We start from the raw sequence: 115,343 nt of genomic DNA, 5'->3' as shown, positions 1-115,343 counted from the left end.
CCCGGCCCGCTTGGCCACCTGCACGGCGATGTCGGAGGCGGTCATCTGCCGGTAGCCGGCGACCCTGCGCCCGCGGAAGAAGCGGTGGGCGTGGTCCAGTCCCCGGACGACGGTGAAGGTGCCCGTGGCGTCGAGGTCGATCTCGACGGCGGTGACCTCGCCGGACACCAGCAGGGCGCGCTGCGGGTCGTCGCCCGCGCGGGCGAACAGCTTCATCGGCGTGCCGATCGTGATGCCCGTCTTCTGCAGGACCTGATGGTGGGGATCACGGAAGCGGACGACGAAGAGATCGGGCAGCTGGGTGCTGTCGTCGACGTAGGCGGACACGATCAGTTCGGCGACGGGCGCGGGCAGCGGCTGCCCGTCCACCTCGACGGCGAGGGTGTTGGCGAAGCTCTCACCGGCCATGCGCGTCAGGCTCCCCGTTCCTCGGCTGCGGGCAGCAGCAGTTCCGTCCCCGGGGTCAGCCGCATCGGGTCGTCGATGCCGTTGGCCCGCGCGATGTCCCGCCAGGCGGCCGGGTCCCCGTACTCACGCCAGGCCAGCAGCGCGAGGGTGTCCCCGGTGACCACCCGGTGGACCCGGCGGGCGGCGAGCGCACCCGAGGTGGGGTTCTGGCCGGGCACGGGCCCGCTGATCTCCTCCAGGGTGACCTGGCAGGTGGCGCGGATGGGCAGGCCGCCGGGGGTGAACAGGGTGTACTTCGCCTGGACCTGACTGACGTACCCGACGAAGCCGGTGAGCCCGCCCCAGTGGAAGATCACCCACGGGGGCACGCCCTGCTGCTTCTGATGGGTCTGGTCGGTGGGCACGCAGCAGGAGAGCAGCTCCTCGACGGACTTCACGACCCGGTCGTCCTGCACGCCGGTCGCATCGAAGAACATCTCCAGGGTGAGTTTGGAGGGTCCGGCGCCCTTGAACTCGGCGGGGCCGGCCTTCTTCGCGCCCTTGGCGGTCTTCCGCTCCCACTTGGCGGTCTTGGCGAGCGTCAGCTCCTTGGGGTTGAACTGGAAGTCGATCTTCCCCATGCGCGGTCCCGGCGTCGTCGTCCCGCCGTCGGCGGGCGGCTGGCGCAGTTCGAGGTAGGCGCGCTCGAGTTTGGGGCGGGAGCCGCCGCCGTTGCCGTTCGGGTCCTTGGCGGGGCCCGGCGGCGGGGCGGAGGCGATGAAGGCGACGGGCTGACCGGTCATGGGGGGCCGCCTCCTAGCGTCCGGCGTCGATGAAGCCGTGGTGGGCGATCTCCAGCGTCTCGGTGGCGACCTTGACGGTCTCGGGGTTCAGCTGCGGCCCCGTCCAGCGCACCGGCACGACGTCCATCAGGCTCCAGCGCGCGACGACCGTGCCGTCGACCGTCATGGCGCTGATGTGCGCGGTCTTGCGGGCGACGCCGGAGATCATCCCGGCGAGCCAGCCGGTGACCTTCTCCGTGTCCTTGGTGACGGGGCGGCTGAGCTTGATGTTCGAGTACTTGATGCGGGTGGGCAGCTGCCAGACGTAGCCGTTGTTGCCGCCCTCCTCGCGCTGCTCCATGACGACTTCGCAGCCGAGGCCCTCGCAGCTGTTGAACGCCCCGAGGCTGATGTTGTCGATCTCCACCATGAAGCACACGCTGACGGCGGGGTCCTGGTCCTGTGCCATGCGGATTCCTTCTGCTTCCTTCTGCCGGGTCTGCTCAGTGGCGGGGGTCGAGGCGCACGCCCGCGCGTTCGCGGTCGAGCCGGAGTTCGGCGCGGAGGAGCCGGCTGAGCGGGCCGATCAGCCGCCGGACGAGCTCGTCGGTGGACTCCTTGGGGGGCGTGGGCGGGGGTGGTGGCTGGGCGGTGGCGGCTTGGGCTTTGGTGGGCGCGGCCGGGGGTGGGGGCTCGGGGGCGGGAGCGGGGGCGGGGGTGGGGCTGGGCTCGGGCAGGGGCTCCGGGGCGGGTTCGCGCTGGAGGACGGGCGAGGGACCGGCGGCGGGCAGGGGCCGGGTGGCCCGCTGGAGGGGCGGGGCGAAGAGCCCCGAGAGCGGTGCGTACGGGGCCGACGGCTGCGGAACCGGGGCGGGGGCTGTCAGCAGCCGCTGGACCGGCTCGGCGGGCCGACGGTCGGGGGCGTACGGCCGCGGTAGGGCGGCGAGGCCGGGCAGCAGGGGGACTTCTGCCGGAGCGCCGGTGCGCTGCAGGGGTACGGGGGCAGGCGCAAGGGACGGCGGAGCGAACGCCGTGGCCGGGGAGGAGAGGGACGAGGCCGGGGTGACCGTCGGGAGGGTGGACGCCGACGGGGTGGGCGTCGGGCGGGCGGGCGTGGACGGGGCGGGCGTGGACGGGGTGGGTGCGGACGGGCTGGGTGCGGGCGTCCAGGACACCGGTACGACCGGGGGCCCGACGGGGTCCGGGGCGCTCGGGGAGCCGGGGTACGGGGTGGTTTCCGGGGCCTCGGGGGCGGGCGCGGTACGCAGCTCCAGGCCGCGTTCCCCGACGAGCCCGACGACGGGCTCGGGGCCGGGCTCGGGGGCCAGGGCGGTGGTGCGCTGCAGAGGGAGGGCGCGGACGACCGGCTGCGGATCTGCGGCCCGCGAGACGGCGGGAGGGGCGGGAGCCACAGCAGCCGAGGGAGGCGTCGCGCGGGCTTCCTGCGGTGGCGCGGGCGGGGCTGCCGCGGGTACGGGTGGCTCGGCGAACGGCTCGCCGACGCGCCCGGCCCGTGGAGGCGTCGGGAGGGAGGGAGGAGGACTTCCCGGTGTCTCACGCTGCACGGGAACGGCCGGGAGGGGCGCTCCCAAACCCGGTCTGCGGGTGGCGCGTTGCACGGCCGCGGGCGGGGACACGGGTTCGGGCGGCAGTGGTGCCGCGACGTGCGCAGGGGGGTCCGTGGCCGGACCGGGGTCCGACGGGCCTTCGTCCCCGCTCGCCGGTTCCAGAAGGGGCCGCTCGCCCAGCAACGGCCGGATGTCCTCCGCCTCGGGTGCGGCCTCCGGCGGCCGCAGGACCGGCTCGGGCGAGGGAACAGGAACAGAGTCGGGGACGGCATCGGGGTCCGCCGCGCGCTGCACGGACGCGAGCGGCCGAGCCTGCGGCTGCGGCAGCTCCGGCGGTGCGAGCGGTACGGAGGGCGGCTCGGAATCGCGTGCCTCAGCCGCCCGTTGGACCGTTGCGATCGGGCGCTCGCCCCCCAGCGGGGCCTCCGGCTCCGGTTGCGGTGCGGGGGCGGACTCGTCCGCCGGCCTGTCGGCCCTCCGCACCGCAAAGGGCGGCGTTTTCGTTACCGGCAACTCCGCTGCGCGGGCTGGTTCCTGGGGTTCGGGAGCGGCCTCGGACGCTCCCCGGGCCTCCCGCTGCACAGGCTCGCCGATCGGCCAGCCCCCGACGAGCGGCCGCACCTGGGGCTCCGCGTCCGGCTCCGCCGCCCGCTGGACCGGGACGGCCTCCGGCACCGGCTCCGGCGCAGGACCGGGAACAGGATCAGGAACGGAGACAGAGCCACGCACAGGAACCTGAGCAGGGGCGGACGGCAAGGGCGCGGACGGCAGTCTCCGCACCGGCATCTCCACCGAGCGGGCCACCGTCAGCACCGGCACGGGTGGCTGCGGCCGTACTGACAGCGGCGGCGCCACGACGGAAGCCCCGCGCTCAGGAGCCCGCGCCACGGCGGAAGCCTCGCGCTCCTGAGCCGCGGCGACCGGCGGAGCCCCGTACGCCACCGAGTCCTCCGTCCGTTGCACCGGTTCAGGTTCCGAAACCGGGCCAGGAACCTCCGCCGGCAGCGCCTCGGCCATGGGCGCGGACTCGGCCGAAGCCTCCGCCCCCCGCACCGGCACCGCAGCGGCCACAGGCGCCACAGGCATCGCAGGCCCGGAAGGCCCCGCAGGCACCGTACGCGCCACAGGCCCCGCGGCCGCCTCCCGCGCCACCGATCCCGAGCCCGGCACCGCCCACCGCTGCAGCACCGCGCCCGCGGCGGGCGCGTCCGCGACCCCGTGCACCACGCCCGACGGCGCCTCCGCCGTCACCGCGTGCCCCAGCGACCGCGTCAGCGACGGGTTCTGCCAGCCGGCCAGCCCCGCCGCGAAGCCCTCGGGGTCCGTGACCAGCGCGGGTGCGCCGAACGTCAGCCGCTGGACCGGCAGTTCGCGCCACCCCGGCTCCGCGTCCCGTACGCGCTCCGCCGCCCCCGCGTCCGCGGGCGCAGCCGCGTCCGCACCCGCACCGACCGGCGCGAACCGGCCCTTGAGCCACCCCCAGAGTCCCACCTCTCACCGCCCTCCGCCGGCCGCCCGGTTCAGGCGGGCGATCTGCTCGACGTACCGGCGCCGGTCCGGGTGCTCCAGGTCCAGGATCGCGTCCAGGTCCCAGTGGAAGTGGTAGGCGATGTACGCGACTTCGTCGTACAGGGCGTCGGTCGCGTACGTCACGATTCCCCCAGGCGCCCACCTGCCAGGTCGACCGCGAAGCCGGTGGCGCAGGAGGGGCAGGTCACCTGGGCCCGCGTGTGTCCCTCGGCGTTGATCCGCCGGTAGAAGTCCTGGAGGAAGGCGAGGTCGGAGGCGAACAGGTCCTCGATGACGCCCGCGTGGACGTCCGTCACCGAGCCGATCCGCTCCACCACCCGTCCCAGCAGCACCACCGACAGGTACGCCGGGTTCTCCCGCACCCGGTCGTCCCGCAGGGGTACGAGCTCGTCGCGGGCGGTGGCGAGCCGCATGACGCCCGTGCGGTGCACCTGCCCGGCGCCGTCCACGTACCCGCGCGGCAGCTCGAAGGTGAACTCGGTCCGCATCCGCTCCACGGCCGCCGGCGCGCCGGCGGGGGCGGCCGGCTCGGGCGGTTCGACGGTGTCCGCCGCGCCCGGTGAGATCTGGCGACGCATCAGGGCCTCACGCCACATCCATCTGCTCGTACGTGATGACGAGCTTCTCCGTCAGCACGCTGGTGTCCCCGGCCTTCAGCGAGCTGATCTCCAGGCTCTTGGGCCAGGCGTTGACCAGCGTGTACCGCTTGATGGCCACGCCCTCGTAGTCGAAGACGATGATCGCGCCGCCCTTGCGCGCGGTGGCCATCTTCCCGAACCGGGCGTCCTTGATCCATTTCTCGAAGCTGTTGTCGGCGGTCAGGCCGCGGGTCAGCGTGACCTCACCGGCCTTGGCGCGGCCCGGAAGCTTCTTGATGACGTACTTGCCGTCGGCCGTGTTCTGCTTCAGTTCGATGACGTCCTGCTCCATCTTCAGGCCCGTCACCTCGTTGATCTGCTTGATGACGACCCCGTCGATCTCCAGCCCGAAGGAGTGACCGACCGAGGTGTCCATGTCGGGAAGTGCCATGAGGTATGCCCCCTACCTGCTCTACTCGTTGACGAGGCTGGTGCCGCCCGAGAACTGGGCCAGCCGGAAGATCACGAACTCGGCGGGCTTCACCGGCGCGATGCCGATCTCGCAGACCACCTGTCCGGCGTCGATGCCCTCGGCCGGGTTCGTCTCGCGGTCGCACTTCACGTAGAAGGCCTCGTCGGGCGTCAGCCCGAAGAGCGCGCCCTTGCGCCACTCGTTGACGAGGAAGGCCGAGATGGTCCGCCGGATCCGTGCCCACAGCGCGTCGTCGTTCGGTTCGAAGACGACCCACTGGGTGCCGATCAGGATCGACTCCTCGATGTAGTTGAAGAGCCGGCGGACGTTGAGGTAGCGCCAGGCCGGGTCGGACGACAGGGTCCGCGCGCCCCACACGCGGATGCCGCGCCCGGGGAAGCTGCGGATGCAGTTCACGCCGATCGGGTTGAGCAGGTCCTGCTCGCCCTTGGTCAGATGGACCGCCAGGTCCACCGCCCCGCGCACGACCTCGTTCGCGGGCGCCTTGTGCACGCCCCGGCTCTCGTCGTTCCTGGCCCACACGCCCGCCAGCGCGCCGCTGGGCGGGACGAACTTCATCTGGTGGGGGGCGCTGGGGTCGGCGACCTTGACCCAGGGGTAGTACAGGGCCGCGTACTTGGAGTCGTAGCCGGCGCCCGTCATCCGCCATTCCTTGACCCGCTGCGGGGAGAGGTCGGGCAGCGGGTCGATGATGGCGACGCGGTTCCCCATCAGCTCGCAGTGGGCGATCATCGCCAGCTGGACGGCCTTGACGCCCTCGGCGTCGAGCGCGCCCTGCTGGTACGCGCTCATGAGGTCCGGCACGGCCAGCATGGTGATCTCGTCGACGGTCTCCAGACCGCCGAAGCCGGTGCGTTCGTCGGCGCTGCCGACGTAGTCGGAGGGGCTGAGGGAGGCGGGAAGGGCGGGCACGGCGGCGGGGGCCGGCGCCGGGGCGAGGGCCACGGTCTGGTTGTCGGGCCGGCCCAGGGCCTGGGCGGGTCCGCCGTCCTCCACGGTGATCAGCCGTGACTTGTCCCGGACGACCGTCACGACGTAGTTGCGCTGGCTCCGCTTGGCGGAGACCTGCCAGGTCTCCTCGACGCGGTCGCCGCGCCTCACGTTCAGCGTGAAGGCGTCCTCGCCCGGGGACTCCCCCGAGGCGTCCGCGACCTCGACGGCGACCCCGTCGCCGGTCCCCTCCAGGGCGGCGACCTGGAACCCGCCGAGCGCGCTCCGGGGCCCGGCGGGCAGCGCCCCGGTCTTGCCCCGCTTCGAGGCTCCGGCGCGCGGCTCCTGGGCGGGAGCGGCTCCGTCGCCGCCGACGCGGACGACGTAGCAGGTGCCGCCGCCGTTGAGGAAGTAGGCGTAGACGGCGTGGGCGAGGTACGAGCCCTCCGTGAAGTCGCCGAACGTGGAGGTGAACTGGCTCCAGTTCGCCACCAGGGTGGGCGTGTCGCAGGGCCCCTGCGCGGCCAGTCCCACGAAGGCGGCCACGGCGGTCCCGACGCCCTCGATCGGTCGCGAGCCGGCCTCGACCTCTTCGACGTAGACGCCTGGTGACAGGTACGACGGCATCCTGGCCCCTCCCCTGGGACGTAACGGTCGCGCCCAGCCTGCGCCGTACCCCCCTTCAAGGTCATGACCTCCCGTACGCCCCCGGGGGAACCCCACCCTGCCCCTTCGGGCACCGGCCCTGGCGGGCCCGGTGGCCAGAGGAGGTCGTCGGGCAGGATCCGGAAGTGCGCGTACCGGTCCCCAGCGGCCTCACCGCCCGGACGTCGCGGAGGTCACGGGTGAGCAGGAGGTCCGTGTCGTACTCGGCGGCCAGGGCGACGTTCACCGCGTCCACGAGGTCCAGGTCGAGCGAGGCGTAGCGCTGCCGCACGGCCAGCGCGGCGTCGAGCATCTCGGCGGTGGGGGGCGCGAGGACGAGTCGCGTCTGCCGCACCCGTGCCGCCGGAATCCGCAGGATCGCGTCGGCCGCGGCTCGCCCGAGGCGGCTGCCGGCGACCTGGTGCACCTCCGTCAGGGCGAGCGGCGTGGCCACGAGGACGCCGCACGCCGCCGCGGCTTTCCTGGAGTCGTGGTGCGCCGGATCCGCGGAGTCGACGACGGCGGCCGCTCAGAGGCCGAGCTGCTCGGCCGTGGTGACGCGGCCGTCGGGGAGGAAGATCCGCGTCGCGCCGGGGTCGGCGACCACGAGGAACTTGCCGGCGCTGCCCGCCTGGCTGCGGAACCATGCCTGGCAGTCGTCGCACTGGTGCAAGGTCACCCCGATGGCATTGGTGCCCTGGTGGTAGATCGAGGCAGCGCGGTAGGCCATCTTCTCCGCGTGGACGATCGCACTGGTGCCGGACAGCCCTCCTCGGTCGTTGGGACCGGGAGTCGGCACGTAGTGCTCGTTGCCGGGCGTCATCGCCCCCGCGTAGTCGGGTGTCCTGCGGTCCTCCAGCGACGCCATGGCGTTCGACGCCCCGCCCGTCGGCCGCGCGGAGTCCGGATACGACACGCCCGGGTCGGCGAAGGCCGCGTCGAGCCGGTCGTCGAACTCCTTGTCGTCCCCCGCCTCCGCCGGGCCCATGCCCAGTTTGGGAAGCCGGCCGAACTCGTCCCACTTCGCCGCGTCGCCCTCCAGCCGGAGCCGGGCCTGGCCGGGGTCGGCCCCGGCCAGGGACTCGGCGGCGCGGGCAGCCGCCCTCGCCTCCCGCACGGCCGCACGGTGCGAGGCCATGAGCGCGTCGCGCTCCTCCTGCGTCCTGGCCTTCAGGAGCTCCTTGCCGACCTCGGTCGAGCTCGTCACCCGCGCAGCCGCGGCTTCCGCCTCCGCTCGCGCCCTGACGAACGCCTCGGAGTGCTCGTTCGTCCCGCGCTCATTGCGCTGCGAGTCCGCCGCGGCCCTGCCCGCCTGCCCGCCGCCGACGGTACGTTCGACACCCCCGCCGCAGGCGAGCAAGGGCTCCTTGCCGCCGTCGGCTCGGCGCTCCGCCAGCTTGCCCTGGGCGGTGCGCAGCTGCGCGCGGGCGTCGGCCACGGCCGCCTTGACCTCTTCGACGGGCACGCCGATGTCGTTGAGGGTGACGAGATCCGTGGCCGCTCTCGGATTGATCTCCACCTGTACCTGGTAACCGGCCTGCACGCTGCCCGTGAGTTCGATGTTCGTCAGCCGGTAGGTCTTCTTGATGTCCGGAAGGGCTTTTCGCACCTTCTCCGGTGTGGCGCCTTCCGCCTTCAGCGCCTTCCCCGCGGCCTCCTTGGCCTTGGCGACGTCCGCCTCCTTCTCCGCCATGGTGCGCACGTCCGGCCCCTCGGCCTTCTTCTTCAGGGCGGCCAGGATCTTCTTGCCCGCGTTGACGATCTTGTCGATGACCCAGTCGACCGCCTTCATCACGGGGGCCTGGACCTTCTCCAGGATGTCCTTGATCTTGGCGGAGATGCCGCCCAGGCCCAGCAGGCTCGCCAGGAAGTCGAGGACCACGGGGATCGCCTTGGACAGGGCGCCCTCGATCATGGCCGGGACGCCGCCCCCGCCACCGTTCGCGATGCCCTCGACCGAGTCGAGCACCGAGTCCACGAAGGACTTGATCTGGGCGGCGCGGTTCACGAAGAACATCACCACGTCGTAGATCGCCTTGCAGGCCCGCACGAAGGCCGAGGCGGGGTTCAGCAGGGAGACGATCCAGGTGATGCCCGCCGTGACGATCTTCTCGATCACGAAGTCCTTGATCGCGCCGACGACCGTGTCCTTGAGGTCGGCCAGCTTGTCCACGATCCACTTCCACAGGCCGCCCAGGCCCTCGGCCATCAGCACCTGGACCATCTCGAACCCGGTCTCCAGAGCCGCCATGGCCGGCTCGCCGATCCGCGCCACGATCCGGGCGCGGACGTTCGTCCAGGTCAGGCCGAGGATCGAGAGGATCAGCCGCATGATCCCCTTGGCGTCGAAGGTCTCCGGGAGTTCGATCCCGCCCGCCGACAGCTGACCGAACAGCCACTGCTTGAGGCCGTTCTTGAGGTGCTCCCCGATCCGCGCGGCGAAGCCGGTCACGCCGGCCTTGACCGCGTTGACGAGGTTGCCGAGGAAGCCGATCGGGTTGGTGATGATCTTGTCGATGGCGCCGGCGGCCCGGGCCAGCACGCCCAGAAGCATGTCCTTCAGCTTCAGGACCGTCTCGATCGTGCCCGCGACGGCGTCCTTCGCCTTGCTGAGCAGGCCCTTGTTCTCCTCCTGGAGCTTCTTGATCTCCTCGTCGAGCTCGCCGCGCGCCGCGACGTACCGGTCCGCCAGGTCCTGCACCAGCGACTGGGACTTCTCCGCGACCGAGGACTCCAGCTGCCGGAACTGGCCGCCGATGTCGTTCGCCGCCTGCTGGGCGAACTTCCGCAGGCTCGCGGGCTGTTCGGCCACCTTGTCGGCGATCCGCTGCTTGCCCCGGGCGATGGCGTTCTGCGCGTCCGCCAGCCGCTTGCCGATCAGGTCGGCGATGTCCGAGATGACCGTCCGCATCTCGCGCTCGTAGACGAGCCGCGCTTCTGCGAAGATCTGGTTCGCCCGCGGCGGCGGGTCGAGCACCGCGTCCGCCAGCCAGCGGGCCGCGCCGGTGACGCCCGAGTAGCGCTCGTCCTTCCAGGCCTTCATCTTGGTGCGGTGGTCGGCGTCGAAGGCCGCCTTCGCCGCCTTCTGACCGGTGTCGAAGGCGGTCTCCACCTCGGTGTCGAGGGCGCCGAGGATGCCCTCGACCTCCTTCTTCGTCGCGTCGAAGACGCCCTTGATCTCCGCCGCGACGCGGGCCCGCTCCTGCTCCTCCTTGGACTGCGCGGCGCCCTGGCCTGCCGCCACCTGCTGCGCGGCCCCCGCCTTCGCCGCCGTCATCGCCTGGACGCCGGCCGGGCCCGCGGCCGCCGCGCCGCCCTGCTCGGCGGCGACCCGGGCGGCCTCCTTCTCGCGGAACTGCGCGGGGGCGGTGGCCGCGTGGACGTCGGACTCCTTCTTGGCGTCCAGCGCCTCCTTGAACTGCGGCTCGTTGGAGGCGGCCAGCTGCTCCGGGGTGACCTTGGCCTGCGCCATCATGGCGTCGGTCTCCTTGGGCCCGGTGCTCAGGTCCGTCTGCTCGGGTGGGGCCTTCGCCACCGCCGCCGCCTTCGGGTCCGGGGGTGCGAGCGTCGGCGGGGCGGGCTGTCCCGGCAGCGGGGTGACCGGCTTCTCGACCGCCCTCGACTCGTCGGGGGCCTTCGCGGTCTTCTCCGTGATGTCCTTGGCCGAGCCCTCCTTGCCGGCCGTGACCTGGCCCGCCACCTGGGACTTGATCTCGTCGGTCTTCCCCGACGCGGTGAACGTGTCGGCCTCGTCGAGCGTCTTGGGCGCCTTGGCCGCGATGGCCGCCGACACCGCCGCGACGAAGGCCGCCTTGTCGAAGACGCCGGGCTTCGCCGTGCCCATCTCGCCGGCCTGCGCCGCCTTGGCCTGCGCCTCCTTGTCGTCCCCCGGCGGCTTCGCCGCGTCCTGGGCGGCCTTGGCCTGCGAGGCGGCGGTGGGGTGCTTGGTGAGCACGGCCTTCTTGGCCCGCAGGTCCCCGGCGACCTTCTTGAAACGGGGGTCGGTGGCGGGCGTCAGACCGGTGGGGGCGACGGGCAGCGCGTCGAGACGCTGCACGGCAGGGGCCGCGCCGGCGGCCGTGGTGGCGGCAGGGGCCGCGCCGGAGGACGCGCCGCCCGTGGGGCGCGCCACGAGCCGGGCCACCGCCGCGTTCCCGGCGCCCGCCTGGAGCCGCTGCAGGGTGCGGGCGTCGACGGCCCGGGGCCGGGCGGCGGCGGGCGCGCCGGACTGTACGGGGCGCCGCGGCCCGGCGCCGTCCCGTACCGGCTCGTCCCCGGCGGACCGGTCCCCGGCGGCCTTCACTCCGCCGGGGCCTCGTCCTCTTCGGCCTCCTCGCCCCCGGCGCGCTGCACGAACAGGCCCTGGGCGGAAGGCTCTTCGCCGCCGGACACCGCGGCCTCGCGCTGCACCGGGGCCACGGGGGCGGGGGCGGCCATCGCCCGCTCGGCGGTGGCCACGGCCTCGCGCTCGAACCGGTCCGACGGATCGCTGACCTTGATGCCGCCGGCCGTCTCGGTCCCGTCGACGGGACCCGAACGCTGCTGCACGACGTGCGTCAGCTCGTGGGCCAGCGTCGTACGGCCCCGGTGGGAGCCCGGGTCGTAGGCGTCCCGCTGGAACACGACGTGCGAACCGACGGTGTAGGCATGGGCGTTGACGGCCTTGGCCGAGTCGTGGGCGGCGGAGTCGGTGTGGATCCGTACGTCGCCGAAGTCGTGGCCGAGCCGGGCCTCCATGTCGCCGCGGACCTCGGGGTCGAGCGCCCGGCCGCCGGAGTTCACCACGTCGTGCACGGAGGAACGCTGGAGGGCCGCCCCGACGCCGTTGTTCCCGAGGGCCCGCTGCAGCCGCAGCATCCCCGCGGGGCCGAGCGCGTCGGCCCGGCCGCCGGCCGCGGCCTTGAGCAGCAGAGCGTCGGGGGCGCCGGCCGCGTCCTGGTCGGCCTTCGGCCGCGGACCGGCCGGGCACTCCGCGTCGTGGTCGTGTCCCTGCTCGTGTCCGTGCATCTCTCCCCCTGCCTGGGTGGCGGCGCTCCCCGCCACCCTCCCCGGCGCGACGGCCTCCGGGGAGGGGCCGCGGGCGCCCGCCGGGGGCACCCCTGGCTGCCCCTTCGGGCAGCCGGCGGACCTACCGCACCAGCCCGACGTACGGCCCGAACTCGCTCTCCAGGCACAGCCGCCCCAGCTTCCGGTACTCCCTGGCCACCGCCGCCACCAGGTCGGCCATCGACACCGGGCGGCCGGCCTCCGCCGCCAGGTACGCGGCCGTGACCGCCGCCGAGCGGATGTCGCCGCCCGCGAGCTCGAACGCCCGCCCGCAGAAGGCCAGGTCCAGGTCGTCGGCCCGGGGCAGCGCGGGCCCCAGGCACCGGTCCCACAGCGCCTCCCGCTGCGCCGCGTCCGGCAGCGGGAAGTCCACGACCAGGTCCAGACGGCGGGTGAACGCCTCGTCGAGGTTCGCCCGGAGGTTGGTGGCCAGCACGGCGAGCCCGTCGAAGGTCTCCATCCGCTGCAGCAGGTACGCGCTCTCCACGTTGGCGTACCGGTCGTGCGCGTCCTTCACCTCGGACCGTTTGCCGAAGACCGCGTCCGCCTCGTCGAACAGCAGCACGCCGTTGACGCCCGCGGCCTCCGTGAAGATCCGTTCCAGGTTCTTCTCCGTCTCGCCCACGTACTTGTCCACCACGGTCGCCAGGTCGACCGTGTACAGGTCCAGCCCCAGCGCCCCGGCGATGACCTCCGCCGACATCGTCTTGCCGGTCCCGGAGTCCCCCGCGAACAGGGCCATCACCCCGCGTCCCCGCCCGCCGCCCGGCCGCATCGCCCAGTCGCCGAGGACCCGGTCGCGGTGCCGGGCCCGCGCCGCCAGTTCGCGCAGCTGTCCGCGCACCGCGGCCGGCAGCACCAGGTCGTCCCAGCCCACGCCGGGCGTGATCCGCCGGGCCAGCCGCTCCAGGCCGGAGGTGTTCTGCGCCCGTGCGCCGTGCAGCAGTTCCGCCTCGCCCACCGGGCCGCCCGCCAGCACGGCCTGCTGCCGTGCCGCCGACGCCGCGCGCCGCATCTGCTCCGGCGTGAGGACGAAGGCGGCCACCGCGTCGCCCGTCCCCCTGCCCAGCACGGACGCCCACAGCGCCGCCCGGGCCGCGGCCCCCAGCCGACCGACCTCGGCGAGCAGCGGGGTGCCGTCCCCCCACTGCGGGTCCCAGGCCGCCTGACCGGCCATCAGCACCGGTACGGGAAGCGCGGCGAGGGTCCGCAGCAGTTCCGGCCGCTCGGCCAGGGCCTCCGCCGGTGCGGCGATCAGCCCGGCGCCGGTGAGCGCGGCCTCGCGGCCCGCCGCCAGGACGAGCGCCGCCGGGTCGGGCCGGCGGGCCAGCCGCGCCAGGTCCAGGGCGAGTGCGGTGCGCCCCGCACCGGCCAGGGCGTCGGCCGCCAGTTCCCGCGCCGTGCCGCCCGCGGGCTCGCGCACGTACACGGGCGAGACGCCCTGGGCGACGGCGCCGGCCAGCCGCTCCGGCAGGTCGCCCAGCGCGCCGTCCGGCAGGGCCCCGGCCGGCACCGGGCGCACCACGTCCACCAGGGCGGGGTCCGTCGTGTCGTCGCCCAGCAGATGGCTCGCCACCCGGTCCGGGACGCGCAACGACCGCCCGAGGAAGGACCGTTCGGTCTCCTCGACCAGAAGCAGGCCGCGGTCCACCAGCGGCCCGCCGGCCGTCAGCCGGGCACGTGCCCGCGCCGACGCGGCGGCCACCCCGCACAGGCCCAGGGCGAGGCCGATGGTCGGGCGCCGCCGCGTGACGTCGTCGTTCAGGTACCCGTAGAGCTGCTCGAACCGCCGGTCGAGGTCCGGGGCCAGCGCGATCAGCAGCAGCTCCACGTCCAGCGGCGCCAGGCCGAAGTCCCGCTGGAGCCGGTGCAGCCGCGAGGACCCGGCCGTCGCCTCCAGGGCCGCCACGGCCGCCCGGTCGTCCGCGTCCACGGGGTCGTCCGGCCGGGGCGGCGTCGCCGGCTCGTCCAGGATGCGCTGGACCGCGTCGTCGGAGAGGTACAGGCCCCGGAAGGGGTCGTCCGCCTCGGGGTCCGCGGCCCGGCGCGCGTGAACGGCGCGGCGGACCCGCGCCTCGACGATCCCGAGCCGCCCGAGCAGGTACTCCATCAGGCCCCCGTGCGCCGGCCGGGGCGGCGGGTCCGCGGACCGCGCGGGCGCGGGACCGGGGCGGGCTCCGGGGGCGCGGCAGCCGGCGGCTCCGGCCGGGCGTGGACGTCGGACAGGTCCACGGCCAGGCCCTCCTCCACCGGCGGCCCGGCCGCGTACACCGGCGCGGTGGCCACCGGCGCGCTCACCACCACGTCCAGCGAGGGCTTCAGCTCTCCGCCCAGCGCGGACCACACGTCCGCGAACGCCCGGTCCTCCGGGGGCGGCAGGGCGATCGAGACGGGGACCGGCAGTCCGGTGGAGGTGAGTTCGGGGCCGAGCCGCCCGCCGGGCAGTGCGTCGTGCCGGAGGAAGCACGCCAACAGGGCGGACAGCAGCCGGTGTTCGTCCTCGGGCCGCTGGGTCCACGCGCTGATCAGGTACGAGAGCTTGAAGTAGCGCGGCGGCAGCGTGCGCGCCGTGACCCGGCCCTGCTCGTCGTAGACGTTCTGCCGTCCCCGCGAGCGGCGCCGCAGGTCCTCGCGGATGTCGTACAGGTACAGGTTCACCGTGGGGGTGTTGCGGCGGGCCGCCCAGTCACGGGTCGGCGCGTCGAAGACGACGTCGACGGCCGCGCCCTCCCCCAGCGCCTCGCCGCGCACCAACTCCCGCAGCGCCTCGTCCACTTCGTGGATCACGCGGTCACGCTCCTCACCTGCGCCACTGGAAGTCGGACGGCTGCAGCACCCCCGGGACGACCAGGTACTCCGCGCCCACCGGGCGGAAGAGCGGCGGCGATCCGCCCTCGTGGCTCGCCCGCAGCTCCCGCGGTCCGAGCGCGTCCTGGACGAGCACCAGCACCGGCGCCGAGAACGTGCCGTCCGCCCGTACGACCACCGGGGCGGCCGCCACGGTCACGCCCTTGCTCCAGCGCAGCCGGACCGTGGCCCCGGGCGGGAAGGAGCTGCCGGTCGCCTGCGTCACCGAACCGGGCGGCCCGAGCTCGGGATTCAGCACGAGCACCGGCCGGCGCACGGTCAGCGGCGCGCTCGCGGTGTTGTTGCCGGGTGCGCTGTCCGAGCCGGTCGTCGCGACCGTCGCCGTGACGGCGCCGGTCAGCGCCCGGTCCGCCGCGAGCCGCAGCCGTACGGTCGTCCGCGCGCCGGGCGCGAGGTCCGCGAGCCCGCAGCCGGCCGCGGTCAGGCACGGCGGCCGGGACGCCGACACGAGCCGTGTCCCGGGCGGCGTCGCGACCGTCAGCGTCAGCCCGGTGGCGGTGACGGGGCCGTCGTTGCGGACGGTCACCTCGGCGGTGATCCGGCCTCCCGTGTACGCCGTGCGCGGCCCGGCGGTCACCGACACGGCCGGGTCCGCCGAGCGCGCCGGGGGCCGCTGCGGCCGCTTGTCGACGGTCAGCGGCGCCGAGGCGGAGTTGTTCGTCGGGTCGGCGTCGGCGCCGGGGGTGGTGACCGTGCCGGCGACCGTCCCGCGCAGTGCCGTGTCCGCCGTCACCTCCCACGTGACGGTCGCCGTGGCGCCCGGCGCGAGGTCGCCCAGGGCGCAGCCGGTGGCCGGGCAGGCGGGGGTGGCGGTGACGACGGTGATTCCGGGCGCGAGCACGGGGGTCAGCAGGACCTCCTCGGCGGTGGCGTCGCCTAGGTTCCGTACGGTGTAGGCGACGGTCGACCGGCCGCCGGTCAGGATGCGGGACGGGGTCGCGGTGACGGTGACCGCCGGGTCGGGCAGCCGCGGGTCGACGACCGTCAGGTCCGCCGAGGCGCGGTCGTTCCCGGGGTCGCCGTCCCTGGTGCTCGCCGTGACCCGGCCCTCGATCGTCCCCGAGAAGGCGTTCTCGGCGGTGTAGACGAGGGTGACCTTCTTCTCCGCGCCGGCCGCGATGCTGCCGAGGGCGCAGCCGGCCGCCGGGCAGGGCGTGCCCGAGACGAGGGTGAGGCCCGGGGGGACGGTCAGGGCGAGCAGGGCGTTCTCGGCGGTCGCGGTGCCGGCGTTGCGTACGGTGAACTCCACGGTCGAGGGTTCGCGGATGTCGACGACGGGCGGGGTGGCCGTGGCGGTGACCGCCAGGTCCGGGACCACGACGTCCACGAGGAGCGCCGCGGTGTTGTCCTGCGGCCGGTGGTCGGTCAGACCGCCCTCCGCCGTCGCCCCGACCGTCTGCCCGCCCGGTGCGACGCCCCTGACGTCCAGGGCGATGCGCGTCTGCGTACGGGACCGCAGGGAGCCCGCCTCGCAGACGAGGCTGCGGGCGTCGGCCGGGTCGGCGGCGCAGGCCCCCGCGGGGTCGCCCGGACCGGCGGGCTCCAGGCCCGGCGGCAGCGTCAGCCGGACGCGGGTGCGTGGGGAGTCGGCCACGCCCTGGTTCTCCACGACGAGCACGACGGTCCCGGTGTCGCCCAGCATCAGGGGCGAGTCGTCGGTGGTGAGCGACACCTTGAGGTCGGCGCTGGGCTTCCAGGCGGGCTGCTGCTGCCCGTTGTAGATCTTGCCGGGCAGCGTCTCGCCCCGCCCGTCGGCGGGGTCGACGACCCGGATGCGGCGGTCGGTGACGCCGTCCCAGCCGGACACCCGCACGTCGACGGCCAGCCGGGCGCCGTCGGGCGACCAGGCCGGGTTGTCGGGCTCGTCGTAGGAGGGCGCCTCGCCGTCCGGCGCGGGCACGGTCAGGGGGCAGCCGTTCCCGAACGGGACCAGCGCCCGGCAGGCGGCGCCGTCGCGCCGCGCCTCCAGGACCATGCGCGGTCCCTCGTAGCCGGAGGGCGGGGCCGCGAGCAGTCCGGGGCCCTCTTCGGGAACGGCGGTCTGGCGGACGAAGGCGAGGCGGTCGGTGCCGGGCCGGTAGGCGGGGCGGACATCGACGACGCGACAGTCGGGGCTGCCGCACTGGGCCGCCGAGACGTCGGACTGCGCGCCGCCGCCGGGCTGCGCCGGCGCGGTCCAGATGTGCCGGTCGCGGCTGTCGCTCAGGGGCCGTACGGGGCCGTCGGAGGTGCCGCCGCCGTCGTTGCCGGAGGTGCTCGCCCCGGGCGGGGTCCCGCCGTCGGAGGTGCCGCCGCCGTCGTTGCCGGAGGTGCTCGCGCCCGGCAGCGTCCCGCCGTCCCGCGTGCCGCCGCCGTCGAGGGCGCCCGCGCCGCGGCGGATCCCCCGCAGCGGCTCCCCGGGCGCCACGCCGATCTCGCCCCAGCACAGGCTCCACCGCGAGAAGGCGAGCGTGCCGCCGTCCGGCGACCAGGCCGGATCGCGGTCGTCCGACAGGCAGACGTATCCGGGACGCGAGCGGCCCGGCACCGTGTGGAGCAGCCGCCCCTCCTGCGGTCCCCGGGAGACGTCCACGACGGCGATCTCCGACCGGGGCTGCGGGTCCGCGGACGAGGGCCGCGCCCGCCGCGCGAAGGCCAGCCGGGCGCCGTCCGGGGACCAGGCCGGCCGCGACTGGTGCTCGCCCTGGCCCATGCCCTCGTAGCGCAGCGGCACCGCGCGGGCCAGTCCGAACTCGTCGCCGACCAGGATCTGTTCGGTGTCCGGCGCCTCGGGCTGCCCGGTGGTCGCCACGAAGGCCAGGCGCCGTCCGTCCGGCGTGTACGCGGGGTCGGCGAGGGCGCTCTCCTCGCCCTGTGCGGCCCGCAGTTCGAGCCGCTCCAGGGGGACGGCCGCCCGCTGCCGCTCGATGCCGAACGTCTCCGGGTCCTTCCCGGACACCATCACGACGGGACCGGCCCACGCCGGCGTGTACCAGCCGACGCGCTCGGTCTCGTACAGCACCGCCTCGTCCGGGTCGAAGAGCGCGGTGCCCCGGCAGGCGCACGGCCGGTCCGGGTCCACGAGGTACGGCTCGTCGTCGAGGAACACGAGCCGGTCGCCGTCCGGCGACCAGGCGGCGCCGTGCCGGGCCGTCGAGCCGTACGCCTCCCCGGACGCGAGCCGCCGCTCGGGGACCGCGCCCCGGCCGCCCGCCGGCACCACGACGAGCGCCCGCCGGCCCCGGTCGTCGATCGGGGTGAGGTACGCGATGCGGTCCTCGCCGCCCGGACCGGGCTCCCAGACGGGCCAGGCCGCAGGACTCTCCCCATACGAGACCGGCGTCTCGGCGCCGCCGCCGGCGACGCGCGTCCGGTAGGCCCGCTCCTCGCGCGTGAAGACGAACTCCGTGCCGTCCGCGGACCAGTCGGCCCAGTCCGCGTCGCGGACGGCCTCGCGCAGTCCGGTGCCGTCGGTGCGGACGACCCAGACGGAGGGCTCCGATTCCCCGGACCGGCCCCGTGCGGCGTCGCAGCGGTCCCGGGACGTGTAGCTGCCGTCGCCGCCGTCGTTCTCCCAGGACACGAAGGCGATCCACTGCCGGTCGGGGGAGAGCACCGGATCGGCGATCCGCGCGCCGGGGCGCGCGACCACGAGGGTGACGGGTCCGTCGCCGGTGCGCCGGTACAGGCCCTCGCCGGTGCCGTCGCGGTCGCTGACCCACACCAGGTCGTCGCCGCGCGCCGCGGCCTGGCAGTCGTTGCCCGCCGCGCCGGCCGGCAGCAGCGGGGTGAGCGCGCCGCGCGGGCCGACCGTGGCGAGGCTGCGGTGCGGGCCGTCGGCGACGTACGCGATCCGGCCCGGGTCGGGCGCGGGCGCGTCGGCGGCGCGCGCGGGCGGAGGCTCGGCGGCCGTGACCGGGGGGCCCACGGCGGGCACCGTGCCCACCAGCACCACGGCGAGCAGCAGACCCAGCCCTCGCCGACCTCGAGTGAAGCCGAAGCCACTTCGTCGCACGCGCGTCCCCGGACGGTTCCCCGCGCGCTCCCGGAACGCCCCGGGGCGGCGCCGACGGCATCCGGACAGCCCTCCTCAGGGAAACCCTGGCCGGTGCCGGGCGGTGCGGGCAGCCGGGCGAGGGGCAGCGGTGGGGGTAACCGCCGCTGCCCCAAGAGGCAGCCCGCGGGGGCCGGTTCTCAGATGAAGCCCTGCCGCATCGCGTACGCCACGGCGTGCGAGCGGTTGCGCAGCTGCAGGCGGGTCGTCACGTCGTGGAGGATGTTCTTGACCGTGCGCTCCGAGAAGGCGAGCGCCCGCGCGATCTCCGCGGTGTCGCTGCCCTCGGCGACCAGCCGCAGGACGTCGATCTCGCGCGGCGCCAGGCCGGTGAAGGCGAGTCCGCGCGGATCGAGCACCTGCCGCTGCAGCCGGCCCACCTGGTCCAGGAGCCGCCCCAGCAGGTCCGCCGGCACGCTGCCCTCGCCGCGCGCCGCCGCCGTGATGACCTGCACCAGCCGCTCCGTCGAGGCCTCGCCGCGCCGCACGACGCCGACGACCCCGCATTCGACGGCGGCGACGAGGCCGGTGTCGTCGATCTCGGTGACCACGAGCACGATCCGGCCGTCGCCGGCCCGCTGGAAGCGGCGCAGGGTCTGCAGCTCGCCCTCGCCGACCCGGTCCGCGGACACCACGGCCACGCCCGGTCCTTCGTCCTCCTCCTCGCCGAGCAGCTGGAGTTCGGGGCAGTTGCGCAGCTGCCCGGCCAGCCCCGCCCGCGATATCGGGTCCTGGGCGGTCAGCCGCACCCGGATCCGCTCCGCGCCGCACTCTCCCTGGTAACGCATCGTGTCCACCCCCTGCTCGGGGCCCCTCGCACCCGCGGGCCCCTGCCTCGCCGCACCTGGTGTGCCTCGGCGTGCGGACAGTGAACACCCGGGCAGTCAGCAGGCACTCCACGCGGACTCAACGGGCAACGCACCGTGCCCCTGGGTGTGTCCGTATGGGAGCGGTGGCCCTTCGACCCGGCTCCCTACTGTCCTCGCATGACCACTTCCGCTCATCTGGACGCCTCCCCTGTCTCGGTGCTGCCGGGCGAGGAGGCCCGGATCCCGCTCGACGTGCGCAACGGCGGGAACGTCGTCGAGGCCTACGCCTTCGAGGTGCTGGGTCCGGCGGCGCCGTGGACGGTGGTCGAGCCCGCGACGCTGTCCCTGTACCCGGACACGGCCGGCCGGGTGGAACTGGTGGTCCGGCCGCCCCGGGACACGACCGTCGCGCCGGGTGAACTGCCGTACGGCGTGCGGGTGTCGCCGCAGGAGCAGCCGCAGCACGCCACGGTCCCCGAGGGCGTCCTGCACGTCCTTCCGTACGCGGACTTCACCGCGGAACTGACGCCGAGGCTGGGCCAGGGGCGCACCGGCGCCCGCTTCCAGGTGGCGCTGGACAACCGCGGCAACTACCCGCTGAGCGTTGCCCTTTCGGGCAGGGACCAGGGGGAGCTGCTGACGTTCGGGCTGCCCGCCGCGGCCACGGTGGTGGAGCCGGGGCGGGCGGCGTTCGTGACGCTGCCCGTGCGGCCGAAGCGGTGGCTGTGGCGCGGGGTGGCCGTGCCGCACGTCTTCCAGGTGACCGCGGCGCCGGCCGCCGGTCCCGAGGGCGCGCCGGAGGTGGCCCCGGCGCAGCTCGACGGCAGTCTGCTGCAGCGTCCGATCGTCTCGGCGGGCCTGCTGAAGTTCCTGCTCGTGCTGCTGGTGCTGCTCGGCGTCCTGGCGGGTCTCTGGTTCGGGCTGCTGCGGCCGGTGGTCCGAGGTGCGGCCAAGGAGGCGGTGAAGGGCCCGGTCGCGGCGGCGGAGTCCAAGGCGGCCGACGCGCAGAAGGCGGCCGACGAGGCCAAGGAGGCCGCGTCGGCGGGGTCCGGCGGCGGCAAGCCCGGCCCGAGCGGCACCGCGAGCCCCGGACCGTCGCCCTCGGCGACGCCGGGCACGGGTCCGGCCCCGCTCCCGGGGGCGGCTCTGTTCTCGCACCGGCTGACCGCGTCCGCCGCCGCGAACGGCACGGCGTCGGCGACGTACGAGGTCCCGGAGGGCAAGGTGCTGCGCCTGACGGACCTGGTCCTGGAGAACCCGCAGGGCGACACGGGGACCGTCACGATCGCGGTCGGCGGCAAGCCCCTGCTCGCTCCGGCGCTGGAGAACTTCCGCGAGCAGGACTTCCACTGGGCGTCGGCGATCCTGGCGGGCCCGAAGCAGGAGATCACGATGACGGTCTCCTGCCGCACGGTCGGCCGCCCGCCCTCCGGCCCGGCCCCCACGCGCTGCAACGCGGCGGCCCTGTTCAGCGGGACGCTGGAGTAACCCGCCGGCCGGTGCGGGCCGGCCCGGGGGACGGCTCAGCTCTCGTCGGGCGTCAGCCGCAGCGAGATCGAGTTGATGCAGTAGCGCTGGTCGGTGGGGGTGGGGTAGCCCTCGCCCTCGAAGACGTGGCCGAGGTGGGAGCCGCAGCGGGCGCAGCGGACCTCCGTGCGGATCATGCCGTGCGAGGTGTCGGCGAGCAGTTCGACCGCGTCCGAGTCCTTCGGGTCGAAGAAGGACGGCCAGCCGCAGTGCGACTCGAACTTCTCGTTCGAGGTGAACAGCTCGGCCCCGCAGGCGCGGCAGGAGTAGACGCCCTTGGTCTTCGTGTCGGTGTACTCACCGCGGAAGGCCGGCTCGGTGCCGCCCAGCCGCAGGACCTGGTACTCCGCCGGCGTCAGCTCGGCCTGCCACTGCTCGTCCGGCTTCTCGACCTCGTACGGCATGATGCGCGCTCCCTCAGTTCGCCAGGCGGGCGAGGATCTTCGGACCCAGGTCCGTGACGTCGCCCGCGCCCATCGTGAGAACGAGGTCGCCCGGCTTCGCCATTCCCGCGATCACGTCCGGGACGGAGTCCTTGTCGTGGACGGGGGTGACCTCGGCGCCCGCGGCGCGGGCGGCGGTGATGATCAGCTCGCTGGTGATGCCCGGGATCGGGTCCTCCCGGGCCGGGTAGATGTCCAGGACCACGGAGGCGTCGGCGAGGGCGAGGGCGTCGCCCATCTCCTTGCCGAGCTCCTGGGTGCGGGAGAACAGGTGCGGCTGGAAGACCACGAGCAGACGGGACGCCCCGGCCGCGCCGCGCATCGCCTCCAGGTCGGCGGTCATCTCGGTCGGGTGGTGCGCGTACGAGTCGATCACCTGGACGCCCGCGGCCTCGCCCTTGAGCTGGAGGCGGCGGCCGACGCCGGTGTACGCGGTCAGGGCCTGGGCCAGCTCCGCCGGGTCGATGCCCACGCGGGCGCCGGCGGCGAGTGCGGCGGCGGCGTTGTGCGCGTAGTGGCGGCCGGGGACGGAGACGGTGAACACGTGCTCGACGCCGTCCATCACGACGGCGACCTCGCTCTTCATCCCGTTCGGGGTGATCCTCCGGATCCACACGTCGGAGGTCTCCGACTCGCCGACCGTGACGACGGACAGGCCGCGGGTGCCGGACACCCGTCCGGCCAGCTCGCGGGCGCCCACGTGCTCGCCGACGACCAGGGTGCCGCCCGGACGGACCTTGGCGACGAAGGCCTCGAAGGACTCGAAGATCTCGTCCATCGACGCGTAGTTCGCGTGGTGGTCCAGCTCCACGTTGAGGACGATCGCGACCTCGGGGTCGTACTTCTGGAAGCTGCGGTCGCTCTCGTCCGCCTCGGCCACGAACACCTCGCCCACGCCGTGCCGCGCGTTGGTGCCGGGGCCGGCCAGGTCGCCGCCGATCGCGTACGAGGGGTCCAGGCCCAGCTCGGTCAGGGCGACGGCCAGCATGGAGGTGGTGGTGGTCTTGCCGTGCGTGCCGGCGACGGCGACCGCGCGCAGGCCGTCCATCAGGGAGGCCAGCGCGTCGGAGCGGTGCACCACCGGGATGCCCAGCTCGGCGGCACGGGCCAGCTCGGGGTTGTCGGCGCGGATGGCGCTGGAGACGACGACGCAGGTGGCGTCGTCGGCGAGGTGCGCGGCGGCGTGCCCGATGTGGACGGTCGCCCCGAGGGCGCGCAGCGCCTCGGCCGTCGCGGACTCCTTGGCGTCGCTGCCGGCGACCTTCGCGCCGCGCTGGGCGAGGATCTTCGCGATGCCCGACATTCCGGCACCGCCGATGCCGATGAAGTGCGGCCGCTCCATGGCGGCGGGAACAGCGGCGGCAGGGATGGCGGAGGCCATGCGGTTGTCTCCCCGGGGTGCGACGTACAAGAGGTGCCCAGCCTAGTACGGCGCGGGGGCCGGCCCCGGGGACCCGTGCTCCCCCGGGACCGGCCCCCCGGCCGGCTACTCCTCCTCGTCCGCGTGGGCGAACAGCTTCAGGACCGGGACGCCGACCTTGTGCCGGGCTCTGGACGCCCAGTCGCGGTGGAAGAACTCCTCCACGTAGTGCGGCGCCGTCAGGACGATGACCTCGTCCGCGTCCGACTCCTCGACCACGGCCTTCATCTTGTTCAGGGGGTGGTCCTCGACCACCTGTCCGACCGCCTCGCAGCCCGCGCCCCGGAGCTTGAGCAGCGAGGCCTCCAGGGCCCGCTCGGCCAGCGACCGGGCCTCCTTGCCTTCCGGTTCCTCCCCCTCGCGGGCCGCCTCCTTCAGTTCGCCCATCGCAACGTCGTCGATGGCGCGCAGCAGGACATCGGCCTGGTCACCCCTGGGCTGCATCAGCACGATGAACGAGACCGGCTCGTCCCCGTGCAGGGTGGTGACGAAATCCACGTCGACGTTCGTCAGGGGCTTCTCGATCATCAGAACGCTTGTGAACACTGCAAAGCCCTTCTGCGGAAACCATCCTTCCCCGTGCCCGCACGGGGTTTGCCGTGAGTAAGTGTGCCCAGCGAAAGCCAACCGGAACGGGATATTCCGCTTCGTGTCAGAACCGACCGTAGCGGGTGTAGAGGAACCCGGCCTCCTCCAGCACGGAGGCGAGCGAGAACCGTGCAGGGACGGTCACGGAAGGGCCACCGGCGATCCGCTGCGCACTTCCCGCGGTCATGGTCGGAGACACGGAGAGGCACAGCTCGTCCAGCACGCCCGCCGCCACGAACTGCCCGAGCAGCCGCGGACCGCCCTCCGTGAGCTGCCGCCGCAGCCCGCGCGCCGCCAGCTCCCGCTTCGCGCGCTCCGGATCCACCCGGCTCCCCTCGCCGGCCGTCACCACCCGCGCCCCGGCCCGCTCGGCCGCCGCCACCCGCTCCGCGGGCGCGGCCTCACCGGTGAGCAGCAGCGTGGGGACCAGGGGCGCGGTGAAAAGCGGAAGGGAGAAGTCGAGGTCGAGGGAGGAGCTGACGATCGCGATGACCGGCGCGGGTCCCTGCCCGGCGGCGGCCCGGCGGGCCGCGAAGGCCTCGCGCGCCCGGGCGGGGCGGTACCCCTCCTGCCGTACCGTTTCCGCCCCCACGACCACCACGTCCGCGAGGGCCCGCAGGGTGCCGAAGATCCGCATGTCGGTGTCGGAGGAGAGGGGCTGGGAGCGGCCGTCGTGCTGGGCCGCGCCGTCGAGGGAGGAGACCATGTTGGCCCGCAGCCAGACGCCGTCGGAGCCGGCGGCCTCCTCGGGGTAGGCGTAGGCGTCGGCGAGCTCGTCGAGGGACCACTCCCTGTCCGGCTCGGTTGCTGTCATGTCCGTCACAGGGAACAGTTGGCGCATCCTCGCAGTCTGGCACGCCCCTTACAGTGGGGAACTGTGTCGACCCGTGCCCTCCCCGACGCGTCCCCCACCGAGGCGACGCCCGTGTCCCTGTGCGCCCGCGAGCCCCACGTCCCCGCAGACCGCCTGGTCAGGGAGATGGTGCCGCCGCCGCGCTTCGACTCGGTGCGCTTCGACACCTACATCCCGGACCCGAACCAGCCCAGCCAGTCCGAGGCCGTCAAGATCCTGAGCGGCTTCGCCGACGGGCTCGGCGGGGCGCACGCCACCGGCGCCGGCAAGCGCCGCTGGTTCTCCCGCGCCCCGAAGCGGACCGCGCCGGCGGGCCCCCGCGGGGTCTACCTGGACGGCGGCTACGGCGTCGGCAAGACGCACCTGCTCGCCTCCCTGTGGCACGCCACCCCGGCCGAGCCCGCGCTCAAGGCTTTCGGCACCTTCGTGGAGCTGACCAACCTGGTCGGCGCGCTCGGCTTCCAGCAGACCGTGCAAACCCTCAGCGGGCACCGTCTCCTCTGCATCGACGAGTTCGAGCTCGACGACCCGGGCGACACCGTCCTCGTCTCCAGCCTGCTCGCCCGCCTCGTCGAGCAGGGCGTGGCGCTCGCCGCCACCTCGAACACGCTGCCGGGCAAGCTCGGCGAGGGCCGGTTCGCCGCGGCGGACTTCCTCCGCGAGATCCAGGGCCTCTCGGCGCACTTCCGCCCGCTGCGGATCGACGGCGAGGACTACCGGCACCGCGGGCTGCCGGAGGCCCCGGCCCCGTACTCCGACGAGGCCGTGACCAAGGCCGCGTACGCCACGCCCGGCGCGAGCCTGGACGACTTCCCGCAGCTGCTCGACCACCTGGCCAAGGTGCACCCGAGCCGGTACGGGGCGCTGACCGACGACCTGACCGCGGTCTGCCTCACCGACGTGACGGCGGTGCCCGACCAGTCGACGGCGCTGCGCCTGGTGGTGCTCGCCGACCGGCTGTACGACCGCGAGATCCCCGTGCTGGCCTCCGGACAGCCCTTCGACCGGCTGTTCAGTGAAGAGATGCTGAAGGGCGGGTACCGGAAGAAGTACTTCCGGGCGATCTCCCGGCTCACCGCGCTCGCCCGCGACGCAAAGGGTCTGGTCGCGCAGTAGGTTGGGGCCATACCCGATCGAAAGGGATTCACCATGGCCGCAACGCGCAGCGCTCACGCCGTCTGGGAGGGCGACCTCCTCAAGGGCTCCGGCGAGGTCACCCTCGACTCCTCCGGCCTCGGCTCGTACAAGGTGTCCTGGCCCGCCCGCACCGAGGAGCCGAACGGCATGACCAGCCCGGAGGAGCTGATCGCCGCCGCGCACTCCTCGTGCTTCAACATGGCCTTCTCGAACGTGCTGGCCAAGGCCGGCAACGCGCCGGCCCGCCTGGAGACCAAGGCCGACGTGACCTTCGTGCCGGGCACGGGCATCACCACGAGCCACCTCACCGTGCGCGCCACGGTGCCGGGCCTGGACCCGGAGAAGTTCCAGGAGCTCGCGCAGGACGCGAAGAAGAACTGCCCGGTGAGCCAGGCCCTCGCCGGTGTGACGATCGAGCTGACGGCCGAGCTGGTCTGAACCCGGCGCTCGCTTCTGCCCCATGAGGCGACGTGAGGCCCGCATGGTTCACGTGTCACCACAGTGCGTGGTACACACATGCGGGTCACACGTCACGTCCCCCCTGTCCGCCAACAGGAAAGTGGGCTCCTCATGTCCGCAACACGACGTCAGATCCTGGCCCGTACCGGCGCATCGGTCGCCGGCATCGCCTTCTCCGGCGCGCTCTCCGAACTCTTCGCCGGCACCGCCGCCGCCCTCGGCCACTCCCCCACCGGCTACGGCCCGCTCGTCCCCGACCCGGCCGGTCTGCTGGACCTGCCGGAGGGCTTCCGGTACAAGGTCCTCTCCCGCGAGGGCGAGCCGCTCTCGTACGGCCAGGGGCTCGTGCCGGGCAATCACGACGGCATGACCGCCCTGCCCGGCCGCCGCGGCCGGCTCCACCTGGTGCGCAACCACGAGAACCGGGCCACCGCCCGGCTCGGCGTGCCGACGGTCGAGGGGCTGACGTACGACCCGGCCGCCAAGGGCGGCTGCACGACCTTGACCCTGGACGGCCGGAACAACGTCCTGGAGCAGCGGGTCGGCGTCGCCGGCACCGCCGTCAACTGCGCGGGCGGACCCACGCCCTGGGGCACCTGGCTGACCTGCGAGGAGACCGAGGACAAGGCCGGCACGAACGGCTACACCAAGGACCACGGCTTCATCTTCGAGGTCGACCCGAACGACCCGCACCGCACGGGCGCCGTTCCGCTCACCGCGATGGGCCGCTTCCAGCACGAGGCGATCGCCGTGGACCCCGAGAGCGGCATCGTGTACGAGACCGAGGACGCCTTCCAGAAGCCGTTCGGGCTGTTCTACCGCTTCCTGCCGGAGAAGCCGCTCGGCGGGACGGGTTCGCTGCGGGCGGGCGGCGCCCTGGAGGCCATGCGGGTGCCGGGGGTGCCGGACCTGTCGGTGATCCAGGAGACGGGTGCGCGGTTCGACGGCGTGGAGTGGGTGCCCGTACCCGATCCGCAGGCCGTGCAGACCCCGATCCGGCTGCAGGACTTCGGGCCGAAGGGCATCACGCACGCGCAGAAGCTGGAGGGCTGCTACTGGGGCGGCCGCGCGGTGTACTTCGTCTCCAGCTTCGCCCGGACCCGGGACGGCTCGGCGGCCACGCACTTCGGCCAGGTGTGGAAGTACGAGCCGCACCGCCGCCGCCTCACGCTCGTCGTGGTCTTCGGGCCGGACACCGACATCCAGCTGCCCGGCGAGTCCCCGGACAACATCTGCCTGGCGCCGACGGGCGGCCTGATGGTCTGCGAGGACGGCGACGGCGCGCAGCACGTGTACGGCCTGAGCCGGCGCGGCAAGGTGTACGCGGTCGCCCGCAACGCGCAGAACATCGGCACGCCGGAGGCCCCGGAATGGGGCGAGTTCGCCGGGGTCGCCTTCGCCCCGGACGGCCGGACGATGTACGTGAACTGCTACACGCCCGGCACCACGTTCGCCGTGACCGGCCCGTGGTGCTGAGACCCCGTACGGGCTGAGGCCCGTCCGGACTGAGGCCCGTCCGGACTGAGGCCCCTTGCGGTCCGAGGCCCCTACGGTCCGAGCGGGCCGGGCCCTCCTCCGGGCGCGCGGCCACGGTCGCGCGCCCGGACGTTCCGTCGCAGGATCGAGGGAGCGGACCGGAAGGGGCACACCGTGGCGGAGAAGGACGGGACGGGACGCGCGGCCGGCGGGCCGGCGCACGAGAACCTGCGCGCGCTACTGCGGGTCCCCCCGGGCTCCCGGGTCCGCCTCTCCGCGTACGACCCCGCCGGCACCCCCGGCGGCCCGCCCGACAAGGCGGCCGGCCTGGCGGCGACGGCCGCGCTGGGCCCGCGGCTCGCCGACCTTCAAGAGCGGCTGTACGCCGCGAGCACGGCGGGCGACCGGCGCCGGCTGCTGCTGGTCCTGCAGGGCATGGACACCAGCGGCAAGGGCGGCACGGTCAAGCACGTGATCGGCTTCTTCAACCCCGCCGGCTGCCGCGTCAAGTCGTTCAAGGCGCCCACGCGGGAGGAGCTGAACCACGTCTTCCTCTGGCGGATCATGCAGGCGCTGCCGCGGCCGGGCGAGATCGGCATCTTCGACCGCTCGCAGTACGAGGACGTGCTCGTCGCCCGCGTGCGCGGGCTGGCGCCGCCGAGGACGATCGAACGGCGCTACGAGGAGATCAACCGCTTCGAGGAGTCGCTGGCCGAGGACGGGGTCACCTTCGTCAAGGTCTTCCTGCACCTCTCGTACGAGGAGCAGCGCCGCCGGCTCCTGGCACGGCTCGACGACCCGCGCAAGCACTGGAAGTTCGACGCGGGCGACCTGGAGGAGCGGGCGCTGTGGCCGCAGTACCAGGAGGCGTACGAACGGGCCCTGGAGCGGTGCTCGACGGAGGCGGCGCCCTGGTACCTGGTCCCGGCGGACCGCAAGTGGTACCGGAACTGGGCCGTGAGCACGCTGCTCCTGGAGCATCTGGAGGCGCTGGACCCGGCGTATCCGCCGGGGAACTTCGACGTGGCGGGCTCCCGCAAGCGGCTGCTGCTCGACAGCATCGTGCAGCCCGCCGCCCGGTTGCCCGAGGTGTCGGGTCACGAGTGACCGGTGACGATCGGATAGTTTCCGTTCGTGACCATCTCTGTACGAAGACTGACGGCTCGTGCCGTTTCGGGGGCAGTTCTGGGGGCGGTGCTGGCGACGACGCTCGTCGGCTGTGGAACGGGCGGGGCCGGTTCCGGCTCCGACGGCGGTTCCGGATCCGGTTCCGCGGCCCGGCCTCCGGTGTCGGCCAGTCCGGCGAAGCCCCCCGTGCCCGCGCCGGCCGTGAAGCCCTCGCAGGGCTCCGGCTCGCCCTCCGCGAGCGCCGCGCCCGGCCCCGGCACCGCGCGCCAGGCGCCGCCCACCATGGCCCCCGGCCCCGGCGGGCGCACGGCGGTGTTCGAGCGGGGCGCCGCCTCGGCCGGCAAGGTGGTCGCGCTGACCTTCGACGCCGACATGACGGCCGACCAGGGGCCGCGCGCCGCGGGCGGCGAGCGCTTCGACAACCCGCAGCTCATCGCCACCCTGCGCCGGCTGAAGGTGGACGCCACCGTCTTCATGACCGGCCGCTGGGCGGAGGAGTACCCCGACCAGGCCCGGTCCATCGGCACCGACCCGCTCTTCGAGCTCGCGAACCACTCGTACAGCCACCACGCCTTCGCCTCGCCCTGCTACGGGCTGCCGACGGTGGCGCGCGGCGAGATGGCGGCCGACGTGTCCCGGGCCTTCGAGGCGTTCCGGCGGGCCGGGGCGCGCAACGTCGTGCCGTACTTCCGGTTCCCCGGCGGCTGCTACGACGACGAGGCGCTGCGCGCCCTCGCCCCGGCGAAGGTGACCGCCGTGCAGTGGGACGTGGTCAGCGGCGACGCCTTCGCGAAGGACGGGAACGCCGTCGCCGAACAGGTCCTCGCGGGCGTCCGGCCCGGCTCCCTCGTCGTCATGCACTGCACCCGCAGCGCCGCGCCGGTCACCGAGCAGGCCGTCCGCCGCATCGTGCCCGAACTCCGCGCCCGCGGCTACCGCTTCGTGAAGGTCTCGGAGCTGATGGCGGGTGCGGGGAGGAGCTAGCCGGCCGAGGGCTTCTGGGGGGTCTGCTCGCTCGGGCGGACGATGACGAAGCCGTCTCCGTCCAGGCGCAGCTGGACCGCCTCGCCGGAGCCGCCGCGGATCATCGAGCCGAACGACTGGGAGCGGTGGAGCGAGGTGTTCAGCGCCGCGCTCCAGCCGACCACCGCGTCGGTGTCGACGAAGACCGGCGCCTGCGGCGAGACGGGGATGACGATCGGGCTGCCCTCGCAGACCAGCGCCAGCTTGCCGTAGCCGGTGAAGACGCTGTTGAACAGGCCGCCGCCGGTCATGCCGGCGCCCTTCACCGTCCTGATCTCGTAGGAGAGGGTGGCGTCGAAGCAGAGCACGTTGCGGCCGTTGACGGTGAGGGCGTCTCCCTGCTCTATGTCGACGATGAAGCAGTTCTGCGCCTCGTGCGCGAACCAGGCCTCGCCCTGGCCGCGCACGGCCATGAGCGGCAGGCCCTCGCCGGTGACGGCCCGCTTGAGCATGCCGCCGATGCCCTGGCCCTTGCGCTCGAACTGCAGATTGCCGCGGAACGCGATCATCGCGCCCTGCCGGGCGTGCATCTCGCCGTTCACCGCATACTTGACCGATTTGGCGTTCTGGAGGGTCATGCCGGGGGCGGTGGCCTGCGTGGCCAGGTTGTCCGCTGAGAAAAGATCGCTCTTCATGTCGGGCATCCTGACCCGGAACGGAGTATTCCGGCAAAACCCCCCTGTGGAAAACCGGTCGGGAAGGGAAACCGGGCGGTGGCAGACTGGGGCCCGTGAGCAGCGACGACACCTCGAACGCCCCCGCCGAGAACCCCGCCGAGACTTCCGCCGACCCGCGCGACGCGGCCCCGCAGTACGTGCTGCCGCTCGTCGTCCGCATCGAGAAGGCCGAACCCCCGGCCCGTACCGACGCGCTGGAGACGGCGGCCCGCGCGGTCCTGGAGATCCTCGCGGACGAGCGGTCGAACGGCGACGGCGAGTGGGCCGGGGCGATCCGCGACTGGCAGGACGCCCGCATCCGCAAGGTGGTCCGGCGGGCCCGCGGCGCGGAGTGGCGGCGCGCCGGTGCGCTGCCCGGCATCACGGTCACCGGGGAGCGCGCCGAGGTCCGGGTCTTCCCGCCGGTCCCCCTGGACGGCTGGCCGAAGGAGCTGATCAAGCTCCAGGTCTCCGGCACCGAACTCGACGACCCGGCCGAGCCGGAGGCCCCCGCTCCTGGCACGGCGGTGCTGTGGCTCAACCCGGAGCTCGACATGTCGGCCGGCAAGACGATGGCCCAGGCCGGGCACGGCGCGCAGCTCGTGTGGTGGCGGCTGTCGGACGCGCAGCGCAAGACGTGGCGCGAGGCGGGCTTCCCGCTGGCGGTGCGGACCGCCCCGTCCGCGGAGCGCTGGGCGGAGCTGACGACGGGTGGGCTGCCGGTCGTCCGGGACGCGGGGTTCACCGAGATCGCGCCGGGCTCCTGCACGGTGGTCGGCGACTTCCCCGGCCTCGACGGCTGAACGTCCGCCGCGCCGGCTGATCATCCGCGTCGACGGCTGAACGCGGGGCCGCGCCCGTACGTACCTCCCCATATCGGCAAGTGGGTTGAACCGCCGCACGGTTGGCGGTTCAGTCTGCGGTGTTGGACTCACCCCGGGAGGCACGCCACAGTGTTGCAACGCGTCAACGGAACGGCTCTCGTCATCGCGGCCCTGGTCGCCACGGTCGGCGCCCTCGCCTTCCCCGTGTGGACCTACGCCGACCGTTCCGGCACCGGCCAGGCCAATCTGGCCGCCTCCTCCGTGCCCACGCAGTGGGGGCCGCTGTCCGCCACCGACCGGGACTTCCTGGTGAAGGTGCGGCTGGCGGGACTGTGGGAGCTGCCGGCCGGCCAGCAGGCCATCGAGCGGGCGCCGAGCCAGGCCATCCGGGACGCCGGCGACCACCTCGTGGTCGGCCACTCCGACCTCGACCGGCGGGCCCGGGACGTGGCCGCCAAGCTGGGCGTCGAGCTGCCGAACCAGCCGACCGAGCAGCAGCAGGGCTGGCTGCGCGAGCTGTCCGCGGCGCGCGGCGAGGAGTACGAGCGGAAGTTCGCGAACCTCCTGCGCAACGCGCACGGCAAGGTGTTCTCGCTGGTCGCCGAGGTGCGGCACACCACCCGCAACACACTGATCCGGCAGCTGGCCAGCGACGCCAACCAGACCGTCCTGGACCACATCACGATGCTGGAGGCCACCGGCCTGGTGGACTTCGACGCCATCGCCAACGAGGCCGCCGGCCGCAAGACGGCCAGCCCGAGCGGCCCGCCGCCGCCGAACGGCAACCTGCCGCCCGCCCCGGCGCCGGTCGTGCCGACCGGCGAGGACCAGTCGTACACCTCGCGCCCCGTGCCCGGCCCGGTGATCAACACCGACCGGCCGTAGGCGCCGCCCGGCGGCCGCATGTGCCACGTCACCGGTCCGAAACCTCAAATCAACCTCTGAACGTCCCGCTGTCCGGATTCGAACGCACTCCGCGGGGCCATCACGTCAGGGACTGAAGGAGGGGGACATGGCGGAACTCGGCATCGGCATCGGCTGGCGACCGGAGATCGCGGACGCGGTGGAGGAGCTGCCCGGCGTCGACTGGGTGGAGGTGGTGGCGGAGAACATCTGCGCCGGCCACCTCCCCGACTCGCTGACCCGGCTCCGCGCGCGGGGCGTCCAGGTCGTCCCGCACGGCGTCTCGCTCGGCCTCGGCGGCGCGGACCGCCCGGACCCGGAGCGGCTCGCGGCGCTGGCGGCCAAGGCCGAGGCGCTCGGCTCGCCGCTGGTGACGGAGCACATCGCGTTCGTCCGCGCCGCCGGCCCGTCGGGGGCCGCGCTGGAGGCGGGCCACCTGCTGCCGGTGCCGCGGACGTGGGACTCCCTCGACGTGCTCTGCGAGAACGTCCGCATCGCGCAGGACGCGCTGCCGGTGCCGCTGGCCCTGGAGAACATCGCCGCGCTGATCTCCTGGCCGGGCGACGAGCTGACCGAGGGACAGTTCCTGGCGGAGCTGGTGGAGCGTACGGGGGTACGGCTCCTCATCGACGTCGCCAACCTGCACACCAACCACGTCAACCGCGGCGAGGACCCGGCGCGGGCGCTCGCCGAACTGCCGCTGGAGGCGCTCGCGTACGTCCACGTCGCGGGTGGCGAGGAGCGCGACGGCGTCTGGCACGACACCCACGCGCACCCGGTGCCGCGCCCGGTCCTCGACGTCCTCGCGGACCTGGCGTCCCGGGTCTCCCCGCCCGGGGTCCTGCTGGAGCGGGACGACGACTTCCCCCCGGCCCACGAGCTCGCCTCCGAGCTGGCGACGATCACCGCCACCGTCCGCACCGCCTCGGTCTCCCGCCGCGAGGAGCCCGCCCGCCCGCTCCTGGTGGGTGCGGGCGCCCGTGTCTCCGGCGGTCCGATGCCGGTGCCGGCCGACGCGGCCCCGGGCGGCGGCGGACGTACGGCGGCGGGCGCCTCGCCCACGGGCGCCGCGCGGTCGGCGGAAGCCGCGCGGCCCGGCGCGCGGGAGCGGGTCGGGCTCGCGCAGGCGGCGCTGCTGTCGGCGCTGGTCGCCGGGACGCCCGCGCCCGAGGGCTTCGACGCGCGGCGGCTGAAGGTGCAGAGCCGCGCCCTGCTGGCCAAGCGCGCCGGGGTCGTCGCCAGGATCGCGCCCGAGCTGAAGGAGATCCTGGGCGCCGAGTACCGGCCGGCGTTCTTCGCGTACGCGGCCTCCCGGCCGATGCCGGGCAGCTACCGGCGCGAGGCGCTCGACTTCGTCGAGCACCTGCTCGTCGCGGGCCGCCCCGCCGACCCTGAGGCCCGCCGCCGGCTCACGTACTGGTGGCAGGACCGGGCGGGCGTCAGGCCCCCGGGCAGGGTCACCCGGTTCATGCGGGCCGCCCGCGAGGCACTGGCCGGAAGGGGACGGCCGTGAACCTGCTCGCCGCACTCCTCTCCCTCGCCGTCCTCGCGAGTCTGGTCCTGCTCATCGTCCGCCTGGCGAACTCCCGCAGAGGCACGGGCGGTTATCTGTACGAGCTGCCGGAGGCGGCCTTCGTCCAGGGCGGCCCGGCCCGCGTGGTGGACTCCGTGCTCGCCGCCATGCACGCCGACGGCGTCATCGGCATCGGCGGGCCCGGCATCGTCGTCCCGCTCGGCCCGGCTCCCCGGCACCCCGTCGAGCAGGCGGTCCTCGCCCAACTGGCCGCCGCCCCGCACGGCGCGCTGCACACCCTGCGGCTCGCGGTCATGCGGCACCCCTCGGTCCAGGAGATCGGCCACCGGCTGGCCGCGCGGGGGCTGCTGGTCGCCCCCGCCGACCGCAGGCGCACGCTCCGGCACGCGGCGGTCCAGGGCTTCGGCTGTTTCGCGATGGTCTTCGTGTCGATCTTCCTCAGCCTGGGCGCCGCGGACTCGGCGGGGATGTCGATCCCCTTCGTCGTGAAGGTGCTGCCCGCCCTGGGGCTCGGCATCGTCAGCGCCCTCGTCTGCGGGGCGATCGCCGCCGGCCGGGTGACCGGGCCCGGTCACCGCGCGCTCCTCGCGTACCGGCAGGAGCACGCGTACCGGACGGATCCCGGGTTCCTGGTCGCGCTGCGCGGACTCGGGGCGCTGCCGGACCCGATGCTCCAGGCGCAGTTGCTGACGGCGGCCCGGATGCCCCGGACGACCGGGGACACCGGTTCCTCGTCCCCGGACGGCGACGACGACGCGGCCGCCGTGTGGTGCGCGGGGATCAGCGGCGGCGGGGGCGGCTGCGGAGGCGGCGGGGGCGGTGGAGGCGCGGCCTGCTCCAGCGGCTCGACCTGCTCCTCCAGCAGTTCGTCGTGCTCGTCCTCGTCCAGCGGTTCGAGCTGCTCGTCCAGCAGCAGCAGTTCGAGCTGCGGGAGTTCGAGCTCCAGCTGACGCGCGAGCCCCGGTCGGCCCCAGGGGAAAGCCCGGCCGGCCCCACCGGGAAAAGACGGCGGGTGCGACGCGCAGAGAACTGCGCGCCGCACCCGGAGCCGGACCCGGTGTCGCTGGAGCGGTGGACGATGCCCCGTCCGCCGTCTGATCTTCCGGGTCAACGGGCGGCGGCCCGGCTGGGAGCCGGGCCGCCACCAGGTTCGTACGACGGTCAGGCCAGGCCCGCCACCAGATCGGCCACGCTCTTGCGGCGGCCGGTGAAGAACGGCACCTCCTCGCGGACGTGCATCCGCGCCTCGGAGGCGCGCAGGTGGCGCATCAGGTCGACGATCCGGTACAGCTCGTCGGCCTCGAAGGCCAGGATCCACTCGTAGTCGCCGAGCGAGAACGAGGCGACCGTGTTGGCCCGGACGTCCGGGTAGCCGCGGGCCATCTTGCCGTGGTCCGCCAGCATCCGGCGGCGGTCCTCGTCCGGCAGCAGGTACCAGTCGTAGGAGCGCACGAAGGGGTAGACCGAGACGTAGTCGCGCGGCGTCTCGTCGGCCAGGAAGGCCGGGATGTGCGACTTGTTGAACTCGGCGGGGCGGTGCAGCGCCATGTTCGACCACACCGGCTCCAGAGCGCGGCCCAGCTTGGTGCGGCGGAAGAGGTTGTACGCGTCCTGGAGCTCGTCCGAGGTCTCGGCGTGCCACCAGATCATGACGTCCGCGTCGGCGCGCAGGCCGGACACGTCGTACGTGCCGCGGACGGTGATGTCCTTGGCCGCGAGCTGGTCGAACAGCTCCTGGACCTCGTCGGCCCAGCCGGCCCGGTCCTCGGGGAGAACGTCGCGCAGCTTGAAGACGGACCACAGGGTGTAGCGGATGACCTCGTTGAGGTCCTTCGCCTTCTTACCGGCGTTCGGGATCTTTTCGGGCGCACTCATGCGTCCATTCTCGCCCGTCACGGACAGTGCCCCGCACCGGGGTCGGTGGTTTCCGGCGTGGCGATGATCTCGTCGGCGGCGCGGCGGGCCGAGGCGACGCAGGCGGGGATGCCGACGCCGTCGTACACGGCGCCCGCGACGCGCAGCCCGGGCAGCTTCGCGACGGCGGCGCGGATCCGGGCGACGCGGGCGAGATGGCCGACGGGGTACTGCGGCAGGCCGCCGATCCAGCGGGTCACCGTGGCGGCGACCGGCGGGGCGGTGAGGCCGACGGCGGTGCGCAGGTCGGCGCGGGAGGCGTCGACGAGTTCGGCGTCGTCGCGGTCGAGCTGCTCCTCCTCGCCGTGCCGGCCGAGGGAGGTGCGCAGGACGAACAGGTCGGGGGCGGCGTCGGCGACCCAGCTCCACTTCTGGGTGGAGAAGGTGGACGCCTTGACGGCGCGGCCGTCGACGGGCGGGACGAGGAAGCCGGAGCCGGGCAGGCCGGTGACGGCGGCGCGCCGGAACGCGAGGGTGACCAGGGCCATGGAGGCGTACTCGACGGCGCCGAGCTCGGCGGAGGCGGCCGGGGACTCGGCGGCGAGCAGTGCGGCGGCGGCCCAGGCGGGGGCGGCGAGGACGACGCCGTCGGCGTGCAGGACCTCGCCGGCGGCGACGATCCGCCAGCGCTGGGCGTTCCCGTCCTGGACGCGGCGGAGCCCGGTGACCGGCGCGTGGGTGCGGATCTCGCCACCGGCGGCGCGGATCGCGTCGGCGACCGCGCCGGGCAGCAGGCCGATGCCGCCGGCGAGGCCGGCGAAGGCGGAGCCGCCGAGGCCGGTGGCTCCGCCGGCGACGTCGGCGGGGGTGGTCGCGCCGGCCCGCTGGACGGCGCGGACGGCGTCGGTGAGGGTGCCGTGGGCGCGGGCCTCCTCGAAGAGCTTCGGCACGGCGGCGCGCATCGAGATCCGGTACGCGTCGCCCGCGTACACCCCGCCGAGGAGCGGTTCGACGAGCCGGTCGACGACCTCGCGGCCCATGCGCTCGGCGACGTACGCGCCGATGGCGACGTCCTCGCCGAGGTCGGCCGGCGGCAGTGCGCGGTCCCGCTCGACCCGGCGCAGGCCCTCCGCGGACAGCAGCCCGGCCAGGGCGGCCGCGTCACCCGGCACGCCCATGACGTGGCCCTTGGGCATCGGCCGGAGCGCGTCCCGGGTCCACACGGAGGCGGTCGTGGTGGCGGGCGCGAGGATCCGCTCGCCGAGGCCCACGGCGCGGGCCAGGTCCAGGGCCTCGGGGCGGCGGGCGAGCAGCGACTCGGCGCCGAGGTCGACGGGCGCCCCGGCGATCTCCCCGGTCAGCAGTTTGCCGCCGACCCGGTCGGCGCCCTCCAGGAGCGTCACCCGCAGACCGGCGCCGGCGAGCCGGTGCGCGGCGGCCAGTCCGGCGATGCCGCCGCCCACGACGACGACATGGCGTCCGGCGGGCGCGGAGGCGCTCGTGGATGTGTCCGCGTTCATGCCCCCACTCTCTCAAAGGCCCGTACGGCGGTGGACGCGGCCCCTGGACGGCGCGGTCACGATCCGAGTCCGGAACGTGACCGCATCGCGACCGGGAAAGGGCAACCCGCGCCCCCGGCCCGCACGTCGAAGAGGCATCATCCGCCACTTCCCCGGGGGGGAAACCGATGCGCAGAACACGGATCGTCGCGGCGGCGCTGCTCGCCGCCTCGCTGGCCCTGGCGGGCTGCGGCGCGAACGACGAGAGCGCCATGTCCGCGGACGACAAGGGCCTGACGGCCCGACAGGACGCCGAGAAGGGGAAGGGGGGCGCGGCGGACCTGGCGTCGTCGGCCCCCGGAGAGCCCGGCGGGTCCGGCGCCTCCGGTGCTTCCGGTGCGCAGAAGCCGGGCGGCAAGGGCCCGGCGAGCGTGCCGCGTCAGCACGTCGTGCGGACGGCGGAACTGCACGTCGAGGTCGCCGACGCCGCCAAGGCGCTGGCCGCGGCCAAGGGCGTCGTGGAACGGGCCGGCGGACACGTCGCCGACGAGACGACCGAGCGGGTGGACGACAGCCGGATCACCTCGCAGGTGGTGCTGCGCGTCCCGCAGGAGTCGTACGACTCCGTGCTCGCCCAGCTGTCCGGCGCGGGCCGGCTGCTGTCCCGGAAGGCGGACGCGAAGGACGTCACCGACCAGGTGGTGGACGTCGAGAGCCGGATCGCGACGCAGCGGGCGAGCGTGCAGCGGGTGCGCGAGCTGATGGACCGGGCGACGGCGCTGAGCGATGTGGTCAGCCTGGAGGGCGAACTGAGCCGCCGTCAGGCGGATCTGGAGTCGCTGCTGGCGCAGCAGGCCTCGCTGAAGGACCGGACGTCGCTGGCGACGATCACGCTGGGCCTGACCGAGCCGGAGAAGCCCGGAAAGCCGGAGGCGGACGACCGGCCCGGCATCCTGGAGGCGCTGGCCGGCGGCTGGGACGCGCTGGTGACCTCCCTGGCCTGGCTGGGCGTCGTCCTGGCGGCCCTCGCCCCGTGGCTGGGCCTGCTGGCCCTGCTGTACGTGGTGTGGCGCACCCTGCTCCGCCCGCGCCTGCGCGGCCGCCGGGCGGCTTCGGTCCGCCCGGGTCCGGCGCGGAACGCCCCGGCCTGGCCGGCGACACCGGTGCCGGCCCAGCGCCCCGACGAAGCCCCCGCCCGGGAGCCTCACGAGGACTGAACCCTTCGGCCGGCCGGTCGGCAGGCGGTGGCGGCCGGCCGGTCGGCAGGCGGTGGCGGCGCCCGGTCGGCAGGCGGTGGCGGCGCCCGGTCGGCAGGGGGGTGGCGGCCGGCCGGGGGAGGCCGGGCGGCCGTTCGGGCCGTGGGGTGACCCGAGCGGACCAGTGACCTCGTGTGACGGTTTGCGGTCGTACCGTCACCGTGCGCCACTGGTCACATGATCAGACACACAGCGCGCGCCCTCTGCGCCGCCACTCTCGTCATCGCCCCGCTCGCCCTGACCGCGACGCCCGCCCACGCGGTGACCTCGTGCACGGTCAACGGCTCCCCCCGCACCCCCGACCCGATGACCCACACGATCTTCGGCACGGCGGGCTCCGACAACATCCGCTGCACCACGGTCGACGCCGGCGACACGGTGAACGGCCTCGGCGGCAACGACTACATCGTCGTCTCCGGCGCCGTGAACGGCGACGTGGCCGGCGGCGACGGCTCCGACTACATCGTGACCGGCACGGTCTTCGGCGCCGTCGCGGGCGGCAACGGAAGCGACTACATCCAGACGGGAGCCGTCGCGGGCGGCCTCGTCACCGGCGAGGCCGGCAACGACGTCCTGCGCACCGGCGGCAACATGGGCGTGGTCGACGGCGGCATCGGCTGGGACTCCTGCCGCACGGCCGGCGGCGCGCCGCCGGTCAACTGCGAGGGATGATCCCGAACGGACGGCCCGTGAGCCCGAGGCTCAGCGGGCCGTCCGCGTGTGGACGTACTCCACCAGGCGCGTGAGCGCGTCCGGGTCGGTCGTCGGCAGCACCCCGTGACCGAGGTTGAACACGTGACCCTCGAGCCCGCTCGCGGCGGCCAGGACCTCGTCCGTCTTGGCCGCCACGGCCTCCGGGGTGGAGAACAGCACGGCCGGGTCCAGATTGCCCTGGAGCGCCTTGCCGGGGCCGACGCGGCGGGCGGCCTCGTCCAGCGGGACGCGCCAGTCGACGCCGACGACGTCCGCGCCCGCCTCGCCCATGAGGCCGAGCAGCTCGCCGGTGCCCACGCCGAAGTGGATCCGCGGCACGCCGTACGAGGCGACCGCGTCGAAGACCTTCGTCGAGGCCGGCATCACAGAACGGCGGTAGTCGGCCGGGGCGAGCGCACCCACCCAGGAGTCGAAGAGCTGCACGGCGGAGGCGCCGGCCTCGATCTGGACCTTCAGGAAGGCCGAGGTGATCTCGGCGAGCCGGTCGAGCAGGTCGGCCCACAGCTGCGGGTCGCCGTACATGAGCGCCTTGGTGTGCTCGTGATTGCGGGACGGACCGCCCTCGACGAGGTAGCTCGCGAGGGTGAAAGGCGCGCCGGCGAAACCGATGAGGGGGGTACCGCCGAGCTCCTCGGTGAGCATCCCGATCGCCTCGGTGACGTACGAGACGTCCTCGGGGGTCAGATCGCGCAGCCGGGCCAGGTCCTCGCGGCGGCGGATCGGCTCGGCGACGACCGGTCCGACGCCCGGCTTGATGTCGAGGTCGACGCCGATGGCCTTCAGCGGCACCACGATGTCGCTGAAGAAGATCGCCGCGTCCACCTTGTGCCGGCGCACCGGCTGCAGCGTGATCTCGGTGACCAGCTCGGGCCGCATGCACGACTCGAGCATGGGGATGCCCTCGCGGACCTTGAGGTACTCGGGCAGGGAGCGCCCCGCCTGCCGCATGAACCAGACCGGGGTGTGCGGCACGGGTTCACGGCGGCACGCCTTCAGGAAGGCGGAGTCATGCGTCTTCGTCTGCTGGCCCGAGGGGCTTCCGTTGGCACTCACGCCCAGAATCTTCGCATGTGCGCGGAAGCCGCCCGCGCGGGCCGGGTGTCCCTCCCTGCGCGAGGGCCCCGTTCCGCCTACTCTTCCCCGCATGGCTGCGGCTCAGGGACATTCTTCCGATCATTCCGACGGCGTGGACGGGACGGGCGGCACGGGACGCGAACCCGTGCCGCCCGCCTTCCGCAGGGCGGTCGACGGACTGCGTTCGGCACGGCTGAGGCCGGAGATCGAGATCGATCCGACGCGGCCGCCGCAGCGTCTGGCCCCGTTCGCATACGCACTGGAGGCGGCGGTCGTGGCGGGCGGCGAGGACCTGGCGGACGGCCGGCTGGTGCTGCTGCACGACCCGGCCGGGCACGAGGCCTGGCAGGGGAACTTCCGGCTGGTGACGCTCGTGCGGGCGGAGCTGGAGCCGGAGATGGCGGCGGACCCGCTGCTGCCGGAGGTCTGCTGGTCGTGGCTGACCGGGGCCCTGGAGGCGCGCGGCCTCGGGTACGGGGAGGCGAGCGGGACGGTCACGCAGGCCGGTTCGCACTACTTCGGCGGGCTGGCGGACCGGCGGCCGGCCAGTCAGATCGAGATCCGGGCCTCGTGGACGCCGCGCGAGGGTCTGAGCGGGGCGCCGGACACGGGCTCGCACCTGGCCGCCTGGTGCGATCTGCTGTGCCAGGTCGGGGGGCTGCCGCCGTCGCCGCTGGGGCTGACGGAGGGCGGGGCGGGGACGGCTCCGGGCGCGGGCGTGGTGTCGCTGCCGCAGCGGCGGGGGCCGCAGCAGGCCTGACATCCGCTTTTCGGCGCGCCGGTGCGGGAGCGCTCCCGTACCGGCTCACTCGTAGGATGATCGATCGCGTGTCCGAATTGCCCGGAATGTTACTCACCAAATCGTGATCTTTCTCTAAAGGCGGGCGGCCGAACTGCCGAAGAGTTCCATGACCCCTCACGCAGGAGTCCCACCCCCGGCTTCTTCCCCGAGCCGGCTCCGTCCCGCACCTTCCCCCAGGAGGCCTGGTGTCCGTTCTCCTCGAGCAGCCCGCAAGCCTGGTCGCCTACCGCCCGAACAAGCCGACGGCCATGGTCGTCGTGGCCGACCCCCGCGTCCGCTCCACCGTCACCCGCCACCTCTGGGCGCTCGGCGTGCGCGACGTCATCGAGGCGTCGTCCATCGCGGAGGCCCGTCCCCGCGTCGGCAGCCCGCGCGACATCTGCGTGGCCGACGTCCACCTGCCCGACGGTTCCGGGCTCACCCTGCTGTCCGAGACCCGCGCGGCGGGCTGGCCCAACGGGCTGGCCCTCTCCGCGGCCGACGACATCGGCGCCGTGCGCAACGCCCTCGCCGGCGGTGTGAAGGGCTACGTGGTCACCGGAACCCGTACCAACATCGGCCACCCGACCCGCCCCGGCGCCGCCCCCATCGGCGCCGCGGCCGCCCGTATGCACCGCCGCCCCCCGGGCGCCCCGAGCCACCCGGGCGGTTACCGCGAGCTCTCCGGCCGTGAGGTCGAGGTGCTCCGGCTGGTCGCGGAGGGCCAGTCCAACAAGGCCATCGGCGTCTCGATGGGCCTGTCCGCCCTGACCGTGAAGAGCCACCTCGCCCGGATCGCGCGCAAGCTCGGCACGGGCGACCGCGCGGGCATGGTCGCCGTGGCCCTGCGCACCGGCATCATCCACTGACGCCCGTACGGCCTGCCGCGCCCGTCGACGGAACGTTCCGTCGGCGGGCGGCGTCCGTTCACGGATACCCTTGACGGGTGACCGACGCCCAAGAGACCGCAGCAGACACCGCACTGCGCACCACCGGGGGCGGCCCCCCGGACGCCGATGTCCCTGCGAACGGGCTGCCGACCCCGCTTCTGGTGCCCCGTGAGGGCGTTCCCCCCGTGGTGGCGACCGAGGACGCGCTCGCCGAGGTGATCGCCGCCTTCGCCGCCGGCCGCGGCCCCGTGGCGGTCGACGCCGAGCGGGCCTCCGGATACCGGTACGGCCAGCGGGCCTATCTCGTCCAGCTGCGCCGCGAGGGCGCCGGCACGGCGCTGATCGACCCGGTGGGCTGTCCCGACCTCTCCGGGCTCGGCGCGGCGCTCGACGGCGTCGAGTGGATCCTGCACGCCGCCACCCAGGACCTGCCCTGCCTGCGCGAGATAGGCATGGTGCCGTCCTCGCTGTTCGACACCGAGCTGGCCGGGCGGCTCGCGGGCTTCCCGCGGGTCGGGCTCGGCGCCATGGTCGAGAGCGTCCTGGGCTACGCCCTGGAGAAGGGCCACTCCGCCGTGGACTGGTCCACCCGCCCGCTGCCCGAGCCCTGGCTCCGGTACGCCGCGCTGGACGTCGAGCTGCTCGTCGACCTGCGTGACGCACTGGAGAAGGAGCTGGACCGGCAGGGCAAGCTGGAGTGGGCCCACCAGGAGTTCGACGCGATCGCCTCGGCCCCGCCCGCCCCGCCGCGCAAGGACCCCTGGCGGCGCACCTCCGGCATGCACAAGGTCCGCCGCCGTCGGCAGATGGCGGTGGTACAGGAGCTGTGGACGGCCCGCGACGCGGTGGCGCAGCGGCGCGACGTCTCGCCGGGCAAGGTCCTGAGCGACGCGGCGATCGTCGAGGCGGCCCTCGCGGTGCCGGTGAACGTGCAGGCCCTGGCCGCGCTGCCGGGCTTCGGGCACCGGATGGGCCGGCGGCAGCTGGAGCAGTGGCAGGCGGCGGTGGACCGGGCGCGGGCGCTGCCCGACGCGCGGCTGCCCCAGCCCGGTGCCGCGGCCGCGGGTCCGCCCCCTCCGCGCGCCTGGGCGGACAAGGACCCGGCCGCCGCGGCCCGCCTCTCGGCGGCGCGCGCCTCGGTGTCGGCGCTCGCGGAGCAGCTGAACCTGCCCCAGGAGAACCTGATCACCCCGGACACGGTGCGCCGGGTCTGCTGGGAGCCCCCGGCCGACGGCGACGTGGCGGCCGCGCTGCGCGGCCACGGCGCGCGCCCGTGGCAGGTGGAGCTGGTGACCCCGCTGCTGGTCACGGCTCTGCAGGCGACGGCGTGATGGTCCCGGACCGTGACGGAAAGGCCCTCGGCACTCGGTGCCGGGGGCCTTTCCGCACCGCCCGGCCGGGTGACGTCGCACCACTCGGCCGTGTGACCTTCGCCGCTCCCGGCCGTGGGACTGTGCAGCTTGGTTACCCGTAAGTAGCATGGGGGGAGCAAGCGCACGCTTAGGCGTGTGCCGCAGCAGTGCCATCCCGCACCCTGGAGGAGAGCCATCGTGCCTCGTACCGTCAGGGACGTCGTCTTCGTCGACGGCGTCCGCACCCCGTTCGGCAAGGCGGGCCCGAAGGGCATCTACCACGAGACCCGCGCCGACGACCTCGTCGTGAAGGCCATCCGGGAGCTGCTGCGCCGCAACCCGGACCTCGACCCCGCGAAGATCGACGAGGTCGCCATCGCCGCGACCACGCAGATCGGCGACCAGGGTCTGACGATCGGCCGCACCGCCGGCATCCTCGCCGGTCTGCCGCAGTCGGTTCCGGGCTACTCGATCGACCGCATGTGCGCCGGCGCCCTGACGGCGGTCACCTCCGTCGCCGGCTCCGTGGCCTTCGGCGCGTACGACATCGCCGTCGCCGGCGGTGTCGAGCACATGGGCCGTCACCCGATGGGCGAGGGCGTCGACCCGAACCCGCGCTTCGTGTCCGAGAAGCTCGTCGACGAGTCCGCCCTGTTCATGGGCATGACCGCCGAGAACCTGCACGACCGCTACCCGACCATCACCAAGGAGCGCGCCGACGCCTACGCCGTCCGCTCCCAGGAGAAGGCGGCCAAGGCGTACGCGAACGGCAAGATCCAGCAGGACCTGGTCCCGATCTCCGTCCGCCGCACCAACGCCGACGCCGGCGAGACCGGCTGGGGCCTGGTCACCGCCGACGAGCCGATGCGTCCGGGCACCACCATGGAGAGCCTGGCCGGCCTCAAGACGCCGTTCCGCGTCCACGGCCGCGTCACCGCCGGCAACGCCGCGGGCCTGAACGACGGCGCCACCGCCTCGCTCATCGCCTCCGAGGACTTCGCCCGCGCCAACAACCTGCCGGTCAAGATGCGCCTGGTCTCGTACGCCTTCGCCGGCGTCGAGCCCGAGGTCATGGGCTACGGCCCGATCCCGGCCACCGAGAAGGCCCTCGCCCAGGCCGGCCTGTCGATCTCCGACATCGGCCTGTTCGAGATCAACGAGGCCTTCGCCGTCCAGGTCCTCGCGTTCCTGGAGCACTACGGCATCGCCGACGACGACGCGCGCGTCAACCAGTACGGCGGCGCCATCGCCTTCGGTCACCCGCTGGCCTCCTCCGGCGTCCGTCTGATGACGCAGCTGGCCCGCCAGTTCGAGGAGCAGCCGGAGGTCCGCTACGGCCTCACCACGATGTGCGTCGGCTTCGGCATGGGCGCCACCGTGATCTGGGAGAACCCGCACCACAAGGACGCCGGAGGCAACAAGTGACCACCACCGCTGAGCTCCTGAAGGGCGCGGCCGAGCTGTTCCCGGACGAGGTCGTCACCTCCGCCCACGTGCGGCACTTCGAGCTGCCGTTCGGCGCGGGCCGCTTCGCCCTGATCACGCTGGACAACGGCTTCGACCACACCAAGCCGACCACCTTCGGCCCCCAGTCGCTCGCCAACCTGAACACGGCGATCGACCAGGTCGAGGCCGAGGCCGCGAACGGCGAGATCGTCGCCGTCGGTCTGACCGGCAAGCCGTTCATCTTCGCCGTCGGCGCCGACCTCAAGGGCGTCGAGCTGCTGAAGAAGCACGAGGAGGCCCTGGCCATCGGCAAGGGCGGCCACGACGTCTTCAAGCGTCTCTCGGCCCTCGCCGTCCCGACCTTCGCGTACTACAACGGCGCGGCCATGGGCGGCGGCGTCGAGGCCGGCCTGCACTGCACCTACCGCACGGTGTCCAAGGCGCTGCCGGCGTTCTCGCTCCCCGAGGTCTTCCTCGGCCTCGTCCCGGGCTGGGGCGGCTGCACGATCCTGCCGAACCTGATCGGCGCGGAGAAGGCCGTCCAGGTCATCATCGAGAACTCGCTGAACCAGAACCGCCAGCTCAAGGGCAAGCAGGTCTTCGAGCTCGGCATCGCCGACGCGATCTTCGAGGGCGCGGACTTCCTGGAGCAGTCGCTGCTGTGGACCGCGCGGGTCCTCAAGGGCGACATCACCGTGGAGCGCCCGGAGATCGACCGCGGCGAGGCCTGGGACCAGGCCGTCGCCAAGGGCCGCTTCGTCGCCGACTCCAAGGTGCACGGCGCCGCTCCGGCCGCCTACCGTGCCCTCGACATCATCGAGGCGTCCAAGGACGGCGACCTGCAGAAGGGCTTCGACGCCGAGGACCAGGCCCTCGCGGACCTGATCATGGGCGGCGAGCTCCGCTCCGGCATCTACGCCTTCAACCTGGTGCAGAAGCGCGGCAAGCGCCCGGCCGGCGCGCCGGACAAGTCGCTGGCCCGCCCGGTGACCAAGGTCGGCGTGGTCGGCGCGGGCCTGATGGCCTCGCAGCTCGCCCTGCTGTTCCTGCGCCGCCTCGAGGTGCCGGTGGTCCTCACCGACATCGACCAGGAGCGCGTCGACAAGGGCGTGGGCTACGTCCACGGCGAGATCGACAAGCTGCTCGGCAAGGGCCGCATCAACCAGGACAAGGCCAACCGCCTCAAGGCGCTGGTCACCGGTGTCCTGGACAAGGCCGTCGGCTTCGCGGACGCGGACTTCATCATCGAGGCCGTGTTCGAGGAGATGAGCGTCAAGCAGAAGGTGTTCGCGGAGGTCGAGGCGGTCGCCCCGGCGCACGCGATCCTCGCCACCAACACCTCCTCGCTGTCGGTGTCGGAGATGGCCTCCAAGCTCCAGCACCCCGAGCGGGTCGTGGGCTTCCACTTCTTCAACCCGGTCGCGGTCCTCCCGCTGCTCGAGATCGTGCGCGGCGAGAAGACCGACGACGCCTCCCTGGCCACGGCGTTCGCCGTCGCCAAGAAGCTGAAGAAGACGGGCGTGCTGACGAAGGACGCCCCGGCGTTCGTCGTGAACCGCATCCTGACCCGCTTCATGGGCGAGATCCAGAACGTCATCGACGAGGGCACCCCGGTGGCCACGGCGGAGAAGGCGGTGGAGCCCCTCGGCCTGCCGATGTCCCCGCTGGTCCTCCTGGAGCTCGTCGGCCCGGCGATCGGCCTGCACGTCTCCGAGACCCTGAACCGCGCCTTCCCGGAGCGCTTCAAGGTCTCCCCCAACCTGAAGGCGGTCGTCGAGGCCGGCAAGCGCGGCTTCTACGTGTACGACTCCGGCAAGCCGGAGCTGGACCCGGAGGTCGCCGCCCTCCTGAAGCAGGGCGACGTCGTCCTGACGGAGGAGCAGGTCCGCGACCGCGTCCTGGACGCGGTGGCGCAGGAGATCGGCCTGATGCTGGAGGAGGGTGTCGTCGCCGAGGCGCAGGACATCGACCTCTGCCTGATCACGGGCGCGGGCTGGCCCTTCCACCTGGGCGGCATCACGCCGTACCTGGACCGCGAGGGCGTCTCGGAGCGCGTCAACGGCAAGCGCTTCCTCGCCCCGGGCGTGGCGAGCGTGCCGGCGTAAGGCGCCGACCGTCACTCTGACACCGGCGGCGTCCGTCCTCGTACCGAGGGCGGGCGCCGCCGGCGGTGCGTCCGGCGGCGGACGTCGGGTGACGGATGACGGATGACGGACAATCGGATGATGCAGCCGCCCCGGAGATCCCCCGATGCCCGTGTCCGCCGACGCGCTGCGGCGGTGCTCGCCGCACTGGCCGTCGTCACCGCGCTGCTGTGGGCCACGCTCGGACGGGAGACACCGCGGGCCGAGCCCGCCGAACTCACCGTGCTGAACTGGAACGTCTGCGGGGAGGCCGGCGGTCGGCGGGGCGAGCCGGGCTACTGCCCCCTGCGGAACCGGCCTGACCGGAAGGTGGCCGCGATCCGGGACCTGGCGACCCGGCACGACGCGGACGTGATCACCCTCCAGGAGGTCTGCGGTGGCGCGGCAGGGAGTCATCTGGCGCTCCTGGAGGAGGCGTTGGGCTCCGGCTGGACCGTCGTACGGGCCCGGGGCACGCGGCCGGACGGCAGCGCGGAGTGCCGGGGCGGGCTGCGGGGGACGCTCGGGCTCGGCATCGCCGTACGCGGAAAGGTGACGTCCTCGTCGGCCGTCGACACGCTCTCGGACGGAGCCGCCGCGCCGGGCGCGCACGTCAAGCCGCTGTTGTGCGTGGACGTCGAGGGCCGGCCGTACCGCGTGTGCACCACGCACCTGCTGCCGGGCTCCGACGAGCGCGGCCGGGCGCAGGCGGCGCGGATCGCCCGCCACGCCTCACCCGACGGCCGGCCGTACGTCCTGACCGGCGACTTCAACCGCGACTCCGCGTCGTCTCAGCTCGCGCCCCTGACCGGAGTCCTCGACGAGTGCCCGGCGCTGCGGGACCGGCCCACCCATCACGCCTGGAACAGAAACCGGCGCACCCACGGGTTCCGCACCCTCGACCACGTCTTCGCCGGCCCGCGAACGGGCGGAGCCACCGCCGAGTTCCTCTCCTGCGGGGTGGACGCCACGCACATGGACACCACGCCGAACGAACCGCACAGCGGCCCGGCCGGCGGCCTCTCCGACCACGCGCCGGTGCACGCGACGATCAGATTCGGCCGGTGACTCCGGAGCCGCCTACCAGCGCCCGGCGAACGGGAGGTGCTCGCACTTCTCCGCACACTCGTGGCGCGCCGCGAGGGCGGACTGCCGGAGCCAGTTCTCCTCCGGAAGGCCGTGGACCCGGATCGTCAGCGTGGCCGGCGCCGAGTGGATGGCGCTGAAGATCGAGACGAACTGCAGCTGGTACGTGCCGTGCTTCCAGTCGTGCGGGTGGGTGAACTTCCACGTGCCGTCCTCCTGCACGGGGGCCTGGCCGATGAGCCGGCCGCCCTCCAGGACGGAGACCTTCTTGACGCCCTTCTCGGCGGAACCCGAGAACCGCGGCCGGGGCCCGGTCCAGGCACCCTCCTTGGGCCCGGCGACCACGGGCGGCAGGACGAAGGTCTTCACGGTGAAGCGCACGGCGGCCACGGGCGACACGCCCTGAGGGGTGTGGCCGACGGCCTGGAGCTCGTGCTCGCCCTCGGTCCAGTTGAGCACCCGGCGCCAGGTCCACTTGCCCTCGGCGTTGACGCGGGTCCCGCCGATGTAGCCGCCGTTCTCGAAGAACAGCATGTACGACGTGCCCGGCTCGGCCGTCCCGGAGAACTTGTGCATCGCCCCGACCACCCGGTGGGGCCCCGGGGAGGCGATGACCGGCGCGGCACCGGCGCGGACCTCGCTGTAGAGGGCGAACTCCGGCTTCTCGACGGTGAACTCCTCCAGCGGGGGCGGGAACTCGGCCCCCACCTGGACGCGCTCGGGCTCGACGATGCCCCGGGGAAGGAGCGGGGAGTTGTAGAGGGAGATGGCGACCATGCGGGCCACCTCGCGCGCGCCGACCTCGTTGAAGTGCGAGGAGTCGATCATGCCCTCGGGGTGGTTCGGGTGCTCCCCGGCGTCCGTCCAGCGGAAGTACCGCCGGGCACGCTGCGGACCGAGGTCGTGCAGCAGCTGCATGGTGAACGCGTTCATGTCGACGAGCGGCGACTCGGTCTCTGCGGCGACCTCCCGCATCCACTGCGGGTACTCGTCGCGCGTGTGGGAGACGCTGCCGTCGGCCTCGAAGGCGCACCGGGCGGCCGGGGTCACGAGTACCGGGACGGCGCCCTCGCCACGAATCCGCTCGATGTAGACGCGCAGGAACTCCTGGAACTCGCGCGGACCGTGGTAGCGCTGCGGGTTGTCGATCCGCTGCTCCACGCCGCCGAAGTTGATCAGCACGACGTCGCCCGGATCCAGCATGTTGAGCAGGGTCGCGAAGCGGTCGTTGAAGTAGCCCCGCAGCGTCATGGCGTCGCGCGCGTAGTTGCGCACCTCGTGATACGCCGTCATGAACTCGCCGAGGTACTGACCCCAGCCGGCGAGCGGCGCTTCCTTCGCGGTCCGCGAGGCGGCCACGGAGTTTCCGATGATGCAGATCTTGCTCACGTCTTCTCCTCAGTCGTACGGGACGGCCCGGCCGGCCGGGTCACAGCGGCCACTCGGGCAGTCGGCCGGCGTGGTAGCGCTGGTTGCGCGGCGACCCGTACTCGAACTGGCCCGCGATCGGGAAGTAGCTCGGCAGGAACGCGGCGAGGATCGCGTCCTGCTCGTCCGCCGGCACGTCCCCGTCGTGGAAGTCGTTCAGGCAGAACACGTCGTTGGGGCGGCTGATCAGGAGCCGGTTGAGGCGCGCCCGGTGCTCGCTCAGGCCCACGTTCACGAAGCCGCACGAGATCGGTCCGGGCACGGACCGGCCGGTGTGGAAGCCGTAGTAGTGGTGCAGCGAGGAGGCGATGGAGACGTCGGTGTGGCTGCGCAGCCGGCTGGCGGCGGTGCCGGCGACCCAGTCGGGGTACGCGCGGGACAGGTCCTCCATGACGCTGCGCCGCAGGGCGTACGGGGCGTGCAGGAACGCGTGGGTGAGCACCTGGCCGAAGCTCTCGTAGATCAGCGCCCGGTTGTTCTTGGCGGCGCTGATGTTGAAGTCGTCCTCGGTGTTCGGCGGCAGCATCGGGATCGCGGTCGGCGACTGGAAGTGCTTCGCCTGGCCGTTGGCCGAGAAGAACTGGCTCGGCTGGACGGTGCGGCCGATGAAGAAGTCGTCGTTGAAGTACAGGAAGTGTTCCGAGAGACCCTGGATGTTGTGCAGCTGGCTCTCGATGGCGTGCGAGTTGAACGTGGGCAGCGCGCCGCGGTCGCCGAAGATCTCGGTGTGGTCGACGACCCGGATGCGGTGGTGCGACTGGTCCAGCCAGGCCGGGGCCTGGCGGTCCGTCACGATGTAGATGTTCCGGATCCAGGGCGCGTACATGTCGATGGAGCGGAGCGAGTACCGCAGTTCGTCCCGGCTGCGGAACCGGGCCGCGCTCGCCGCCGCGTCGACGGTCTCCAGGCCGAGCTGGGACAGGACCTGGTTCTTGCGCTCCAGCCAGGCGACGTCCGAGCCGTCGACCCACGTGTAGACGGCGTCGACGGGGAACGCCACGTCGCCGTGCAACGGGTGCGCGTACGGCGTGATGGTCGGGTAGACGCGGCCGGAGTGGGTGACCGAGGCCGGGGTCATCGCGGCCTGCGGGATCCGGTCGCCGATGAGGGTCCGGGCCGGGGAGACGAAGGTGGTCGGCTCCTCCGGGTCGCTCTCCCAGAAGGAGACGGTGCAGCCGTACACCGCTCCGAAGCGGATGGTGCGGGACACGGACACCACGCTCTGGTACACCCGCAGCGCGGCGCAGGGCTGGTCGGCGACCCGGCCGACGAGCCCGGCGAGCACCGTGCTCTTGGCGTCCTGCCGTTCGTTGAGCAGCGCCACGTACACCGCGTCCTGGCGGTACTTCTCGGCGAGGGCCTTGAAGACCGCCTCGCGGTAGGAGGCGTGGACCGCGACCGTCTGCCGGATCATCGTGTCGCGGACGACCAGGTACGGGATGTCGGCGCTCTCCAGCGCGTCGGCCGCGAGCGCGAGATTGGCGTGGACGACGTCGAACGGGGACTCCGAGTCGGTGACACGGCAGAGCTGTCCGCCGTCCCGGACGAGCGAGGGCACCCGCTTGGCGATCTGCTGTTCCAGGCTGCGCTGTTCGCCGCTGCGCAGCTGGCTCGACGGAGCGGGCGTGGCCGGGGTGGCTCCGCCCTGGAGTCCGCTGGTGACCGCGTGGATGGCCTGACGGTCGGCCTTCGCCGCCGCGCGGACCCCGCGGTCCCGGTCGTCGACGAGGGCCTGGAAGATCGATTCCCACCGGGCGGTGATGACGTCCGGGGCGAAGCGGGCGATCGAGGCGTGGGCGGCGGCGCCCATGCGGTGCCGCAGCTCCCGGTCCGACATGAGCCGGCCGAGCTGGACGGCGAGGGCGTCGACGTCATTGGGCGGGACGAGAATGCCCGACTCGCCGTCGACGATGATCTCGCTCGGGCCGTTGGGGCAGTCGTACGAGACGATCGGCACGCCGGCCGCCTGGGCCTCCATGAGGACCAGCGGGAAGGCCTCGTTGCGGGAGGTCATCAGGGAGATGCTGGACTTGGCCCACTCCTCCGCGAGGTGCGGGGAGTTGCCGTTGAGCTGGACGGAGTCGTGCAGGCCCAGCTGGGTGATCTGTCGGCGCAGGGCTCCGCTCAGCGGGCCGTCGCCGAAGATCCGCAGGGTCCAGTCCGGGTGGTAGGGGACGACCTGCGCCCAGGCGTTGATGGCGTGGTCGATCTGCTTCTCGCCGACGAGCCGACCGGCCATCACGACCGTGCGGGTCTCCAGCGTGGACCGGGGCCGGAAGCCGGCGGGCAGGGCGTTGGGGACGACGTCGATCCGGGGCGCGCTCATGCCGAGGGTCTCGGCGAACCAGTCGCGGGTCCGGCCGCTGAGCACGGCCAGGGCGTCGAGCTGCGCGGCGTAGCGCAGCAGCGGCTCGCCGCTGGTACCGCGCAGTTCGGAGACGCGGTGCTCCTGGTGCAGCGTGATCACGTCCGCCGGGGACAGCTGCACCGCGAGGGCCATCAGGGCCGGGGTGGTGGTGATGAGGATGTCGGTGTCGGTGTGCTGGAGGTACAGCTCCAGTTCGAGGTCGGACAGCCGGTTGAAGGCCGCCTCCCAGGCGCGGTCGACGAGCGCGCTGGGCTGGGCGCTCAGCTCGGCGTAGACGGAGTCGGCGAGGTCGGTGCGGCGCGTCGGGCGCTGCACCGGGCCGGTCATGTCGACGAGGTAGTCGACGCGGACGCGCTCGTCGAGCGGGAAGAACAGCTCCGGCTTGCTCCGGAAGACGCTCAGGACCCGTACGTCGTGGCGGCCGGCCAGCTCCGCGGCCTGATTGAACACCGCCCGCTCCGTGCCTCCGACGGCGTCCGCGGTGGTCAGGAGAAAAGTGATCTTCATTCAGTGTCTCCGCCCGGCTTCGGGCATGCGGCTGCAGGTGATGCGGAAGTTGCCGGCAGCGGTGTATCGGGGGTGCACGATCAGCGGGGTCCGGCCGCTCGGGGCGACGACGGTCTCCTTGATCGCGAAGACGCGCAGCGGGTTGCGCACGTCGTGCAGCCGGCGGCCGAAGCGCAGCGGCCGGACGCCGGAGGCGCGGAGCACGACGTCCCAGTGGTCGGTCGCGCGGCGCAGCTCCATCCGCTCCAGCGGGACGACGACGCGCCAGGTGGCGGGGCCGACCTGTTCGAGCGGGCACTCGATCCGGCGGTTCTTCTCCTTGAACTCGGCCCACGGCTCGTGGACCTCGGCGCCGAGGACGCGGACGTCGACGACGAGCCCGGAGTGGGAGAGGTCGACCCGGGCGATCTCCGCCGCGGGCCTGGCCTCCGAGGTGACCAGCCGGGCGTTGCCCGTGACGGTGCGGCCGATGCGGTGCCGGTCGCCGGTGATCGGGGAGGCCGTCATGGGCTTGGTCGGGCCGCCGTACGGAACGGGCGGCTCGACCAGCAGCAGCGGCAGTCGCCGCGTACGGCGCCGGTGGTGCAGCAGCAGGTGCAGCTTCCACCGGCCGGTGTCGACCGGGACGCCCCCGACCTCGTCGCCGAGCAGCACGGCGGCGTCCATGAGAAGCGTGCCGTCGCGGTCCTCGTACACCCGGGCGGGCACGTGGTGGCGCCGGCGCAGTCCGCGGCGCAGCCGGATCTCCGCCTCCTGCGGCAGAGCCTCGGAGGTCGGGAGCTCGGCGTGCAGGTTCATGGTCTGGCCGTCCAGCACGGCGGCGTAGCGCAGCCTGGCCACGCGCCGGCGGCGCGCGGGCAGGAAGAACCGCTGCATGAGCCAGGCCCTGCGGGCGGCTGCCTGTTCGACGAGCCGGCCTCGGAGCAGGCCGAGCCGGTGGCGTACCGATGTCATGACTGCGCGCCTTCCAGCTCTGCGAGCCGACGGGTGGGGAGCGATCCGGCGCCGGGCAGCTCGTACGGGCTCGGGACCGGGAAGTAGCTGTCGAGGAACCGCTGCACCATCCGGGCCTGGGCGTCGGTGTCCTCGGGGACCACGGTGTCGTTGATGCAGAAGGTGTCGAAGTCGCGGCGGGCGGTCAGCCGGTCGAGACGCTGCTGGGCGGCCTTGTCGCCGATGTCGATGTACACGTAGCGGAGGTCGCCCACGGTCGCCCGCGCCGACTGGTACGCGTAGTAGTGGTGCAGCGAGGACGCGATCGGGATGTCCTGCGGCGAACGGAACCGCGAGTGCTGCGTCACGCGGTGGGCTCGCTCGTAGGTCTGCTCGATCTCGGCGAGCACGCTCTTGCGGAGGGCGTGCGGGGTGTGCTTCATCTTCTGGGAGATGACGACGCCGAACTGCTGGGCGATCAGCCCGCGGCTGTTCTTGCCCGCGGCGTTCACCGGCAGGTCGTCGGGGGCCAGCCGGCCCGACGGGATGAGCGCCTTCGACATGAAGAACTTCGTCAGCCCGTTGGGGTGGAAGAACTGCTTCACGGACGTCGGGCGGCCGAAGAAGACGTCGTCGTTGAGGTAGAGGAAGTGCTCCGAGAGGTCCTCGATGTGGTGCAGCTGGCTCTCGATGGCGTGCGAGTTGAACGTGGGCAGGGCGGTGGGGTCCGAGAAGATCTCCCGGTGGTCCACGACCCGCAGCCCGGGGTACTCGGTGTTCAGCCAGCCGGGGACCTGTCCCGCGGTGACGAGGAAGATGTTCCGGACCCACGGCGCGTACTGGTGGATGGAGCGCAGCGAGTACCGCAGCTCGTCGCGGCTGGTGAAGCGGGCGTCGTTGGCGGCCTGCTCGTGCAGCGGGCTGCCGCCGGTGCCGTCGACGCCGCGCCGGGTCTCCTCCTTGGCCGCCCGCCACACGGGATCCGCGTCGTCGACCCAGGTGTAGACGACGTCGACGTGGAACTGGTGGTCCTCGGGCAGCGGCACGGTGAACTCGGGCAGCGTGCGGGCGTGGCCGGTGGTGTAGAGCAGGGGGACGGGGCTGAAGAGCTTCTGCTCGGCCCAGCGCGCGTCCGCGTCGACCGGGACCTCGGTGACCACGCTGTTGGGGCGGGGGGCCACCAGCTGCCCGTTCTGCTCGTTCCAGAACTCCAGTTCGCAGCCGGACTCCGCGCCGAACACCAGGTGGGTGGTGGGGTCGCAGACGTTCCACGCGAGGCGCAGCACGGAGGCGGAGCGCAGCCGGCGCCAGGTCGACGGCAGGCCGCCGGGGCGCATCTGGCGCCCGGAGACGTCGCCGACGTAGCCGGGATTGCGACCGAAGCCGATCTGGAGCATCTCCTCGACGTCGTCGCGGAACCGGGCCGGGACGGCCACGCAGGGCAGGTTCCGGCCGGTGCCGCGGACGCAGAAGTACGCGATGTCGGACTCTTCGAGCAGCGCGACGAGCAGGTGCAGGTTGCGGGCCCGCGCCGCCCACTCGGTGATCCCGGGAACCTCCACGGCGCGCATGTGCTTGCCGCCCACGCGGACGACGCGGAGCAGCGCCCGCGCGCTGTGCCGCGCCCGGGTGCGCCGGCCGCCGAGCGCGCGGACGACGAAGGCGGAGCGGACGGAGTCGAAACCGGCCAGTGCACGCATGACCGCCTGGCGCATGGGCCTGGGAACTCGGCGCACGATGCGTCGCCGCGCCCTGACGGGCAGCAGTGAACGGTACGTGGAAACAAGCGCACTGGCCTCAGCGTTGTTGAGGCTCGCCACAGTACTGCTGCACCATCCCAACCACCGGCCGTCCTCCGACAGCCGGTTCCCGAACCGCACCACGACTTCACGGCTCGCGGACCCCCAGGTCGCAAGCTCTGCTTTCCCCCGCCGAACAGTTCGCCGTCGTCCGTTCGGAACCTGCCGCCGTCCTGAACTCGTGTTCGGAGCCCGAACGCAGCCACTAGATCTTCACACCCCGGCCACCCCGCGTTCAATCGGGGCCGACGTTTCACCCGGGTCCGTTATGCACCTGGAATGAACGGACGACCGCAACGTGACCCAGGTGTGAGGAGCGACACAAAGCTCCTGGTCAGAGTTGGACCGGGCGCTCCATCGCCAGCCCCGCCTCGGGCTTCTGCCGCGCGACGCGGACCCTCCCGTCGTCGCCGAGCCAGGCGAGCACCACTCGCCCGTACGCGTCGACGGCGAGGGCGGGATCGCCCGTACCGTGCTCGCCGAGCGGCGACCACCACATCCCGGCGCCCTCGTACTCCGTGCCGCAGACCCCGACGACCACCTGCCCGTCCGGGCCGCGATGGGCCAGCACCGTGCAGTCGTAGCCGTCGAGAAGGGCGCGGAGCGCCGCGATCCGCCCGTCGGCCGCCCGGCCGCCGAGCGGGATCATCCAGCCCCCGGGGCGGTGGGCCATCAGCCCGCCCCCGGCCGCGTCGGTCCAGAAGTACGTGATGCTGCCCGGCGCGGTCTCGAGGGCCGTCAGGCTGCGCGGCGCGGCCGCGAGGTGGATGTTCGGGGTGCGCTGCATCTCCCCGTCGGGCTCCGTCTGCCACCAGCGCATGGCGGGCCCCTGGCCCGGGGCGAGCAGTTCGATGCGCCCCTCCGCACCGGTCACGGCGGCGAAACCGTCCTGGGCCTTGTTGCCCCGGATGTCCTTCCACAACCCCCACTTGCCCCGGGGCGCGTCGGTCCTCATGGTGACGCCGCCGCCGGCGTTGCGCAGGAAGACGTACAGGCCGCCCGATCCGCTCACCGCGGCGACCGGCTCCCCGATCCTGCGCCCGACTTCGGGGTCCTTGTACGGGTTGCCGGCCGAGTGCCAGGGCCCCAGGGGCCGGCCCGTCTGGTACTGCACGGCGTGGACGATGTCGACGACGGGCACCCCGTCCGACGGGCGCACCCTCTCCCGCCGTCCCACGAAATGCGCGTAGCCGTCGGGCCCCTGCGCCACGGAGAGCCGGGACACCTCGGGCGCGGGAAGGAGGTCGGGCCCGGTCCACTCCGGGCCGCCCGGCCGCTCCTCGGTCCAGCGCAGCAGCCCCTCGCGGCCGAGGGCGTACGCGGTGAGCCGGCCGTCGCGGCCGCGCAGGAGCCAGCGGCCGTCGACGGTGCCGACGGCCGACGGGCGCCCCGGTATGCCGCTGTCCTCCAGGAGGCGCCGTTCCTGGCCACCCCCTCTGGCCCTCCGTGCCACGCGGTACTCCTCTTCTCGCTCCACGATGAACTGCCGGCCGTCACCGCCGGTCCGCGCCCCGCCGTCCGCTCAGGGACGGGCCCCGGGGTGGCGCAGGCACCAGCCCTCCCAGGCCGAGGCGACCATCGCCCGGGCGTCGTGCCGGGCCTGCCAGCCGAGCTCCTCGGCGATCCGCGCCGCCGAGGCGACGACCCGGGCCGGATCGCCCGGCCGGCGGCCGGCCGTCGTGGGGCTCGCCTTCGGCCCGTAGCCGGTCACCTCGCCGATCAGGGCGATCATCTCCCGTACGGAGACGCCCTCGCCCCGGCCGATGTTGAGGGTCAGATCGGCACCCGGCCCCCGTTCCGTCAGGGCACGGGCCGTCGCGAGGTGGGCGGAGGCGATGTCCTCGACGTGGATGAAGTCGCGCACGCAGGTGCCGTCCTCGGTGGCGTAGTCGTCGCCGAAGACGACCGGCGCCTCCCCCTCGGTCAGCTTCTCGAACACCATGGGAACGAGGTTGAACACACCCGTGTCCGCCAGCTCCGGGGCTGCCGAGCCGGCGACGTTGAAGTAGCGCAGCGAGGCGGTGGCCATGCCGTGGGCCGCGCCGGCGGCACGGACCATCCACTCGCCGACGAGCTTGGTCTCGCCGTACGGGTTGATCGGGCGGCAGTCGGTGTCCTCGGTGACGAGGTCCACGTCGGGCATGCCGTAGACGGCGGCCGAGGAGGAGAACAGGAAGGACCGCACACCGCACTCCGCGGCGGCGTCGAGCAGGACCTCCAGGCCCGTGACGTTCTCGCGGTAGTAGTGCAGCGGCCGGGCGACCGACTCGGCGACCTGCTTCTTCGCGGCCAGGTGGACGACTCCGGTCACACCGTGGTCGCGCAGGGCGCTCACCAGGCGCGAGCGGTCCAGCGTCGAGCCCTCGACGAACGGAACGCCGTCGGGGACGCGGCCGCGGTCCCCCGTCGACAGGTCGTCGTACACCGCGACCGACTCCCCCGCAGCGGTCATCGCTCGCACCACATGGGCGCCGATGAAGCCCGCTCCCCCAGTAATCAGCCACGTCATAGGGCGAATAATAATGTGAAGAATCAGTGAGTCCGGGGCCACCCTGAGGTGAACACCCATACGATCGCCTGTTTATACTGCAGGCTTCGCGGGAGCCTGTGGATCATGCCTACGTCACGGGCACGCACGTCCGTCCGCCCGCACGGGCCCGTCGACTCGAGGACTCAGCCAGGATGAGCCAGGACATACGCACGCCCGAAACCCGCAGCGAGCGCAGAGAGTCCGGCTCACGGGCACGGGCCAGGAAGCCGCGGCGGACCGGGCGGATCGTCCTGCTCGTGCTGTTGGTCCTGGTGCTCGCGGCGGGCGGCGGGCTCTACTGGACGTACAGCAGCCTCGACAGCAACATCAAGGGCGTCGACATCGACAAGGCGCTCGGCGACAACCGGCCGCAGAAGCTCCCCACCAGCGGACAGAACATCCTCGTGCTCGGCTCCGACTCGCGGGCCGGCGCCAGCGGCGAGCTGGCCGGCGGCAAGGTCAGCGGCGCCCGTTCGGACACCGCGCTCGTCGTGCACATCCCCGAGGGCCGGACGAAGGCCGTCGCCGTCAGCATCCCGCGCGACACCCTCGTCACCCGCCCCGAGTGCACCCGCGAGAACGGCGGGACCGCGCCCGGCGCGCAGCGCGTCATGTTCAACTCCGTGTACGCGCAGTACGGTCCGGCCTGCGTGGTCAAGACCGTCGAGGAGATGTCCGGGGTCCGGCTCGACCACTACCTGGAGATCGACTTCGCCGGGTTCAAGGACCTCGTCGACACCATCGGCGGCGTGACCGTCGACGTCAAGGAGCCGATCAAGGACGGCGCCAGCGGGCTCGACCTGCAGGCCGGTCCGCAGAAGCTGGACGGCACCCAGTCCCTGGCCTTCGTCCGCACCCGGCACGGCGTCGGCGACGGCAGCGACCTCGGCCGCATCGGCCTCCAGCAGCAGTTCCTCATGGCCCTGCTGAGCGAGGTCAAGAAGCAGGACCTGCTGGGCAGCCCCACCAAGGCGTACAAGATCGCCGGCTCCGCCACCAAGGCGCTCACCACCGACTCCGAGCTCGCCTCCCTGAAGTCGCTGAGCGAGTTCGCGCAGAGCATGAACGGCGTCGACCCGCAGAACATGGAGACGATCATGCTGCCGGTCGCGTACGACAAGAAGGACCCCAACCGCGTCGTGGCCGCCGAGCCGAACGCCTCCGCGCTCTGGAAGGCCATCCGGGAGGACGCCGAGATCCCCGCGTCCGCCAAGAAGTCGCCCGCCACGGGCGGTTGATCCCGCGCCTGCGCCAAGCGGCCCCGGAACTCGGTGAGTTCCGGGGCCGCTTGCATGCTGCCGTCAGGCGCGCGTCCACTCCTCGAGCGCCAGGCCCGACTCGTCCTTCTGCCGTGTCACGAGCAGCCCGCCGTCCTCGCCGATCGCCGCCAGGACGATCCGGCCGCGGCCGTCCAGGCACAGCGCCGGGGCGCCGGTCACGACCGGGCCGGTGAGCGTCCAGCTGAGCCCGGCGTCCTCGCGCTCCGTCGGGTACGCGGCGAGGGCGATGCGCCCCGAGGCGTCGCGCTGGGCCAGCAGCGTGCAGTCGACGCCGTCGACCGGGGTGCGCAGCAGGGCGACCGGGCCGGTGCCGGTGGCGCCGCCGAGCGACCGCGCGCCGGTGTCCGGGCGCCAGGCCAGCACCTCGCCGGACCGGGCGTCGCGCCAGTAGCGGGTCACGCTCGTGGTGCCGGTGGGAAGCGCGGCGAAGGTTCCGTCGGCGACCGAGGCGGTGAGGTCCTCGTCGAGCCGGGGGAAGACCGCGCCCGCGGCGTCCTGGCTCCAGCGCAGCACGTGGTCCGTGCTGGGCGCGAACACGTCGATGTGACCGGCCTCGTTGACGCCGGTGCCGATCGTCCCGGTGACGTTGCTGCCCTTGAGGTCGGCCCACTTGGGCTGCCAGCGCACCGGGTTCTGGCTGCGGGAGCTGACACCGCCGCCCGCGTTGTTCAGGAACACGTGCAGCGAGCCCGCGGCGTCCACGTGGGTGACCGGCACGCCCATCTGGGCGGCGAAGTGCTTGACCCGGGGCACCGGGTAGGGGTTGGCCAGCGGGTGCCAGTCGCGCATCGGGCGGCCGGTCTGGTACTGCACGCCGTAGATCACATCCACGTCGAGCAGGCCGTCCGCGCCGGGGAGCCGGCGCAGACCGGTGAGGTACACGTAGCCCTCGGTGCTCTGCACGATCGAGAGGTACGGGACGAGGCCGGGCGCGGGCAGCACGTCGGGGGCGGTCCAGGCCGGTCCGCCGACGGCGGTCTCGGTCCAGCGCAGCACGCCGCCCTCGACGGGCGCGTACGCGGTGAGCCGGCCGTCCTTGCCGCGCAGCAGCCAGTTCACCGTGGCCGGCAGCGGAGTGTCCGTGGGGACTCCGGGCTTCAGGGAGGCGACGCGCGCGTCGGGCGTCCCTCCGGGTGTTCCGGGAGCGGAGCCGGACCGCCGCTGTTCGGCTTTCCGCCCCTGTGACCTGCGCGCGGACCACACCGCCATGGTCTGCCGACCACCTTCCCTGACACCCTTGAAATCCTGGCGACAATAACATTGGGCGCATGGCCGAGCCGATCCGCCCCATGATCGTCGTCGACGGCGCGAACGTCGTCGGCTCCGTCCCCGACGGCTGGTGGCGGGACCGCCGTGGCGCGGCCGAGCGGCTGCGCGACTCTCTCGCCGGCAGGGCAGCCGAGGGCGTGGCCGAGGTGCCGGGGCCGGTGGAGCTGGTGCTCGTGGTGGAGGGCGCGGCGCGGGGCGTGGAGTCCGTGCCGGGCGTCCGGGTGGAGTCGGCGCCGGGCAGCGGGGACGATCTGATCGCGGAGCTGGCGCGCCGCGCGGAGGCCGAGGGCCGGCCGTGCGTCGTCGTCACGGCCGACCGGGAGCTGCGGGGGCGGGTGGAACGGCACGGCGCGCGGTGCCTGGGCCCGCGCGCCGTACGGGGCCGCTGAGGGCCCTTCAGTCCGTCCTGTCGTGGTGCCTAGTACTCCGCGTCGGGGCCGTACTTGCCGAGGCGGCTGTGGCTGCGGCCGTAGAGGAAGTAGACGACGATGCCGATGAGCATCCAGACGCCGAAGCGGAACCAGGTCTCGCCCGGCAGGTTCAGCATCAGCCACAGTGAGGCGGCGATGGACAGGATCGGCAGCACCGGCACCCACGGGGTGCGGAAGGCGCGGTGCAGGTCGGGGCGGGTGCGGCGGAGCACGATCACACCGGCGGCGACCATCACGAAGGCGAAGAGGGTGCCGATGTTCACCAGCGTCGCCAGCTCGTCGATGCTGGTGAAGCCCGCCACGATCGCGATGACCACACCGAGCAGGATGGTCGGCCGGTAGGGGGTGCGGAACTTCGGGTGGGTGACCGAGAAGAAGCGGGGCAGCAGGCCGTCCCGGCTCATCGCGAAGAACACCCGGGTCTGGCCGAGCAGCAGGATCAGACAGACGGTGGTGAGGCCGACGGCGGCGCCGAAGCTGATCACGCCCGCGTAGAAGGGGTGCCCGACGGACTTGAAGGCGTCGGCGAGCGGGGCGCTGACGGACAGTTGCGTGTAGTGCTGCATGCCGGTGACGACCAGGGCGACCGCCACGTACAGCACGGTGCAGATGAAGAGGGAGCCGAGGATGCCGCGGGGCATGTCGCGCTGCGGCAGCTTGGTCTCCTCGGCGGCGGTGGCCACCACGTCGAAGCCGATGAAGGCGAAGAAGACGATGGACGCGGCGGTGAAGATGCCCATGACCCCGAAGTTGGTGGGCTCGTAGCCGAACATGAGCTGGACCAGCGGGGCGTCCTGCCAGCCCGCGCCGCCCTCGGGCGTCACCGCGTCGGGGATGAAGGGCTTGTAGTTGTCGCCCACCAGGAAGAACAGGCCCGCGATGATCACGATCATCACCACGGTGACCTTGATGGCGACGACCAGCGCGGTGATCCGGGCGGACAGCTTCATGCCGACGACCAGGATCGCGGTGAGGACCAGGACCAGCAGGAAGGCCAGCAGGTCGAAGGTGCCGCCCGGCGCGTCCGGTCCTTGGATCGCGGCCGGTAGATGCCAGTCCACGTTGTCCATCAGGGACCGTACGTATCCCGACCAGCCGACGGCGACCACGGCGGTGCCGAGCGCGAACTCCAGCACCAGGTCCCAGCCGATGATCCAGGCGGGCAGTTCGCCGATCGAGGCGTACGCGAAGGTGTACGCCGATCCGGCCACCGGGACCGTGGAGGCGAACTCCGCGTAGCACAGGGCGGCCAGCGCGCAGACGATGCCGGCGGCGACGAAGGCCAGCGCGGTCGCGGGCCCGGCGTTCTCCTTGGCCACCTTGCCGGTGAGCACGAAGATGCCGGTGCCGATGATGACGCCGACGCCGAAGATGGTCAGATCCCAGGCGGACAGGGATTTCTTGAGTGCGTGCTCGGGTTCCTCGGTGTCCCTGATCGACTGCTCGACCGTCTTGGTCCGGAACAGTGACTGGTTACCGTTCCCGTTCCCGTTCGACTGCAGGTCCGTGCTCACCGGCGTACCTCCGTACCCATGGCCGTACGCCCATGATCGAGGCAGAACGCCGTGCGCGCGCGTCGAGCTGAGCCCCATTCACACGAACGGGCCGGTCGGGCTTCCCGGGGGAAGCCCGACCGGCCGAACGCGGGGGCGCGTGACGTCAGTCGCGCGCGGGCTCCACGGCGGGGGCGTCGGCCGTGTCCTCGTACTTCCCGTCGAGGCGGGAGACCAGGCCGGTGACCTGGCGGGCGATGTCCGGGGCGGTCAGCCCGATCTCGGCCATGACCTCGGCGCGCGAGGCGTGGTCGAGGAAACGCGCCGGGATGCCGAAGTCGCGCAGCGGCACGTCCACGCCCGCGTCGCGCAGCGCCTGGGCGACGGCCGAGCCGACGCCGCCGGCGCGGACGTTGTCCTCGACGGTGACGACGACGCGGTGCCGGGCGGCCAGCGGGGCCATGGCCTCGTCGACCGGCTTGACCCAGCGCGGGTCGACGACGGTGGTGGAGATGCCCTGCTTGTCGAGCAGGTCGGCGATCTCCAGGCACATGGGCGCGAGCGCACCGACCGAGACGAGCAGCACGTCGGCCTTCTCGCCGCCGGTCTCGCGCAGCACGTCCATGCCGCCGATCCGGCGGACCGCCGGGACGGCGGGGCCGACGGCGCCCTTGGAGAAGCGGACGACGGTCGGCGCGTCGGTGACCTCGACGGCCTCGCGCAGCTGGGCGCGGACCTGGTCGGCGTCGCGCGGGGCGGCGAGCCTGAGGCCGGGGACGACCTGCAGGATCGACATGTCCCACATGCCGTTGTGCGAGGCGCCGTCGGTGCCGGTGACACCGGCGCGGTCCAGGACGAAGGTGACGCCGCACTTGTGCAGCGCCACGTCCATCAGGACCTGGTCGAAGGCGCGGTTGAGGAAGGTGGCGTACACCGCGAAGACGGGGTGCAGGCCGCCGGTGGCGAGACCGGCCGCGGAGACCGCGCCGTGCTGCTCGGCGATGCCGACGTCGAAGACCCGCTCGGGGAAGGCCTTGGCGAACTTGTCCAGGCCGACCGGCTGGAGCATGGCCGCGGTGATCGCGACGATGTCCTCGCGCTCCTTGCCGAGCGCGACCATCTCGTCGGCGAAGACGCCGGTCCAGTCGGCGCCGGAGACGGAGATCGGCAGACCGGTGTCCGGGTGGATCTTGCCGACGGCGTGGAAGCGGTCCGCCTCGTCGGAGAGGGCGGGCTCGTAGCCGCGGCCCTTCTGGGTGATGCAGTGGACGATCACCGGGCCGCCGAAGCGCTTGGCGCGGGTGAGCGCGGACTCCAGGGCCTCGATGTCGTGGCCGTCGATGGGGCCGACGTACTTCAGGCCGAGGTCCTCGAACATGCCCTGCGGGGCGATGAAGTCCTTCAGGCCCTTCTTGGCGCCGTGCAGCGTCTCGTAGAGCGGCTTGCCGACGACCGGGGTGCGCTCCAGGATGTCCTTGCCGCGCGCGAGGAAGCGCTCGTAGCCGTCGGTGGTGCGCAGGGTCGCCAGGTGGTTGGCCAGCCCGCCGATCGTGGGGGCGTAGGAGCGCTCGTTGTCGTTGACGACGATGACGACCTGGCGGTCCTTGGCGTCGGCGATGTTGTTCAGCGCCTCCCAGGCCATGCCGCCGGTGAGGGCGCCGTCGCCGATGACGGCGACGACGTGGTCGTCCTTCTTCAGGATCTGGTTCGCCTTGGCGAGGCCGTCGGCCCAGCCGAGCACGGTCGAGGCGTGCGAGTTCTCGATGACGTCGTGCTCGGACTCGGCCTGCGAGGGGTAGCCGGACAGGCCGCCCTTCATCTTGAGCCGGGAGAAGTCCTGGCGGCCGGTGAGCAGCTTGTGGACGTAGCTCTGGTGGCCGGTGTCCCACAGGACCCGGTCCTTCGGGGAGTCGAAGACGCGGTGCAGCGCGATGGTCAGCTCGACCACACCGAGGTTGGGGCCGAGGTGGCCGCCGGTCTTGGAGACGGCGTCCACGAGAAACGTCCTGATCTCCGCGGCCAGCTGCTCCAGCTGTTCCGGGGAGAGCCGGTCCAGATCGCGCGGCTCCCTGATACGGGTCAGCAATGCCACCCGTGCCTCCTTGCGTTTGAGCTGAATCGAAGCTTGCCGATTTTGTCGAGTCTAATGTTCCGCCCGGGGCCGCACGTCCCAGGGCCGGGCTTCCGCGTCACCCGGGTGGCCGACACGCCGGTGGGCGTACGGGCGGCTCACAGGGCCAGACGCAGCAGTGCCCGGCGCCGGTTCTCGGCGCCGGGCACTGTGGTGCGCGTTACGCGTACGCGTCCTTACGCGCGTCCGGCGGTCTTCTGGGTGCGCCGGGACACCGAGTCGATCACGACGGCGGCGAGCAGCACCGCGCCCGTGATCATGTACTGGATCTCGTTGGCCATGCCGATCATGTTCAGGCCCTGCTGGATCGACTGGATCACGATCATGCCCAGGAGTGCCGACCAGACCTTGCCGCGGCCGCCGAAGAGGCTGGTGCCGCCGATCACGGCCGCCGCGATCACCAGCATCAGTGTGTTGCCGGAGCCGAGGCTCTTGGTCGCGCCGCCGGAGAGGCTGGCGACGAACAGGCCGCCGAAGGCCGCGAGCATGCCGGAGAGGCCGAAGACGATGATCCGGACCCGGTCCACGTTGATGCCGGCGCGGCGGGCCGCCTCGGCGCTGCCGCCGACGGCGAAGACCTTGCGGCCGAACAGGGTGCGGCGGGCGACGAAGTCGGCGATCACCAGCACGGCCAGGAACAGGACCAGGGCGAGCGGCAGGCCGCGGGCGCCCTCGGGCTCGTTCAGGATGTAGGCGACGACGAAGCAGAGCACCGCGACGACGCCGGTGCGCAGCAGGATCTCCGTGGCCGGACGGGCCGGCAGGGCGGCCGCGCGGCGGCGCCGGGAGTCCAGGAACAGCGAGCCGGCGTACGCGAGGACGGCGACGAGGGCCAGGCCGTACGCGGCGGCCTTGTCCTCGAAGTAGTACGCGGTGAGGTTCTCCACGATCGAGCCGCTGGGGGCGTTGATCGAGCCCTCCTTGCCCATCAGCCAGATCTGCAGTCCGCTCCAGCCGAGGAAGCCGGCGAGGGTGACCACGAAGGCCGGGACGCCGACCTTGGCGAAGAAGAAGCCGTGCAACAGGCCGATGACCAGGCCGGCGGCGATCGCGAGGACCACGGCCAGCAGGTCGTTCATGCCGTTGGTGACGCTGAGGACGGCCCAGACGGCCGCGCCGACGCCCGCGACGGAGCCCATCGACAGGTCGATCTCGCCCAGGATCAGGACGAAGACGATGCCGACGGCCATGATGCCGAGGCCGGAGGAGTACACCGCGATGTTGGCGACGGAGCTCGCGGAGAGGAAGTTGGAGTTCTGGGCCTGGAACACGATCGCGATGACGACCAGCCCGAGGACCACCGGCAGCGAGCCCAGCTCGCCGCCGCGGATCTTGCGGGTGAACTCCGTCCAGTAGCCCTTCAGGCCCTCCTCGCGGACGAGGAGGCGCGGGTCGACGGCCGGTATCGGCGCGGCCGAACCGTCCGCCGCGGGGGTCTTGCTGTCGAGGTCGCTCACTTGGCGGCCCCCTTCCCGATGTTCCCGGCGGTGCGGGCCTGCCTGCGGGTCACGGCGTTGTCCGTGGCGCCCGTGATGGCGGCGATGATCGTCTCGTGGGAGGTCTCGGCGACGGGGAAGACGCCGTTGTTGCGGCCGAGACGCAGCACGGCGACGCGGTCCGCGACGGCGCGCACGTCGGCCATGTTGTGGCTGATGAGGATGACGCCGTGGCCGCGCTCGCGCAGCCGCTCCACGAGGTCGAGCACCTGTGCGGTCTGCTCGACGCCGAGGGCGGCGGTGGGCTCGTCCAGGATGACGATCTTCGGGTCGCCGATCAGGGCGCGGGCGATGGCCACGACCTGGCGCTGTCCGCCGGAGAGCGCGGCGACCGGGATTCGGACCGACGGGATCCGGATGGACAGCGTGTCGAGGAGCTCGCGGGCCCGCTTCTCCATCGCGATCTCGTCGAGGACGGAGGCGGAGCGCAGCTCGCTGCCGAGGAAGAGGTTGGCGACCACGTCGAGGTTGTCGCAGAGCGCGAGGTCCTGGTAGACGGTGGCGACGCCGAGGTCCGAGGAGTCGTGGGGCTTGGTGATCTGGACCGGGCGGCCCTCCCACTCGATGACGCCCTCGTCGATCGGGTGGACGCCCGAGATCGTCTTGACGAGGGTCGACTTGCCGGCGCCGTTGTCGCCCACGAGGGCGACGACTTCTCCGGCATGGATCTCCAGATCGACGTCGGTGAGCACCTGGACGGCGCCGAACCGCTTGGAGACCCCGCGCAACGCCAGCACGGGCGTAGCGGACACGTGAATCATCTCCTTGCCGCCTGACCGGCGGGGATGAGGGGTGCTGAGGGGGGTGTGAGCCCGGCGGCCCCGCCCCCGCTTGCGGGGCGATGAACGGGGCGGGGTCCGCCGGGCCGGTCGGTGGGGCGGGCTACTTGATGCCCGCCGCCTCGCAGGCCGCCTTGTACTCGGCGGTGCAGATCTCCGCGGCCTTGTAGACGCCGTCGGCGATGATCGTGGAGGCGATGTTCTCCTTCGTCACGATCTGCGCGTCGTAGAGGCGGGCCGGGATGTCCTTGAACTCGCCGGTGAGGCTCGTGACCTTGGCCGGCGTGTAGGGGGCGATGTCCTTGCCCTTGAGGAGGGCGACCGCGATCTCGGCGGTGGTCTCGGCCTCGGGCTTGATCTGCTTGTAGATGGTGAAGGACTGGTCGCCCTTCAGGATCCGCTGCAGACCGGCGAGTTCCGCGTCCTGGCCGCCGACCGGGACCTTGATGCCCTGCTTGGACAGGGCGGTGATGATGCCGCCGGCCATGCCGTCGTTGGCCGAGTAGACGCCCTGGAAGCCGTCCTTGCCCAGGGAGTCGATGGCGGCGCCCATCTTCTTGTTGGCCTCGTCCGGGGACCAGTCCGGGATGTCCTGCTCGTAGACGACCTTCTTGACCTGGCCGTCGAGGACGCTGTGGGCGCCCTTCTTGAACAGCGGGGCGTTCGGGTCGGTCGGCGAGCCGTTGATCATGACAACGTTGGCGTCCTTGGCCTTGGCGCCGAGCGCCTTGACCAGCCCCTCGCCCTGGAGGCGGCCGATCTTCTCGTTGTCGTAGCTGACGTACGCGGCGATCGGGCCCTCGGCCAGCCGGTCGTACGCGACGACCTTGACGCCCTTCTTCTCGGCCTGCTGGACCCACGACTTGGTGGCCTTGTAGTCGACCGAGTCGAGGATGATCACCTTCACGCCCTGGGTGACGAGGGCGTCGAACTGCTTCTTCTGGGTCTCGGTGTCCTGCGCGGCGTTGTTGTACTTGACCACGCAGTCGGAGCAGAGAGCCTTGATCTTCGCCTCGATGATCGGGCGGTCGAAGGTCTCGTAGCGGGTGGTCTTGTTCTCGGGGAGCAGCAGGCCGATGGTCTTGCCGTCGCCCTTGCTCTCCGAGCCGCCGTCGCCTGCCTTGCCACAGGCGGCGAGGGAGAGGGCCATGGATACGGCGGCCGTGCCTATGACGACGCGGCGCGTCATTCCGTTCATGTTGGGGTTGCCTCCCTGACGAGGCCGCGTCCTTGCGGCCGAGGTGGCTGGAAGTCAACTCGGCCGCGACCCCGACGTCAAGAAGTAAATCCTTAACGAGATGACAACGACGCCATCCGTTCTCTAAGTGAACGCAGGCTGGGCGGCAGGCGCGGCCCCCGGCAGGGCGCTCTCCAACAGGGTCGAATCGCCCATTTCACTCAGCACCAGGGCCAGTGCGCCCAGCACTTCGGCGCGCTGCCCCAGGGCGCCGGGAGCGACCGACAGCTGCCGGGCGGCGCTGGGGATCGAATACCGCGCCACGGAGTCCCTGATGGGCCCCAGGACCAGCTCCCCGGCCTCCGCCAGGTCGCCGCCGAGCACCACCCGGCTGGGGTTGAGCAGGTTGCAGAGGTTGGCGACACCGCTGCCGACGTGCCGGCCGACGTCGGCGACCACGCGCCGGCAGCCCGGGTCGCCCTCGCGGGCCAACTGCACGACCCGCTCCATCGTCAGGTCCGGCCCGTGGCTGGGCTGGAGCAGCGGCAGCACGTACCGGGCGGCGGCGAAGGTCTCCAGGCAGCCGCGGTTGCCGCAGCGGCAGACCGGGCCCGACTCGTCCAGGGTGATGTGCCCGATCTCGCCGGCGGTGCCGCCGGGGCCCCGGTAGACCCGGCCGTCGATCACCAGGCCGGCGCCCACACCGCTGGCGACCTTGATGTACGCGAGGTCCTTCACCCCCCGGCCGCTCCCCCACACCAGCTCGCCGAGCGCGCCCAGGTTGGCGTCGTTGTCGACGTGGACCGGCACGCCGAGGCGGCCGGAGAGCTCCTCGGCCGGGTTGATGCCGCTCCAGCCCGGCAGGATCGAGGTCGAGCCCAGGGTGCCGGAGGACAGGTCGATCGGGCCGGGCACGCCGAGGCCCACGCCGACGACCTTGTCCGGGCCGATGCCCGTACTCGCGATCAGCCGGTTGACCAGGCGTTCCGCCCGGTCGAAGCCCTCCGCGGAGGAGGCGTCGACGTCCAGCGGCTCGGACTCCTCGGCGAGCACCTGGTGGGCGAGGTTGCCGACGGCGACCCGCAGGTGGGTGTGGCCGAAGTCGACGCCGATGACGATGCCGGCGTCCCCGGAGAGGGAGACGCTGCGGGCCCGGCGGCCGCCCGCGGAGGTCGGGGTGACCTCGACCGTGCCGCCGTCCTTCAGTTCTCGCACGATGTTGGAGACCGTGGCCGCGGACAGCCCGGTGGCCCGGGCGATCTCCGCCTGGGTCAGCGATCCGGCCATGCGTACCGCTCGGACGACGCGTTCGAGGTTGGCCCTGTGCAGAGACGTCTGCGACCCGGGAGTCTCCATCGACTCACTCACTCCTGCCGTTTTCTCCAACATGTGAACTCTAAGTCGACGCTTTGGCCTCCGTCCCCGTCAAGACCTGGTGGGGGTGGTCTGCGCACGCCGACGAGCCCCGGCGGAGGTCGTCCGCCGGGGCTCGCGGGGTGCCGAGGTACGCCTCGGAGTGCTACTTCAGGGTCGCGGAGGTCAGGCCGGCCTGGACCTGGCGCTGGAAGGAGAGGTACACCACCAGCATCGGGATCATGGCGATCGTCACACCGGCGAAGAGCACCGGCAGGTCGGTCTCGTACCCCTGCTGCTGCTGGAGCTGGATGAGGCCCTGGGTGAGCACGTACCGCTCGGGGTCGTCGCCGCTCTGGGGCTGCATGAGCACGGTCGGCAGCACGAACTGGTTCCACTGGCCGAGCGTGTTGAAGATCCCGACGCTCAGCAGACCGGGCTTGGCCATCGGCAGCATGACCTGGAAGAAGGTCCGGGTGTGCGAGGCGCCGTCGAGCACCGACGCCTCGAAGACCGCCGTCGGCAGCGTGCGGAAGAAGGCGTGCATGAAGAACACGGTGAACGGCATCGAGTAGGCGACGTACACCAGGACCAGGCCCTGGTACGTGTTCAGCATCCCGAGCAGCTTGACCATGAAGAACAGCGGGACGAGCGCCAGGAACACCGGGAACATCGCGCCGGCCACGAAGAAGTAGTAGAGGAGCCGGTTGCCCCAGAACTCGTAGCGGGCCAGCACGTACGCGGCCATGGAGCCGAAGAGCATCGTCAGCGGCACCGAGAACGCCAGCACGATCACGGTGTTCAGGAAGTAGTCGCCGATGCCCTTGTCCCAGGCCCGGCCGAAGACGTCGAGGGTCCAGTTCTGCGGCCAGCCGAAGGCGGAGCCGGCGATCTGGGCATCGGTCTTGAAGGAGCTCAGGACCAGCCACAGCAGCGGCAGGACGATCATCAGCGCCCACAGGGCGAGGAAGCCGTGCGAGAAGACGTTCAGGACGACGCCCTCGCTCCTGCCGCCGCCGCTCCCTGAACCGCTCTTCCGGACGGTGCGCTGCTTGGGGACCGTGCCGCCGCTCGAAGCGGTCTCTTTGGTGAGTGCGTTCATCGTGGCTCTCCCGCTCAGAACTCGATGCGCTCGCGGCGGCTGGCGCGCAGCGTGACGGCGGACAGGATCAGGGTGAGGAGCAGCATGATCACGCCCATGGCGCAGGCGTAGCCGCTCTTGCCGTAAATGAGGAAGTTGCGCATCAGGACGGTCGACATGGTCTCGCTGGCGTGGTCGGGACCGCCGCCGAACTCACCGCCGGGGCCGGTCATGGTGGAGACCAGGATGAACATGTCCATCGCGACGATGCCGAGGTAGACCCACGCGGTCTGCACCGAGTCCCACAGCAGGGGCAGCGTGATCTTGAAGAAGGACTGCGCGCGGCCGGCGCCGTCGATGAGCGCGGCCTCGTAGATGTCCCGCGGAATGGACTGCATGGCGGCCGAGAACAGCACCAGATAGAAGCCCGTGCCGTGCCAGACGACGACCGCGATCAGGGCCCAGAGAACGAAGTTGGGCTCATTGAGCCATTCGACCGGCTTTCCCGCGTCGATCAGTCCGAGTTTCTCCAGGAAACCGTTGAGCATGCCGCCGGTGTCACTGCGGTACACGGCGCCGAAGAGCACCGAGAGAATCGCCAGCGAGAGCACCTGCGGGAAGAAGTACACGATTTTGTAGAAGCCGGCCCCGGCGACGCCCGAGACGCCGCCGGCCCGGCTCCGGCCGCCCGCGTTCACCATGAAGGCGAAGAACAGCGCGAGCAGGATGGTGAGCACCGGGATGAACACCAGGAACAGGATGTTGTGCCAGATGGCCTCGAGGAAGATGTCGTCCTGGAACAGGGCGACGTAATTGTCGAGGCCGACGAACGAGAAGTCCTGCGACTGTCCCTTCCAGTCGGTCAGCGAATAGCCGAAGGTCTGGATGTACGGCCAGATGACGAAGACCAGATAGAGCGCCACGGGAACGAGAAGAAATCCCGCGACGAACTGGTACTGCCCTTTGCGCATGGCGTTCCTGCTCCTGGTGGGTCCCGGCGGATGCTGCGGTCGGCGCGCGCGGTCAGTCGCGGCGGTTCTTCTTCGACGCCGGGTCCTTGGCCGCCTTGTCGACCGCGGCCTGCGCCCGCTTCAGCCACTCCGCGGGCTGGATGCGCTTGGCCATCAGCTCGTTGGACGCGTTCTGGATGGCGGTGTCCATCTCGCTGTACCACTCGGTGTAGAGGTACCGGAAGGTGTTCGTGCCGGCCTTCTTGGCGACCTCGACGGTGGACTGGGTGCCGGGGCGCAGCTTGACGCTGGGGTCGACGCCGTCCTGCAGGATGGTGAGCGAGTTGGCCTCCTTGGCGAACAGCGTCGACCACTCCTTGGAGAGCATCATCCGCATGAACTCCTTGGCCTCGGCGAGGTTCTTCGCCTTGGCCGGGATGATGAAGGGCTCGCCGGAGCCGGCGCGGATCGCCTCGTACGGCATCTTGCTGCCGGGCAGCAGCGGCATCGGCATGAACTTCATGTCGAAGTCGGCCGGGGTCTGCTTGATCTGCTCGTTCTCCAGCCAGGAGCCGCAGGTGATGAAGGCGGCCTTGTACTGGTTCCACCGGGTCTGGGACTCGGTGTGGGTGAGGCCGTTGGTGCCGGGCATCAGATAGCCCTTCTCCACGACCTCGTAGATGGCCTCGACCGCGGCCTTGGCGGCGTCGGAGCCGACGAACGCCTTGGGGTCGAGGTTGTCGATCGCCTTCATGGCGTCCAGGCCGCCCTTCTTGGCGATCAGGTCCATGATGGCGACGTTGATGTAGTACGGGTGCTTGCCCTGGTGGGCGAGGCCGCCGATGCCCTGCGCGGTGGCGTCCTTGCAGATGGCGAGGAACTCGTCCCAGGTCTTGGGCTCGGTCCAGCCCTTCTCCTTGAAGAGCTTGCCGGAGTACCACAGGCCCCACACCGTGTAGATGTAGTTGAGGGCGACGACCTTGCCCTCCTGGAGGCCCGGGTCGAGGGTGCCGGGGATCAGGGTGTCGCGGACCTTCTTGGACGGGTCGTCGACCGAAGGCGCGTCGAGGACCTCGGCGAGATCGAGGAGCTGCCCGTTCTTGTACAGCACGTCGATCTTGATCTTCTGGGCGCCGGAGTTGTCGACGAGGTCCGGCGGGTTGCCGGCGTTGAAGCGCGGCTGGAGCTTGCCGGTGATCTCCTGGGTGCCGGTGTGGGTGGCGGTGACGCCCCACTTCTTGTTGAAGGCGGCTTCCCAGGCCTTGGCGTACTCGTCGCCGTACCCGCCCTTGAAGATGACGACGTCGATCTTGCCGCCCTTGGCGACACCGAACGGATTGTCCTTGGACGTCTGCCCCTTGGGCTTCTTGTCGCCCGCGTCGTCGCCGCCGCTGGAGGCGCACGCGGACAGGAAGCTCATCGTCGGCACCGAGATCAGACCGAGAGCGACGGAACGCTTGATCAGATCGCGACGGCCGAGGCCCTCATGGTCGTGGGCGGAGGTGGATCCCATGCTCAAGTCCTCGCCTTCATCAGGACTCAGGCGGTGTACCGGTCGCCCGTACTGCTCGCCTGAGGCGAAGGGCCCCGCCACCGCGGTCAATTGCAGCTGGGTTCGTGCAGTCGTGCAGTCGTGGTGCCGTCGTGTGCGGTACGACTGGCCGGACGCCGACAGGTATAGTCCACTTCCCGCCAGGGGAGCAAGATCGAAAGCAAGGTTGGTCGGCAGTCTTTCCCGAGTTGAGACCTCCCGACAATTCCTGACGGTTCCTCATACGCGGCCCCGCCGGGTCCTCGGCGCCGGCGGCCGCGGGAACGGCACGAGGGCCGCACCCCCGTCGCGGGGATGCGGCCCTCGTGGCCGGTTCGCCTGACGCGTCAGCCGCGGATCAGGTTGCGCAGCACGTACTGCATGATGCCGCCGTTGCGGTAGTAGTCCGCCTCACCGGGGGTGTCGATGCGGACGACCGCGTCGAACTCGACGCCGGTGTCGGTGGTGACCTTGACCGTGCTCGGCGTGGTGCCCTCGTTCAGCTCCGTGATGCCGGTGATGGAGAAGGTCTCCTCACCGGTCAGGCCGAGCGAGTCGGCCGACTGGCCGGCCGGGAACTGCAGCGGCAGGACGCCCATGCCGATGAGGTTCGAGCGGTGGATGCGCTCGTACGACTCGGTGATGACGGCCTTGACGCCGAGGAGCGCGGTGCCCTTGGCCGCCCAGTCGCGGGACGAGCCGGAGCCGTACTCCTTGCCGCCCAGGATGACCAGCGGGGTGCCGGCGGCCTGGTAGTTCTGCGAGGCGTCGTAGATGAAGGAGACCGGGCCGCCCTCCTGCGTGAAGTCGCGGGTGTAGCCGCCCTCGGTGCCCGGCGCGATCTGGTTGCGCAGGCGGATGTTGGCGAAGGTGCCGCGGATCATGACCTCGTGGTTGCCTCGGCGCGAGCCGTAGGAGTTGAAGTCACGACGCTCCACACCGTGCTCGGTGAGGTACTTGCCGGCCGGGGTGTCGGCCTTGATGGCTCCGGCCGGGGAGATGTGGTCGGTGGTGACCGAGTCGCCCAGCTTGGCCAGGACGCGGGCGCCGGTGATGTCGGTGACCGGGGCCGGGTCCATGGTCATGCCCTCGAAGTACGGGGGCTTGCGGACGTAGGTCGACTCGGCGTCCCACTCGAAGGTGTTGCCGGTCGGGATCGGCAGCGCCTGCCACTGGGCGTCGCCCGCGAAGACGTCCTCGTAGGACTTCGCGAACATGTCCTCGCCGATGGCGTTGGCGACGACGTCGTTGACCTCGGCCTCGGTCGGCCAGATGTCCTTCAGGAACACCGGGTTGCCCTCGGTGTCGGTGCCCAGCGCGTCCTTGGTGATGTCCACCTTCATGGAACCCGCGAGGGCGTACGCGACGACCAGCGGCGGGGAGGCCAGGTAGTTCATCTTGACGTCGGGGTTGATGCGGCCCTCGAAGTTCCGGTTGCCGGAGAGGACCGAGGTGACCGCGAGGTCGTGCTCGTTGACGGCCTTGGAGACCTCCTCCGGCAGCGGGCCGGAGTTGCCGATGCAGGTGGTGCAGCCGTAGCCGACGAGGTTGAAGCCGACCTTGTCGAGGTACGGGGTCAGGCCCGCCTTGTCGAAGTAGTCGGTGACGACCTTCGAGCCCGGGGCGAGGGTGGTCTTGACCCACGGCTTGCGGGTCAGGCCCTTCTCCACGGCCTTCTTCGCGACGAGCGCGGCGGCGACCATGACGTACGGGTTCGAGGTGTTGGTGCAGGAGGTGATCGCGGCGACGGTGACGGCGCCGTGGTCGAGCTCGTAGGTCGAGCCGTCGGGGGCCGTGACCTGGACCGGGTTCGACGGGACGGAGCTGCTGACCGCCGGGGAGTCGGAGGCCGGGAAGGACTCCTGGCCCGCCTCGTCGACCATGTCGACGTAGTTGCGGACGTCCTGGGCGAACTGCGTGGCGGCCTCGGCGAGGACGATGCGGTCCTGCGGACGCTTCGGGCCGGCGATGGACGGGACGACCGTGGAGAGGTCGAGCTCCAGCTTCTCGGAGAAGTCCGGCTCGGCGGACGGGTCCAGCCAGAGGCCCTGCTCCTTGGCGTACGCCTCGACGAGCGCGACCTGCTGCTCGGAGCGGCCGGTGAGCTTGAGGTAGTTCAGGGTCTCGTCGTCGATCGGGAAGATCGCGGCGGTGGAGCCGAACTCCGGCGACATGTTGCCGATGGTGGCGCGGTTCGCCAGGGAGGTGGCGGCGACGCCCTCGCCGTAGAACTCGACGAACTTGCCGACGACGCCGTGCTTGCGCAGCATCTCGGTGATCGTGAGCACGAGGTCGGTGGCGGTGGTGCCGGTGGGCAGTTCGCCGGTCAGCTTGAAGCCGACGACGCGCGGGATCAGCATGGAGACCGGCTGGCCGAGCATGGCGGCCTCGGCCTCGATGCCGCCGACGCCCCAGCCGAGCACACCGAGGCCGTTGACCATGGTGGTGTGCGAGTCGGTGCCGACGAGGGTGTCGGGGTACGCCTGGCCGCCCCGGACCATGACCGTGCGGGCCAGGTGCTCGATGTTCACCTGGTGGACGATGCCGGTGCCGGGCGGGACGACCTTGAACTCGTCGAAGGCGGTCTGGCCCCAGCGCAGGAACTGGTAGCGCTCCTTGTTGCGGCCGTACTCCAGCTCGACGTTCTGGCCGAAGGCGTCCTTGGTGCCGAACTTGTCGGCGATGACGGAGTGGTCGATGACCAGCTCGGCCGGGGCCAGCGGGTTGATCTTGGCGGGGTCGCCGCCGAGCTCCTTCACGGCCTCACGCATGGTCGCGAGGTCCACGACACACGGAACGCCGGTGAAGTCCTGCATGATCACGCGGGCCGGCGTGAACTGGATCTCCTGGCTGGGCTGGGCCTGGGAGTCCCAGTTGCCCAGCGCCCGGATGTGGTCGGCGGTGATGTTCGCGCCGTCCTCGGTGCGGAGCAGGTTCTCCAGCAGAACCTTAAGGCTGTAGGGGAGCCGGGCAGAGCCCTCGACCTTGTCCAGGCGGAAGATCTCGTACGACTCGTCGCCCACGCGCAGCGTGCTGCGGGCGTCGAAGCTGTTCGCCGACACGACAGTCTCCTTCATCAAAGTGCGCGTACTACCGTCATGCTGCCGCCACGACTCCTCGCCGGTCCGCTAAGGTAAGACTTAGTTAGGTAACCCTTACCGGGTGGGCGGCAGCGGTGCGCCGTAAGCAGTTATCTCGATGTCGAGATAACTCTAGTGCATCCCCGCCTCGCGGTCATGCCCCGGCATGCCCGAGACCGCCCTCTTCCACGACACCGCAGGTGAGCGCCGCTCCCGAGCGTGTCGAGCACCGCCGTACGGGACGCGCCCCTCACTCCGGGGCGTGCAGGCGGTGACGAACGTCGGTGAGCAGTTTGTCCAGGAGTGCGATGAGTGAGCCCCGTTCGTCCGCCGAGAGGGAGGCGACGAGCTCGGCCTCCCGGCCCAGGACGGTGTCGACCGAGCGCTCGATGAGCGCGTGCCCCTCGTCCGTGAGCTCCACCAGGACGGCACGGCGGCCCTCGCCCGGGGTGCGGCGCACGAGTCCGTCGCGTTCGGCCCGGGCGACCCGCTGCGAGATCGCGCCGGCCGTCACCAGGGTGCGCCGGGCGAGTTCGCGGGTGCTCAGGGCGTAAGGGGGACCGGAACGGCGGATGACGGAGAGCAGGTCGAGGGTGGCCGAGTCGATTCCGGCCTGCCGCAGGGTCCGGGCACGGTCGTCGGCGAACAGCTTTCCGAGCCACCAGACGGGGGTCACGACCTCGATCGACTCGGTGGGGGTGCCGGGCCTCTCCCGCCGCCACGCCGCGGCGATCTCGGCGGCGGAGCGGGCGGGGCCGGTGTCCGAGTCGGCGTCGGGGCCGGTGTCCGAGTCGGCGTCGGCGTGGGCTTCGGCCATGGTGTGATCCTTTGCCTACGGCTATGTTTAGGTCTAAACGTAGCAGTGGCAAGCGAGCAGGAGGATCCCTTGACCCGCACCGTTCTCGTCACCGGAGGCAGCAGCGGCATCGGCCGGGCCGTCGCGGCCCGCTTCGCCGCCGACGGCGCGAAGGTCGTCATCACCGGACGCACCGCCGCGACCGTGGAACGGGCCGCCGGCGAGCTGGGCGTGGAGGGCGTCGCCTGCGACGCGGCCGACCCCGGGCAGGCCGCGGCGCTCGCCGGCCGGCTCGGCCGGGTGGACGTCCTCGTCAACGCGGCCGGCGGCCTGGTGCCGGCCGACTCCGGCCAAGGCTCCGAACTGGACGCGCTCGTCGCGCAGTGGCACGCGCACCTGTCGCAGAACCTGCTGACGGCGGTGGTGACCACGGCGGCCGTACGGGACGGGCTCGCCGACGGCGGCTGCGTCCTCAGCATCGGCTCGATCGGCGCCGAGCGCCGGGGCGGCTCGTACGGGGCGGCCAAGGCGGCCCTGGCGGCCTGGAACGTCGCCCTGTCCGCCGAGCTCGCCCCACGGGGCGTCACCTGCAACGTCATCTCCGCCGGGTACATCGCCGGCACCAACTTCTTCGGCGGCGGCCTGAGCGAGGAGCGCCGCCGCGCGCTCGTCGACGAGACGCACAACCAGCGGCCCGGCACGGTCGACGACATCGCCGCGACGGCCCACTTCCTCGCCTCCCCGGGCGCCCGGCACATCACCGGCCAGACCCTCCACGTCAACGGAGGCGCCCACACCACGCGGTAACCCGGGCCGCGGGGAACCCGTACGGCGGCGTGCGCTTGCGAGAGGAGGGCGGCGCGGCGACGATCGGGCCGTGACCGGCGGCGCAGGTGTCCGCGGAGCTCACGGCCCGTCAGCGGGCGGTCGGCGGGAGCCGACGAGGGTAGGCGCCGCCGTACGGGCGCCGAACTCCCTCCGGGCGGAACGCATCACACGGCCGCACGTGGGGCCGCTCACGCGTCCGTGCGTGACACTTCGTCCGGATTCACCCGATTGACACACCCTCAACGTCAGTCACATCTCATATCTGAGATAACCTGCGGCCATGGCAGACGATTACCTCGTACGCATCGGCAAGCTCATCCGTGACGCGCGTCAGCATCGCGGCTGGACGCAGTCCCAGCTCGCGGAGGCCCTGGCCACCAGCCAGAGCGCCGTGAACCGGATCGAACGCGGCAACCAGAACATCAGCCTTGAGATGATCGCCCGCATCGGCGAGGCGCTCGACAGCGAGATCGTCTCCCTCGGCTACGCCGGCCCCATGCATCTGCGAGTCGTCGGCCGCCGCCGGCTCTCCGGCGCCATCGACGTCAAGACCAGCAAGAACGCCTGCGTGGCGCTGCTGTGCGCCTCGCTGCTCAACAAGGGCCGCACGGTGCTGCGCCGCGTGGCCCGCATCGAAGAGGTCTTCCGGCTGCTGGAGGTCCTCAACTCCATCGGCGTGAAGACCCGTTGGATCAACGACGGCGTCGACCTGGAGCTCGTGCCGCCGGCCGAGCTGGACATGGAGGCCATCGACGCCGACGCCGCGCGCCGCACCCGCTCCATCATCATGTTCCTCGGCCCGCTGCTGCACCGCATGGACCGCTTCAAGCTGCCGTACGCCGGCGGCTGCGACCTCGGCACCCGCACCATCGAGCCGCACATGATCGCGCTGCGCCGCTTCGGCCTGGACATCACGGCGACGGAGGGCCTGTACCACGCGCAGGTCGAGCCCTCGGTCACCCCGGGCCGCCCGATCGTGCTGACCGAGCGCGGCGACACGGTGACCGAGAACGCCCTGCTGGCGGCCGCCCGCCACGACGGCGTCACGGTCATCCGCAACGCCTCGTCCAACTACATGGTCCAGGACCTCTGCTTCTTCCTGGAGGCGCTGGGCGTCCGCGTCGAGGGCATCGGCACGACCACGCTGACCGTCCACGGCGTCCCGGACATCGACGTCGACGTGGACTACTCCCCCTCCGAGGACCCGGTCGAGGCGATGAGCCTCCTGGCGGCCGCGGTGGTCACGGAGTCGGAACTGACCATCCGCCGCGTCCCCATCGAGTTCATGGAGATCGAGCTCGCGGTCCTGGAGGAGATGGGCCTCGACCACGACCGCAGCGCGGAGTACCCGGCGGACAACGGCCGCACCCGCCTGGTGGACCTCACGGTCCGGCCCTCCAAGCTGGAGGCCCCGATCGACAAGATCCACCCCATGCCGTTCCCCGGCCTGAACATCGACAACGTCCCGTTCTTCGCCGCCATCGCGGCGGTCGCGCAGGGCAAGACGCTGATCCACGACTGGGTCTACGACAACCGGGCCATCTACCTCACCGACCTCAACCGCCTCGGCGGCCGCCTCCAACTCCTGGACCCGCACCGCGTCCTGGTCGAGGGCCCCACCCGCTGGCGCGCCGCCGAAATGATGTGCCCCCCGGCCCTGCGCCCGGCGGTGGTCGTCCTCCTGGCGATGATGGCGGCCGAGGGCACCTCGGTCCTCCGCAACGTCTACGTCATCAACCGCGGCTACGAGGACCTGGCCGAACGCCTCAACTCGGTCGGCGCCCAGATCGAGATCTTCCGCGACATCTGACCGGCGCGAGACAAAGAACCGGGCCCCGTTCCTCTCCCAAGAGACTCCTGGGAGAGGAACGGGGCCCGGTGCGTCTCGGGTTACTTCAGGGCCGCGAGGGCCGCGTCGTAGTTGGGCTCGGTCGTGATCTCGTTGACCAGCTCCGAGTGGAGGACCTTGTTGGTCTCGTCGAGGACGACGACGGCGCGGGCGGCCAGGCCGGCCAGGGGGCCCTCGGCGATGTCGACGCCGTAGTCGGTGTGGAAGGCGCGGCCGCGGACGGTGGAGACGCTGACCACGTTCTCCAGTCCCTCGGTGCCGCAGAAGCGCGCCTGCGCGAACGGCAGGTCGGCGGAGACGCACAGGACCACCGTGTTCTCCAGGCCGTCGGCGACCTCGTTGAACTTGCGGACCGAGGCGGCGCAGACACCGGTGTCGACGCTCGGGAAGATGTTCAGGACCTTGCGCTTGCCCTCGTAGTGGTCCAGCGACACGTCGGACAGGTCCTTGGCCACCAGCGAGAAGGGCGGGGCGATGGTCCCCGGAGCCGGCAGGGTGCCGTTGACCTTGACGGGATTGCCCTGGAAGGCGGTCTGAGCCACGAGTTTCTCCTTGGATCGCATGTGCGGCAACGCACGCGATCCTACTGTTCGTGGCTCACCGGGCACCCTTGGTCAGCGGCCCCTCCCCGCCCTCAGCCCGGTGGCGGGCCCATGCCGCCCTTGAGGCGTTCGATGTCGGAGGGGCGGACCTTGATGGCGACGAGGGAGATGATCAGGGCGACGATGGCGAACGCGGCGGCGACGATGAAGCCGGCCGAGACGCCCGCGGTGAGGACCTCGTCGCCCCAAGGGGGCGGGAGCTGGCCGGTCTTGGCGAAGAGGGCCTTCTCCAGGGGGCTCGCCTGGGCGAGGAAGGCCGGGACCTGGGTGTCGGCCTCGTTGCGGCTGACCGTGCCGAAGACCGTGACCAGGATCGACAGGCCCAGCGAACCGCCCACCTGCTGCGTCGCGTTGAGGAGGCCGGAGGCCGCGCCCGCCTCGTGGGGCTCGACGTTGGACAGCGCCATCAGGGTCAGCGAGACGAACATCAGGCCCATGCCCGCGGCGAACGTCAGCATCGGGCCGAGGATGGAGCCCGCGTACGTGGAGTGGACGTCGGTGAGCGTCAGCCAGGACAGGCCCGCCGCCAGGAACAGCGATCCCGCCACCATGAAGGGTTTCGGGCCCCACCGTGGCAGGAGTTGCGAGGTGAAGCCCGCCGCCACCGCGATCACCGCGCTCACCGGCAGGAACGCGAGCCCGGCCTGCAAGGGGCTGAAGTCCAGCACCTGTTGCACGAACAGGGTCAGGAAGAAGAACATGCCGAAGATCGCCGCGGCGAGGCAGAGCATGATGCCGTAGGTGCCCGCCCGGTTCCGGTCGGCGAACATGTGCAGGGGCGTGATGGGCTGCCGCGAGCGCTGCTCGATCAGGACGAACGCGATCAGGAGCACCACCGCGACGCCGAACGACGTGAGCGTCAGCGGGTCCCGCCAGCCCTCCTGCGCGGCGCGGATGAAGCCGTACACCAGCGCCACCATGCCCAGCGTGGACGTCAGCGCGCCCATGAGGTCGAAGTGGCCCGGATGCCGCTCGGACTCCTTGACGTGGCGCGGCGTGAGGAAGGCGATCAGCAGCGCGATCGGCACGTTGACGAAGAAGATCCAGCGCCAGTCCAGCCACTCGACGAGCACCCCGCCGGCCAGCAGGCCGATCGCGCCGCCGCCCGCGGACACGCCCGCGAACACGCCGAAGGCCCGGTTGCGTTCCGGTCCCTCCTCGAAGTTCGTGGTGATGAGCGAGAGCGACGTCGGGGAGGAGATCGCTCCGCCGACGCCCTGCAGGGCGCGGGCGGCCAGCAGTTGCCAGCTGCTCTGGGCCACGCCGCACAACAGCGAGGCCAGGCCGAACAGCAGCACGCCGAAGATGAACACCCGGCGGCGGCCGAGTATGTCACCCGCGCGTCCGCCCAGCAGCAGCAGTCCGCCGAAGGTCAGCGTGTACGCGTTGACAACCCACGACAGGTTGGTCGTGGAGAAGTCGAGCGCGCGCTGGATGTGCGGGAGCGCGATGTTCACGATCGTGATGTCGAGCACGACCATCAGCTGACAGGAGGCGATCACGAAGAGGGCGATGCCCTTGCCGTCGCCCTTCTTCCGCGGGGCGGCGGTCGTCGCTGGTGTCGTCGGCTTGGGATGAGTCATGGCGCATCGCGCCCTCACGTGGGGGTCCCGTGGGCCGGTCAGTCCACCTCTCGAAAATAAGCCCGGCTCCGGGGGCTCACCAGTCGATCAAGGACCCCGCGCGGGCTCCCCTCCCGAAGGGGCGGCGAGGCGTTCGCGCACGCCAACGGCCCTGCCCGGGACGGGAGTCCGTGCCTGCCGCTCAGTCCACGACCGCGAAGCCGTCCAGTTCGACCTTCGCCTGCTCGTCCCACAGCCGCACCACGCCGATCACGGCCATCGCCGGGTAGTCGCGGCCGGCCAAACCGCGCCAGATCCGGCCCAGTTCGGCGGCGTGCTCCCGGTACTCGGCGACGTCCGTCGTGTACACGGTGACGCGGGCCAGGTCGGCGGGGACGCCGCCGGCGTGGCGCAGGGCGGTGAGCAGGTTGGTCAGGGCGGTGGCGAACTGCTCGGGCAGGGTCTCCCCCACCACCTTGCCGTCGCTGTCGAGGGCGGTCTGCCCGGCGAGGAAGACCAGCCGGGAGCCGGTGGCGGTGACCGCGTGCGAGAAGCCGGTGGGCGGGGAGAGCGCGGCGGGGTTGTGGCGGTGCAGACTCATGCGCGGGCCTCCTCGAGAGCGGCGTCGGCGCGGGCCGCCGCATGCCGTTTGTAGAGCTCCTTGGCGATGATCGTGCGCTGCACTTCCGTCGCGCCCTCGTAGATCCTCGGCGCGCGCACCTCGCGGTAGAGGTGTTCCAGCAGGTGGCCGCGTTGCAGGGCGCGCGCGCCGTGCAGCTGGACGGCGCTGTCGACGACGTACTGCGCGGTCTCCGTCGCGAGCAGTTTCGCCATGGCGGAGCGCCGCGGCACGTCCGCGGCGCCCGCGTCGTACGCCGCGGCCGCCGCGTACACCAGGAGCCGGGCGGCCTCGGTGCGGGTGGCCATCTCCGCGACGCGGTGGCCCACGGACTGCAGGTCGGCGAGGACGCCGCCGAAGGCGGTGCGGCCGGCGGTGTGGGCGAGGGCGGCGTCCAGGGCGGCCTGCGCCATGCCGACGGCGAAGGCGCCGACGCTGGGCCGGAACAGGTTCAGGGTGTTCATGGCGACCCGGAAGCCGTGGTCCGGCTCGCCGAGCAGGTCGTCGGGGCCGACCGGCACGCCGTCGAAGGCGAGGGCGCCGATGGCGTGCGGGCTGAGCATGTCGAGGGGCTCGCCGGTGAGGCCGGGGCGGTCGGCGGGGACGAGGAAGGCGGTGACGCCCCGGGAGCCCGCGCCGGGCGTGGTGCGGGCGAAGACGGTGTAGAAGTCGGCCTCGGGGGCGTTGGAGATCCAGCGTTTCTCGCCGGTCAGCCGCCAGCCGCCGGCGCCGTCCGGCGCGGCGTCGAGGGCGAGGGCGGCGGCGTCCGAGCCGGCGTCGGGCTCGCTGAGCGCGAAGGCCGCGACGGCCCGCCCCGCGGCGACCTCGGGCAGCCAGCGCTCCCGCTGCGCGGCCGTCCCCGCGGAGGCCACCGGATGGGCGCCCAGGCCCTGGAGGGCGAGTGCGGTCTCGGCCTCCGTGCAGGCCGTGGCCAGGGACTCCCGCAGCAGGCAGAGCTCCAGGGCGCCGGCGGAGAACAGCCGGGACAGGAGTCCCAGGTCGCCGAGGGCGGCGACCAGGGGACGGTTCACCCGCCCCGGCTCGCCCTTCTCGGCGAGCGGGCGGAGCCGTTCCGCGGCCAGGGCGCGCAGCGTGGCGCACCAGTCGACTTGTGCCGGATCGAGCGAGAATACGGGCATTCCGGCCCCCTCTTCCGTCGCGTCGTTCGGATCACCCACGGCTCACCACCGCGGCAGCACTGCTTTATCGCGAACCGTTGACTGTCGTCACCATCACGATACGCTCGTGGGGCGACCCCACCACGACAAGGGGCGAAACCCATGGAGCTGACACCCTCGGCGCACCAGGACACCTTCACCCGCGACCACCTGCCGCCCGCCGGGCAGTGGCCGGAACTGCGCTTCGATCTGCCGGAACTGCGCTATCCGGACCGGCTCAACTGCGGGACCGAACTCCTCGACCGCACCACGGAGCGCTTCGGCGCCCACCGGCCGGTCTTCCGCGACGCGGCCGGCGCGGTCTGGACCTACGGCGAGCTGCGCGAACGGGTGAACCGGATCGCCCATGTGCTCACCGACGACCTCGGCGTCCGCCCCGGCAACCGGGTGCTGCTGCGCGGTCCGACCACGCCGTGGCTGGCCGCCTGCTGGCTGGCCGTGATGAAGGCGGGCGCGGTGGCCGTGACCGTCCTGGCCCAGCAGCGGGCCGGGGAGCTGGCCGTGATGTGCGAGATGGCCCGGGTGACGCACGCCCTGTGCGACGTACGGAGCGTCGACGACCTGGTGAAGGCCGAGGTGCCGGGGCTGCGGATCACCGCGTACGGCGGCGACGCCCCCGACGACCTGCTCTCCCTGACGATGGGCAAGCCGGGCGCGTACGAGGCCGTGCCGACGGCCGCCGACGACGTGGCGCTGATCGCGTTCACCTCCGGGACCACGGGGCGGCCCAAGGGCTGCATGCACTTCCACCGGGACGTGCTGGCGATCGCGGACACCTTCTCCGCGCAGGTGCTGCGGCCCGGACCGGACGACGTCTTCGCCGGCAGCCCGCCGCTGGGCTTCACCTTCGGCCTCGGCGGACTCGTGATCTTCCCGATGCGGGCCGGGGCCAGCGCCCTGCTGCTCGAACAGGCCGGGCCGAAGCAGCTGCTGGAAGCGGTCGCCGAGCACCGGGCGACGGTGCTGTTCACCGCGCCCACGGCGTACCGGGTCATGCTCGACGAGATGGACGGGCACGACCTGGGCTCGCTGCGCCGCTGCGTCTCGGCCGGCGAGAACCTGCCCGCCGCGACCTGGGAGGCCTGGCGGGACCGGACCGGCCTGCGGCTGATCAACGGCATCGGCGCGACGGAGCTGCTGCACATCTTCATCTCCGCCGCCGAGGGCGACATCCGGCCCGGCACCACCGGCGTCCCCGTCCCCGGCTGGCGCGCCAGGATCGTGGACGCGGCGGGCGAGCCCGTCCCGGACGGCGAGGAGGGGCTGCTCGCGGTCCGCGGCCCGGTCGGCTGCCGCTATCTCGCGGACCCGCGCCAGACCGAGTACGTGCGCGACGGCTGGAACCTCACCGGCGACACGTACGTCCGTGAGCCGGACGGCTACTTCCGCTACGTGGCCCGCGCCGACGACATGATCGTCTCGGCCGGGTACAACATCGCCGGACCCCAGGTCGAGGAGGCGCTGCTCGCCCACCCGGACGTGCGGGAGGCGGCGGTCGTGGGCCGCCCGGACGAGCTGCGCGGCCAGATCGCGGTGGCGTACGCGGTGCTGCGGGACGGGGTGCCCGGGGACCCCCGGACCGCGGACGCGCTGCGCGACTTCGTGAAGACCCGCCTGGTCCCGTACAAGTGCCCCCGCGAGTTCGTCTTCCTGGAGGCGCTGCCGCGCACGGCGACGGGCAAGCTGCAGCGCTACCGGCTGCGCGATCTAGAGTGAGCGGGTGGCCGAGCAGCACACTCCCCGTTCCCTGATCGTCTCCCTGTACGGCGCGTACGGGCGGAGCCCCGACGACGAGCCGCTCCCCGTGGCCGAGCTGATCCGGCTGCTGGGGGCGCTCGGCGTGGACGCGCCCTCGGTGCGCTCCTCGGTGTCCCGGCTGAAGCGGCGCGGGCTGCTCCTGCCCGCCCGCACGGCCGGCCGGGCCGCCGGGTACGCCCTGTCGGCGGAGGCCCGGCAGCTCCTGGACGACGGCGACCGCCGGATCTACGCGCGGGCCGAGCCGTCGCTGGACGACGGCTGGGTCCTCGCCGTCTTCTCGGTGCCCGAGTCGGAGCGCCACAAGCGGCACCTGCTGCGCTCGCGCCTGGGCGGCCTGGGCTTCGGCACCGCCGCGCCGGGCGTGTGGATCGCGCCGGCGCGGCTGTACGAGGAGACCCGGCACGTCCTGGAGCGGCTGCGCCTGGACCCGTACGTGGACCTGTTCCGGGGCGCCCACCTGGGCTTCGCGCCGACCGCGGAGGCGGTGGGCCGCTGGTGGGACCTGGCGGCGATCGCCAAGGCCCACGAGGACTTCCTCGCCGTGCACGAACCGGTGCTGCACGCCTGGGAGGCCCGCGGCGACACCCCGCCGGAGGACGCGTACAAGGACTACCTGCGCACCCTGGACTCCTGGCGCCGCCTCCCCTACATCGACCCGGGCCTGCCGCCCGAGCTGCTGCCGGCCGGCTGGCCGGGCGCCCGCTCGGCGGAGGTCTTCGCGGCGCTGCACGAGCGGCTGCGGGACGCGGGGGCGGAGTTCGTGCAACCGTCCGGCCGGGGGGCGCGTCCGTGACGGGCGTGAAGGGTCATCCCGTCTCCCGTCTCCAGCGGCTGGCCTGGGGAGCGGCCGCGCTGGCGGGCGTGGTCGGCGCGTACGCCGCGAGCTGGCTGGTGGCCTCGGCGCGGTCGTACTGCGACGCCGGCTGGGAGCCGCCGCACCGGTTCGCGCACGGTTTCGAGTGGGTGGTCCTGACGGTGGCCGCGGCCGCGCTGGCCGTGGGCGCCGCGGTCCTGGCCCGCTGGGCGACGGTCCGCGGGCCGCGGTCGGTGCGGGCCTCGGCGCAGGTGGGCGTCGTCCTGCTGGTCGTGGCGGCGCTGGCCTGGTGGTACCTGGGCGCGCAGGCGACGCCGGACGGTTATCCGGGCGATTCCGGGCTGTGCCCGGCGAACAACGTCCCGCCGTGGTGGCCCGGGTGGTTCCCTTCGTGAGCGACGAGGTGAGCGACCGGCAGGAGGAGACCTGGGAGCCGGTCTGGCTGGTCGTGGCGAACGTGGTGCGCTGGCGGCGATGGGGCGACTTCGGGCAGGAGCTGCGGCCGGGGACGAAGGCGTTCACGGGCGGGACGAAGGTCCACGTGATCAGCACCTACCCGGGCTTCGGCGACCAGCAGGTGTGGGTCGTGGGCCAGGCCCGGCACAGCAGGCGCTGGGTGGACATCAAAATGTCCACCCGCCATCTGCACGGCTTCCGCGCCAAGCTGGTGCACAGCCCGGCCGTCCTGCGGCGGTACGACTGGCTCCAGGTCGAGCGGGAGAAGGCCGAGGAGCTGGCCGTGAAGCTCGACCGCGTCGCCCGCGAGCAGCGGCTGACCTACCACGCCGGCCCGCACCCCGACCCCTGCCTGTGCCACGCCTGTCTCACGGGCGAGGCGTCAGACTGAGCCGGGGCTTGGGCGCGTCGGTGCGTCCGGTGGGCGGGCGGCGGCTGCCCGCCCTGTACGGGTCGGGCCAGGGGGCCGCGGGTCCGGCGTAGCCCTGCTCGGCTGCCGCGTGCAGGGTCCAGTGCGGGTCGTACAGGTGTGGCCGGGCCAGCGCGCACAGGTCGGCGCGCCCGGCGAGCAGCAGGGAGTTCACGTCGTCCCAGGAGGAGATCGCGCCGACCGCGATCACGGGGACGCCGACGGTGTTGCGGATCAGATCGGCGTACGGGGTCTGGTACGAGCGCCCGTACTCGGGGCGCTCGTCGGGGACGACCTGGCCGGTGGAGACGTCGATCGCGTCGGCCCCGTGCGCGGCGAAGGCGCGGGCGATCGCGACGGCGTCCTCGGGGCCGGTGCCGCCCTCGGCCCAGTCGGTGGCGGAGATGCGGACGGTCATGGGCCGGTCGTCGGGCCACACCTCCCGTACCGCGTCGAAGACTTCGAGCGGGAAGCGGAGCCGGTTGCCGACCGGGCCGCCGTACGCGTCGGTGCGGTGGTTGGTGAGCGGCGAGAGGAAGCCGGACAGCAGGTAGCCGTGGGCGCAGTGCAGTTCGAGCAGGTCGAAGCCGCTGCGGGCGGCGCGCCGGGCGGCGGCCGCGAAGTCCTCGCGCACGGCGGCCAGTCCGGCGCGGTCCAGGGCGTGCGGGGTCTGGTTGATCCCGGGCCGGTACGGCAGCGGGGAGGCGGCGACGAGGGGCCAGTTGCCGTCCGGCAGCGGCTGGTCGATGCCCTCCCACATGCGCCGGGTGGAGCCCTTGCGGCCGGAGTGGCCGAGCTGCACGCCGAACGCGGTGCCGGGCGCCCGCATGTGCACGAAGTCCACGATCCGGGCCCAGGCAGCGGCCTGTTCGCCGTTCCAGAGGCCGGCGCAGCCGGGGGTGATCCGGCCCTCGGGGCCGACGCAGACCATCTCGGTCATGACGAGACCGGCACCGCCGAGGGCGCGGGCGCCGAGGTGGACGAGGTGGAAGTCGCCGGGGACGCCGTCCTCGGCGACGTACATGTCCATGGGCGAGACGACCACGCGGTTGCGCAGGGTCAGTCCGCGCAGCCGGAAGGGGGTGAACATGGGCGGGGTGCCGGGCGGGCAGCCGAAGTCGCGCTCGACGGTGTCGGTGAAGTGCGGGTCGCGCAGCCGCAGGTTGGCGTGGGTGACCCGGCGGCTGCGGGTGAGCAGGTTGAACGCGAACTGCCGGGGCGGCTGGTCGAGGGTGCGGGCCAGCTCCTCGAACCAGCGCAGGCTGGCGGCGGCCGCGCGCTGGGTGGACTCGACGACGGGGCGGCGCTCGGCCTCGTACGCGGCGAGGGCCTCGTCCAGCGTGGGCTGCTCCTGGACGCAGGCGGCCAGGGCGAGGGCGTCCTCGACGGCGAGTTTGGTGCCGGAGCCGATGGAGAAGTGGGCGGTGTGCGCGGCGTCGCCGAGCAGCACCGTGCGGCCGTGGTACCAGCGCTCGTTGACGACGGTGCGGAAGGCGGTCCAGGCGGACTTGTTGCCGCGCAGGGGGCGGCCGCCGAGGGTCTCGGCGAAGATCTTGGCGCAGCGCTCGGCGGACTGCTGCTCGTCCAGCGCGTCGAAGCCGGCCGCCCGCCAGACCTCCTCGCGCATCTCGACGATGACGGTGGAGGCGCCGGAAGGATTCAGCGGCCCGAAGGGCCTCGTCGAGGGGTGGTGGTCGGGCGACGGGCGGGAATAGGGGTAGCCGTGGAGCTGCATGACTCCGTGCTCGGTTTCGGCGATCTCGAAGCGGAAGGCGTCGAGGGCGAAGTCGGCGGCGAGCCAGATGTAGCGGCAGCGGTGCGTGGTGACGGCGGGCCGGAAGACGTCGGCGTGCTGCTCGCGGGTGCGGCTGTGGACCCCGTCCGCGGCGATGACGAGGTCGTGTCGCGCGGCGAGTTCGGCGGCCGGCGGGGCCTCGGTGCGGAAGCGGAGCCGTACGCCGAGCTCGGCGCAGCGGGCGTGCAGGAGCTGGAGGAGCCGGTGGCGGCCGAGGGCGGCGAAGCCGTGCCCGGAGCTGGTGAGGGTGCGGCCGCGGTGCACGATCTGGATGTCGTCCCAGCGGACGAACTCGTCCTTCAGGGCCCGGTAGACGGCCGGATCGGCGTGCTCGATGCCGCCGAGGGTCTCGTCGGACAGGACGACGCCGAAGCCGAAGGTGTCGTCGGGTGCGTTGCGCTCGTAGACGGTGAGCTCGCGGGCCGGGTCGAGCCGTTTGAGCAGGGCGGCCGCGTACAGCCCGCCGGGGCCGCCGCCGACGACGGCGACGCGCAGGGGGGCGCGCATCGTCACCGCCCCCGCCACTTCGGCGGGCGCTTCTCGGTGAAGGCGGCGTGGAACTCGGCGTAGTCCTCGCCGTTCATCAGCAGCGCCTGGGTGGCGGCGTCGAGCTCGACGGAGGCGGCGAGCGGCATGTCGAGCTCGGCCGTGAGCAGCGCCTTGGTCTGGGCGTGGGCGAGGGCGGGGCCGTCGGCGAGCCGGCGGGCGAGGGCGGCGGCGCGGGCGCCGGCCTCGCCCTCCTCGGTGAGCTCGCTGATCAGGCCGATCCGCTCGGCCTCCAGGGCCCGGACCGGCTCGCCGAGCATCAGGAGCCGGGTGGCGTGGCCGAGGCCGACCACGCGCGGCAGCAGGTACGCGGCGCCCATGTCGCCGCCGGAGAGGCCGACGCGGGTGAAGAGGAAGGCGAACCGGGCGGTGGGGTCGGCGATCCGGAAGTCGGCGGCGAGCGCGAGGACGGCCCCGGCGCCGGCGGCGACCCCGTGCACGGCGGCGACCACCGGGAAGGGGCACTCCCGGATCGCGCGGACGACCTGGCCGGTCATGCGGTTGAAGTCGAGGAGCTGGGCGGTGTCCATGGAGAGGGTGGCGCCGATGATCTCGTCGACGTCGCCGCCGGAGCAGAAGCCGCGGCCCTCGCCGCCGAGGACGAGCGCGCGGACGGAGCGCTCCCGGGAGAGCTCGGCGAGCAGATCGCGCAGGTCGGCGTAGGCGCCGAAGGTGAGCGCGTTGAGCTTGGCGGGGCGCGCGAGGGTGACGGTGGCGACCCCGTCGTCGACGGCGAGCCGGAGATGCCGCCATTCCTGGGTGCGCGGCGCGGATCCGGTGAAGGGACTCATGCGGGCGGCCTCCCGGTGTGCGGGCGAGCGTGCGAGGGCGACTCCGCTTCGGAGCGTATCACTCTGTCGTGACTGTCGTCACGATCGCGCGATACATGCCCGGTCGCGGGGGCAGAGCCCACGGTCCCGACGTGAGGGGCCGCCCGCCTCCGGGGGCGCGAGGGGCCCCCGGTAAGGTTGAAAACGGGACGTCATGGACGACGGAGTCACGGCCCGAGGAGACGTCCCGCGCACCCCGCGCCCGGAGTGCCGCCACCCGCCCGGAACGGACCCGTCATGGACGAATGCTCCCCGCCCGCCACCTGGCGGATCGAGCTGCCGCACACCACGGCGGCCGTCCCGCTGGCCCGGCGGCTGGTCCGCAGCGCCCTCGCCGAGTCCGGCGCGGGCGCCTGCGAGGACACGGCGGAACTGCTGACGGCCGAGCTCGTGGCCAACGCCGTGGAGCACACCTCCGGCACGGGCCCCATCGCACTCGTCATGGAGCTGCGCGAGAGCGCCTGCCATGTCGAGGTGCACGACGCCCGGCCGGCCCCGCCGGACGAGCTGATCGGCCAGGGACCGGTCGAGCCGCCGGACCCGTGGCAGGAGCACGGCCGGGGGCTGCTGCTGATCCGCGCGCTCAGCGCGGCCTGCGGGCACCGGCCGACCGAGCGGGGCAAGGCGGTCTGGTTCCGGCTGCCCCGGGTGCCGGCCCAGCGCCCGCGACCGGCGCTCTGAGCCCGCGCGTCCTTCGCCTCAGACGGCCGGACCCGCCATCGTGGCGACCAGGACGGCCTTGATCGTGTGCATCCGGTTCTCGGCCTCGTCGAAGACCACGGAGTGCGTGGACTCGAAGACCTCGTCCGTCACCTCCAGCTCGGTCAGACCGTGGCGCGCGTGGATCTCCCGGCCGACGGCCGTGCCGAGGTCGTGGAAGGCGGGCAGGCAGTGCAGGAACTTCACGTCCGGGTTGCCGGTGGCCCGCAGCACGTCCATGGTCACCGCGTACGGGGCGAGCGCCGCGATCCGCTCGTCCCAGACCTCCTTGGGCTCCCCCATGGAGACCCACACGTCGGTGGCCACGAAGTCCGCGCCGCGCACGCCCTCGGCGACGTCCTCGGTCAGGGTGATCCGCGCGCCGCTGTCCGCCGCGAGCTCCTTCGCGCGGGCCACGACCTCCTCGGCCGGCCAGTACGCCCGGGGGGCCACGATCCGCACGTCCATGCCGAGCAGCGCGCCGGTCACCAGGTACGAGTTGCCCATGTTGAACCGGGCGTCGCCGAGGTACGCGAACGCCGTGCCGGTGAGCGGCTTGGCGCAGTGCTCGGTCATGGTGAGCACGTCGGCGAGCATCTGGGTCGGGTGCCAGTCGTCGGTGAGGCCGTTGAAGACCGGGACGCCGGCGTGGGCGGCCAGCTCCTCGACGGCGGCCTGGCTGTCGCCCCGGTACTCGATCGCGTCGAACATCCGCCCGAGGACGCGGGCGGTGTCCTTCACCGACTCCTTGTGTCCGATCTGGGAGGCGGCGGGGTCGAGGTAGGTGGTGGAGGCGCCCTGGTCGGCGGCGGCCACCTCGAAGGCGCAGCGGGTGCGGGTGGAGGTCTTCTCGAAGATGAGCGCGATGTTCTTGCCGCGCAGCCGCGGGACCTCCGCCCCCGCCTTCTTGGCCGCCTTCAGCTCGGCCGCCAGCGCGACCAGGCCGCGGAACTCCTCGGCGGTGAAGTCCAGCTCCTTGAGGAAGTGGCGGCCGATGAGGTCTGTGGCCATGGGGGTGCTCCTGGGTTGCCGATGACGAGATGATGGAATTCTATACACGCTCCGGCATGTCTATACAGTCCTACGCAGTGAGCTCGGCTACACCCCCTGGCCCGCGACTCCTACACCGCGTCCCGCTCCACCGGGCAGCTCATGCAGCGCGGCCCGCCCCGGCCCCGGCCCAGTTCGCTGCCGGGGATCTCGATCACCTCGATGCCCTGCTTGCGCAGATGCGTGTTGGTGGTGACGTTCCGCTCGTACGCCACGACCACGCCCGGCTCCACGGCCAGCACGTTGCAGCCGTCGTCCCACTGCTCCCGCTCGGCGGAGTGCACGTCCTGCGTCGGGGTCAGCACCCGGATCTCGGTCAGCCCGAGGGCCGCCGCTATGGCGCTGTGCATGTGCTCCGGCGGATGATCGCTGACCTGCAGCGTCTGCGCGCCGACGCCGGGCTCGATGGTGTACGAGCGGAGCATGCCGAGGCCCGCGTACTGGGTGAAGGTGTCCCGGTCGACCATCGTCATGACCGTGTCCAGGTGCATGAACGCCCGCCGCTTCGGCATGTCGAGCGCCACGATCGTCCGGGCCGAGCCGGCCGCGAACATGCCGCGCGCCAGCATCTCGACGGCCTGCGGGGTGGTGCGCTCGCTCATGCCGATGAGCACCGCGCCGTTGCCGATGACCAGGACGTCGCCGCCCTCGATGGTCGACGGGTAGTCGGCCTGGCCCTCGGTCCAGTGGTGGAAGGGGCCGGCCTCGGGGCCGGTGAAGAGCGGGTGGTGCTTGTAGATGGCCTCGAAGTGCACGGTCTCGCGCTGCCGGGCGGGCAGCCGCATGGCGTTGATGGCGACGCCGTCGTAGATCCAGGCGGAGGTGTCGCGGGTGAAGAGGTGGTTGGGCAGCGGGCCGATGAGGAAGTCGTCCAGGTCCATGACGTGGAAGCGGACGGAGCTGGGCTCGGCGTGCCCGGCCAGGAACTCACGCTTCGTCATGCCGCCGATGAGCGCCTCGACGAGGGCGCGGGTGTCCATCGCGTCGAAGACCTCGCGCAGATGGCCGGTGGCCAGCGGGCCGTACATCTTCTCGTCGAAGACCCGGTCCAGGACGAGGGCGCGGGCCTCCGGAAGCTCCAGCGTCTCGCGCAGCAGGTCGCCGAAGAGGTGCACGGCGACGCCTCGGTCGCGCAGGACGTCCGCGAACCCGTCGTGCTCCTGACGGGCCCGGCGGACCCAGAGCACGTCGTCGAAGAGGAGGGCGTCCTTGTTGGACGGAGTGAGCCGCTTCAGCTCCAGATCCGGTCGGTGCAGGATGACGCGGCGCAGCCGCCCGGTCTCGGAATCGACGTGGAATCCCATGGGCCCATCCTGGCCGAGCCGGGCGGCGGACCGCTATCGCACCGCGATCGGAACGATGACGGGCAGGAGGACGCCAGGCAGCCCGCTCACCTGCGAGAACACCAGGTTTCGGTCATCCTGGGACAGACGTTCGGCTTGATCTGCATGGTGCGGGAGGGGCGGGAGAGGAAGCCCCAGAGGCGCGGGACGCCGTGACCGGCGTTCCCGCGCCCCCTGCGGAACGTGGCGCTCCGGAGCCTGGGCCCGGGGGCCCGGTGCTTCTGCGCCTCGGCCCGCGAGCCGTGGTGCGGGTCAGAGCCTCGGGTCGACCGGCTCGGACTCCAGGGCGAGCACGGCGAACACCGCCTCGTGGATGCGCCAGAGCGGCTCCCCGGCGGCGAGCCGGTCGAGCGCCTCCAGGCCGAGCGCGTACTCGCGCAGGGCGAGCGAACGCTTGTGGCCGAGGGAGCGGTTGCGGAGGCGCTCCAGGTTCTCCGGGCGGGTGTACTCCGGCCCGTAGATGATCCGCAGGTACTCGCGGCCGCGCACCTTCACGCCCGGCTGCACGAGCCCGCCCTTCTCGTTGCGCACCAGGGCCCCGAGCGGCTTGACGACCATGCCCTCGCCGCCGGCCGCGGTCAGCTCCAGCCACCAGTCGACGCCGGCCCGCACCGAGTCCTCGTCCACGGTGTCGACGACGAGCCGGCGGGTGACCTGCAGCAGACCCGTCGGGTCGTGCTCGACCAGCCGGTCCAGCCAGGCCAGCTGCTCGTCGTGCGGCCGGTCGGCCAGCGAACGGCCGCGGACGGCGAGCACCTGGAACGGCGCGAAGCGCACGCCGTCCAGTCCCTCGGTGGGCCAGCAGTACCGCCGGTACGCCTCCGTGAACGCGGCCGCGTCGACGGCCCGTTCGCGCTGCCGGTCCGCGAGCGCGCCGGTGTCGACGCCGCGCGCGGCGGCGGCCTCCAGGGCGGCGAGCGCCTCGGGGAGGACCGCTCCGGAGGCGGCGCCGACGGCCGCGTACTGGTTGCGCAGCAGTCCGCCGGCCTTCAGCGACCAGGGCATCAGCTCGCCGTCGAGCAGCAGCCAGTCCGTGTCGTGCTCCTCCCAGAGCCCGGCGGCGGTCACGGCGGCGCGCAGCCGCTCCAGCACCTGTTCGGTCACGGCCGGATCGTCGAAGAACGGGCGCCCCGTGCGGGTGTGGAGGGCACCGCTCGCGCCGCTCGCCCCGAACCGCTCGCGGGCCGCCTCGGCGTCCCTGCAGACCAGGGCCACGGCCCGGGAGCCCATGTGCTTCTCCTCGCACACGACCCGCCCCACGCCGTCCGCGCGGTACTGCGCGAACGCCTCGGCCGGGTGCTCCAGGTAGCCGTCCTCCCGCGAGGTGGCGGTGGGGGCCATGGTCGGCGGCAGGTAGGCGAGCAGCCGGGGGTCGACGGCGAACCGGCTCATGACCTCCAGCGCGGCCGCCGCGTTCTCCTCGCGGACGTTGACGTTGCCCAGGTGCCGGGTCTCGACGATCCGGCGGCCGTGGACGTCGGCCAGGTCCAGCGGCCGGCCCTGGTGCCCACCGGGGGCCTCGACGGCCAGCGGGCGGGCCGGCTCGTACCAGACCTTCTCGGCCGGCACGTCGACGAGCTCCCGCTCCGGCCAGCGCAGCGCGGTCATCTTCCCGCCGAACACCGCTCCGGTGTCCAGGCAGATCGTGTTGTTGATCCAGGTCGTGTTCGGGACGGGGGTGTGGCCGTACACCACGGTGGCGCGGCCGCGGTAGTCCTCGGCCCACGGATAGCGCACCGGCAGCCCGAACTCGTCGGTCTCGCCCGTGGTGTCGCCGTACAGGGCGTGCGAACGGACCCGGCCGGAGGTGCGGCCGTGGTACTTCTCGGGCAGTCCGGCGTGGCAGACCACGAGACGGCCCTCGTCGAGGACGTAGTGGCTGACGAGGCCGTCGATGAACGCGGCGACCTCGGCCCGGAACTCCTCCGGCTCGCGGCCGAGCTGCTCGATGGTCTCGGCGAGGCCGTGGGTCTCCTGGACCTTGCGGCCCTTGAGCCAGCGGCCCAGCTTGTTCTCGTGGTTGCCGGGCACGCAGAGCGCGTCGCCGGCGGCGACCATGGACATCACGCGGCGCAGCACGCCGGGGCTGTCCGGGCCGCGGTCGACGAGGTCGCCGACGAACACGGCCGTGCGGCCCTCGGGGTGGTGTCCGTCCACATAGCCGAGCTTGGTGAGCAGGGTCTCCAGCTCGGAGCGGCAGCCGTGGATGTCGCCGATGATGTCGAACGGGCCGGTGAGGTGGCGCAGGTCGTTGTACCGCTTCTCCAGGACGACCCGGGCGTTCTCCACCTCCTCGACGCTGCGCAGGACGTGCACCTTGCGGAAGCCCTCGCGTTCGAGGCCGCGCAGCGAGCGGTGCAGTTCGCGGCGGTGCCGCTGCACGACCTGCCGGGGCAGGTGGGCGCGGTCGGGCCGCTTGGCGTTGCGCTCGACGCACACGGACTCGGGCAGGTCGAGGACGATCGCGATGGGCAGCACGTCGTGCTCGCGGGCGAGCTGGACGAGCTGCCGGCGGGCCTCCTTCTGCACGCTGGTGGCGTCGACGACGGTGAGCCGGCCGGCGGCGAGGCGCTTCCCGGCGATGTAGTGCAGCACGTCGAAGGCGTCGCGGCTGGCGCTCTGGTCGTTCTCGTCGTCGGCGACGAGACCGCGGCAGAAGTCCGAGGAGATGACCTCGGTGGGCTTGAAGTGCCTGCGCGCGAAGGTCGACTTGCCGGAGCCGCTGGCGCCGACGAGCACGACGAGGGAGAGGTCGGTCACGGGCAGCACGCGGCCGTCCGGGCCGTCAGGACGGCCCGCGCCGCTCGTCGCGGCCGTCGCGGTCGTGTCGCTGGTCGCGGTCGTGTCGCCCGTCTCGGTCGTCTCGGCCGTGGCGATGGTGTCGTCGGCGTCGGTCATGCGGCTCGGTCCTCCTTCTTCGTCTCGTCGTTGTCGGCCGTGTCGCGGGTGAACACGGCCATCTGGGTCGGCGGGCCGACCTCCGGGTCGTCGGGCCCGACGGGCACGTACCGGACGTGGTAGCCGTGCTGTGCGGCGACGCGGTCCGCCCAGGCGCGGAACTCCTCGCGGGTCCACTCGAAGCGGTGGTCGCCGTGCCGGACGTGTCCGGCGGGCAGCGACTCCCAGCGCACGTTGTACTCGACGTTCGGCGTGGTCACGAGCACCGTCCGGGGCCGCGCCGAGCCGAACACCGCGTACTCCAGGGCGGGCAGCCGCGGCAGGTCGACGTGCTCGATCACCTCGCTGAGCACGGCCGCGTCGTAGCCGGTGAGCCGCTTGTCGGTGTACGCGAGCGAGCCCTGGAGCAGCCTGACGCGCCCGGCCTGCCGCTCGCCCATGCGCTCCAGGCGGAGCCTGCGGGCGGCGACGGTCAGCGCCCGGGCGGACACGTCCAGGCCGACGATCTCCGTGAACCGGACGTCCTTGAGCAGCGCCTGCACCAACTGGCCCTGCCCGCAACCGAGATCGAGCACCCGGCTCGCCTCCGCCGCCCGCAGCTCCGCGAGGATCGCCTCCCGGCGCTGCTCGGCCAGCGGCACCGGCTTCTCCTCCGTGTCGACGGTCTCGTCCACGGCGTTGTCGACGTCCTCGACGTCGAGGCCGTCGGCCTCGGCGAGCCGGACCAGCTCCAGCCGTTCCATCGCCTGCCGGGTCAGGCCCCAGCGCCGCGACAGGTAGCGGCTGGTGATCAGCTGCTGCTCGGGGTGGCCGGCGAGCCAGCCGTCCCCGGCGCGCAGCAGCTTGTCGACCTCGTCGGGGGCGACCCAGTAGTGCTTGGCGTCGTCCAGGACCGGCAGCAGCACGTACAGCTGGCGCAGCGCCTCGGAGAGCCGCAGCTCCCCTTCGAGGACGAGCCGCACGTACCGGGAGTCGCCCCACTCGGGGAACTCCGTGTCCAGCGGCACCGGTTCGGCCCTGACCGTGCTCCAGCCCAGCGGCCCGAACAGCCGCCGCACCAGCGCGGCCCCGCCGCGGGCCGGCAGCGCCGGCACCTCGATCCGCAGCGGCAGCGGCGCCGCGGCCCGCTCGGGCCGCTGCTCGCACGTCCCGCGCATCGCGGTCTTGAAGACCGAGCCGAGCGCGACCGCCAGCAGCGACGACGCGGCGTAGGGCCGGTCGTTCACGTACTGCGCGAGCGCCGCGTCGGGGGCGCCGCCCCGGCCCTTGCCGCGGCCCGCGCGGACCAGGGCCACCGGGTCGACCTCCAGGAGCAGCGCGGCCGTGCACCGCTCCTCGCTCGCCTCGGGGTACAGCACATGCGCCGCGCCGTGCGCGGTGGAGAACCGCTGGGCCTTGTCGGGATGCTTGTGCAGCAGGAAGCCGAGGTCGGTCGCGGGTCGCTGGGAAGTACCGGTGGTACTGATCGTCAGGAACACACGACCGAGTATCGTCCTCCTTCCCTAAGGCGACCAGGGGTTTTCCACCGCGGCGGACACCACGTCGGCCAGAGCTGCGACCCGGTCCGGGCCGACCCGGCAGCAGCCGCCGATCAGCCGCGCCCCCGCCGCCGCCCACTGCCGCGCCGCGCCGGGGTCGAAGGTCCCCGCGCCCCGCCACTCACGCTCCCTCGCGTCCCACACCTCCCCGCTGTTCGGATAGACCACGACCGGCTTCCCGGTCGTCTCCGCGGCGAGCGCCGCGGCCGGCCCGACCTCCTCCGGCTCGCAGCAGTTCACCCCCACCGCGATCACCTGCTCCTGTCCCGCGGCGAGCGCGAACGCCTCCGCGAGGTCCTGCCCGGCGCGCGTGCGCCCACCGGCGACCGTGTACGTCAGCCACACCGGCACCCCGCACCCGGCCGCGGCCCGCAGCAGCGCCTCGGCCTCGTCGGCGTCCGGCACCGTCTCCAGCGCCAGCACGTCCGGCCCGGCGGCCGCCAGCGCCTCGATCCGCGGCCGGTGGAACCGCTCCAGCTCCCGCACGCTCAGCCCGTACCCGCCGCGGTACTCGCTGCCGTCGGCGAGCATCGCCCCGTACGGGCCGACCGAGCCGGCCACCCACACCTCCCGGGCGGCCCGGTCGCCGGCCGCCCGGGCCAGCTCCACGCTCCGCGCGAGCAGTCCCTCGGCCTCCGCCCGGCCGATCCCCCGGTGCGCGAAGCCCTCGAAGGTGGCCTGGTAGCTGGAGGTGATCAGGACCCGCGCGCCCGCCCGCACATAGGCGGTGTGCGCGGCCTCGATCTGCTCCGGGCCGTCGGCGAGCAGCCGGGCGGACCACAGCGCGTCGGACAGGTCGCAGCCCTGCGCCTCCAACTGGTTGGAGAGCCCGCCGTCGAGGACGAGGACCTCCTGGTCGAGCGCCTCGGCCAGGGCCCGTTCGGGACGCACCGGCTCAGCCCAGCTGCGACTGGACCTGGGCCGAGATCAGCTCCAAGTGGTCCAGGTCCGACAGGTCCAGGACCTGGAGGTAGATCCGGGACGAGCCGATCGCGCCGTACCGGCCGATCTTGTCGACGACCTCGGCGGGCGTGCCCGCGAGCCCGTTGGCCTTGAGCTCCTCCACCTCGCGGCCGATCGCCGCGGCCCGGCGGGCGACCTCCGCGTCGTCCTTGCCGACGCAGACCACGAGGGCGTTGGAGTACACCAGCTCGTCGGCGGAGCGGCCCGCGGCCTGCGCCGCCGCCCGCACGCGGCCGAACTGCCGCTCGCTGTCCTCGATCGAGGCGAAGGGGATGTTGAACTCGTCGGCGTACCGCGCGGCGAGCCGCGGGGTGCGGCTGGCGCCGTGGCCGCCGATGAGCACCGGGACCTTCTTCTGCGCCGGCTTGGGCAGCGCCGGCGAGTCCGTGAGCTGGTAGTACTCGCCCTCGTAGGAGAACTTCTTGCCGATCGCGGTCTCCCACAGGCCGGTGACGATCGCCAGCTGCTCCTCGAGCCGGCCGAACTTCTCCTTGGGGAACGGGATGCCGTACGCCTTGTGCTCCTCCTCGAACCAGCCCGCGCCGAGGCCCAGTTCGACCCGGCCGCCGGACATCTGGTCCACCTGCGCGACCTGGATGGCCAGGACGCCGGGGAGCCGGAAGGTGCCGGCGGTCATCAGCGTGCCGAGACGGATCCGCCGGGTCTCCCGGGCCAGGCCGGCCAGGGTGATCCAGGCGTCGGTCGGGCCGGGCAGCCCGTCCGAGGAACCCATGCTCAGATAGTGGTCGGAGCGGAAGAAGGCGTCGAAGCCGAGGTCCTCCGTGGCCTTGGCGACGGTGAGAAGGGTGTCGTAGTCGGCGCCCTGCTGGGGCTCGGTGAAGATGCGAAGATCCATGCCTCCATCCTGCACGCGTCGGCGACGGGGTGCCCCTCGCGTCGGCGCGTGCGCGTCAACCTCTCCGTCAGCGGTCGGCCCGCCACGGCACGGTCGGGTGAATAACCGACCACCTGGCGGGCCGCGTCCCGCCCGGCCAGTGACCCTCCGCAGTCGCCCGTCGTTGGCTCGGGCGGAGCCGGACCGCCCGGCCCGCGCGCCGGCGGCCCCTGTCGGCGCGTCGTACGTTCCTGTGGTCTTCCCGCTGGTGGGAGGGCCTGCGCCGAGGAGGCAGCCATGTCCCAGGAAGCCGCGCCCGACCGGGCGACGCCCGAGCACCCGGTGCAGCAGACCGTGCAACAGACCCCGAGCCGGACCGCGCAGCCGTCCGTGCCCGAGCAGAAGAGCGGCGGCGCCCCCAAGGGCCTGCTGCAGCAGATGGAGGAGCTGATGGCGGCGCTCAGCGCCGACCTGAACCGGCTCGACGCCGAACTGCAGTCCTCCGCCGAGCGCGCCCCGTCGCCCGCCGGCCCGGCCGCCTCCGAGCCGCACCGGACTACGGCCGCCGACGACGCCCCGTGACGGTCCCGGCCGTGCGGCCCGCCGCGCGAGCGGCGTCCGCACGGTCATGACGGTCCTGCCGGCGAGTCCGCCGGGTCGGCGCGGCCCCGTGCCGCATCGGGCGGCCTGCCGCGCTCGCGCACGGCGAGCCGGCGCAGCATGCCGCGCACCCGGTCGTTGGACTCGTCGGCGGCGTCGATGGCCTCGATGCACTGCCAGTAGAGCCCTTCCTCGTCGGTGTCGCAGGCGACGCCGACGAGGGCGATGCCGACCTCGCCCAGGAGTGCGCTCAGCGCGTTCAACGCCGTGCGCACCTCGGCCACTTCGGTCAGCCGGTCGGCGCGCGGCACGACCGCGCGCAGCCCGGCGTGGTCCAGGACGGCCCTTCCGCCGCCGATCTCGCTCAGCGCCCGTGCCTCGCCGCGCAGCTCCAGCGGTCCCAGGACCGCGAGCCGGCTGCCGATCGCCTGGGCGAGGGCCTGGGCCTGCCACGCCTCCGCCACGATGTCCAGGGCCGTACGGCTCTGCGCCAGCGCATGCCGTACCGCCGCGATCAGTCGCTCCGCTTCCATGTACGCCGCCCCCGTTCGTACGACTTACTGCCCACTGAGTCCACTACCCAGCGTGAGGGCGTACGAGCACAAAAGCCAGAGGAATTCGGAAATCTGTGGACAGGAAGCCGAATTGACGAAACCGGCTCACTCCGAAGAGTGACCGTCCTCCCCTGTGAGCGGCCGTGCGCCCCCTCCGGGACGCCGTCCGGCGGGGAAACGGACCTCGTTCCGGTCGATCTTCGCCGCCAGCGCGGCCAGCACGTCGACGCCCAGCACCTCGCAGAACTGCAGCAGATACGCGAGGACGTCGGCCACCTCGTCCTCGACGCGGTGCGCCGACTCCGGGTCGTCCATCACCCGCGCCGCCTGCTCCGGCGTCAGCCACTGGAAGATCTCCAGCAGTTCGGCCGCCTCCACGCTCAGCGCCGCCGCCAGGTTCTTCGGCGTGTGGTACGGCTGCCAGCCGCGCGCCTCCGCGAACTCGGCCAGCCTCCGCTGCAGTCCCGCCACATCCCGTTCCGTCACGCCTCCAGGTCTACCACCGCCACGCCCGGCAGTTTCCGCGCCCGGCCCGCCGTCGCCGCGCTGGCCGTCCCCACCAGCCGCAGGTGGCCCCCGGCGCAGATCTCGGCGGCCAGCGCGAGCAGTCCGTCCGTCTGTCGCGGGTCCAGCCCGCGGTCGAAGCCGTCCGCGAGCACGGTCAGGCTCTGCAGCGCGTCCGGCACCTCCGCGATCTGGTCCACCGCCAGCACACCGGGCCCCGTCAACAGGACCAACGCGAGAGCGAGGTAACGGAGTTCCCCCTCCCCCAGCCGTTCCAGCGGGGTGCCCGGGCCTCCGTCCGCGTGCCGCGCGAGCACCGCCCGCACCCGCCCGCCGGCCAGCTCCTCCACGTCCAGCCCCGTCACCGGCCCGGCGCAGCCGCCGCGCGCGACAGCGGCGAGCCGCGCGTGCCGCCGCCGGCAGCCGGTGCTGGTCCGGTGCAGCACCTCCGCCAGGTTGTCGCAGCCGCGCCGCAGCCGGCCCTCGCCGCGCGGCGCGGGGACGCGCATCCGCTGCGGCTGCGGATCGCAGGCGAAGACCGAGCGGAGCCCCACGACGACCTGTTCGGCGGCGGCGAGGACCTGCCGCTGCCCCTCCGTCTTGCCGGCGACCCGCAGCGGCAGCAGGGCGGTGCCGAGGACGTCGTCCGGGAACGGGGCGCGGGTCACGGGCACGGCGCCGGCCGTGTGCCACTGCGCCTGCACGCTGCTGCGGCCCGGATCCCGCAGCGCCGTGGTCAGCAGCACCCGGTCGTCCAGGGTCAACCGCTCGCCGACGATCCGGAGTTCGGGCTCGGCCTGCACGGCGAGGTCGAGCCGTACCGGCCCGGCCGGGCCGTCGACGGTGCAGCCGACGCGGAAGCCGCGCCGCCCCTGCGCGTCCGGCTCGGCGCCCTCGGGAACGCAGCCGGCGGGGTCCGGGAAGACCTCCCCGAGCGCGTCGCCCGCGCCGAGCCGGGCCAGCGCCTCGTACGCCTGGAGCACGCTGGACTTTCCGCTTCCGCTCGCCCCGGTGAACAGCGTCACCGGGGCGAGCGGGAAGGCGGCCGAGCGGTGCGCCTTGAAGGCGGACAGCCGGACTTCCGTGACGGTGGGCCGGGAGGGACCAGAGGCCCCCGGGGGACCCGAAGCCCTGGAGAGACCCGAGGCCCCGGAGGGACCCGAGGCCCTGGAGAGACCCGAGGAACGCGGGACCCCGGAGGGGCCTGAGGAAAGAGAGGAACCCGAGGCAAGTGAGGTTCCGGAGGAACGTGGGGAGTGGGAGGCGTCCATGGACACGGACGGTAGGGCGGGCACCGCACGACGAACCGTTCCACCGTGGCGACCTTCCACCGTACGAGGGACCCCGCCCTCACCGGCGAGCCACCACCCCGCGTCCCGCCCTCACCGGCGAGCCGCCACCCCGCGTCCGACGGTCCCTACGCCTCCGCCGCCTCCACGGCCCCCTCCACCTCGGTGCCGGCCGGGGCGAGCAGGAAGACGTTGCGGTCGACCCGGTGCATGCCGCTGCCCAGACCGAAGACCACGCCGCTGCTGAAGTCGAGGATGCGCTTGGCGACGTCCGGGTCCGCGCTCGTCAGGTCGAGCAGCACGGGGATCTGCGCGATGAGGTACTCCGCGACCTCGCGGGCGTCGGCGAAGACCTGGACGCGCAGCACCACCATGCGGCGCTGCTCGGCGGACTCGTACCGGTCGTGGATCGCCTCGTGGTCGACCCTGGACGGCCATTCGTCGCGTCCGCGCAGCGGCAGGACCTGGGCGAGGCCCTCCCACTGCTCGTCGGTGACGTCGTACCTCTCGTACCTACTCATGCGCCCATCCTCGCGCCCCTCACCCGTTCGGCCCAACAGCGACACGACCCGGCCCGCCGCGGAAGCTTGATCATCGGGCCTGAGCGCCTGGGCGGCGGGCACCGCCACGGTCACCGGCGGTGAACTATCTTGGGCGGAAGCGTGACACAAAGGGAGGCACCCCGTGCCATCAGATCAGCAGGCGCGTGCCCAGGCCGCCGCGATCACTCCGGGCAGACGTGACGGCGGCCGGCCGCCGTCGGCCGGCCCGGAGTCGTCCCCCGCGGACCGGGTCCGTGCCCTGTTCGGCGGCCACCGGCTGTCGCCGGGGCAGCGGCGCATCGCGCAGTACATGACGGACCACCTCACCGAGGCCGCGTTCCTGTCGATCACCGACCTCGCGGAGCGGGTCGGGGTGAGCCAGCCGTCGGTGACGCGCTTCGCGACCTCGCTCGGCTTCAGCGGCTTCCCGGCGCTGCGCGAGGCGCTGCAGCCGATCGCGCTGAGCGCGGCGGCCCGCGTCAAGGACGCGGCCGATCTGCGCGCCGACCGCGGCAACGAGCTGCAGGCAGCGGTGGACGCGGAGATCGACAACCTGGAGTCGCTGCGCCGGGTCCTCGCCGACACCGACCAGGTGCTCGACATCGGCCGGGAGCTGGCCCGCTCGATGCCGCTGACGGTGCTGGGCCTGCGGATCTCGGTGTCGCTCGCGGAGTACTTCGCGTACGCGGCCCGGCGGATCCACCCCGACGTACGCGTGGTGACGCGTGGCGGCAGCGTCTCGTACGACGCGCTGCTGCAGTCCCGCGAGGCGGGCGGCAGCTGGGTGCTGGCGTTCGCGATGCCCCGGCACGCGCAGGAGACGCTGGCGGCGCTGCGGGCGGCGCGGCGGATCGGGCTGCGGATCGCGCTGATCACGGATCTGGCGCTGGGTCCGCTGGTGGACGAGGCCGACGCGGTCTTCACGGCGGGCACGGGCTCGCGGCTGGTGTTCGACTCGTACGCGGCGCCGCAACTGGTCGCGGCCTCCCTGCTGCAGGCGATGGCGGACGCGGATCCGGAACGGACGCAGCGGCGGCTCGAGGGCTATGAGCAGGCCGCGGAGCAGCACAGCTTCTTCCTCGACGACTGAGGGCCGGAACCGGCGGGAACGCGGGGTTCACGGCCCATATTCAGGCCATCGAAGGGAATGAAATTTTTCATACCCTTGCCTTACTCAACAGTATATATATTTACTGTCCTGGACACCGGGCCTCTACCGACCCCCCTCCTCATCCGTCGGGCCCCCGGTGCCCTTTCCGCGGCGGTTCCGGTCAACCCCTGGGCCGGGACCGCCGCGCCCCTCCCTCTCGTACCCCGTCGGAACGGACAACGATGTCCCCGAGTTATTCCACCGTCGGTGCCGACTGGCCCCCGGAGGTCAGGCCCCCCGGCCACCGCGACTGGGAACGCACGGCCACCCGCTGGCTGCGCGAACTCCTGCCGGCCCGCTACGCCGGCTACTCCCCGCTCACCCGTCACCCGGTCCTGCTCGCGCGGCACGCGCAGCTCCAGATCCAGCAGGAGATCAGGACGGTTCGGGTGGCTCTGCAGACCTCGCGGGCGGAACTGCCCGCGCTCGGCGTCCCCGACCCCGTGATCGAGAACGCGATCCAGATGTACGCCGTCGAGCTGGACCATCTCGGACGGCTGGCGCGCGACGTCCGCCTCGTGACGGAGGCGCTGCGCGCGGGCGGCGCGGCCCGGGACGGCGGGCCGGCGCGTGTCGCGGTCAGGCCGCGAGCGACAGTTCCTGACGCAGCACGATCGCGTTGAGCCGGAGCGCGAACGGCACCACGTCCGCCGGCTGCAGCGCCTCGGCCCGCGCCCGGTCCACGCCGAGCGTCACGTCGATGCAGAACGCGATGGCGTACAGGTGCCGGCCTGTCTCGGCGTCCTGCAGGGCGAAGAACAGGTCACGGTAGTAACTGGTGCGGTCGGGGCCCTCGTCGTAGTACGAGAGCCCCGGCGCGCCCTCCTGGGCGGCGAGCCCGGTGAACGCGCGGACGAGCTCCTGCTCGACGGTGCCCCAGAAGCCCGCCTCGGCGAACTCGGCGGGCAGCGCCTGCCGCACGGCCTCCTTCAGGGACATCACCATCACCATGACGGGGGCGTGCTCCTGGAGTCCCCAGCCGCGGACCATCCGCACGATCTCGCTGTCGGGGACGGCGGCGGCCGCCGCGTGGATGTGCTCGAAGTCGAAGTCCACGGTGGCCGGGGCGATGGCCTCCTGGAACAACCGGTCGACGGCGCGGGCCTGTTCGAGGTGCTCCTCGCCCACCTCGATGACGGTCCTGAAACTCGCGGCCATGCGTCCTCCTGCGGGTACGGCTGCGGTGCAGCGGTGATCGGGAGCGGTCAGTATGCCGATCACCCGCGCCGCCCGGCACCGCCGTCCCGCGCTACGGACGGGTCGCCCGGCCGGACGACGCCCGGCCCTTCCCGGCGACGCCGCCCCTTCCCCACGTCCCGACGCGCCGTCAGCCTCGGTCGGGCGCGTGCAGGGTCGCCTCGCCCGTGACCGTGATGCCGACGCGGTCGCCGGGGCGGGCCGGAACGGGGCCCGGGGCGCGTACCGTCAGCGGCTCGTCGAGCCCGTCGACCGCTACGGCCAGGAGGGCGTCGTGGCCGAGGAAGCGGACGTCGGTGACGGTGCCCTCGGCCTGGGCGGTGTCCGCGTCGGTGATCCGCAGCTGTTCGGGGCGGAGCAGGACGGTACCGGCCTTGAGGCCGGCGGGCGCCGGGCCGAGCGGGAGGGTGCCGAGGGCGGTGCGGACGGCGTCCCGTTCGGCCTCGCCGGGCAGGAAGACGGCGTCGCCGACGAAGGAGGCCACCCACGGGTCGGCCGGCCGCCGGTACAACTCCTCCGGGGCGGCGCACTGGGCGACCCGGCCCTCGCGGAGCACGGCGACCAGGTCGGCCGTGGACAGCGCCTCCTGCTGGTCGTGGGTGACGAGCACGGCGGTCGCGCCGGTGGCCCGCAGCACCGCGCGGACGTCGGCCCGCACGGTTTCGCGCAGGCCGGTGTCCAGGGCGCTGAACGGCTCGTCGAGCAGCACGAGCTGGGGTTCGGGAGCGAGCGCGCGGGCCAGCGAGACCCGCTGCTGCTGGCCGCCGGACAGCTCGTGCGGCATGCGGTCGCCGTAGCCGGCGAGCCCGACCAGCTCCAGGAGCTCGGCGACCCGCGCCCGCTTCGCGGCGCGATCCGCCCCCCGGAGCCCGAAGGCGATGTTGCGGGCCACGCTCAGGTGCGGGAAGAGCGCGCCCTCCTGGGGCACGATGCCGATCCGCCGCCGCTCGGGCGGCAGATGGACGCCGGGGCCGCCGAGGAGCCGCCCGGCGACGGTGACGGTGCCCGCGTCGGCGCGCAGGAAGCCCGCGACGACCCGCAGCAGCGTGGTCTTGCCGCAGCCGGAGGGCCCGAGGACCGCGGCGAGGGCACCGCCCGGCACGGTGAGGTCGAGACCGTCGAGGACCGGCGCGCCGGGCCCGTACGCCTTGACCGCGCCGGCCACCTGGAGGTCGCCGGCCGCCTGGAGGTCGTTCATGAGCGGTGCCTTCCGAGGAGGTAGGAGGGGACGGCGGCCAGCAGGATCAGCGCGGCGGCGTACGGGGCCGCGGCGGCGAACGAGCCGCTGCCGGTCTCCGTCCACAGCCGGGTGGCCAGGGTGTCCATGCCGGTGGGGCGCAGGAGCAGGGTGGCCGGGAGTTCCTTCATGCAGACGACGAAGGTCAGGGCCGCGCCGGCCGCGATGCCGGGGGCCGCGAGCGGCACGGTGACCTCGCGCAGCACGCCGAACGGCGTGCGGCCGAGCGAGCGGGCGACGTCGTCGAGGACGGGCGGCGCCTGGAGCACGGCGGCCCGGGTGGCGGCGACCGCGACGGGCAGGAAGAGCACCGCGTACGCGCAGATCAGCAGCGGCGTCTCCTGGTACAGCGGGCGCGCGTAGCGCACGGCGAAGAAGACCATGGCGAGCGCGACGGTGATGCCGGGCACGGCGTGGCCCGCGTACGCGGCCTGTTCGAGCAGGTGGGCGAGCCGGCCGCGGGAGCGGGCGGCGATCACGCCGACGGGCAGCGCCAGCGCCGTGGTGAGCGCCGCGCCGCCGGCGGCGACGCCGAGGGTGGCGAGCGCGGTGGAGGTGAGTCCGGCCGGGTCCCAGGTGGCGGAGGTGCCGACGGTGAGCCAGTAGCCGAGGACGGCGAGCGGGAAGCCGACGGCGGCGGCGACGAGGCCGCCGCACCAGGCGAGGGCCGCCGGCCGCCACCGGCCGAGGGCCGCGGGAACGGCGCGGCGCGCGGTGCCGGTCCCGGTACGGGCGTAGTCGGCGCGGCCGCGGGAGCGCGTTTCGGCGTACACGAGCGCGACGGTCATGACGACGAGCACGGCGCCGAGCGCGGCGGCCGGGGTGCGGTCGAAACTGGCCCGGTACGAGGTGTAGATGCCGAGGGTGAAGGTGTCGTACCGCATGAGCGAGACGGCGCCGAAGTCGGAGAGCACGTACAGCGCGACGAGCAGTCCGCCGCCGGCCGCGGCGGGCCGCAGCTGCGGCAGGGTGACGCGCAGGAAGGTGCGCAGGGGGCCGTGTCCGAGGGACCGGGCGACCTCCTCGTGCCCGGGGTCGGTGCCGCGCAGCGCGGCGGCGACCGGCAGGTACACGTACGGGAAGCTGGCCAGGGTCAGCGCGAGCGCGGAGCCGGTGTAGCCGGCCAGGGAGGGCGCGGCGGACAGCCAGGCGAAGGCGGTGACGTAACTGGGCACCGCCAGCGGCAGGGTGACGAGCACGGACCAGGCGCGGGCGCCGGGCAGGGCGGTGCGGACGGTGAGCCAGGCCAGCGAGACGCCGATGACCAGGCAGGCGGCGACGACGGTCACGGTCAGGGCCAGGCTGCGCAGCAGCAGTTCGCCGGTGCGGGCGTCGGCGACGACGTCCCAGGCGTAGGCGGGGCCGCGTTCGAGCGCGCGCACCGCGAGGTAGCCCAGCGGCAGCACCGCGAGGAGGGCCGCGGCCGTGGCGGGGACGATCAGGATCCACCCGGGGCGGCCTCCGGCGCGCCGCCGCCCGGCGGGCGCGGGGGCGCTCGCCGGGCGGGGGTCGCGACGGGCCGGGGCGGAGCGCTCCGGTGAAGTCACGTCAGACCAGTCCGACTTCCTGGAGCATGGCCAGGGTCTGCTTGAGGGAGTCCAGCTTGCCGAGGTCGATCTTCGGCGGCTGCAGGCTCTCCAGCGGCGGGACGCCCTCGGCGCTCTTCACGCCGGCGGCCAGCGGGTACTCCTTGGTCTCCTGGGCGAAGTACTCCTGCGCCTCGGCGGAGAGGAAGTAGTCGGCGGCCTTCTGGGCGAAGGCGGCCTGCTTCGTGTCCGCGCCCTTGAGGATGCCGACGCCGGCGACGTTGACGAGGCCGCCCGGGTCGCCCTTGGGAAGGTAGTGGATCTTGGCGGTGAGCTTGCCGGCGCCCTTCTCGGCGGCCTGCTCGTACCAGTAGTAGTGGTTGACCAGGCCGAGCGCGACCTCGCCCTTGTCGACCGCTTCGAGGACCTTGAGGTTGTTCTCGTACTTCTTGGGCGCGTTGGCCTTCAGGCCCTTGAGCCAGGTGCGGGCGGCGTCGTCGCCCTCCAGGACGCGCATGCCGGTGACGAAGGCCTGGAAGGAGGCGTTGGTCGGGACGAAGCCGATCTTGCCCTTCCACTCCGGCTTCACCAGCTCGTGGACGCTGTCCGGCGGGGTCGGGACCTGGCCCGGGTGGTAGGCGAGCACGCGGACCCGGCCGCTGACGCCGACCCAGTCGCCGGCCGCGCTGCGGTGGGCGGCGGCGACCTTGTCGAGGGTGGTCTGCGGGAGCTTGGCGAGGCGCTGTTCGGTGGAGAGCGCGCCGAGGGCGCCGGCGTCCTGGGAGAGGAAGAGTCCCGCCTCGGTCTTGTCGCCCTCTTCGAGGAGCTGGGCGGAGAGCTCGGCGCTGTCGCCGTAGCGGACCTCGACGTTCGCGCCGAGGTGCTTCTCCAGCTTCTCGATCAGCGGCTTCACGAGGTTCTCGTTGCGGCCGGAGTAGATGACCAGGTCGGCCGGTTCGTCGCTGCCGCAGGCCGCGAGCGCCGGACCGAGGAGGACGGCCGCGGCGAGCGCGGTGAGGGTGCGGACCAGGGGGCGGCGCATGGGACGGGGGTGCCTTCCTGAGGAACCAACAGATACGGGCATTAATAAGGTAAAGCTAACCTAAGGTCAAGTCATCCGGCATAACGAACGCGTCGCGAACAGGCATCCGGAATGGACTCCCCCTCTTCTCGATCAGGTTAGCCTTACCTACGATGCGCGCGTGACGCTGCTCCCCTCGCCGCCCGCCCGCGGCAGTCTGCTCCCGCTCGCCGCCGGCCTCGCGCTGCACGGCGACCGCACCGCCGTGCTCACCGCCGGCGGCTCCCTGACGTACCGGGAGCTGGCCGCACGCGTCGCCCGGACGGCGGAACGGCTCGGCGCCGGCCGCCGCCTCGTGCTGCTGCCCGGCGCCAACGACGTGGAAGCGCTCGTCGTCCATCTGGCCGCCCTCGCCTCGGGGCACCCGGTGCTGCTCGTGCCCGGCGACCACCCCGAGGCCGTCGCCGCGCTCACCGAGGCGTACGACCCGGACGTCGTCGTCCGCCCCGGGCCGGGCGAGTGGCGGGTCGAGGAGCGCCGGGCCGGCTCCGCGCACAGCTTCCACCCGGACCTCGCGCTGCTGCTCAGCACCTCGGGCTCCACCGGCTCCCCCAAGCTGGTCCGGCTCTCGTACGACAACCTCCAGGCGAACGCCGAGTCCATCGCCGCGTACCTGGGCATCCGGGAGTCCGACCGGGCCGCGACGACCCTGCCGATGCACTACTGCTACGGCCTGTCGGTGCTGCACAGCCACCTGCTGCGCGGCGCGGGCCTGGTCCTGACGGGCCTGTCCGTCGCGGACGCCTGCTTCTGGGAGCTGTTCCGCTCCGCCGGCGGCACCTCCCTCGCGGGCGTCCCGTACACCTTCGACCTGCTCGACCGGGTCGGCTTCGCCGACATGGACCTGCCGCGGCTGCGGTACGTCACCCAGGCCGGCGGCCGGCTCGCGCCCGAACGCGTCGTCCGCTACGCCGAGCTGGGGCAGCGGCGCGGCTGGGACCTGTACGTGATGTACGGGCAGACCGAGGCGACCGCCCGGATGGCGTACCTGCCGCCCGAGCGGGCCACCACCCACCCCGGCGCGATCGGGATCCCGGTCCCCGGCGGCTCGTTCACCCTCGAACCGCTGCCCGGCGAGGACACCGCCCCCGGCGTCGGCGAGCTCGTCTACTCCGGCCCGAACGTCATGCTCGGCTACGCCCGCACCCCCGACGACCTCGCGCTCGGCCGCACCGTCGACGTGCTGCGCACCGGGGACCTGGCCCGGCGCACCGAGGACGGGCTGTACGAGATCGTGGGCCGGCGCTCCCGCTTCCTGAAGATCCTCGGCCTGCGGATCGACCCGCAGCAGGTGGAGTCCATGCTCGAACGGCACGGGGTGCGGGCGCTGTGCGCCGGCGACGACGAACGGCTCGTCGTCGCGGCGGTCCGCCGGCCCGGCTGGGACGTACGGCGGATCCGGCGGCGGATCACGGAGGAGTGCGGGCTGCCGGCCCGGGCGGTCGACGTGCACCTGGCCGACGAACTGCCCCGGCTGGGCAACGGCAAGCCGGACTACACGGCGGTACGGGCGCTGGCCGGGCGCGAGCAGGCGCCCGCCACGGACGGCGGCGGCGCTTCCGGCTCCGGGGGCGCGCCGGACTCCGGCGGCGCCTCGGCCGAGGACCTGTGCGCCCTGTACGCCCGGATCCTGGACCGCACCGACGTCACCCCGGACAGCTCGTTCGTGGGCCTGGGCGGGGACTCCCTGTCGTACGTGGAGATGTCGGTGCAGCTGGAGGAGCGCCTCGGCCACCTTCCGCCCGGCTGGCACACCGCCCCGATCCGCGACCTGCGGCGCTCCGCCCGCCGCCGGCGTGCCATGGAGACGAGCGTGGCGCTGCGCGCCGTCGCCATCGTCTGCGTCGTCGGCACCCACATCCGGCTCTTCGAGATCCGCGGCGGCGCCCATCTGCTGCTCGCCGTCGCCGGGTTCAACTTCGCCCGCTTCCTGCTCACCTCCGACGAACGCCGCGACCGGATGCGGCGCACCGGACGCGGGATCGCACGCATCGCGCTGCCGTGCATGGCGTGGACCGCCTTCGCGCTCCTGGTGAGCGACGACTACGACCTGAGCAACCTGCTGCTCGTCCACAACCTGCTCTTCCCGCAGGCCATGGGGTCGGGCATCCATCTGTGGTTCGTCGAAGCGCTGGTCTACATCCTGCTGACGATGCTGCTGCTCCTCGCGGTCCCGGCCGTCGACCGGGCGGAGCGCCGCTTCCCGTACGGGCTTCCGCTCCTGCTCGCCGGCCTCGGACTGCTCACCCGCTACGAACTGGCCGGGCTGCCGGACCGGACCCGGATCACCGACGCGGTCACCGTCTTCTGGCTGTTCGCCCTCGGCTGGGCGGCGGCCCGGACCCGCACCGTGTGGCAGCGGCTGCTGGTCACGGTCGCCGGACTCGCGACCGTGCCCGGTTTCTTCCCCGGCGAGCCGCGCCGCGAGGCGTTCGTGATGGCCGGGTTCGCGCTCCTGGTCTGGTTCCCCACGCTGCCGAGCAGCCGCCCGCTCAACCGGCTCGGGGGCCTGCTGGCGGGCAGCTCGCTGGCGATCTACCTGACCCACTGGCAGGTGTACCCGCTCTTCGACCAGATCTCCGAACCGCTGGCCCTGGCGGCGTCGCTGGTCTTCGGCGTGGCGTACGCGTGGGCCGTGGCGGCCCTGATCCGGTACGTCCCGGAGCGGTTCCCGCGGGCCGCGGCGGCCGTCAGACGCGTGCCAGGGTCGCTGCTCCGAAGGAGACGTCGAAGCGGTCGCACCAGATGCTGACGCTGCGGAAGGCGGACCAGTCGAGGTCGGCGGGCAGCGGGTAGTTCTGGTCGCCCTTGTTGCCCTTGAGCGCCGCGACGTTCGCGTAGGCGCCGTCGTCGAAGACGCGCCAGCCGGCCGTGCCCTCCTTGACCGGGGCGTCGCTCAGCCAGACGCGCAGATCCGGGCCGTTGCTGGTGTCGAGGCCCTCCAGGCGCAGGGTGTGGCTGCCGTCGGCGAGGCGGACGACCTTGGCGGTGCCCTGGGTCCGGTGCTCGTGGCTGATGAAGGTGCCCTGGGCGACGGTGACGGGACCGGCGGGCGGGGTGGCGGCGGGCGGGGTGGTGCCCGTGCCGGAGGGCGGGGCGCTCGGGGCCGGCGAGGCGCTCGGCGCCGGCAGGGACTCGTTCACGGTCTCGTCGACCCACAGCGCCCAGGGCTTGAACCACACCAGCCCCGCGGCCACGACCACCGCCGCCGCCACGGCGACGACACCCCACCACTTCTTCGCCACGCGCCCCACGGCGCACCTCCTCACGACCGCTGCCTTCTCCTGAGCCATCCAACGCGGGGCGGGGGCGGACGGGAAGGGGGGACGGGATGACGGAAGTCTTACGGCGCGCCCGGCCCATGACATGCTGCGGCGGTGCGATTGAGCGATGGAACGAACAGCGTCGACCTCCGCCCGCTGCGCTACCAGTTCCCCGTGGTCTGCGGGAACCCCTGGGACGACAACTGGCTGATCATCGGCGGTTCGGTCACGACGCCCGAGGGCCGGTGGTCCTTCGCCGACCCCTGCCTGCTGACCGACGAGGCGCGTACCGTGGCCGCCTGGCTGCGGGGGGCGGCGGCGGGGACCGTTCCCGTCACGGGCCCTGACGACGGTTCTTGGTGGCCGGACGACCTGTTCGTCGAGCCCGTCCTCGGGTTCGGCGTCGCCGCCCGGGACGAGGAGGCGGTCGTGATCCGGGTCCACCTGTCCCTGGAGGCGGCACCGCCGTGGCAGCGGGGCGACGCCAAGCCGGGCCTCTACCAGTACTGGGTGGGGATACGGCTCGGCACGGCCGCGCTGCTCCGCGCCGCCGAGGAGTGGGAACGGTCCCTGGAGCCCTTCCCGAGCCGCTCCTGACCCGGCTCTCCTCAGCCGGAGGCGGCCGGCAGGGTGAGTTCGAAGCGGCAGCCGCCGGGGACGTTGCGGACCTCCGCGCGGCCCGCGTGGGCCTCCACGATGCCGCGGACGATGGCCAGGCCGAGGCCCGCGCCGGCCGGGGGCGTACGGGCCTCGCTCCCGCGCCAGCCGGTGTCGAAGACGCGCGGCAGGTCCTCCTGGGGGATGCCGCCGCAGCCGTCGGTGACGGACAGGACGACCGTGCCGGCGCGGCGTGCGGCGGCGACGGCGACCGTGCCGTCGGCCGGGGTGTGCCGGATCGCGTTGACGAGGAGGTTGGCGAGGACCCGCGTCATCTCCCTGCCGTCCACCTCCACCGGCACCGCCTCGACCTCCTCCCCCACCAGCCGCACGCCGTGCTCGCGGGCCAGCGGATCGGCGCCGCTCAGGGCGTCGCCGACCAGGTCGTACACCGAGACCCGGGCGGGGCTCAGGGCGAGCGCGCCGGCGTGGATGCGGGACAGTTCGAAGAGGTCGGCGACCATGGCGGTGAGCCGTTCGACCTCGGTGCGGATCTGCCGGTGGTACCGGGCGGGGTCGGCGGCCACGCCGTCCTCCAGGGCCTCCGCCATCGCCCGCAGCCCGGCGAGCGGGGTGCGCAGGTCGTGCGAGATCCAGGCGACCAGTTCGCGGCGGGACGCCTCCAGCGCGCGTTCGCGGCTGCGCGAGGCGTCGAGCCGGGCGCTGGTGGCGGCCAGTTCGCGGGTGAGCGCGGCGAGTTCGGCGGTGGTGGCGGCGCCGTCCGGGGCGGAGAAGCCGCCGCCCTCGCCGAAGTCCCGCGCGGCCAGGGCGAGGGCGCGGCTGCGGGCCACGACCCAGCGGCCGAGGACGAGCGCGGTGCCGAGCGAGACGAGTCCCGCCATGGCGGCGACGACGGTCACCACCCACAGGTCGTGGGCGGACAGGAACATCGCCTCGGCGACGGCGAGGGTGCCGGCGAGCATCGCGGTCACCGTGACCGCCGCGACGACCGCCAGCGACACGGCGACGGAGCGGTGGCGCACGAGGCGCAGCACGAGCGCGCCGACGAGGCCGGCGCAGACGGCGCCGCCGAGCGCGAACAGGGCGATGAGCAGCAGGTCCCTCACGGCGTGGCCTCCTCGCGGTCCTCCGGCTCGAACCGGTAGCCCACGCCCCACACCGTCCGGATGAGCCGGGGGCGGGCCGGGTCGTCCTCGATCTTGGCGCGCAGCCGCCGTACGTGGACGGTGACGGTGGACAGGTCGCCGAAGTCCCAGCCCCACACCCGGCGCATCAGGTCCTCGCGGGTGTGCGCGACGCCCGGCCGTTCCATGAAGTACGCGAGGAGGTCGAACTCCCGCAGGGTCAGCGCGAGTTCGCGGCCGCCCCGGACGGCCCGGCGGGTCGCCGGCTCGACCGCCAGGTCCCCCGCCCGCAGCGCCGGACGCGCGGCCGGCGCGTCCGCCCGCCGGGTGCGGCGCAGCACGGAACCGACGCGCAGCACCAGTTCGCGCGGGCTGAAGGGCTTGGTGACGTAGTCGTCGGCGCCGACCTCGAGGCCGGTGATCCGGTCCTCCTCGCCGGCCCGCGCGGTGAGCATGATCACCGGTACGGGTCCGGACTCCCGCAGCCGCCGGCACACTTCGAGCCCGTCCAGGCCGGGCAGCATCAGGTCCAGGACGACGAGGTCCGGCCACCGCTCCCCGGCCCGCCGCAGTGCCTCGTGCCCGTCACCGGCCAGGTCGACGGCGAACCCGCCCCGCTCCAGGTATCCGGCAACCACCTCGGCCACGGTCGGATCGTCCTCGACCACCAGGATCCGCCCCGACCGCTCCCCGGCCTCGCATTCGCTCATGCCGCCCAGGGTCGCACCCCGCACCGCCCGACCGCCGCCCGGTACGGGCCGGCGGCCGCTGCGACGGGGGAAACCACCACGGCGGCTGCGACGTGGGGAAAAACCCACCAGGAAGTCTCGACCCAGGTGCGATGCCCCCGAAGTGCGCCCACGCCCCGTGAGGAAGGTATGGATCACGACACGGAAGCCGATGTCGAATCGACATCGGATAAGAAGTGACACATGCGACACACGCGTTCACCTGCCACCCGACCGCGACAGCCCTCTCGCACCGCCTCCCGACCTTGACAGCCGCCGTCGAGCAGATCTTGAATCCGAATCGATTCGAATTTCACTTCGCTCAGGAACGGAGAGGGCCCGGCCGGCCCGTCACCTCATGATTTCGACCACTTTCACCGAACTGTTCGGCGTCGACCACCCCATCGTGTGCGGCGGCATGACCGGCGTGGGCACGGCGGACCTCATCTCCGCGGTGGCCGACGCCGGGGCCCTCGGCTTCCTGACCGCCCTCACGCAGCCCACTCCGGAGGCGCTGGCGCGGGAGATCGAGCGCTGCCGCGAGATGACCGACCGGCCCTTCGGCGTGAACCTCACCATCCTGCCGACCCTCACGCCGGTGCCGTACGCGGAGTACCGCGCGGCGATCATCGAGAGCGGGATCAAGGTCGTGGAGACCGCCGGCAGCAACCCGGCGGAGCACGTGACGGCCTTCAAGGCCGCGGGCGTCAAGGTGATCCACAAGGCGGTGGCCGTACGGCACGCCCTCAAGGCGCAGAAGCTCGGCGTCGACGCGGTCAGCATCGACGGCTTCGAGTGCGCGGGGCACCCCGGAGAGGAGGACATCCCGGGCCTCGTCCTGATCCCCGCCGCGGCACGGCAGTTGGAGACCCCGATCATCGCCAGCGGCGGTTTCGCGACCGGCAGCGGACTGGCCGCCGCCCTCGCGCTCGGGGCCTGCGCCATCAACATGGGCACCCGGTTCGTCGCCAGCGCGGAGGCGCCGGTGCACCGGAACGTCAAGGACCAGATCGTCGCCAATGACGAGCGGGCCACGCAGCTGGTCTTCCGGGAGTTCGGCAACACCGGCCGGGTGGCCCGCAACGCGATCTCCGAGGAGATCGTCGCCCGCTCGCGGCGCCCCGGAGCCGTCTTCGCGGACGTCGCCGAGCTGGCCTCCGGCGTGCGGGGCCGCACCCGCGTGCTCCAGGAGGGGCAGATGGACGACGGTCTGTGGTGGGCGGGGCAGGCG

At 73.0% G+C, this 115,343-nt stretch carries 96 protein-coding genes and 1 pseudogene (2 of these 97 cut by a window edge); 33 read left to right on the top strand and 64 right to left on the bottom strand.

Annotated features, from left to right (window positions below):
- The 15 genes and pseudogenes from ACNJ93_RS25040 to ACNJ93_RS24970 form a co-directional block, all read right to left on the bottom strand.
- On the bottom strand, positions 1-408 hold the start of the coding sequence (locus tag ACNJ93_RS25040) for a VgrG-related protein (protein WP_418959683.1). The gene continues 1,446 nt to the left of window position 1, outside the view; the window shows 408 of its 1,854 coding nt (coding positions 1-408); the start codon lies at positions 406-408; its stop codon lies beyond the left edge, outside the window.
- A gap of 5 nt (positions 409-413) precedes the next feature.
- Positions 414-1,190 (bottom strand): LysM peptidoglycan-binding domain-containing protein, encoded by a 777-nt coding sequence (locus tag ACNJ93_RS25035; RefSeq protein WP_418959682.1) that lies wholly within the window; start codon positions 1,188-1,190, stop codon positions 414-416.
- A 13-nt stretch (positions 1,191-1,203) separates the two neighbouring features.
- The gene (locus tag ACNJ93_RS25030) at positions 1,204-1,638 is read right to left on the bottom strand and encodes a phage tail protein (protein WP_418959681.1); all 435 of its coding nucleotides are present in this window, start codon (positions 1,636-1,638) and stop codon (positions 1,204-1,206) included.
- Between the two features lie 34 nt (positions 1,639-1,672).
- Positions 1,673-2,581 (bottom strand): hypothetical protein, encoded by a 909-nt coding sequence (locus tag ACNJ93_RS25025; protein ID WP_418959680.1) that lies wholly within the window; start codon positions 2,579-2,581, stop codon positions 1,673-1,675.
- Between the two features lie 1,650 nt (positions 2,582-4,231).
- Complete coding sequence (locus ACNJ93_RS25020) at positions 4,232-4,390, bottom strand: DUF6760 family protein (RefSeq protein WP_418959679.1); 159 nt, start codon at positions 4,388-4,390, stop codon at positions 4,232-4,234.
- Positions 4,387-4,845, bottom strand: coding sequence for a hypothetical protein (locus ACNJ93_RS25015; protein WP_418959678.1), 459 nt, complete (start codon positions 4,843-4,845; stop codon positions 4,387-4,389). Before ACNJ93_RS25015 ends, ACNJ93_RS25020 begins: the two co-directional genes overlap by 4 nt.
- A 7-nt stretch (positions 4,846-4,852) precedes the next feature.
- A complete protein-coding gene (locus ACNJ93_RS25010) occupies positions 4,853-5,296 on the bottom strand; it encodes a phage tail protein (RefSeq protein WP_318102405.1) in 444 nt (147 codons plus the stop codon).
- 21 nt (positions 5,297-5,317) lie between these two features.
- Complete coding sequence (locus ACNJ93_RS25005; protein ID WP_418959677.1) at positions 5,318-6,895, bottom strand: phage tail sheath family protein; 1,578 nt, start codon at positions 6,893-6,895, stop codon at positions 5,318-5,320.
- A 140-nt stretch (positions 6,896-7,035) separates the two neighbouring features.
- A pseudogene (locus ACNJ93_RS25000) lies at positions 7,036-7,436 on the bottom strand (PIN domain-containing protein); the annotation flags it as partial.
- Positions 7,437-7,442: 6 nt separating this feature from the next.
- Positions 7,443-11,216: a phage tail protein gene (locus tag ACNJ93_RS24995; RefSeq protein WP_418959676.1), complete on the bottom strand. Its 3,774-nt coding sequence runs from the start codon at positions 11,214-11,216 to the stop codon at positions 7,443-7,445.
- Positions 11,213-11,920, bottom strand: coding sequence for a DUF4157 domain-containing protein (locus ACNJ93_RS24990; RefSeq protein ID WP_418959675.1), 708 nt, complete (start codon positions 11,918-11,920; stop codon positions 11,213-11,215). Before ACNJ93_RS24990 ends, ACNJ93_RS24995 begins: the two co-directional genes overlap by 4 nt.
- Before the next feature lie 121 nt (positions 11,921-12,041).
- A complete protein-coding gene (locus ACNJ93_RS24985; protein WP_418959674.1) occupies positions 12,042-14,069 on the bottom strand; it encodes an ATP-binding protein in 2,028 nt (675 codons plus the stop codon).
- Positions 14,069-14,746 (bottom strand): DUF4255 domain-containing protein, encoded by a 678-nt coding sequence (locus ACNJ93_RS24980; RefSeq protein WP_418959673.1) that lies wholly within the window; start codon positions 14,744-14,746, stop codon positions 14,069-14,071. The genes ACNJ93_RS24985 and ACNJ93_RS24980 overlap by 1 nt, the downstream gene beginning before the upstream one ends.
- Before the next feature lie 13 nt (positions 14,747-14,759).
- On the bottom strand, positions 14,760-18,734 hold the full coding sequence (locus ACNJ93_RS24975) for a hypothetical protein (protein ID WP_418959672.1): 3,975 nt from the start codon (positions 18,732-18,734) through the stop codon (positions 14,760-14,762).
- Between the two features lie 266 nt (positions 18,735-19,000).
- Complete coding sequence (locus ACNJ93_RS24970; protein ID WP_418959671.1) at positions 19,001-19,648, bottom strand: response regulator transcription factor; 648 nt, start codon at positions 19,646-19,648, stop codon at positions 19,001-19,003.
- Between the two features lie 198 nt (positions 19,649-19,846).
- Between ACNJ93_RS24970 and ACNJ93_RS24965 the strand changes: the two genes are divergently transcribed.
- Positions 19,847-21,157 carry a hypothetical protein gene (locus tag ACNJ93_RS24965; RefSeq protein WP_418959670.1) on the top strand — a complete coding sequence of 437 codons (1,311 nt, stop codon included), beginning with the start codon at positions 19,847-19,849 and terminating at the stop codon, positions 21,155-21,157.
- A 35-nt stretch (positions 21,158-21,192) separates the two neighbouring features.
- Here ACNJ93_RS24965 and msrB read toward each other — a convergent pair whose 3' ends face one another.
- From msrB to ACNJ93_RS24945, 4 genes are all read right to left on the bottom strand, one after another.
- Positions 21,193-21,600, bottom strand: coding sequence for a peptide-methionine (R)-S-oxide reductase MsrB (msrB, locus tag ACNJ93_RS24960; protein WP_418959669.1), 408 nt, complete (start codon positions 21,598-21,600; stop codon positions 21,193-21,195).
- A 13-nt stretch (positions 21,601-21,613) separates the two neighbouring features.
- Entirely contained in the window at positions 21,614-23,020 is a 1,407-nt protein-coding gene (gene murC, locus ACNJ93_RS24955) for a UDP-N-acetylmuramate--L-alanine ligase (RefSeq protein WP_418959668.1), read from the bottom strand.
- Between the two features lie 105 nt (positions 23,021-23,125).
- The gene (locus ACNJ93_RS24950; RefSeq protein ID WP_418959667.1) at positions 23,126-23,605 is read right to left on the bottom strand and encodes an indole-3-glycerol phosphate synthase; all 480 of its coding nucleotides are present in this window, start codon (positions 23,603-23,605) and stop codon (positions 23,126-23,128) included.
- Between the two features lie 106 nt (positions 23,606-23,711).
- The gene (locus ACNJ93_RS24945; RefSeq protein WP_418959666.1) at positions 23,712-24,488 is read right to left on the bottom strand and encodes a pyrimidine reductase family protein; all 777 of its coding nucleotides are present in this window, start codon (positions 24,486-24,488) and stop codon (positions 23,712-23,714) included.
- Positions 24,489-24,524: 36 nt separating this feature from the next.
- Between ACNJ93_RS24945 and zapE the strand changes: the two genes are divergently transcribed.
- The 5 genes from zapE (at position 24,525) to ACNJ93_RS24920 (ending at position 29,684) form a co-directional block, all read left to right on the top strand.
- Positions 24,525-25,616, top strand: coding sequence for a cell division protein ZapE (gene zapE, locus ACNJ93_RS24940; RefSeq protein WP_418959665.1), 1,092 nt, complete (start codon positions 24,525-24,527; stop codon positions 25,614-25,616).
- Positions 25,617-25,649: 33 nt separating this feature from the next.
- Entirely contained in the window at positions 25,650-26,075 is a 426-nt protein-coding gene (locus ACNJ93_RS24935) for an OsmC family protein (RefSeq protein ID WP_418959664.1), read from the top strand.
- Between the two features lie 132 nt (positions 26,076-26,207).
- Positions 26,208-27,572, top strand: a complete 1,365-nt coding sequence (locus ACNJ93_RS24930; protein ID WP_418959663.1) for an alkaline phosphatase PhoX — start codon at positions 26,208-26,210, stop codon at positions 27,570-27,572.
- A gap of 174 nt (positions 27,573-27,746) precedes the next feature.
- Positions 27,747-28,679 (top strand): polyphosphate kinase 2 family protein, encoded by a 933-nt coding sequence (locus ACNJ93_RS24925; protein ID WP_418959662.1) that lies wholly within the window; start codon positions 27,747-27,749, stop codon positions 28,677-28,679.
- A gap of 87 nt (positions 28,680-28,766) precedes the next feature.
- Positions 28,767-29,684 carry a polysaccharide deacetylase family protein gene (locus ACNJ93_RS24920; protein WP_418961517.1) on the top strand — a complete coding sequence of 306 codons (918 nt, stop codon included), beginning with the start codon at positions 28,767-28,769 and terminating at the stop codon, positions 29,682-29,684.
- On the opposite strand, the gene ACNJ93_RS24915 is transcribed toward ACNJ93_RS24920, so the two are convergent.
- Positions 29,681-30,358 carry an AIM24 family protein gene (locus tag ACNJ93_RS24915; protein ID WP_418959661.1) on the bottom strand — a complete coding sequence of 226 codons (678 nt, stop codon included), beginning with the start codon at positions 30,356-30,358 and terminating at the stop codon, positions 29,681-29,683. The two genes, ACNJ93_RS24920 and ACNJ93_RS24915, sit on opposite strands and share 4 nt — an antisense overlap.
- Positions 30,359-30,453: 95 nt before the next feature.
- Between ACNJ93_RS24915 and ACNJ93_RS24910 the strand changes: the two genes are divergently transcribed.
- The 4 genes from ACNJ93_RS24910 (at position 30,454) to ACNJ93_RS24895 (ending at position 34,590) form a co-directional block, all read left to right on the top strand.
- The gene (locus tag ACNJ93_RS24910; protein ID WP_418959660.1) at positions 30,454-31,182 is read left to right on the top strand and encodes a peptidyl-tRNA hydrolase; all 729 of its coding nucleotides are present in this window, start codon (positions 30,454-30,456) and stop codon (positions 31,180-31,182) included.
- Positions 31,183-31,335: 153 nt separating this feature from the next.
- Positions 31,336-32,088 carry a DUF4142 domain-containing protein gene (locus tag ACNJ93_RS24905; protein WP_418961516.1) on the top strand — a complete coding sequence of 251 codons (753 nt, stop codon included), beginning with the start codon at positions 31,336-31,338 and terminating at the stop codon, positions 32,086-32,088.
- Positions 32,089-32,215: 127 nt separating this feature from the next.
- The gene (locus tag ACNJ93_RS24900) at positions 32,216-33,619 is read left to right on the top strand and encodes a DUF692 domain-containing protein (RefSeq protein WP_418959659.1); all 1,404 of its coding nucleotides are present in this window, start codon (positions 32,216-32,218) and stop codon (positions 33,617-33,619) included.
- On the top strand, positions 33,616-34,590 hold the full coding sequence (locus ACNJ93_RS24895; RefSeq protein WP_418959658.1) for a TIGR04222 domain-containing membrane protein: 975 nt from the start codon (positions 33,616-33,618) through the stop codon (positions 34,588-34,590). The genes ACNJ93_RS24900 and ACNJ93_RS24895 overlap by 4 nt, the downstream gene beginning before the upstream one ends.
- A 211-nt stretch (positions 34,591-34,801) precedes the next feature.
- On the opposite strand, the gene hemQ is transcribed toward ACNJ93_RS24895, so the two are convergent.
- Positions 34,802-35,515: a hydrogen peroxide-dependent heme synthase gene (gene hemQ, locus ACNJ93_RS24890; RefSeq protein ID WP_418959657.1), complete on the bottom strand. Its 714-nt coding sequence runs from the start codon at positions 35,513-35,515 to the stop codon at positions 34,802-34,804.
- A gap of 17 nt (positions 35,516-35,532) precedes the next feature.
- A complete protein-coding gene (gene hemG, locus ACNJ93_RS24885; RefSeq protein ID WP_418959656.1) occupies positions 35,533-37,014 on the bottom strand; it encodes a protoporphyrinogen oxidase in 1,482 nt (493 codons plus the stop codon).
- Positions 37,015-37,181: 167 nt separating this feature from the next.
- Here hemG and ACNJ93_RS24880 point away from each other — a divergent pair, with 167 nt between their 5' ends.
- Complete coding sequence (locus ACNJ93_RS24880; protein ID WP_418959655.1) at positions 37,182-38,210, top strand: DUF4349 domain-containing protein; 1,029 nt, start codon at positions 37,182-37,184, stop codon at positions 38,208-38,210.
- Between the two features lie 216 nt (positions 38,211-38,426).
- Positions 38,427-38,921, top strand: a complete 495-nt coding sequence (locus tag ACNJ93_RS24875) for a hypothetical protein (protein ID WP_418959654.1) — start codon at positions 38,427-38,429, stop codon at positions 38,919-38,921.
- 30 nt (positions 38,922-38,951) lie between these two features.
- On the opposite strand, the gene hemE is transcribed toward ACNJ93_RS24875, so the two are convergent.
- Positions 38,952-40,016: a uroporphyrinogen decarboxylase gene (gene hemE, locus ACNJ93_RS24870; protein WP_418959653.1), complete on the bottom strand. Its 1,065-nt coding sequence runs from the start codon at positions 40,014-40,016 to the stop codon at positions 38,952-38,954.
- Between the two features lie 91 nt (positions 40,017-40,107).
- On the opposite strand from hemE, the gene ACNJ93_RS24865 reads away from it, so the two are divergent.
- The 6 genes from ACNJ93_RS24865 to ACNJ93_RS24840 all read left to right on the top strand — a co-directional run bounded on the left by ACNJ93_RS24865 (position 40,108) and on the right by ACNJ93_RS24840 (position 47,697).
- Positions 40,108-40,797, top strand: a complete 690-nt coding sequence (locus ACNJ93_RS24865) for a DUF3000 domain-containing protein (RefSeq protein WP_418959652.1) — start codon at positions 40,108-40,110, stop codon at positions 40,795-40,797.
- Positions 40,798-41,024: 227 nt separating this feature from the next.
- Positions 41,025-41,687, top strand: coding sequence for a LuxR C-terminal-related transcriptional regulator (locus ACNJ93_RS24860; protein ID WP_418959651.1), 663 nt, complete (start codon positions 41,025-41,027; stop codon positions 41,685-41,687).
- A gap of 77 nt (positions 41,688-41,764) precedes the next feature.
- Positions 41,765-43,039 carry an HRDC domain-containing protein gene (locus ACNJ93_RS24855; protein ID WP_418959650.1) on the top strand — a complete coding sequence of 425 codons (1,275 nt, stop codon included), beginning with the start codon at positions 41,765-41,767 and terminating at the stop codon, positions 43,037-43,039.
- A 219-nt stretch (positions 43,040-43,258) separates the two neighbouring features.
- The gene (locus ACNJ93_RS24850; protein ID WP_418959649.1) at positions 43,259-44,485 is read left to right on the top strand and encodes a thiolase family protein; all 1,227 of its coding nucleotides are present in this window, start codon (positions 43,259-43,261) and stop codon (positions 44,483-44,485) included.
- Positions 44,482-46,611 (top strand): 3-hydroxyacyl-CoA dehydrogenase NAD-binding domain-containing protein, encoded by a 2,130-nt coding sequence (locus ACNJ93_RS24845; RefSeq protein WP_418959648.1) that lies wholly within the window; start codon positions 44,482-44,484, stop codon positions 46,609-46,611. The genes ACNJ93_RS24850 and ACNJ93_RS24845 overlap by 4 nt, the downstream gene beginning before the upstream one ends.
- Positions 46,612-46,785: 174 nt before the next feature.
- Complete coding sequence (locus ACNJ93_RS24840; protein WP_418959647.1) at positions 46,786-47,697, top strand: endonuclease/exonuclease/phosphatase family protein; 912 nt, start codon at positions 46,786-46,788, stop codon at positions 47,695-47,697.
- Positions 47,698-47,709: 12 nt separating this feature from the next.
- Here ACNJ93_RS24840 and ACNJ93_RS24835 read toward each other — a convergent pair whose 3' ends face one another.
- From ACNJ93_RS24835 to galE, 6 genes are all read right to left on the bottom strand, one after another.
- On the bottom strand, positions 47,710-49,104 hold the full coding sequence (locus ACNJ93_RS24835; protein WP_418959646.1) for an Ig-like domain-containing protein: 1,395 nt from the start codon (positions 49,102-49,104) through the stop codon (positions 47,710-47,712).
- Positions 49,105-49,144: 40 nt separating this feature from the next.
- Positions 49,145-52,018: a stealth conserved region 3 domain-containing protein gene (locus ACNJ93_RS24830; RefSeq protein ID WP_418959645.1), complete on the bottom strand. Its 2,874-nt coding sequence runs from the start codon at positions 52,016-52,018 to the stop codon at positions 49,145-49,147.
- A complete protein-coding gene (locus ACNJ93_RS24825) occupies positions 52,019-52,972 on the bottom strand; it encodes a hypothetical protein (protein ID WP_418959644.1) in 954 nt (317 codons plus the stop codon). It abuts the gene before it with no gap.
- The gene (locus ACNJ93_RS24820) at positions 52,969-54,651 is read right to left on the bottom strand and encodes a stealth family protein (protein WP_418959643.1); all 1,683 of its coding nucleotides are present in this window, start codon (positions 54,649-54,651) and stop codon (positions 52,969-52,971) included. Before ACNJ93_RS24820 ends, ACNJ93_RS24825 begins: the two co-directional genes overlap by 4 nt.
- Before the next feature lie 433 nt (positions 54,652-55,084).
- Positions 55,085-56,203 carry a hypothetical protein gene (locus tag ACNJ93_RS24815; protein ID WP_418959642.1) on the bottom strand — a complete coding sequence of 373 codons (1,119 nt, stop codon included), beginning with the start codon at positions 56,201-56,203 and terminating at the stop codon, positions 55,085-55,087.
- 69 nt (positions 56,204-56,272) lie between these two features.
- Complete coding sequence (gene galE, locus ACNJ93_RS24810) at positions 56,273-57,259, bottom strand: UDP-glucose 4-epimerase GalE (RefSeq protein ID WP_418959641.1); 987 nt, start codon at positions 57,257-57,259, stop codon at positions 56,273-56,275.
- 173 nt (positions 57,260-57,432) lie between these two features.
- Here galE and ACNJ93_RS24805 point away from each other — a divergent pair, with 173 nt between their 5' ends.
- Entirely contained in the window at positions 57,433-58,518 is a 1,086-nt protein-coding gene (locus ACNJ93_RS24805; protein ID WP_418959640.1) for an LCP family protein, read from the top strand.
- A gap of 63 nt (positions 58,519-58,581) precedes the next feature.
- On the opposite strand, the gene ACNJ93_RS24800 is transcribed toward ACNJ93_RS24805, so the two are convergent.
- Positions 58,582-59,619, bottom strand: coding sequence for a hypothetical protein (locus ACNJ93_RS24800; RefSeq protein ID WP_418959639.1), 1,038 nt, complete (start codon positions 59,617-59,619; stop codon positions 58,582-58,584).
- A gap of 209 nt (positions 59,620-59,828) precedes the next feature.
- On the opposite strand from ACNJ93_RS24800, the gene ACNJ93_RS24795 reads away from it, so the two are divergent.
- The gene (locus tag ACNJ93_RS24795; protein ID WP_418959638.1) at positions 59,829-60,218 is read left to right on the top strand and encodes an NTP pyrophosphohydrolase; all 390 of its coding nucleotides are present in this window, start codon (positions 59,829-59,831) and stop codon (positions 60,216-60,218) included.
- Between the two features lie 29 nt (positions 60,219-60,247).
- On the opposite strand, the gene ACNJ93_RS24790 is transcribed toward ACNJ93_RS24795, so the two are convergent.
- The 11 genes from ACNJ93_RS24790 to ACNJ93_RS24740 form a co-directional block, all read right to left on the bottom strand.
- A complete protein-coding gene (locus ACNJ93_RS24790) occupies positions 60,248-61,726 on the bottom strand; it encodes an amino acid permease (RefSeq protein WP_418961515.1) in 1,479 nt (492 codons plus the stop codon).
- A 193-nt stretch (positions 61,727-61,919) separates the two neighbouring features.
- Entirely contained in the window at positions 61,920-63,845 is a 1,926-nt protein-coding gene (gene dxs, locus ACNJ93_RS24785) for a 1-deoxy-D-xylulose-5-phosphate synthase (RefSeq protein WP_418959637.1), read from the bottom strand.
- A gap of 215 nt (positions 63,846-64,060) precedes the next feature.
- Positions 64,061-65,341: a sugar ABC transporter permease gene (locus ACNJ93_RS24780; protein WP_418959636.1), complete on the bottom strand. Its 1,281-nt coding sequence runs from the start codon at positions 65,339-65,341 to the stop codon at positions 64,061-64,063.
- A complete protein-coding gene (locus ACNJ93_RS24775) occupies positions 65,338-66,141 on the bottom strand; it encodes an ATP-binding cassette domain-containing protein (RefSeq protein ID WP_418959635.1) in 804 nt (267 codons plus the stop codon). The genes ACNJ93_RS24780 and ACNJ93_RS24775 overlap by 4 nt, the downstream gene beginning before the upstream one ends.
- A 121-nt stretch (positions 66,142-66,262) precedes the next feature.
- On the bottom strand, positions 66,263-67,357 hold the full coding sequence (locus ACNJ93_RS24770) for a sugar ABC transporter substrate-binding protein (protein WP_418959634.1): 1,095 nt from the start codon (positions 67,355-67,357) through the stop codon (positions 66,263-66,265).
- Between the two features lie 123 nt (positions 67,358-67,480).
- Positions 67,481-68,692 carry an ROK family transcriptional regulator gene (locus tag ACNJ93_RS24765; protein ID WP_418959633.1) on the bottom strand — a complete coding sequence of 404 codons (1,212 nt, stop codon included), beginning with the start codon at positions 68,690-68,692 and terminating at the stop codon, positions 67,481-67,483.
- A 163-nt stretch (positions 68,693-68,855) separates the two neighbouring features.
- Positions 68,856-69,791, bottom strand: a complete 936-nt coding sequence (locus ACNJ93_RS24760; protein WP_418959632.1) for a carbohydrate ABC transporter permease — start codon at positions 69,789-69,791, stop codon at positions 68,856-68,858.
- A 14-nt stretch (positions 69,792-69,805) separates the two neighbouring features.
- Positions 69,806-70,741: a carbohydrate ABC transporter permease gene (locus tag ACNJ93_RS24755; protein WP_418959631.1), complete on the bottom strand. Its 936-nt coding sequence runs from the start codon at positions 70,739-70,741 to the stop codon at positions 69,806-69,808.
- A 52-nt stretch (positions 70,742-70,793) separates the two neighbouring features.
- The gene (gene ngcE / locus ACNJ93_RS24750) at positions 70,794-72,233 is read right to left on the bottom strand and encodes an N-acetylglucosamine/diacetylchitobiose ABC transporter substrate-binding protein (RefSeq protein WP_418959630.1); all 1,440 of its coding nucleotides are present in this window, start codon (positions 72,231-72,233) and stop codon (positions 70,794-70,796) included.
- A 365-nt stretch (positions 72,234-72,598) separates the two neighbouring features.
- Complete coding sequence (gene acnA, locus ACNJ93_RS24745; RefSeq protein WP_418959629.1) at positions 72,599-75,313, bottom strand: aconitate hydratase AcnA; 2,715 nt, start codon at positions 75,311-75,313, stop codon at positions 72,599-72,601.
- A 268-nt stretch (positions 75,314-75,581) separates the two neighbouring features.
- A complete protein-coding gene (locus tag ACNJ93_RS24740) occupies positions 75,582-76,148 on the bottom strand; it encodes a MarR family winged helix-turn-helix transcriptional regulator (RefSeq protein ID WP_418959628.1) in 567 nt (188 codons plus the stop codon).
- A gap of 69 nt (positions 76,149-76,217) precedes the next feature.
- On the opposite strand from ACNJ93_RS24740, the gene ACNJ93_RS24735 reads away from it, so the two are divergent.
- Both ACNJ93_RS24735 and ACNJ93_RS24730 read left to right on the top strand, forming a co-directional pair.
- On the top strand, positions 76,218-76,934 hold the full coding sequence (locus ACNJ93_RS24735) for an SDR family NAD(P)-dependent oxidoreductase (RefSeq protein ID WP_418959627.1): 717 nt from the start codon (positions 76,218-76,220) through the stop codon (positions 76,932-76,934).
- Positions 76,935-77,235: 301 nt separating this feature from the next.
- Positions 77,236-78,765: a helix-turn-helix domain-containing protein gene (locus tag ACNJ93_RS24730; protein ID WP_418959626.1), complete on the top strand. Its 1,530-nt coding sequence runs from the start codon at positions 77,236-77,238 to the stop codon at positions 78,763-78,765.
- Positions 78,766-78,845: 80 nt separating this feature from the next.
- On the opposite strand, the gene tpx is transcribed toward ACNJ93_RS24730, so the two are convergent.
- The 4 genes from tpx to ACNJ93_RS24710 all read right to left on the bottom strand — a co-directional run bounded on the left by tpx (position 78,846) and on the right by ACNJ93_RS24710 (position 82,726).
- Positions 78,846-79,346: a thiol peroxidase gene (gene tpx / locus ACNJ93_RS24725; RefSeq protein WP_418959625.1), complete on the bottom strand. Its 501-nt coding sequence runs from the start codon at positions 79,344-79,346 to the stop codon at positions 78,846-78,848.
- 92 nt (positions 79,347-79,438) lie between these two features.
- Positions 79,439-80,989 carry an MFS transporter gene (locus ACNJ93_RS24720; RefSeq protein ID WP_418959624.1) on the bottom strand — a complete coding sequence of 517 codons (1,551 nt, stop codon included), beginning with the start codon at positions 80,987-80,989 and terminating at the stop codon, positions 79,439-79,441.
- A gap of 181 nt (positions 80,990-81,170) precedes the next feature.
- Positions 81,171-81,569: a RidA family protein gene (locus ACNJ93_RS24715; RefSeq protein WP_418959623.1), complete on the bottom strand. Its 399-nt coding sequence runs from the start codon at positions 81,567-81,569 to the stop codon at positions 81,171-81,173.
- On the bottom strand, positions 81,566-82,726 hold the full coding sequence (locus ACNJ93_RS24710; protein WP_418959622.1) for an acyl-CoA dehydrogenase family protein: 1,161 nt from the start codon (positions 82,724-82,726) through the stop codon (positions 81,566-81,568). The genes ACNJ93_RS24715 and ACNJ93_RS24710 overlap by 4 nt, the downstream gene beginning before the upstream one ends.
- 141 nt (positions 82,727-82,867) lie before the next feature.
- On the opposite strand from ACNJ93_RS24710, the gene ACNJ93_RS24705 reads away from it, so the two are divergent.
- The 4 genes from ACNJ93_RS24705 to ACNJ93_RS24690 are packed head-to-tail and all read left to right on the top strand — an operon-like array spanning position 82,868 to position 86,184.
- The gene (locus ACNJ93_RS24705) at positions 82,868-84,481 is read left to right on the top strand and encodes an AMP-binding protein (RefSeq protein ID WP_418959621.1); all 1,614 of its coding nucleotides are present in this window, start codon (positions 82,868-82,870) and stop codon (positions 84,479-84,481) included.
- A 4-nt stretch (positions 84,482-84,485) separates the two neighbouring features.
- On the top strand, positions 84,486-85,316 hold the full coding sequence (locus tag ACNJ93_RS24700; RefSeq protein ID WP_418959620.1) for a PaaX family transcriptional regulator C-terminal domain-containing protein: 831 nt from the start codon (positions 84,486-84,488) through the stop codon (positions 85,314-85,316).
- Positions 85,313-85,732 carry a hypothetical protein gene (locus tag ACNJ93_RS24695; RefSeq protein ID WP_418959619.1) on the top strand — a complete coding sequence of 140 codons (420 nt, stop codon included), beginning with the start codon at positions 85,313-85,315 and terminating at the stop codon, positions 85,730-85,732. Before ACNJ93_RS24700 ends, ACNJ93_RS24695 begins: the two co-directional genes overlap by 4 nt.
- A complete protein-coding gene (locus ACNJ93_RS24690) occupies positions 85,729-86,184 on the top strand; it encodes a hypothetical protein (protein WP_418959618.1) in 456 nt (151 codons plus the stop codon). Before ACNJ93_RS24695 ends, ACNJ93_RS24690 begins: the two co-directional genes overlap by 4 nt.
- On the opposite strand, the gene ACNJ93_RS24685 is transcribed toward ACNJ93_RS24690, so the two are convergent.
- On the bottom strand, positions 86,162-88,504 hold the full coding sequence (locus ACNJ93_RS24685; RefSeq protein WP_418959617.1) for a bifunctional salicylyl-CoA 5-hydroxylase/oxidoreductase: 2,343 nt from the start codon (positions 88,502-88,504) through the stop codon (positions 86,162-86,164). The genes ACNJ93_RS24690 and ACNJ93_RS24685 overlap by 23 nt on opposite strands.
- A gap of 2 nt (positions 88,505-88,506) precedes the next feature.
- On the bottom strand, positions 88,507-89,334 hold the full coding sequence (locus ACNJ93_RS24680; RefSeq protein WP_418959616.1) for an enoyl-CoA hydratase family protein: 828 nt from the start codon (positions 89,332-89,334) through the stop codon (positions 88,507-88,509).
- 276 nt (positions 89,335-89,610) lie between these two features.
- On the opposite strand from ACNJ93_RS24680, the gene ACNJ93_RS24675 reads away from it, so the two are divergent.
- Complete coding sequence (locus tag ACNJ93_RS24675) at positions 89,611-90,054, top strand: ATP-binding protein (RefSeq protein WP_418959615.1); 444 nt, start codon at positions 89,611-89,613, stop codon at positions 90,052-90,054.
- Positions 90,055-90,072: 18 nt separating this feature from the next.
- Here the strand turns inward: ACNJ93_RS24675 and argF are convergent, their stop codons facing one another.
- From argF to ACNJ93_RS24645, 6 genes are all read right to left on the bottom strand, one after another.
- Positions 90,073-91,083: an ornithine carbamoyltransferase gene (gene argF, locus ACNJ93_RS24670; protein ID WP_418959614.1), complete on the bottom strand. Its 1,011-nt coding sequence runs from the start codon at positions 91,081-91,083 to the stop codon at positions 90,073-90,075.
- A gap of 110 nt (positions 91,084-91,193) precedes the next feature.
- Complete coding sequence (locus ACNJ93_RS24665; RefSeq protein WP_418959613.1) at positions 91,194-92,426, bottom strand: arginine deiminase; 1,233 nt, start codon at positions 92,424-92,426, stop codon at positions 91,194-91,196.
- A 291-nt stretch (positions 92,427-92,717) separates the two neighbouring features.
- The gene (locus tag ACNJ93_RS24660) at positions 92,718-95,363 is read right to left on the bottom strand and encodes a polynucleotide kinase-phosphatase (RefSeq protein ID WP_418959612.1); all 2,646 of its coding nucleotides are present in this window, start codon (positions 95,361-95,363) and stop codon (positions 92,718-92,720) included.
- Positions 95,360-96,841 carry a 3' terminal RNA ribose 2'-O-methyltransferase Hen1 gene (locus ACNJ93_RS24655; RefSeq protein ID WP_418959611.1) on the bottom strand — a complete coding sequence of 494 codons (1,482 nt, stop codon included), beginning with the start codon at positions 96,839-96,841 and terminating at the stop codon, positions 95,360-95,362. The genes ACNJ93_RS24660 and ACNJ93_RS24655 overlap by 4 nt, the downstream gene beginning before the upstream one ends.
- Before the next feature lie 24 nt (positions 96,842-96,865).
- Positions 96,866-97,792, bottom strand: coding sequence for a homocysteine S-methyltransferase (gene mmuM, locus ACNJ93_RS24650; RefSeq protein ID WP_418959610.1), 927 nt, complete (start codon positions 97,790-97,792; stop codon positions 96,866-96,868).
- Between the two features lie 4 nt (positions 97,793-97,796).
- Positions 97,797-98,720, bottom strand: coding sequence for an LLM class F420-dependent oxidoreductase (locus tag ACNJ93_RS24645; protein ID WP_418959609.1), 924 nt, complete (start codon positions 98,718-98,720; stop codon positions 97,797-97,799).
- Positions 98,721-98,996: 276 nt separating this feature from the next.
- On the opposite strand from ACNJ93_RS24645, the gene ACNJ93_RS24640 reads away from it, so the two are divergent.
- The gene (locus tag ACNJ93_RS24640) at positions 98,997-99,281 is read left to right on the top strand and encodes a hypothetical protein (protein ID WP_418959608.1); all 285 of its coding nucleotides are present in this window, start codon (positions 98,997-98,999) and stop codon (positions 99,279-99,281) included.
- 44 nt (positions 99,282-99,325) lie between these two features.
- Here the strand turns inward: ACNJ93_RS24640 and ACNJ93_RS24635 are convergent, their stop codons facing one another.
- From ACNJ93_RS24635 to ACNJ93_RS24620, 4 genes are all read right to left on the bottom strand, one after another.
- Positions 99,326-99,832: a DUF6099 family protein gene (locus ACNJ93_RS24635; RefSeq protein ID WP_418959607.1), complete on the bottom strand. Its 507-nt coding sequence runs from the start codon at positions 99,830-99,832 to the stop codon at positions 99,326-99,328.
- Between the two features lie 126 nt (positions 99,833-99,958).
- Complete coding sequence (locus ACNJ93_RS24630; protein WP_418959606.1) at positions 99,959-100,339, bottom strand: nucleotide pyrophosphohydrolase; 381 nt, start codon at positions 100,337-100,339, stop codon at positions 99,959-99,961.
- Positions 100,336-101,382 (bottom strand): ATP-binding protein, encoded by a 1,047-nt coding sequence (locus ACNJ93_RS24625; RefSeq protein WP_418959605.1) that lies wholly within the window; start codon positions 101,380-101,382, stop codon positions 100,336-100,338. Before ACNJ93_RS24625 ends, ACNJ93_RS24630 begins: the two co-directional genes overlap by 4 nt.
- 392 nt (positions 101,383-101,774) lie before the next feature.
- Complete coding sequence (locus ACNJ93_RS24620) at positions 101,775-102,167, bottom strand: cell division protein SepF (RefSeq protein WP_418959604.1); 393 nt, start codon at positions 102,165-102,167, stop codon at positions 101,775-101,777.
- A gap of 163 nt (positions 102,168-102,330) precedes the next feature.
- On the opposite strand from ACNJ93_RS24620, the gene ACNJ93_RS24615 reads away from it, so the two are divergent.
- Together ACNJ93_RS24615 and ACNJ93_RS24610 are read left to right on the top strand one after the other, a co-directional pair.
- Positions 102,331-103,278 carry a MurR/RpiR family transcriptional regulator gene (locus tag ACNJ93_RS24615; RefSeq protein WP_418959603.1) on the top strand — a complete coding sequence of 316 codons (948 nt, stop codon included), beginning with the start codon at positions 102,331-102,333 and terminating at the stop codon, positions 103,276-103,278.
- A gap of 242 nt (positions 103,279-103,520) precedes the next feature.
- On the top strand, positions 103,521-103,961 hold the full coding sequence (locus tag ACNJ93_RS24610; RefSeq protein WP_418959602.1) for a hypothetical protein: 441 nt from the start codon (positions 103,521-103,523) through the stop codon (positions 103,959-103,961).
- Here the strand turns inward: ACNJ93_RS24610 and ACNJ93_RS24605 are convergent.
- The 4 genes from ACNJ93_RS24605 to ACNJ93_RS24590 all read right to left on the bottom strand — a co-directional run bounded on the left by ACNJ93_RS24605 (position 103,918) and on the right by ACNJ93_RS24590 (position 108,340).
- Positions 103,918-104,496 (bottom strand): Type-2Aa cytolytic delta-endotoxin, encoded by a 579-nt coding sequence (locus ACNJ93_RS24605; protein ID WP_418959601.1) that lies wholly within the window; start codon positions 104,494-104,496, stop codon positions 103,918-103,920. The two genes, ACNJ93_RS24610 and ACNJ93_RS24605, sit on opposite strands and share 44 nt — an antisense overlap.
- 169 nt (positions 104,497-104,665) lie before the next feature.
- A complete protein-coding gene (locus tag ACNJ93_RS24600; RefSeq protein ID WP_418959600.1) occupies positions 104,666-105,733 on the bottom strand; it encodes an ABC transporter ATP-binding protein in 1,068 nt (355 codons plus the stop codon).
- The gene (locus ACNJ93_RS24595) at positions 105,730-107,319 is read right to left on the bottom strand and encodes an ABC transporter permease (protein WP_418959599.1); all 1,590 of its coding nucleotides are present in this window, start codon (positions 107,317-107,319) and stop codon (positions 105,730-105,732) included. The genes ACNJ93_RS24600 and ACNJ93_RS24595 overlap by 4 nt, the downstream gene beginning before the upstream one ends.
- A 1-nt stretch (position 107,320) precedes the next feature.
- Positions 107,321-108,340, bottom strand: coding sequence for an iron ABC transporter substrate-binding protein (locus ACNJ93_RS24590; protein ID WP_418959598.1), 1,020 nt, complete (start codon positions 108,338-108,340; stop codon positions 107,321-107,323).
- Between the two features lie 160 nt (positions 108,341-108,500).
- Here ACNJ93_RS24590 and ACNJ93_RS24585 point away from each other — a divergent pair, with 160 nt between their 5' ends.
- A complete protein-coding gene (locus ACNJ93_RS24585; protein ID WP_418959597.1) occupies positions 108,501-111,131 on the top strand; it encodes an AMP-binding protein in 2,631 nt (876 codons plus the stop codon).
- On the opposite strand, the gene ACNJ93_RS24580 is transcribed toward ACNJ93_RS24585, so the two are convergent.
- Entirely contained in the window at positions 111,070-111,633 is a 564-nt protein-coding gene (locus tag ACNJ93_RS24580; RefSeq protein ID WP_418959596.1) for a DM13 domain-containing protein, read from the bottom strand. The genes ACNJ93_RS24585 and ACNJ93_RS24580 overlap by 62 nt on opposite strands.
- Before the next feature lie 123 nt (positions 111,634-111,756).
- On the opposite strand from ACNJ93_RS24580, the gene ACNJ93_RS24575 reads away from it, so the two are divergent.
- Positions 111,757-112,239: a hypothetical protein gene (locus ACNJ93_RS24575; protein WP_418959595.1), complete on the top strand. Its 483-nt coding sequence runs from the start codon at positions 111,757-111,759 to the stop codon at positions 112,237-112,239.
- A gap of 11 nt (positions 112,240-112,250) precedes the next feature.
- On the opposite strand, the gene ACNJ93_RS24570 is transcribed toward ACNJ93_RS24575, so the two are convergent.
- Together ACNJ93_RS24570 and ACNJ93_RS24565 are read right to left on the bottom strand one after the other, a co-directional pair.
- The gene (locus ACNJ93_RS24570) at positions 112,251-113,366 is read right to left on the bottom strand and encodes a sensor histidine kinase (RefSeq protein ID WP_418959594.1); all 1,116 of its coding nucleotides are present in this window, start codon (positions 113,364-113,366) and stop codon (positions 112,251-112,253) included.
- Complete coding sequence (locus tag ACNJ93_RS24565; protein ID WP_418959593.1) at positions 113,363-114,094, bottom strand: response regulator transcription factor; 732 nt, start codon at positions 114,092-114,094, stop codon at positions 113,363-113,365. Before ACNJ93_RS24565 ends, ACNJ93_RS24570 begins: the two co-directional genes overlap by 4 nt.
- Positions 114,095-114,470: 376 nt before the next feature.
- Between ACNJ93_RS24565 and ACNJ93_RS24560 the strand changes: the two genes are divergently transcribed.
- Positions 114,471-115,343: the 5' portion of an NAD(P)H-dependent flavin oxidoreductase gene (locus tag ACNJ93_RS24560; RefSeq protein ID WP_418959592.1), read on the top strand. It continues 102 nt past the right edge of the window; only the first 873 of its 975 coding nucleotides appear in the window; the start codon lies at positions 114,471-114,473; the stop codon falls past the right edge of the window.

The sequence above is a fragment of the Streptomyces tritici genome, assembly GCF_048500665.1.
Classification (GTDB): domain Bacteria; phylum Actinomycetota; class Actinomycetes; order Streptomycetales; family Streptomycetaceae; genus Streptomyces; species Streptomyces tritici.
This window is presented reverse-complemented; position numbering and strand designations above follow the sequence as displayed.

Coding starts and splice junctions, on each gene's coding strand:
- ACNJ93_RS25035 (WP_418959682.1), bottom strand. CDS start 1,190: ATGACCGGTCAGCCCGTCGCCTTCATCGCCTCCGCCCCGCCGCCGGGC.
- ACNJ93_RS25030 (WP_418959681.1), bottom strand. CDS start 1,638: ATGGCACAGGACCAGGACCCCGCCGTCAGCGTGTGCTTCATGGTGGAG.
- ACNJ93_RS25015 (WP_418959678.1), bottom strand. CDS start 4,845: ATGCGTCGCCAGATCTCACCGGGCGCGGCGGACACCGTCGAACCGCCC.
- ACNJ93_RS25010 (WP_318102405.1), bottom strand. CDS start 5,296: ATGGCACTTCCCGACATGGACACCTCGGTCGGTCACTCCTTCGGGCTG.
- ACNJ93_RS25005 (WP_418959677.1), bottom strand. CDS start 6,895: ATGCCGTCGTACCTGTCACCAGGCGTCTACGTCGAAGAGGTCGAGGCC.
- ACNJ93_RS24990 (WP_418959675.1), bottom strand. CDS start 11,920: ATGCACGGACACGAGCAGGGACACGACCACGACGCGGAGTGCCCGGCC.
- ACNJ93_RS24985 (WP_418959674.1), bottom strand. CDS start 14,069: ATGGAGTACCTGCTCGGGCGGCTCGGGATCGTCGAGGCGCGGGTCCGC.
- ACNJ93_RS24970 (WP_418959671.1), bottom strand. CDS start 19,648: ATGCGTTACCAGGGAGAGTGCGGCGCGGAGCGGATCCGGGTGCGGCTG.
- ACNJ93_RS24965 (WP_418959670.1), top strand. CDS start 19,847: ATGACCACTTCCGCTCATCTGGACGCCTCCCCTGTCTCGGTGCTGCCG.
- msrB (WP_418959669.1), bottom strand. CDS start 21,600: ATGCCGTACGAGGTCGAGAAGCCGGACGAGCAGTGGCAGGCCGAGCTG.
- murC (WP_418959668.1), bottom strand. CDS start 23,020: ATGGCCTCCGCCATCCCTGCCGCCGCTGTTCCCGCCGCCATGGAGCGG.
- ACNJ93_RS24945 (WP_418959666.1), bottom strand. CDS start 24,488: ATGCGCCAACTGTTCCCTGTGACGGACATGACAGCAACCGAGCCGGAC.
- ACNJ93_RS24935 (WP_418959664.1), top strand. CDS start 25,650: ATGGCCGCAACGCGCAGCGCTCACGCCGTCTGGGAGGGCGACCTCCTC.
- ACNJ93_RS24930 (WP_418959663.1), top strand. CDS start 26,208: ATGTCCGCAACACGACGTCAGATCCTGGCCCGTACCGGCGCATCGGTC.
- ACNJ93_RS24915 (WP_418959661.1), bottom strand. CDS start 30,358: ATGAAGAGCGATCTTTTCTCAGCGGACAACCTGGCCACGCAGGCCACC.
- ACNJ93_RS24900 (WP_418959659.1), top strand. CDS start 32,216: ATGGCGGAACTCGGCATCGGCATCGGCTGGCGACCGGAGATCGCGGAC.
- hemQ (WP_418959657.1), bottom strand. CDS start 35,515: ATGAGTGCGCCCGAAAAGATCCCGAACGCCGGTAAGAAGGCGAAGGAC.
- hemG (WP_418959656.1), bottom strand. CDS start 37,014: ATGAACGCGGACACATCCACGAGCGCCTCCGCGCCCGCCGGACGCCAT.
- ACNJ93_RS24880 (WP_418959655.1), top strand. CDS start 37,182: ATGCGCAGAACACGGATCGTCGCGGCGGCGCTGCTCGCCGCCTCGCTG.
- ACNJ93_RS24875 (WP_418959654.1), top strand. CDS start 38,427: ATGATCAGACACACAGCGCGCGCCCTCTGCGCCGCCACTCTCGTCATC.
- ACNJ93_RS24865 (WP_418959652.1), top strand. CDS start 40,108: ATGGCTGCGGCTCAGGGACATTCTTCCGATCATTCCGACGGCGTGGAC.
- ACNJ93_RS24830 (WP_418959645.1), bottom strand. CDS start 52,018: ATGAAGATCACTTTTCTCCTGACCACCGCGGACGCCGTCGGAGGCACG.
- ACNJ93_RS24825 (WP_418959644.1), bottom strand. CDS start 52,972: ATGACATCGGTACGCCACCGGCTCGGCCTGCTCCGAGGCCGGCTCGTC.
- ACNJ93_RS24820 (WP_418959643.1), bottom strand. CDS start 54,651: ATGCGTGCACTGGCCGGTTTCGACTCCGTCCGCTCCGCCTTCGTCGTC.
- galE (WP_418959641.1), bottom strand. CDS start 57,259: ATGACGTGGCTGATTACTGGGGGAGCGGGCTTCATCGGCGCCCATGTG.
- ACNJ93_RS24805 (WP_418959640.1), top strand. CDS start 57,433: ATGAGCCAGGACATACGCACGCCCGAAACCCGCAGCGAGCGCAGAGAG.
- ACNJ93_RS24795 (WP_418959638.1), top strand. CDS start 59,829: ATGGCCGAGCCGATCCGCCCCATGATCGTCGTCGACGGCGCGAACGTC.
- ACNJ93_RS24775 (WP_418959635.1), bottom strand. CDS start 66,141: ATGATTCACGTGTCCGCTACGCCCGTGCTGGCGTTGCGCGGGGTCTCC.
- ACNJ93_RS24770 (WP_418959634.1), bottom strand. CDS start 67,357: ATGAACGGAATGACGCGCCGCGTCGTCATAGGCACGGCCGCCGTATCC.
- ACNJ93_RS24765 (WP_418959633.1), bottom strand. CDS start 68,692: ATGGAGACTCCCGGGTCGCAGACGTCTCTGCACAGGGCCAACCTCGAA.
- ACNJ93_RS24760 (WP_418959632.1), bottom strand. CDS start 69,791: ATGAACGCACTCACCAAAGAGACCGCTTCGAGCGGCGGCACGGTCCCC.
- ACNJ93_RS24755 (WP_418959631.1), bottom strand. CDS start 70,741: ATGCGCAAAGGGCAGTACCAGTTCGTCGCGGGATTTCTTCTCGTTCCC.
- ngcE (WP_418959630.1), bottom strand. CDS start 72,233: ATGGGATCCACCTCCGCCCACGACCATGAGGGCCTCGGCCGTCGCGAT.
- ACNJ93_RS24740 (WP_418959628.1), bottom strand. CDS start 76,148: ATGGCCGAAGCCCACGCCGACGCCGACTCGGACACCGGCCCCGACGCC.
- ACNJ93_RS24730 (WP_418959626.1), top strand. CDS start 77,236: ATGGCAGACGATTACCTCGTACGCATCGGCAAGCTCATCCGTGACGCG.
- ACNJ93_RS24720 (WP_418959624.1), bottom strand. CDS start 80,989: ATGACTCATCCCAAGCCGACGACACCAGCGACGACCGCCGCCCCGCGG.
- ACNJ93_RS24715 (WP_418959623.1), bottom strand. CDS start 81,569: ATGAGTCTGCACCGCCACAACCCCGCCGCGCTCTCCCCGCCCACCGGC.
- ACNJ93_RS24710 (WP_418959622.1), bottom strand. CDS start 82,726: ATGCCCGTATTCTCGCTCGATCCGGCACAAGTCGACTGGTGCGCCACG.
- ACNJ93_RS24705 (WP_418959621.1), top strand. CDS start 82,868: ATGGAGCTGACACCCTCGGCGCACCAGGACACCTTCACCCGCGACCAC.
- ACNJ93_RS24685 (WP_418959617.1), bottom strand. CDS start 88,504: ATGCGCGCCCCCCTGCGCGTCGCCGTCGTCGGCGGCGGCCCCGGCGGG.
- ACNJ93_RS24680 (WP_418959616.1), bottom strand. CDS start 89,334: ATGAGTCCCTTCACCGGATCCGCGCCGCGCACCCAGGAATGGCGGCAT.
- ACNJ93_RS24675 (WP_418959615.1), top strand. CDS start 89,611: ATGGACGAATGCTCCCCGCCCGCCACCTGGCGGATCGAGCTGCCGCAC.
- argF (WP_418959614.1), bottom strand. CDS start 91,083: ATGGCCACAGACCTCATCGGCCGCCACTTCCTCAAGGAGCTGGACTTC.
- ACNJ93_RS24665 (WP_418959613.1), bottom strand. CDS start 92,426: ATGGGATTCCACGTCGATTCCGAGACCGGGCGGCTGCGCCGCGTCATC.
- ACNJ93_RS24660 (WP_418959612.1), bottom strand. CDS start 95,363: ATGACCGACGCCGACGACACCATCGCCACGGCCGAGACGACCGAGACG.
- ACNJ93_RS24645 (WP_418959609.1), bottom strand. CDS start 98,720: ATGGATCTTCGCATCTTCACCGAGCCCCAGCAGGGCGCCGACTACGAC.
- ACNJ93_RS24640 (WP_418959608.1), top strand. CDS start 98,997: ATGTCCCAGGAAGCCGCGCCCGACCGGGCGACGCCCGAGCACCCGGTG.
- ACNJ93_RS24635 (WP_418959607.1), bottom strand. CDS start 99,832: ATGGAAGCGGAGCGACTGATCGCGGCGGTACGGCATGCGCTGGCGCAG.
- ACNJ93_RS24620 (WP_418959604.1), bottom strand. CDS start 102,167: ATGAGTAGGTACGAGAGGTACGACGTCACCGACGAGCAGTGGGAGGGC.
- ACNJ93_RS24610 (WP_418959602.1), top strand. CDS start 103,521: ATGTCCCCGAGTTATTCCACCGTCGGTGCCGACTGGCCCCCGGAGGTC.
- ACNJ93_RS24605 (WP_418959601.1), bottom strand. CDS start 104,496: ATGGCCGCGAGTTTCAGGACCGTCATCGAGGTGGGCGAGGAGCACCTC.
- ACNJ93_RS24600 (WP_418959600.1), bottom strand. CDS start 105,733: ATGAACGACCTCCAGGCGGCCGGCGACCTCCAGGTGGCCGGCGCGGTC.
- ACNJ93_RS24590 (WP_418959598.1), bottom strand. CDS start 108,340: ATGCGCCGCCCCCTGGTCCGCACCCTCACCGCGCTCGCCGCGGCCGTC.
- ACNJ93_RS24565 (WP_418959593.1), bottom strand. CDS start 114,094: ATGAGCGAATGCGAGGCCGGGGAGCGGTCGGGGCGGATCCTGGTGGTC.